General features: G+C 32.6%; 102 protein-coding genes and 4 pseudogenes (2 of these 106 running past the window's edge). 44 read left to right on the forward strand and 62 right to left on the reverse strand.

The annotated features are described in order from the left end of the window. From lrgB to KA867_RS03025, 6 genes are all read left to right on the forward strand, one after another. Positions 1-341 carry the 3' end of an antiholin-like protein LrgB gene (gene lrgB, locus KA867_RS03000; RefSeq protein WP_107384789.1) on the forward strand. Its footprint begins 361 nt before the window's first position, so only the last 341 of its 702 coding nucleotides appear in the window; its start codon lies beyond the left edge, outside the window; it ends in the stop codon at positions 339-341. Between the two features lie 321 nt (positions 342-662). Continuing rightward, positions 663-1,175 (forward strand): DUF4242 domain-containing protein, encoded by a 513-nt coding sequence (locus tag KA867_RS03005; RefSeq protein ID WP_210137015.1) that lies wholly within the window; start codon positions 663-665, stop codon positions 1,173-1,175. Positions 1,176-1,416: 241 nt separating this feature from the next. Further along, positions 1,417-2,157, forward strand: coding sequence for an ABC transporter ATP-binding protein (locus KA867_RS03010; RefSeq protein ID WP_107384082.1), 741 nt, complete (start codon positions 1,417-1,419; stop codon positions 2,155-2,157). 13 nt (positions 2,158-2,170) lie between these two features. Further along, entirely contained in the window at positions 2,171-3,130 is a 960-nt protein-coding gene (locus KA867_RS03015) for an ABC transporter substrate-binding protein (protein WP_210137016.1), read from the forward strand. 5 nt (positions 3,131-3,135) lie between these two features. Further along, a complete protein-coding gene (locus tag KA867_RS03020; RefSeq protein WP_210137017.1) occupies positions 3,136-3,897 on the forward strand; it encodes an ABC transporter permease in 762 nt (253 codons plus the stop codon). Between the two features lie 13 nt (positions 3,898-3,910). Then, positions 3,911-4,951 carry an acyl-CoA dehydrogenase family protein gene (locus KA867_RS03025; protein ID WP_154409458.1) on the forward strand — a complete coding sequence of 347 codons (1,041 nt, stop codon included), beginning with the start codon at positions 3,911-3,913 and terminating at the stop codon, positions 4,949-4,951. Positions 4,952-5,176: 225 nt separating this feature from the next. Here the strand turns inward: KA867_RS03025 and KA867_RS03030 are convergent, their stop codons facing one another. The 10 genes from KA867_RS03030 to KA867_RS03075 all read right to left on the reverse strand — a co-directional run bounded on the left by KA867_RS03030 (position 5,177) and on the right by KA867_RS03075 (position 13,625). Beyond that, positions 5,177-5,938, reverse strand: coding sequence for an alpha/beta hydrolase (locus KA867_RS03030; protein WP_107384086.1), 762 nt, complete (start codon positions 5,936-5,938; stop codon positions 5,177-5,179). A 15-nt stretch (positions 5,939-5,953) separates the two neighbouring features. Next, positions 5,954-6,646, reverse strand: a complete 693-nt coding sequence (locus KA867_RS03035; protein ID WP_107504613.1) for an ABC transporter permease — start codon at positions 6,644-6,646, stop codon at positions 5,954-5,956. Beyond that, a complete protein-coding gene (locus tag KA867_RS03040; RefSeq protein ID WP_107386343.1) occupies positions 6,646-7,587 on the reverse strand; it encodes an osmoprotectant ABC transporter substrate-binding protein in 942 nt (313 codons plus the stop codon). The genes KA867_RS03035 and KA867_RS03040 overlap by 1 nt, the downstream gene beginning before the upstream one ends. 15 nt (positions 7,588-7,602) lie before the next feature. Beyond that, the gene (locus tag KA867_RS03045; protein WP_107386342.1) at positions 7,603-8,238 is read right to left on the reverse strand and encodes an ABC transporter permease; all 636 of its coding nucleotides are present in this window, start codon (positions 8,236-8,238) and stop codon (positions 7,603-7,605) included. Beyond that, positions 8,238-9,422, reverse strand: a complete 1,185-nt coding sequence (locus tag KA867_RS03050; protein ID WP_107384090.1) for a betaine/proline/choline family ABC transporter ATP-binding protein — start codon at positions 9,420-9,422, stop codon at positions 8,238-8,240. Before KA867_RS03050 ends, KA867_RS03045 begins: the two co-directional genes overlap by 1 nt. Before the next feature lie 286 nt (positions 9,423-9,708). Next, the gene (locus tag KA867_RS03055) at positions 9,709-10,176 is read right to left on the reverse strand and encodes a thioesterase family protein (protein WP_119535460.1); all 468 of its coding nucleotides are present in this window, start codon (positions 10,174-10,176) and stop codon (positions 9,709-9,711) included. Between the two features lie 12 nt (positions 10,177-10,188). Continuing rightward, on the reverse strand, positions 10,189-11,142 hold the full coding sequence (locus KA867_RS03060) for a 3-hydroxyacyl-CoA dehydrogenase NAD-binding domain-containing protein (RefSeq protein WP_210137018.1): 954 nt from the start codon (positions 11,140-11,142) through the stop codon (positions 10,189-10,191). Beyond that, on the reverse strand, positions 11,142-12,029 hold the full coding sequence (locus tag KA867_RS03065; RefSeq protein WP_107384093.1) for a beta-keto acid cleavage family enzyme: 888 nt from the start codon (positions 12,027-12,029) through the stop codon (positions 11,142-11,144). Before KA867_RS03065 ends, KA867_RS03060 begins: the two co-directional genes overlap by 1 nt. Positions 12,030-12,208: 179 nt before the next feature. Further along, positions 12,209-12,769 carry a TetR/AcrR family transcriptional regulator gene (locus KA867_RS03070; RefSeq protein ID WP_107504610.1) on the reverse strand — a complete coding sequence of 187 codons (561 nt, stop codon included), beginning with the start codon at positions 12,767-12,769 and terminating at the stop codon, positions 12,209-12,211. A gap of 259 nt (positions 12,770-13,028) precedes the next feature. Then, positions 13,029-13,625, reverse strand: a complete 597-nt coding sequence (locus tag KA867_RS03075) for a YdeI/OmpD-associated family protein (RefSeq protein ID WP_210137019.1) — start codon at positions 13,623-13,625, stop codon at positions 13,029-13,031. Positions 13,626-14,022: 397 nt separating this feature from the next. Here KA867_RS03075 and KA867_RS03080 point away from each other — a divergent pair, with 397 nt between their 5' ends. Beyond that, positions 14,023-15,393 (forward strand): CitMHS family transporter, encoded by a 1,371-nt coding sequence (locus KA867_RS03080; protein ID WP_210137020.1) that lies wholly within the window; start codon positions 14,023-14,025, stop codon positions 15,391-15,393. 154 nt (positions 15,394-15,547) lie between these two features. Here KA867_RS03080 and KA867_RS03085 read toward each other — a convergent pair whose 3' ends face one another. The 4 genes from KA867_RS03085 to KA867_RS03100 all read right to left on the reverse strand — a co-directional run bounded on the left by KA867_RS03085 (position 15,548) and on the right by KA867_RS03100 (position 19,292). Next, a complete protein-coding gene (locus KA867_RS03085; RefSeq protein WP_210137021.1) occupies positions 15,548-16,726 on the reverse strand; it encodes an MFS transporter in 1,179 nt (392 codons plus the stop codon). Positions 16,727-16,982: 256 nt separating this feature from the next. Then, the gene (locus tag KA867_RS03090) at positions 16,983-17,756 is read right to left on the reverse strand and encodes an ABC transporter permease (RefSeq protein ID WP_107384117.1); all 774 of its coding nucleotides are present in this window, start codon (positions 17,754-17,756) and stop codon (positions 16,983-16,985) included. Further along, positions 17,756-18,403 (reverse strand): ABC transporter ATP-binding protein, encoded by a 648-nt coding sequence (locus KA867_RS03095; RefSeq protein ID WP_107384098.1) that lies wholly within the window; start codon positions 18,401-18,403, stop codon positions 17,756-17,758. The genes KA867_RS03090 and KA867_RS03095 overlap by 1 nt, the downstream gene beginning before the upstream one ends. Before the next feature lie 115 nt (positions 18,404-18,518). Beyond that, positions 18,519-19,292: a CPBP family intramembrane glutamic endopeptidase gene (locus KA867_RS03100; protein WP_107384099.1), complete on the reverse strand. Its 774-nt coding sequence runs from the start codon at positions 19,290-19,292 to the stop codon at positions 18,519-18,521. Between the two features lie 179 nt (positions 19,293-19,471). On the opposite strand from KA867_RS03100, the gene KA867_RS03105 reads away from it, so the two are divergent. Beyond that, the gene (locus tag KA867_RS03105) at positions 19,472-21,055 is read left to right on the forward strand and encodes an FMN-binding glutamate synthase family protein (RefSeq protein ID WP_210137022.1); all 1,584 of its coding nucleotides are present in this window, start codon (positions 19,472-19,474) and stop codon (positions 21,053-21,055) included. Between the two features lie 257 nt (positions 21,056-21,312). Here the strand turns inward: KA867_RS03105 and KA867_RS03110 are convergent, their stop codons facing one another. Further along, a complete protein-coding gene (locus KA867_RS03110) occupies positions 21,313-21,828 on the reverse strand; it encodes a thioredoxin domain-containing protein (protein ID WP_107384101.1) in 516 nt (171 codons plus the stop codon). Between the two features lie 199 nt (positions 21,829-22,027). Here KA867_RS03110 and KA867_RS03115 point away from each other — a divergent pair, with 199 nt between their 5' ends. Further along, complete coding sequence (locus KA867_RS03115) at positions 22,028-23,104, forward strand: M42 family metallopeptidase (RefSeq protein ID WP_107384102.1); 1,077 nt, start codon at positions 22,028-22,030, stop codon at positions 23,102-23,104. A gap of 115 nt (positions 23,105-23,219) precedes the next feature. Here KA867_RS03115 and KA867_RS03120 read toward each other — a convergent pair whose 3' ends face one another. Next, a complete protein-coding gene (locus KA867_RS03120; RefSeq protein ID WP_107384103.1) occupies positions 23,220-24,038 on the reverse strand; it encodes an SDR family oxidoreductase in 819 nt (272 codons plus the stop codon). Between the two features lie 192 nt (positions 24,039-24,230). Between KA867_RS03120 and KA867_RS03125 the strand changes: the two genes are divergently transcribed. The 13 genes from KA867_RS03125 (at position 24,231) to hisIE (ending at position 38,554) form a co-directional block, all read left to right on the forward strand. After that, entirely contained in the window at positions 24,231-25,769 is a 1,539-nt protein-coding gene (locus KA867_RS03125; protein WP_107384104.1) for an AbgT family transporter, read from the forward strand. Between the two features lie 165 nt (positions 25,770-25,934). After that, complete coding sequence (gene ppx / locus KA867_RS03130; protein WP_182474459.1) at positions 25,935-27,464, forward strand: exopolyphosphatase; 1,530 nt, start codon at positions 25,935-25,937, stop codon at positions 27,462-27,464. 67 nt (positions 27,465-27,531) lie between these two features. Continuing rightward, on the forward strand, positions 27,532-29,691 hold the full coding sequence (locus KA867_RS03135) for an RNA degradosome polyphosphate kinase (protein WP_210137023.1): 2,160 nt from the start codon (positions 27,532-27,534) through the stop codon (positions 29,689-29,691). A gap of 239 nt (positions 29,692-29,930) precedes the next feature. After that, on the forward strand, positions 29,931-31,229 hold the full coding sequence (locus KA867_RS03140) for a D-serine ammonia-lyase (protein WP_210137024.1): 1,299 nt from the start codon (positions 29,931-29,933) through the stop codon (positions 31,227-31,229). 417 nt (positions 31,230-31,646) lie between these two features. After that, positions 31,647-32,462: an ATP phosphoribosyltransferase regulatory subunit gene (locus KA867_RS03145; RefSeq protein ID WP_107384108.1), complete on the forward strand. Its 816-nt coding sequence runs from the start codon at positions 31,647-31,649 to the stop codon at positions 32,460-32,462. Positions 32,463-32,478: 16 nt separating this feature from the next. Next, positions 32,479-33,096 carry an ATP phosphoribosyltransferase gene (gene hisG / locus KA867_RS03150; RefSeq protein ID WP_107384109.1) on the forward strand — a complete coding sequence of 206 codons (618 nt, stop codon included), beginning with the start codon at positions 32,479-32,481 and terminating at the stop codon, positions 33,094-33,096. Then, positions 33,086-34,348 carry a histidinol dehydrogenase gene (hisD, locus tag KA867_RS03155; protein ID WP_348634795.1) on the forward strand — a complete coding sequence of 421 codons (1,263 nt, stop codon included), beginning with the start codon at positions 33,086-33,088 and terminating at the stop codon, positions 34,346-34,348. The genes hisG and hisD overlap by 11 nt, the downstream gene beginning before the upstream one ends. Continuing rightward, complete coding sequence (locus KA867_RS03160) at positions 34,341-35,336, forward strand: pyridoxal phosphate-dependent aminotransferase (RefSeq protein ID WP_107384111.1); 996 nt, start codon at positions 34,341-34,343, stop codon at positions 35,334-35,336. Before hisD ends, KA867_RS03160 begins: the two co-directional genes overlap by 8 nt. Continuing rightward, a complete protein-coding gene (hisB, locus tag KA867_RS03165; RefSeq protein ID WP_154409466.1) occupies positions 35,323-35,901 on the forward strand; it encodes an imidazoleglycerol-phosphate dehydratase HisB in 579 nt (192 codons plus the stop codon). Before KA867_RS03160 ends, hisB begins: the two co-directional genes overlap by 14 nt. Beyond that, the gene (gene hisH / locus KA867_RS03170) at positions 35,898-36,476 is read left to right on the forward strand and encodes an imidazole glycerol phosphate synthase subunit HisH (RefSeq protein ID WP_107384113.1); all 579 of its coding nucleotides are present in this window, start codon (positions 35,898-35,900) and stop codon (positions 36,474-36,476) included. The genes hisB and hisH overlap by 4 nt, the downstream gene beginning before the upstream one ends. Next, positions 36,469-37,173 (forward strand): 1-(5-phosphoribosyl)-5-((5-phosphoribosylamino)methylideneamino)imidazole-4-carboxamide isomerase, encoded by a 705-nt coding sequence (gene hisA / locus KA867_RS03175; RefSeq protein WP_107504602.1) that lies wholly within the window; start codon positions 36,469-36,471, stop codon positions 37,171-37,173. The genes hisH and hisA overlap by 8 nt, the downstream gene beginning before the upstream one ends. Continuing rightward, the gene (hisF, locus tag KA867_RS03180; protein WP_210137026.1) at positions 37,170-37,928 is read left to right on the forward strand and encodes an imidazole glycerol phosphate synthase subunit HisF; all 759 of its coding nucleotides are present in this window, start codon (positions 37,170-37,172) and stop codon (positions 37,926-37,928) included. The genes hisA and hisF overlap by 4 nt, the downstream gene beginning before the upstream one ends. Then, the gene (gene hisIE, locus KA867_RS03185) at positions 37,925-38,554 is read left to right on the forward strand and encodes a bifunctional phosphoribosyl-AMP cyclohydrolase/phosphoribosyl-ATP diphosphatase HisIE (RefSeq protein ID WP_107384116.1); all 630 of its coding nucleotides are present in this window, start codon (positions 37,925-37,927) and stop codon (positions 38,552-38,554) included. The genes hisF and hisIE overlap by 4 nt, the downstream gene beginning before the upstream one ends. Positions 38,555-38,683: 129 nt before the next feature. Here hisIE and KA867_RS03190 read toward each other — a convergent pair whose 3' ends face one another. Continuing rightward, the gene (locus KA867_RS03190; RefSeq protein ID WP_107384279.1) at positions 38,684-39,184 is read right to left on the reverse strand and encodes a GNAT family N-acetyltransferase; all 501 of its coding nucleotides are present in this window, start codon (positions 39,182-39,184) and stop codon (positions 38,684-38,686) included. Positions 39,185-39,257: 73 nt separating this feature from the next. Beyond that, positions 39,258-39,965, reverse strand: a complete 708-nt coding sequence (locus tag KA867_RS03195) for an SDR family oxidoreductase (RefSeq protein WP_107504599.1) — start codon at positions 39,963-39,965, stop codon at positions 39,258-39,260. Between the two features lie 189 nt (positions 39,966-40,154). On the opposite strand from KA867_RS03195, the gene KA867_RS03200 reads away from it, so the two are divergent. Further along, entirely contained in the window at positions 40,155-40,424 is a 270-nt protein-coding gene (locus KA867_RS03200; RefSeq protein WP_107384277.1) for a DUF1413 domain-containing protein, read from the forward strand. A gap of 181 nt (positions 40,425-40,605) precedes the next feature. On the opposite strand, the gene KA867_RS03205 is transcribed toward KA867_RS03200, so the two are convergent. Both KA867_RS03205 and KA867_RS03210 read right to left on the reverse strand, forming a co-directional pair. Next, positions 40,606-40,797, reverse strand: a complete 192-nt coding sequence (locus tag KA867_RS03205; RefSeq protein ID WP_019470083.1) for a hypothetical protein — start codon at positions 40,795-40,797, stop codon at positions 40,606-40,608. Between the two features lie 301 nt (positions 40,798-41,098). Next, positions 41,099-41,740: a beta/alpha barrel domain-containing protein gene (locus tag KA867_RS03210; protein ID WP_107384275.1), complete on the reverse strand. Its 642-nt coding sequence runs from the start codon at positions 41,738-41,740 to the stop codon at positions 41,099-41,101. A 501-nt stretch (positions 41,741-42,241) separates the two neighbouring features. Here KA867_RS03210 and KA867_RS03215 point away from each other — a divergent pair. Both KA867_RS03215 and KA867_RS03220 read left to right on the forward strand, forming a co-directional pair. Then, positions 42,242-43,087 carry an HAD hydrolase-like protein gene (locus KA867_RS03215; protein ID WP_210137027.1) on the forward strand — a complete coding sequence of 282 codons (846 nt, stop codon included), beginning with the start codon at positions 42,242-42,244 and terminating at the stop codon, positions 43,085-43,087. A gap of 3 nt (positions 43,088-43,090) precedes the next feature. After that, positions 43,091-44,815: a glycoside hydrolase family 3 protein gene (locus KA867_RS03220; RefSeq protein WP_210137028.1), complete on the forward strand. Its 1,725-nt coding sequence runs from the start codon at positions 43,091-43,093 to the stop codon at positions 44,813-44,815. Positions 44,816-45,243: 428 nt separating this feature from the next. Here the strand turns inward: KA867_RS03220 and uidA are convergent, their stop codons facing one another. The 10 genes from uidA to KA867_RS03270 form a co-directional block, all read right to left on the reverse strand. After that, entirely contained in the window at positions 45,244-47,037 is a 1,794-nt protein-coding gene (gene uidA / locus KA867_RS03225) for a beta-glucuronidase (protein WP_210137029.1), read from the reverse strand. Positions 47,038-47,073: 36 nt separating this feature from the next. Then, complete coding sequence (locus KA867_RS03230) at positions 47,074-48,477, reverse strand: MFS transporter (RefSeq protein WP_107384271.1); 1,404 nt, start codon at positions 48,475-48,477, stop codon at positions 47,074-47,076. A gap of 522 nt (positions 48,478-48,999) precedes the next feature. Continuing rightward, positions 49,000-50,214, reverse strand: a complete 1,215-nt coding sequence (locus KA867_RS03235; protein WP_210137030.1) for a helix-turn-helix domain-containing protein — start codon at positions 50,212-50,214, stop codon at positions 49,000-49,002. Positions 50,215-50,349: 135 nt separating this feature from the next. Next, positions 50,350-51,426, reverse strand: coding sequence for a YkvI family membrane protein (locus KA867_RS03240; RefSeq protein WP_107384270.1), 1,077 nt, complete (start codon positions 51,424-51,426; stop codon positions 50,350-50,352). Positions 51,427-51,929: 503 nt separating this feature from the next. After that, the gene (locus KA867_RS03245; RefSeq protein WP_107384269.1) at positions 51,930-53,288 is read right to left on the reverse strand and encodes a gluconate:H+ symporter; all 1,359 of its coding nucleotides are present in this window, start codon (positions 53,286-53,288) and stop codon (positions 51,930-51,932) included. Positions 53,289-53,476: 188 nt separating this feature from the next. Continuing rightward, complete coding sequence (gene gntK, locus KA867_RS03250; RefSeq protein ID WP_107385957.1) at positions 53,477-55,027, reverse strand: gluconokinase; 1,551 nt, start codon at positions 55,025-55,027, stop codon at positions 53,477-53,479. A gap of 38 nt (positions 55,028-55,065) precedes the next feature. Then, positions 55,066-55,746, reverse strand: a complete 681-nt coding sequence (locus KA867_RS03255) for a GntR family transcriptional regulator (RefSeq protein WP_107384267.1) — start codon at positions 55,744-55,746, stop codon at positions 55,066-55,068. Positions 55,747-55,912: 166 nt separating this feature from the next. After that, complete coding sequence (locus KA867_RS03260; protein WP_210137031.1) at positions 55,913-56,629, reverse strand: MerR family transcriptional regulator; 717 nt, start codon at positions 56,627-56,629, stop codon at positions 55,913-55,915. Between the two features lie 93 nt (positions 56,630-56,722). Next, positions 56,723-57,418: a GTP pyrophosphokinase gene (locus KA867_RS03265; protein ID WP_107384265.1), complete on the reverse strand. Its 696-nt coding sequence runs from the start codon at positions 57,416-57,418 to the stop codon at positions 56,723-56,725. 266 nt (positions 57,419-57,684) lie between these two features. Next, on the reverse strand, positions 57,685-58,098 hold the full coding sequence (locus tag KA867_RS03270; protein ID WP_210137032.1) for a DUF2188 domain-containing protein: 414 nt from the start codon (positions 58,096-58,098) through the stop codon (positions 57,685-57,687). A gap of 179 nt (positions 58,099-58,277) precedes the next feature. Here KA867_RS03270 and KA867_RS03275 point away from each other — a divergent pair, with 179 nt between their 5' ends. After that, positions 58,278-59,453: a hypothetical protein gene (locus tag KA867_RS03275; protein ID WP_154409478.1), complete on the forward strand. Its 1,176-nt coding sequence runs from the start codon at positions 58,278-58,280 to the stop codon at positions 59,451-59,453. Continuing rightward, positions 59,434-60,645: a 5,10-methylene-tetrahydrofolate dehydrogenase gene (locus KA867_RS03280; RefSeq protein WP_154409479.1), complete on the forward strand. Its 1,212-nt coding sequence runs from the start codon at positions 59,434-59,436 to the stop codon at positions 60,643-60,645. The genes KA867_RS03275 and KA867_RS03280 overlap by 20 nt, the downstream gene beginning before the upstream one ends. 147 nt (positions 60,646-60,792) lie before the next feature. Here the strand turns inward: KA867_RS03280 and KA867_RS03285 are convergent, their stop codons facing one another. The 4 genes from KA867_RS03285 to KA867_RS03300 all read right to left on the reverse strand — a co-directional run bounded on the left by KA867_RS03285 (position 60,793) and on the right by KA867_RS03300 (position 65,843). Further along, complete coding sequence (locus KA867_RS03285) at positions 60,793-62,709, reverse strand: FUSC family protein (RefSeq protein WP_107385962.1); 1,917 nt, start codon at positions 62,707-62,709, stop codon at positions 60,793-60,795. Between the two features lie 435 nt (positions 62,710-63,144). After that, positions 63,145-63,843: an acetolactate decarboxylase gene (budA, locus tag KA867_RS03290; protein ID WP_107384260.1), complete on the reverse strand. Its 699-nt coding sequence runs from the start codon at positions 63,841-63,843 to the stop codon at positions 63,145-63,147. A gap of 388 nt (positions 63,844-64,231) precedes the next feature. Continuing rightward, positions 64,232-64,516 (reverse strand): putative quinol monooxygenase, encoded by a 285-nt coding sequence (locus KA867_RS03295; protein ID WP_107384259.1) that lies wholly within the window; start codon positions 64,514-64,516, stop codon positions 64,232-64,234. A 49-nt stretch (positions 64,517-64,565) separates the two neighbouring features. Further along, positions 64,566-65,843: a pyruvate MFS transporter gene (locus KA867_RS03300; RefSeq protein WP_107384258.1), complete on the reverse strand. Its 1,278-nt coding sequence runs from the start codon at positions 65,841-65,843 to the stop codon at positions 64,566-64,568. Between the two features lie 389 nt (positions 65,844-66,232). Here KA867_RS03300 and uptA point away from each other — a divergent pair, with 389 nt between their 5' ends. Beyond that, the gene (uptA, locus tag KA867_RS03305) at positions 66,233-66,844 is read left to right on the forward strand and encodes an undecaprenyl phosphate transporter UptA (protein ID WP_107385963.1); all 612 of its coding nucleotides are present in this window, start codon (positions 66,233-66,235) and stop codon (positions 66,842-66,844) included. Positions 66,845-67,106: 262 nt separating this feature from the next. Here uptA and putP read toward each other — a convergent pair whose 3' ends face one another. Further along, positions 67,107-68,648, reverse strand: coding sequence for a sodium/proline symporter PutP (gene putP / locus KA867_RS03310; RefSeq protein ID WP_107384256.1), 1,542 nt, complete (start codon positions 68,646-68,648; stop codon positions 67,107-67,109). A gap of 468 nt (positions 68,649-69,116) precedes the next feature. On the opposite strand from putP, the gene KA867_RS03315 reads away from it, so the two are divergent. Together KA867_RS03315 and KA867_RS03320 are read left to right on the forward strand one after the other, a co-directional pair. After that, the gene (locus tag KA867_RS03315; RefSeq protein WP_107384210.1) at positions 69,117-71,069 is read left to right on the forward strand and encodes a fructose-1,6-bisphosphatase; all 1,953 of its coding nucleotides are present in this window, start codon (positions 69,117-69,119) and stop codon (positions 71,067-71,069) included. Positions 71,070-71,493: 424 nt separating this feature from the next. Then, a complete protein-coding gene (locus tag KA867_RS03320; RefSeq protein ID WP_107384211.1) occupies positions 71,494-72,555 on the forward strand; it encodes a YkvI family membrane protein in 1,062 nt (353 codons plus the stop codon). A 133-nt stretch (positions 72,556-72,688) separates the two neighbouring features. On the opposite strand, the gene mhqD is transcribed toward KA867_RS03320, so the two are convergent. The 4 genes from mhqD to KA867_RS03340 form a co-directional block, all read right to left on the reverse strand. Next, positions 72,689-73,282 carry a methylhydroquinone degradation carboxylesterase MhqD gene (gene mhqD / locus KA867_RS03325; protein ID WP_107386198.1) on the reverse strand — a complete coding sequence of 198 codons (594 nt, stop codon included), beginning with the start codon at positions 73,280-73,282 and terminating at the stop codon, positions 72,689-72,691. Between the two features lie 25 nt (positions 73,283-73,307). Further along, a complete protein-coding gene (locus KA867_RS03330; RefSeq protein ID WP_210137033.1) occupies positions 73,308-74,213 on the reverse strand; it encodes a VOC family protein in 906 nt (301 codons plus the stop codon). 53 nt (positions 74,214-74,266) lie between these two features. Next, entirely contained in the window at positions 74,267-75,229 is a 963-nt protein-coding gene (gene mhqE, locus KA867_RS03335; protein ID WP_107384214.1) for a ring-cleaving dioxygenase MhqE, read from the reverse strand. 66 nt (positions 75,230-75,295) lie between these two features. Continuing rightward, complete coding sequence (locus KA867_RS03340; RefSeq protein ID WP_210137034.1) at positions 75,296-75,733, reverse strand: MarR family winged helix-turn-helix transcriptional regulator; 438 nt, start codon at positions 75,731-75,733, stop codon at positions 75,296-75,298. Between the two features lie 191 nt (positions 75,734-75,924). On the opposite strand from KA867_RS03340, the gene aldA reads away from it, so the two are divergent. Then, on the forward strand, positions 75,925-77,352 hold the full coding sequence (aldA, locus tag KA867_RS03345; RefSeq protein ID WP_181187391.1) for an aldehyde dehydrogenase: 1,428 nt from the start codon (positions 75,925-75,927) through the stop codon (positions 77,350-77,352). 161 nt (positions 77,353-77,513) lie between these two features. On the opposite strand, the pseudogene KA867_RS03350 reads toward aldA, so the two are convergent. After that, positions 77,514-77,735, reverse strand: a pseudogene (locus KA867_RS03350) (transposase); the annotation flags it as partial. A 289-nt stretch (positions 77,736-78,024) separates the two neighbouring features. Further along, positions 78,025-78,987 carry a metal ABC transporter solute-binding protein, Zn/Mn family gene (locus KA867_RS03355; RefSeq protein ID WP_210137035.1) on the reverse strand — a complete coding sequence of 321 codons (963 nt, stop codon included), beginning with the start codon at positions 78,985-78,987 and terminating at the stop codon, positions 78,025-78,027. 198 nt (positions 78,988-79,185) lie between these two features. Here KA867_RS03355 and KA867_RS03360 point away from each other — a divergent pair, with 198 nt between their 5' ends. Next, positions 79,186-79,464 (forward strand): GNAT family N-acetyltransferase, encoded by a 279-nt coding sequence (locus tag KA867_RS03360; protein WP_107384216.1) that lies wholly within the window; start codon positions 79,186-79,188, stop codon positions 79,462-79,464. A 302-nt stretch (positions 79,465-79,766) separates the two neighbouring features. On the opposite strand, the gene KA867_RS03365 is transcribed toward KA867_RS03360, so the two are convergent. Beyond that, positions 79,767-81,530, reverse strand: coding sequence for an ABC transporter ATP-binding protein (locus KA867_RS03365; RefSeq protein ID WP_107386193.1), 1,764 nt, complete (start codon positions 81,528-81,530; stop codon positions 79,767-79,769). Next, positions 81,523-83,304 (reverse strand): ABC transporter ATP-binding protein, encoded by a 1,782-nt coding sequence (locus KA867_RS03370; protein ID WP_210137036.1) that lies wholly within the window; start codon positions 83,302-83,304, stop codon positions 81,523-81,525. The genes KA867_RS03365 and KA867_RS03370 overlap by 8 nt, the downstream gene beginning before the upstream one ends. A gap of 185 nt (positions 83,305-83,489) precedes the next feature. On the opposite strand from KA867_RS03370, the gene KA867_RS03375 reads away from it, so the two are divergent. Beyond that, on the forward strand, positions 83,490-84,299 hold the full coding sequence (locus KA867_RS03375) for a VOC family protein (RefSeq protein WP_182474464.1): 810 nt from the start codon (positions 83,490-83,492) through the stop codon (positions 84,297-84,299). A 175-nt stretch (positions 84,300-84,474) separates the two neighbouring features. Here the strand turns inward: KA867_RS03375 and KA867_RS03380 are convergent, their stop codons facing one another. The 4 genes and pseudogenes from KA867_RS03380 to KA867_RS03395 all read right to left on the reverse strand — a co-directional run bounded on the left by KA867_RS03380 (position 84,475) and on the right by KA867_RS03395 (position 88,795). Then, the gene (locus tag KA867_RS03380) at positions 84,475-85,134 is read right to left on the reverse strand and encodes an NAD(P)H-dependent oxidoreductase (RefSeq protein WP_107386190.1); all 660 of its coding nucleotides are present in this window, start codon (positions 85,132-85,134) and stop codon (positions 84,475-84,477) included. Positions 85,135-85,246: 112 nt separating this feature from the next. Further along, positions 85,247-86,053, reverse strand: a complete 807-nt coding sequence (locus tag KA867_RS03385) for a Cof-type HAD-IIB family hydrolase (protein ID WP_210137037.1) — start codon at positions 86,051-86,053, stop codon at positions 85,247-85,249. 289 nt (positions 86,054-86,342) lie between these two features. Then, positions 86,343-87,888, reverse strand: a pseudogene (locus tag KA867_RS03390) (sodium:solute symporter family protein). A 25-nt stretch (positions 87,889-87,913) separates the two neighbouring features. Continuing rightward, on the reverse strand, positions 87,914-88,795 hold the full coding sequence (locus tag KA867_RS03395; RefSeq protein ID WP_107386187.1) for an N-acetylneuraminate lyase: 882 nt from the start codon (positions 88,793-88,795) through the stop codon (positions 87,914-87,916). A gap of 225 nt (positions 88,796-89,020) precedes the next feature. On the opposite strand from KA867_RS03395, the gene KA867_RS03400 reads away from it, so the two are divergent. Continuing rightward, on the forward strand, positions 89,021-89,893 hold the full coding sequence (locus KA867_RS03400; protein WP_107384224.1) for an ROK family protein: 873 nt from the start codon (positions 89,021-89,023) through the stop codon (positions 89,891-89,893). A gap of 146 nt (positions 89,894-90,039) precedes the next feature. Here KA867_RS03400 and KA867_RS03405 read toward each other — a convergent pair whose 3' ends face one another. After that, the gene (locus KA867_RS03405; protein ID WP_210137038.1) at positions 90,040-90,837 is read right to left on the reverse strand and encodes a MurR/RpiR family transcriptional regulator; all 798 of its coding nucleotides are present in this window, start codon (positions 90,835-90,837) and stop codon (positions 90,040-90,042) included. 165 nt (positions 90,838-91,002) lie between these two features. Here KA867_RS03405 and KA867_RS03410 point away from each other — a divergent pair, with 165 nt between their 5' ends. Then, complete coding sequence (locus tag KA867_RS03410; RefSeq protein ID WP_210137039.1) at positions 91,003-91,671, forward strand: N-acetylmannosamine-6-phosphate 2-epimerase; 669 nt, start codon at positions 91,003-91,005, stop codon at positions 91,669-91,671. An 83-nt stretch (positions 91,672-91,754) separates the two neighbouring features. On the opposite strand, the gene srtA is transcribed toward KA867_RS03410, so the two are convergent. After that, positions 91,755-92,354 carry a class A sortase SrtA gene (gene srtA / locus KA867_RS03415; RefSeq protein ID WP_210137040.1) on the reverse strand — a complete coding sequence of 200 codons (600 nt, stop codon included), beginning with the start codon at positions 92,352-92,354 and terminating at the stop codon, positions 91,755-91,757. A gap of 160 nt (positions 92,355-92,514) precedes the next feature. Between srtA and KA867_RS03420 the strand changes: the two genes are divergently transcribed. Beyond that, positions 92,515-93,684, forward strand: a complete 1,170-nt coding sequence (locus KA867_RS03420; RefSeq protein ID WP_210137041.1) for an ArgE/DapE family deacylase — start codon at positions 92,515-92,517, stop codon at positions 93,682-93,684. A gap of 249 nt (positions 93,685-93,933) precedes the next feature. Here KA867_RS03420 and KA867_RS03425 read toward each other — a convergent pair. Then, a pseudogene (locus tag KA867_RS03425) lies at positions 93,934-94,607 on the reverse strand (haloacid dehalogenase type II). A gap of 206 nt (positions 94,608-94,813) precedes the next feature. Here KA867_RS03425 and KA867_RS03430 point away from each other — a divergent pair. Next, positions 94,814-95,077 carry a hypothetical protein gene (locus tag KA867_RS03430; RefSeq protein ID WP_107384230.1) on the forward strand — a complete coding sequence of 88 codons (264 nt, stop codon included), beginning with the start codon at positions 94,814-94,816 and terminating at the stop codon, positions 95,075-95,077. 350 nt (positions 95,078-95,427) lie between these two features. On the opposite strand, the gene KA867_RS03435 is transcribed toward KA867_RS03430, so the two are convergent. The 4 genes from KA867_RS03435 to KA867_RS03450 all read right to left on the reverse strand — a co-directional run bounded on the left by KA867_RS03435 (position 95,428) and on the right by KA867_RS03450 (position 100,540). Beyond that, complete coding sequence (locus KA867_RS03435; RefSeq protein ID WP_107505078.1) at positions 95,428-96,498, reverse strand: NAD(P)-dependent alcohol dehydrogenase; 1,071 nt, start codon at positions 96,496-96,498, stop codon at positions 95,428-95,430. 19 nt (positions 96,499-96,517) lie between these two features. Then, positions 96,518-98,002, reverse strand: a complete 1,485-nt coding sequence (gene xylB, locus KA867_RS03440) for a xylulokinase (protein WP_210137042.1) — start codon at positions 98,000-98,002, stop codon at positions 96,518-96,520. Between the two features lie 16 nt (positions 98,003-98,018). Continuing rightward, on the reverse strand, positions 98,019-99,314 hold the full coding sequence (locus KA867_RS03445; protein WP_224395352.1) for an MFS transporter: 1,296 nt from the start codon (positions 99,312-99,314) through the stop codon (positions 98,019-98,021). A gap of 200 nt (positions 99,315-99,514) precedes the next feature. Then, positions 99,515-100,540 carry a LacI family DNA-binding transcriptional regulator gene (locus KA867_RS03450; protein ID WP_107505079.1) on the reverse strand — a complete coding sequence of 342 codons (1,026 nt, stop codon included), beginning with the start codon at positions 100,538-100,540 and terminating at the stop codon, positions 99,515-99,517. Positions 100,541-101,002: 462 nt separating this feature from the next. On the opposite strand from KA867_RS03450, the gene KA867_RS03455 reads away from it, so the two are divergent. From KA867_RS03455 to KA867_RS03465, 3 genes and pseudogenes are all read left to right on the forward strand, one after another. Further along, positions 101,003-101,344, forward strand: coding sequence for a hypothetical protein (locus tag KA867_RS03455; protein ID WP_210137043.1), 342 nt, complete (start codon positions 101,003-101,005; stop codon positions 101,342-101,344). A gap of 42 nt (positions 101,345-101,386) precedes the next feature. Continuing rightward, a complete protein-coding gene (locus KA867_RS03460; RefSeq protein ID WP_348634790.1) occupies positions 101,387-102,982 on the forward strand; it encodes a helix-turn-helix domain-containing protein in 1,596 nt (531 codons plus the stop codon). A 317-nt stretch (positions 102,983-103,299) separates the two neighbouring features. Then, a pseudogene (locus tag KA867_RS03465) lies at positions 103,300-103,697 on the forward strand (transposase); the annotation flags it as partial. A 19-nt stretch (positions 103,698-103,716) separates the two neighbouring features. On the opposite strand, the gene KA867_RS03470 reads toward KA867_RS03465, so the two are convergent. From KA867_RS03470 to KA867_RS03480, 3 genes are read right to left on the reverse strand one after another with little or no spacing between them, the layout of a single operon-like run. Next, positions 103,717-105,177 carry an ABC transporter ATP-binding protein gene (locus tag KA867_RS03470; protein WP_210137045.1) on the reverse strand — a complete coding sequence of 487 codons (1,461 nt, stop codon included), beginning with the start codon at positions 105,175-105,177 and terminating at the stop codon, positions 103,717-103,719. Between the two features lie 9 nt (positions 105,178-105,186). Further along, positions 105,187-105,906, reverse strand: coding sequence for an energy-coupling factor transporter transmembrane component T (locus KA867_RS03475; protein WP_107384010.1), 720 nt, complete (start codon positions 105,904-105,906; stop codon positions 105,187-105,189). A 1-nt stretch (position 105,907) separates the two neighbouring features. Beyond that, the gene (locus KA867_RS03480) at positions 105,908-106,492 is read right to left on the reverse strand and encodes an MptD family putative ECF transporter S component (protein ID WP_107505185.1); all 585 of its coding nucleotides are present in this window, start codon (positions 106,490-106,492) and stop codon (positions 105,908-105,910) included. 550 nt (positions 106,493-107,042) lie between these two features. Between KA867_RS03480 and KA867_RS03485 the strand changes: the two genes are divergently transcribed. Further along, a complete protein-coding gene (locus tag KA867_RS03485) occupies positions 107,043-108,380 on the forward strand; it encodes an aspartate aminotransferase family protein (protein ID WP_107384013.1) in 1,338 nt (445 codons plus the stop codon). A 17-nt stretch (positions 108,381-108,397) separates the two neighbouring features. Next, a complete protein-coding gene (locus KA867_RS03490) occupies positions 108,398-109,486 on the forward strand; it encodes a YkvI family membrane protein (protein ID WP_107384008.1) in 1,089 nt (362 codons plus the stop codon). 84 nt (positions 109,487-109,570) lie between these two features. Here the strand turns inward: KA867_RS03490 and KA867_RS03495 are convergent, their stop codons facing one another. Genes KA867_RS03495 through pgsB form a run of 5 tightly spaced genes read right to left on the reverse strand, consistent with a single transcriptional unit; the run spans position 109,571 to position 114,010 of the window. Beyond that, positions 109,571-111,163, reverse strand: coding sequence for a gamma-glutamyltransferase (locus KA867_RS03495; protein WP_210137046.1), 1,593 nt, complete (start codon positions 111,161-111,163; stop codon positions 109,571-109,573). Positions 111,164-111,165: 2 nt separating this feature from the next. Continuing rightward, the gene (locus tag KA867_RS03500) at positions 111,166-111,324 is read right to left on the reverse strand and encodes a hypothetical protein (protein WP_182467335.1); all 159 of its coding nucleotides are present in this window, start codon (positions 111,322-111,324) and stop codon (positions 111,166-111,168) included. After that, positions 111,314-112,384 carry a CapA family protein gene (locus KA867_RS03505; RefSeq protein ID WP_210137047.1) on the reverse strand — a complete coding sequence of 357 codons (1,071 nt, stop codon included), beginning with the start codon at positions 112,382-112,384 and terminating at the stop codon, positions 111,314-111,316. The genes KA867_RS03500 and KA867_RS03505 overlap by 11 nt, the downstream gene beginning before the upstream one ends. 14 nt (positions 112,385-112,398) lie before the next feature. Further along, entirely contained in the window at positions 112,399-112,851 is a 453-nt protein-coding gene (gene pgsC, locus KA867_RS03510; RefSeq protein WP_046206761.1) for a poly-gamma-glutamate biosynthesis protein PgsC, read from the reverse strand. A 1-nt stretch (position 112,852) separates the two neighbouring features. After that, positions 112,853-114,010, reverse strand: coding sequence for a poly-gamma-glutamate synthase PgsB (gene pgsB, locus KA867_RS03515; protein WP_210137048.1), 1,158 nt, complete (start codon positions 114,008-114,010; stop codon positions 112,853-112,855). Between the two features lie 428 nt (positions 114,011-114,438). On the opposite strand from pgsB, the gene KA867_RS03520 reads away from it, so the two are divergent. Both KA867_RS03520 and KA867_RS03525 read left to right on the forward strand, forming a co-directional pair. Then, on the forward strand, positions 114,439-114,762 hold the full coding sequence (locus KA867_RS03520; protein WP_107385994.1) for a hypothetical protein: 324 nt from the start codon (positions 114,439-114,441) through the stop codon (positions 114,760-114,762). 144 nt (positions 114,763-114,906) lie between these two features. Further along, a protein-coding gene (locus KA867_RS03525) for an ArgE/DapE family deacylase (protein ID WP_107385993.1) crosses the window boundary here: on the forward strand, positions 114,907-115,343 show its 5' end (the start). 727 nt of this gene lie beyond the right edge of the window; 437 of the gene's 1,164 nt are visible here — the first part of the coding sequence; its start codon is at positions 114,907-114,909; the stop codon falls past the right edge of the window.

A 115,343-nucleotide genomic window follows, 5' to 3' on the forward strand; every position in this document is an offset into this window, starting at 1 on the left:
TTTCAAATGAAATCATTGCATCTATGTTACCACAAGGTGCTACAACTGCCATTGCATTACCAGTATCAGCTGATATTGGTGGTATCAAAGAATTAACATCACTAGCAGTTATCTTAAATGGTGTCATTATCTATGCTTTAGGTTCCAAACTCATTAAGTTATTTAACATTACAAACCCTATTGCTCGTGGACTAGCACTTGGTACAAGTGGTCATTCATTAGGAGTGTCATCCGCACAAGAATTTGGTGAGACAGAAGCTTCAATGGCCTCTATTTCACTTGTAATCGTAGGTGTTATCGTAGTCGTTGTCGCACCAATTTTAGCAACAGTTTTACTATAATATCTAAGCTCAAAACTAAAAACGCTTGAAACATAAACAAGTCGAGCTAAATGTTAAACGTCAATTTCTATATTTATAATAGAAATTGACGTTTTTTTAGTTTTACAAAACTTAGTTACTCGTTCCCCCTACTATTTCACTTCAGTTGTGTCTAATACATTTAATATACACACCCGTTCAAACTCATTGTAAAGTGTCCTATTCATAGAATAAAATTTTAAACAATTATCAGAAAATTAAAATAATATACTTTTATATCCTTGTATTTTGATAAGAATTATTGTATTATACATTTATTATTAACATTGGAGGTTCTATTAAATGACATTATATTTACTCGAAGCAAATAATCTTGATTTCGCAAAGTCTAAAAAAGACTTAGAAGATAAAGCAGCAAAACTTACTACAGGTGAAGTACCAACATTGATTGAAGTTCAAGCAACAGAAGACTTAACACACGGCTATTTTATTGTAGAAGCTAACAATGACACAGAAGCTAAACAATTTCTTGAAGATGCATCTATCAATATTAATTTAGTTAAAGAAGTTCGCTTAGTAGGTAAAGATTTAGAAGAAGTTAAAAAAGGCGATGCACATATTGATTACCTAGTTACGTGGAATATCCCAGAAGGTATTACAATGGACCAATATTTAGCGCGTAAAAAGAAAAATTCTGTCCACTATGAAGAAGTACCTGAAGTTCAATTCCAACGTACTTATGTATGTGAAGATATGTCAAAATGTATCTGCTTATATGATGCACCTGATGAAGATGCCGTTCGTCGTGCAAGAAAAGCTGTAGATACACCTATTGACGATATTGAAAAATTATAACTAAATCTTTTCTTTATAATTAAAATTTATAATTGCGCAGATTTAGTTAGCAAAAGTTATTTATAAGTATCAATGAAAACAGTCATACCAATTTGAACTGACGATTTGATCAAACTTATAAATCACCTTAAGACTATTCAAGGAGCGGCAATATGAAATCAAATGATACATTTTAGATTTCTACCGCTCTTTTTTTTATCAAAAAACTTACTAAATAGATAGGAATAATAGAGGTGTTGTCATGATTCGCATTAATCACATCCAACATCAATTTGGAGACCATCGTGTAATCGATGATTTCAATTTAAATATTGAAAAAGGCAAAATAATAACTTTTCTAGGTAAAAGTGGTTGTGGTAAGTCTACCATGTTGAACATTATAGGCGGGTTTTTAACACCTTCATCAGGCACTGTTACAATTGAAGATCAATTAAAGCAAAATCCATCACCTGATTGTTTAATGATTTTTCAACATCATAATTTACTACCTTGGAAAAATATAAATGACAATATTCGTTTAGGATTAAATCATGAAATTAGTGATGATGAAATCAATAATTATTTAAAATATGTTGATTTAGATCATAAAGGGAAGACATTTCCTGAGCAATTATCTGGAGGAATGAAACAACGTGTGGCACTTTGTCGTGCCCAGGTACATCAACCAAAAGTCATATTGATGGATGAACCATTAGGCGCACTTGATGCTTTTACACGTTATAAATTACAAGATCAACTTGTACAACTCCAAAAACGTTCTACAGCTACGATAATTCTAGTTACGCATGACATCGATGAAGCCATTTATCTTTCTGACCACATTATCTTACTCGGAGATGGTTGTAATATTATAAGCCAATATTCAATTGAACAATCACATCCGAGAAATAGAAATGATAGTTATTTATTAACATTAAGAAATAACATTATGGAAAAATTCGCATTAAATCATCATCAAGCAGAACCCGAATATTACATATAAGGAGTTGTAACTATTGAAAAAAATAATCATCTTTCCAATAATTATAATCCTTATATTAAGTGCATGTAGTAATCAATCTGTTCAGAAGAATAATAACCATGGTCAAGATCAAAAGACATTAAAAATTGGTTACTTGCCAATTACACATTCTGCTAACTTAATGATGACTCAAAAAGTAAAAGCACAAGCCAAACATAATGGTTACAAATTAAAATTAATTAAGTTTAATAATTGGCCAGATCTTATGGATGCATTAAATAGCGGAAGGATTGATGGCGCATCAACTTTGATAGAATTAGCTATGAAATCCAAACAAAAAGGTGCTGATATTAAAGCAGTTGCGCTAGGACATCATGAAGGTAATGTCATTATGGGACAAAAAGGTGAAACAGTGAATGACTTTAATAATGGGAGTCAATATCGTTTTGCTATCCCCCATCGTTATTCAACACATTACTTATTATTGGAAGAAATGAGAAAACAATTAAATTTAAATAATCAAACATTCAGTTATCATGAAATGGCTCCAGCAGAAATGCCAGCTGCACTTAATGAACATAGAATCTCTGGATATTCTGTGGCTGAACCTTTCGGCGCATTAGGAGAAAAGTTGGGCAGTGGAAAAACTTTAAAACATGGTAATGAAGTGATTCCCGATGCATACTGTTGTGCTTTAGTACTTAGAACTGACCTAATAAAAAATCAAAAACATGTTGCTCAAAGTTTTATGGCTGATTATAAAAAAGCTGGATATCAAATGGATGATAAATCAAAAAGCGTTGATATTATGTCTAAACACTTTAAACAAGACAAAAAAGTATTGACACAATCCGCAGAATGGACATCATATGGAGATTTATCTATTAAAAAAGATGGTTATCAAGAAATTACACATTTGGTTAACCAACATCAGTTATTTAAAACACCATCGTATAAATCATTCGTTGATCCAACACTATATAAGGAGGCATAGGCAGCATGTCAGTCAATTTAATTAAAAAGCAAACTTTACCTATACTAATATTCATACTTTTCTTATTTATTTGGCAATGCGTCATTTGGGTTGGGAATTATAAACCTATACTACTTCCAGGGCCGATCTTAGTAGCACAGAGTATTTGGCATTTTATTATTACCGGGGAAATATTCACACACTTGGGCATCAGTTTGTTTCGATTCTTCGTTGGATTTAGTATCGCAATTTTAATTGGTGTTCCGACAGGTTTTCTTTTAGGACGCAGTAGTTTATTGCACACTGCAATAGAACCATTATTTCAACTTATACGACCTATTTCACCTATTGCTTGGTCACCATTTGTCGTTTTATGGTTTGGCATTGGAAGTTTACCAGCAATGGCTATCATCTTTATCGCTGCTTTTTTTCCGATCGTATTTAGTACGATTAAAGGCGTTAGAAATGTTGAGCCTCAATACTTAAAAATAGCATCAAATATGAATTTAACTGGGTGGATATTGTACCGTAACATCTTATTCCCCGCTTCATTTAAACATATTATGGCTGGTATTCACATGGCAGTGGGAACAAGTTGGATTTTCTTAGTTTCAGGTGAAATGATTGGAGCCCAATCTGGTCTAGGATTTTTAATCGTAGATGCACGCAATATGTTAAATTTAGAAGATGTATTATCAGCTATTTTCTTTATTGGACTCTTTGGATTTATTATAGATAGAATTATTAGTTATTTAGAAAAATTAATTTTAATTAGATTTGGAGAATAAAGGAGTAATTTATATGACTTTACAAAAACGTATTGAAACAGAATTAGATCCCTATGTTATTGAAATTGACGAGGGAAGTTATTACCCAAGACCATTTATTCAAGGTTTATTTAAAGATGGCTATTTTTCTGAAAATGACTTAAAAAACAACTCAGAAGTTATTGAGGAAGTCTCAAAATCTTGTTTAACTACAGGCTTTTGTTTATGGTGCCAATTAGCTTTTTCAACATATTTACAAAACGCAAATCAACCACATTTAAATAAAACTTTACAAAAACAGTTGTTAAATGGAGAAATTTTAGGAGCAACAGGTTTATCTAACCCTATGAAATCTTTCAACGATTTGGAATCATTTAATTTATCACATCATTATGATGACAATACATTAATTATTAATGGTAAATTGCCTGCAATAAGTAATATTGCGTCCGATCATTATTTCGGAGCAATTTCTAAGGCAAATGATACAGATGAATTAGTCATGCTTATTGTAAAAGCCAACCAAGAAGGTATTACTTTAGATGAAAAATCAAATTTCTTAGGTGTCAATGGGTCAGCTACGTTTTCTATTGAAATGAATAACGTAGAGATTCCTGAATCACAAATTATAACAAAAGAAGCAAAAAGCTTTGCTTCTGCTATTCGACCACAATTTGTAGCTTTACAAATTCCTATAGCACTCGGCTCAATCAGAGATTCGTTAGATTTAATTCATAAATTTTCCGACGCACAAAATGGCATCAATAAATATTTAGAATTTGATATCAATGCATATGAACAACAATATAAACAACTTAAAAGCGCATTTTATCATATTATTGACAACAATCATCTGGACGATGATTTTGCCCAACTGATCAAAATTAAAAAAGAAGCTGGTTATCTATTATTAGAAGTAAACCAAGCTTCAATGGTCAACGGTGGTTCTAGAGCATACTCTCCACGTGCACCACAAGCACGTAAATTAAAAGAAGGATTCTTTTTTGCAGCACTTACACCTACATTGAGACATTTAGGAAAATTAGAGGAAGAATACCGCACTACAGCTCAGTAAACGTATATATAGAAAAATCAAAAAATCGAAGCAGCAGATTTATTATAGTTATCTATGCTTTTCAAAAACAAATGACTACATCAAAAATACGACAATATTACAAATTAATCACCTAGTACAGTACAAAAGGGCTAATCCCTATCAAGTGGATTAGCCCTTTTTATATTTAAACTGATTTCATCGTTCTGATTTTATTCATTATTTAAAGATGTTATTTACCATATACTATGCTTTAACTAACCAGTCCATAACACGTTTAATGGCAAAGTCCCAATAAGCATAATCATGCTCACCAGGTCCATCCTCAAAACAATATGAAATTTGCTTTTCATCTAGATATTTAATGAATTTTTTATTATCTTCATGTAGCGCATCTTCTGTACCACACATGATTAATAAATCTGGTATCTTTTTATCTTGTTGAATAGCCTGATCAACCAAATAATACGGATCCAGTTCATTATCTGTTGCGTTTTTAGAGACGCCTGCAATAGCTTCTCCGGAATAATCGTACCAATCATAATCCATAAACGCCTGAGCATCAAATACAGCCGATAAGGGACAAGCTTTAGCAAATCGATGTCCTTCAGCTAATGCAAACTTAATCGTTCCATAACCACCCATAGAATGACCTGCGATAAAATTATCTTCTCTCTTTTGTGACAGAGGTAAAATTTGATGCGCATAATCAAGTACTTCTAATACATAGTCATAATACTTATGACCAAAAACCATATTACTATAACCACTGTGATCTGCATTAGGCATAATAACTGCAAGTTGATGCTCATTCGCATAGCGCTCGATACTTGTATAACGCATATATGAAGTTTCATCACTGGATAATCCATGTAGTAATAAAAGCGTTTTTAATGGCTTAGGTTGCGTACTTTTTTTGAAATAACTTTCATCTTCTGGAAGAATCACCATAAAATGATGATGCATACCTATTGTTTTTGAATTATAATTAATCGATAATAATGCCAATGATTTCACGACCTTCTATTCATTAATACTTTGTGGTTTTTGTTTACTTCTTTTTTCTGCTTTATGCGATGGGTCTAAACGTTTTTCCAATAATCTTAAACCTACATCAATAATGATAGCAATTAATGCGATTGGAATCGCACCAGCTAAAATAAATGTTGTACCATCTGTAGCATTTGTACCTCGGATAACGATGTCACCTAATGTAGGTGCACCAATAAATGAACCGACTGCTACAACTCCAATTGCAACAACAAGTGCTATTCTTAATCCACCCAATATTACAGAGAGTGATAAAGGTAACTCAATCATTCTTAGCACTTGGTTTCGCGTCATACCCATACCTTTACCAGCATCTTTAATATTCGCATCAACACCCATGATACCTGTATAGGTATTTTTTATGATCGGTAATAGCGCATATAAAAATACTGTTACTACGACCGTAGTGGTACCCAATCCCATAACGAGCATGAGTATCGCTAACATTGCAATAACTGGAACGGTTTGAATAATATTAGCGATGGTAATAATAACGCCAGAAAATTTACTATATCGTGCAATCAGGATACCAATTGGAATACCAACAATAGATGCAAATAACACACCATAAACAGACATTAATAAATGTTTTAAAAATAAATCCCAAAGGTAGCCATAGTTGACTGAATAATATTCTACTAATTGTTGTAATAAATTACCTTCCATTAGCTTTGACCACCTTTCTTATCATTTTCAAAATAATTATGTTCTTTTAAGAAGTTCTCAGCAACTACTGCTGGTTCTTGTCCTTCACCATCTGCTTGATAATTAAGTTTTTGCATTTCAGATGTCGAAACTTTTTTGTCTAGTTTATTGATGATTGGTTTTAACTCTGGATGTTTATCTAACAATTCATTCGTAGCAACTGCACTCGCATCATATGGTGGGAAAAACTGTTTATCGTCTTTTAATACTTTTAAGTCATATGCTGCAATACGCCCATCTGTTGAATAACCTACAGCTACATCTAAATTATTAGAGTTTAATGCATCATATACTAAACCAATTTGCATTGGTCTGATAGTATCAAACTTAAAACCATATTCTTTTGTAAATCCAGGATAACCGTCACCTTCACGGTTTAGCCAAGAACTATCTACACCAAGTTTAAGTTCTGGATGTTTTTTCAAATCAGATACAGTTTCTAAATTATATTTTTCTGCTGTTTCTTTAGTGACCATAAACGCATAAGTGTTAGCAAAACCATAAGAGTTAAAGAACGTTTGATCGAATTTTTTTTGGAAACCATCTTGAGTTGCTTTCATAGCTTTTTTAGGGTCTTTAATCGGATCTTCATTTAACGCACCAGTTAAATCTGTGCCATTATACCTAGCACCTGACATATTCGCGTCACCATTTACTAATGCATTGTGCTGAATCGTACTCGATCCTAAATTATTAATTAATGTTGGCTTAATTTTGCCATTTGTATCGTGTTCTATTAATAGTCTCAGCATATGAGACATAATTTGTGATTCACTTGTTGCAAGTGCTGTGATTTTGACATCTTGTTCTGAACTGTTGCCACCTAATCCCGGTAAACTACATCCAGATAAGACCGTCAGACACAACACAAGCACAATAGCATATTGTTTCAATTTCTTCATAATGTCCTCCTCAAATTATCTGGATACTTTTAATCCCTTAGGTACAGCCCATCTTTCTACCAGTGATAGTAAGAAATCTACGATTAACGCCAAAGCAGTAACTAATACTGCTGCACTTACAATCATTAGTGGGTCATACAAGTTTAATCCATTAAATACAAAGTCACCTAAACCGCCTGCGCCTACATAACTGGCTAAAGTTGCCCAACTAATTACGTAAACAGAAGATAAACGAATACCTCCTAATATAAGCGGTAAGGCTAACGGTAATTCCACATCTTTCATTAATTGAAAGCGTGTCATACCCATACTTGTGCCTGCTTCTTTAATGTTGTCATCTATGTTTTGTACACCTAATACAGTATTGTTTAATATTGGTAATAATACATAAATAAATAATGCTACAATTGCAGGTAATTTACCCACACCAAAAATTGGAATCATTACTGCCAATACTGCTAATGTTGGTATCGTTTGTAACACACCAGCAATGGTAAGCACAACATTAGATGTTCTTTTCATTTTTGATAATAAAATACCTAATGGTACAGCGATGACGATAGCAATTAACAAAGCGATGATTGAGATATAGAAATGTTCAACTGTTTTCGATATCAGTTGCCCACCATACTGCTCTACAAAGTCTTTCATTACTTATCAGCTCCTACATTATCGGGCTCAACAATAGCATTTTTTTGTGCACTGACATTTTCATCTAATTCGCCCCAAATACTATCGTAAACGATATCGACTAAGTTTGCTCTCGTAACTAGTCCAATCAATGTCTCTTCATCACTATCTACAACTGGTACATTTCTTACATTTCGTTTTAAGATGGTACGCACTGTATCTTGTAATTTACTATCTACTCTTACTCTGTATATATCACGCTGCATCGTATCAATGAGTTCTTTATGAGCACGCAAACCTTGGTTAATATCTTCTATGTCTAAATATCCAAGTAATCTATCATTATTACCAACGACAAATAATGTATCGACACGTCGATCTCTCATAATTTTAACCGCTTCATTTAATGAATTATCCGCATGAACGGTTACTGGTCGTATCATTGCATCTTTTACAGTTCTCATATTTGGTCTATCTTGGATTAATCTGTTTTGACCGATAAAATCACGTACGAAATCGTTTGCAGGATGACGTAAAATATTATCTGGTGTATCAAATTGAACGACTTTTCCTTCAGACATAATACAAATTTTATCTGCCAATTTAATCGCTTCATCCATATCATGTGTGACAAAAATAAATGTTTTACCTAATTTTTGTTGCAGTTCTTTAACTAAATCTTGTAATGTATCTCTCGTAATTGGATCTAGCGCACCAAATGGTTCATCCATTAAAATGACGTCTTGTTCAGCTGCTAAAGCACGCACAACACCAATACGTTGTTGCTGTCCTCCAGACAGTTGTGAAGGATATCTATCTAAGTATTCTTCTGGTAAATCTACTAATTTTATCAATTCTTTAGCTTTTTTCTCTTTCTTTTCATCAGACCATTTTAATAATTTAGGTACTAAGACTATATTCTCTTTAATTGTCATATGAGGCATTAATCCAATTTGTTGTATCACATAACCAATTTTTCTACGTAATTCAACGGCATTCATTTTGCGAACATTTTTACCGTTGATTGCAATTTCACCTTCCGTAGCTTCAATCATTCTATTTATCATTCTTAAAGCAGTGGTCTTCCCACTCCCACTTGTACCGATAAATGCAATAAATTCACCAGATTCGATTTCCAATGAAATATTATCTACGGCTTTTTTTGTTCCACCATAGACTTTAGATAAGTTTTTTATACTTAACATGTGTTAATTCCTTTCTATATTTGTATTTTCATTTAATATTTCATTTATAAATATAGGGCTAACTGTGGATGTTATACAAATCCGAAAATAAGTAAAAACATGTAGCACAACTAGCCCTACTTTATTCATGTGTTGGTCAAAAATATCAATTTTGACTAATTTTTTCATCCTATATATTAAGATAACTCAACAAATGAAAATAAACAATTTATAACCGCAAGTTTTGTTAATTAAACTATTGAAATTAATTATCAATTCAATAGCTCAAAACAATGTTTTAAAAATATTATTTTCGTTTTATGCCAATTAATCGACCTAATTCTTTTGGCGCTTCATGAATCGTTCCAACTTTAGCATAATCATCTATAGCATTTTTTATTTGTTCAGGGAAAGCTGCTGGTCTTCCTATTGTAGTGTCCATTCCCATAAGCATTACTTCATATGTTGCGCAACGGTTATTTTGAGCATCTACTAAAGTCATAAAAACATGTAAACGCTTGGTATCATAATCATATAAGCTTACGTTGACAGTAATAAGTTCATCTACGTTTATTTCTTTTAAATACACCACATGATTTTCTAAAGTGAACACTGTGTAATTCAATTTTTTAATTGTATTAATATCTAAACCTAATGATGCCAGCCACGCATCTGTAGCATCACTAAATACTCGATTATACTCAGCATCATTCATGTGCTGATTATGATCTACCCAAATATCTTTAACCGTGGTTTGATATTGAAATTGAGACATATGATCCTCCATTTATTTAGGACTTTTTTTCATCGATGCAGTATCTTCAGGCCAATATGCTTCTGCTAACTTTTTCACTTTAACTAGGAATTCATTACGTTTTTGGTCTAGTTCTGACATTGTTTGTCCTTGGGAAGCTGTTTCACACCCATTTACTACACTATCGTATAAATCCTGTGTTAATTCAGGCGCAATTAATTTTGTCCATGGTTTTTTCAATGCTGGACCAAATTGTTTTAACATATGGCGCATGCCGCCTTCTCCTCCAGCAAGATGGAATGTCATAAATGGACCGTATTGTGCATAGCGTAGTCCTGCTGCATGTGTAAATGCTTTATCTACTTCTTCAGTAGTCGCTATTCCTTCATTAACGATGTGTAGAGATTCTCTCCATAACGCTTCCATCAATCTATCCGCTATGTGTCCTTCAATTTCATGTCTGACATGTAGTACATCCATACCAATACTTTCGTATACTTTTTCTGCTTTTACTGTGACAGCTTCAGCTGTTTGTTTACCAGGCACAATCTCAACTAATGGTAAAATGTATACAGGATGGAACGGATGTGCAACAACTAAACGTTCAGGATGTTTTAAATTTTGTTGTAATTCTGAAGGCATAATACCAGAAGTACTAGAACCAATAATGGCATCCTGACGGGCATAGGTATCGATTTCTGTTAATACCTGTGCTTTCAGATCTTCAATTTCTGGAACGTTTTCTTGAATATGATCTGCATCTTTAACAGCTTCTTCTAAACTTACCGTAAACGACAAATTATCTAAAGACGCGCCCTCTGCTAAACCTAATTGCTCAGCATATGGCCAATTTTGTTTCACTTGTTTTAACATTCTTTCATAAGCGCCTTCACTTGGATCTGTTGCGATTACTTCGTGCCCATGCGCTAAAATACGCGTAATCCAGCCACTACCTATAACGCCTGTACCTACAACTGCAAATTTCATTATTTGCCTCCTTTTGGATCTCTAAGTTGATATTGCTCACGCGCTTCAGCTGGCGTCATCGGTTCGATATCTAATTCTTTTAATATTTCTACTGCACGTTCAACAAGTTGTTCATTAGAGGCTTTTACGCCTTTTGATAAATACAAGTTATCTTCTAAACCTACACGGACATTTCCGCCACGTTTCGCCGCTTCTTCTACAGTTGGTAATTGCATTCTTCCAATTCCAAATGCTGACCAATGTGCATTTTCAGGAATACGTGTTTTAAAGTATTCAATTGTCTCTGCATCGTTTTCAGCACCCCATGGGATACCGAGACAGAATTGGAACATTGGTTCTCCTTCAATAAGACCTTCGTTAATTAATTGTTTTGCAAATGAAATGTGTCCACTATCAAAACATTCTAATTCAGGCTTTACACCTGCATCTTTTACTAATTGCGCTTGTTTTCTTAACCAATCAGCTGGACTTAAGTAAACAGCGTCACCCATATTCACACTACCACAATCAAGTGTGCACATTTCTGGTAATAATGCGCCAATTGCTTCATGTCTTTCTTCAGGTGTTTGCATATCTGAACCTTCACCTGCTGTATATGGATCTTCAAGGTTAGGAATAAAATCTCCGCCACCACCTGAAGTAATGTTAATAATAATATCTTCATCAGCTTCTCTTATTAATCTTACTGCTTCTTTAAAGAATTCAACATCATGGCTGATGCCGCCTGTTTCTGGGTCTCGCGCATGAATGTGTGCAACAGTAGCGCCTGCCTTTGCACATTTAATTGCTGAATCTGCAATTTCTTGAGGTGTTACAGGAACACTTTTATTTTTTTCTACAGTATCTCCAGCACCTGTTAAAGCTGCTGTTAGCATAACTTTTTTCATATATAAACCTCCAACAGAGTTTTGATCACAATTGATAGTGTACCAACCGGACGGTTTAGTTTCAACCCTTGAAACACCTAAAAAAAGGGATAAGTGATGATGTACCATCACTTATCCCTATATTATCAACGCTTTCAACGAATTAGAAATTTAATTATTTTTTTATAATTTTAATTTTTTCATGCATCTCTTAATTCAATTTGCTTGTTTTCTGTGTAAGATGTTAGTCGTTCTAAAACTTTTGCTCTCATTGTTTCATCTAATGCATCTAATCCAAATATTTCCGATAACCACAAGCCATCCACTGCTAATCGTATAATTGTTGCATCGACTTTATCAATACCATCATTTTCAATTTTATCTTGCCAATCTTTATAGGTATCTTGTAGCGGCAACAATAAATTACTATTTATACCCTGTGCAGCTAGCATGCCAGAAGTAATTGATGCATTTTCTGAACGGTGTTCTCTAGTAGCTTCAATAAATGCGCGCAATAATTTGCCAACTTCTTGTGACTCGTTTTTAACATGTTCATTCACATTATTTCGATACAACTCATCTGCATGATCCACAAGTCCTTGTATCAATGCGAATTTATTTTTAAAATGATACAGTAAACCGCCTTTACTAACACCAGCTTTTTTAGCAACTGCATCAAGTGTTAAATACTCACTACCTTGTTCATTTACGATAGCCGCTGCTGCTTCTAATAGTTGAATACGCTTAGACACTCTTGCCATATCTACACCTTCTCTTACAAAATATTACTTTGTTCATCTGCTATATCTATATTCGAGCAAACTATAAACGATAAATGATAAAGTTGCAACATTATTATAATTTTTACAAACTACGTTTTGTCCATTTTTACAGAAATACGAAGGTTTGGTTAAACAAAAATATGTTTCAAGTTTTTTGAAAATACGCTTAAAAGATTTTGATAATCACAGGCACTTTTGTTGTCATTGATACCCTAAGTTACACTATAGCTAAAATTGGCTACTTATCATTCATGCCTTTACCTTCTAAGATATGATTGATATATTTTTCGACTCTATTTTTCCTTGTTGAAGCACGTTTAGCATCACCAATATAAAACATATACTGACGTTGTCTTCCTGGTGTTAAATTATTAAATGCTTCTTTTAACTCTGACGACGCTTCTAATTTATTTTTCAATTCTTCTGGCATATCGAAATCTTCCGTCATTTTCATCGGTACTTTTTTACCTGATTTTTCTACTCTAATGGCTTCTTCAACATACCAAGCGATTTCCTCTTTACGTTGTTCTATTTCTTCTAAACTTTCAAATCTTAATTGTCTAGCAGCTTGAACATTTTTTGTTTGTTGAATTAAAGTATGATATGGATCTTCCATAATAGCGCCTTTTTCAAATAATAATGCACAATAATATTTAAAATCTTGAATGATAACTATATTTTTATTGTCCAAAGTATAACATGGATGCATCCATTTATAATCCTCTGTTAATTCTGTTTGACTGATTATATTTCTTAGTACTTTAAATGCATCTTGCCATTGATCTAAGCGCTCAATAAACGCATCTACTTTATCGTTTTTAATTGATTCACTCATAACATACCGCCTTTTATTTTAATTTTACTATAAACATATACATTTAATCTATACATTCTTTTATATTATGTTATATCCTAATTTCCTAAAATATAAAACGATTTGATGCTCTTCAGAATTTAAAATATTGCTTCAGCCCCTTTTAAAATTAGAACAATTATTTATTGGCATTTTTTACACGCACCTGAAAAAACGCTTCACTAGCATAATAATACAATTCAAAAAGCACATTTGTTTTACTTATAATTTAATATAAGTAAAATTATATAATTATTTATATATATAACTTATACACGCCTATTTTCTCTGTTACACTTATAATTAATCATTTTTTGAAGTGTGAACAATTTTTTGTTCAGTTTTTTGTAAGCGCTTTAATACTTGGAGGGGATATTTTATGCAACAAGAGAGTGTTTGGCTAACAATTATGGGGTTAATTATTATTATTTCCATTGTTGGATTATTAATTGCTAAACGTATTAGTCCAGTTGTGGGTATGATTTTAATACCAAGTTTGGGTGCATTAATATTAGGTTACAATATTGGTGATTTAGTAAAATTTTTTAATAGTGGTTTAGATCAAGTTATCAACGTCGTCATCATGTTTATATTTGCAATTATATTCTTCGGTATCATGAGTGACGCTGGGTTATTTAAGCCGTTAGTAAAACGTTTGATTTTGCTTACTAGAGGTAATGTTGTAGTTGTCTGTATTGCAACTGCAATTATCGGAATATTCGCGCAACTTGATGGTGCTGGCGCAACAACATTTTTATTATCAATACCTGCATTATTGCCTTTGTATAAGGCGCTAAATATGAATCGTTATCTATTACTTTTATTGCTCGGACTGAGTGCATCGATTATGAACATGGTGCCATGGGGTGGCCCTATGGCTCGTACAGCTTCAGTGATTAATATTAAAAATGTAAACGAATTATGGTATGGTGTCATACCAGTTCAAATCATCGGTTTTGTTTTAGTTTTACTATTCGCTGTATTTTTGGGTTTTCGAGAAAAAGCAATCATACAACGTAAAATCAATTCAGGAGAAGTATCTAATACACAAGACGTAGATATACATAAATTGGTTGAAATATATGAACAAGATCAAGATATTAAATTTCCGATTCGTGGCGTTGCTGTTACTAAGCCTTGGATTAATTGGATCAACGTCATACTCACGCTTGCTATCATTGTAGCAATGCTAACTAATATCGCACCGCCCGAATTTGCATTTATGATTGGTGTTGCGATTGCTTTAATTATTAATTTCCCAAATGTAGACGAGCAAATGAGCAGACTTAAGGCACATGCGCCAAACGCACTTATGATGGCAGCCGTAATTATCGCTGCTGGTATGTTCTTAGGCGTATTGAATGAAACTGGTATGCTTGAAGCAATAGCAGTAAGCTTTATCCATATTATACCAAACGCCGTTGGACCATACTTACACATTATTGTCGGTATCTTCGGTGTTCCACTAGATCTATTAACAAGTACGGATGCTTATTATTTCGCTATCTTACCTATTGTAGAACAAACAGCCGGCCAGTTTGGTGTATCGTCTGTATCAACAGCATATGCAATGTTAATTGGAAATATTATCGGTACGTTTGTCAGCCCATTTTCACCTGCGTTATGGTTAGCGATTGGGCTTGCCGAAGCAAATATGGGAACATATATTAAATATGCTTTCTTTTGGATATGGGGATTTGCCATCGTCATGTTAATTATCGCTATGTTCATCGGTGTAGTAACATTTTAATTTATGAACTGTGTTTATTTAGTAAAAACATTTGCGCAAAAATGATTAATGGGAGTGGAACTGAAATTACATTTCATTGTTCCACTCCCATTTTTCATTTATATATAGCTTTATTTTGGAGTCATACATAATGATTGACCAATGCTCCAAATCACTATGCTTTATTGTACTTAGCGACATTTTTAAGGCTAATCACTAAAATAAATGCTACTAATGCAATTGCAGCTGAAAAATAAGTAGTTGCGTAAACATTTAAGTTCGATACTACTAATCCACCTACAATACCACCGATACCAATACCTGCGTTTAAACTAGACATATTCCAACTCATCACTTGACTCGTATCACCTTCAACATGCTCTATAATGCCACTTTGCACAGCTGGATTAGTACTCCATTGCATAATATTCCAGATAAAGATAATCATGAGTAACAAACCAGTTCCTGGTAAAAATATATTAAGCAGTAGCATCATAACAATAAACACAGCTGTCGCAATGACCAACCAACGTTTGCTTGTAAGTCTATCTGATAAAAAGCCACCCATTGATGTTCCGATTACTCCTGCAATACCATTGATTAATAATGCAATTGAAACAAATGATAATTGATGTCCACCGGAAAGGATTAAAGGATTAATATAAATGAAAGTAACCGAGTTGGCTACTAATAATAAAAACGTGATGCCCAAATATTTTGTAACTTCAACAGGTCTTAACACTTTGGAATAAGTATTTGAACGACTTGATCCTGTGTCTGTCTCAGTGTTTGATGACAGATGATCACTTAGTTTTGGAATATAGATATACATTAAGATGCCTACGAACAAACTAATAATTACAATAAATAAAAACGTATATCTCCAACCAACTAAATCACCTATCACTGTCCCAATCGGCACACCAAAAACATTTGCACCGCTAAAGCCAGAATAGACAATGCCGATCATTTTTCCTCGGTGTTGTGGTGCAGTTAATAATGCAGTTAAAGCTAATATTTTAACCACGATTAAAGCTGCAGCTGCAGATGATAAGATACGTCCAATAACTAAAATAGAAAAATTAGGCGCAATTGCAATAATAATATTGCCTACAACAAATGCAAACAGCGCCCATAATAAAACCATACGTGGTGAAAAACGATTCGTTAACTTAACTAAAATAGGTCCTGCTATTGCAAAAGTAATTGCGTATAATGTAACTAATTGTCCGATAATTGCTTCAGAAACATGCAAATCACTACTCATCAAATTCATAATACCAGCAACCATCATTTCAACCATTCCAACAATAAATATACTTAGTATAAAGGTAAATATGCGCATGACTGACATAAATATCCTCCTCTCTTTTATGTGATTTCAAAATTCTATAACTGCTACATTATAAACCATTCGTCAATATATATGAATACTTAGCAATACATGTTCTTAAATTCATTTCAAAAAACAGGAAACAGAAGAGGCATCAAAAACCATTTTGATACCTCTTCACGTTCCCTGCCAATCTCAGCTTAAAATTTCGCATAAAATAGATTTGACTATAGAAATTAAAATAATGTTCATGATAACAAACATGTATAAAATACGTTTAGCGATTGTCTTTAGGGATATGTCGCGCAATTAATTGATCTCGTTCATTAAAGAATTGACGATAACTTAAATATGTTGCAATCAACGCTGACATAATAGTGGCTGTCGTATGAATGAATACTACTAATAGCTGAAATTTTACAGCTTCCAATGGATCTACACCACCGATAATCAACCCTGTCATCATACCTGGTATCGAAACAATACCATACGTTTTTACTGAATCTATCGTTGGCACAATTGCCGTTTTGATACTTTCACGTATTGTTCCTTTGGAAGCGCGTTTTGGATTTGCACCTAATGCTAATTTGGCTTCGATTTGACTCATTTCTTTAACAAACTCACGATCTAAATTCTGATACGCAAGATTGATTGCAATCAAACCATTGCTTCCAAGCATCCCTGCAATTGGAATCACTTCATTAGGTTTGAATTCAATTGCGCCCGTGACTACAATACCCACTAATGGTAAGGCTACGCCAATAAAGATTGCGATAAAAGAAATCCAAAACACATGATGCATAACGGGTGAAGCTCTACTTATCGTATTCCATGATGCATTGATGATGATGATTAATACAAATAAAAGCAACAACCATGTTTGGTTTACATCAAATATAAAATGCAGTAAATAACCTAAAATAACTAATTGAACAACTGCTCTTAACGTTGCAATGAGTAAATCTTTAATGATATGCAACTTTTCTTTGTATGATACAATGATTGGAAAAAGAAGGAGTGTCGCAGTAAGCACTAATGCTGTGGTACTCATCATAATTCCTCCTCCTTCTCAATCTGTCCATCCACAATTCTAATGCGTTTTTGAAAATGTCTCATACTTTGATCATTACTATGTGTAATCCATAAAATTGTTATACCTTCATCTGCAAGTTTAAAGATTAAAGATTCAATTTTCTCACTATTATGTACGTCTAATGCACTTGTTGCTTCATCTAACAATAATACTTTGGGTTTATACATTAACTGTCTCGCTATCGTTACACGTTGACGTTCTCCACCAGAAAGATGATTTACGCTCGTATCAAAGCTATAATGACCTAACCCAACCGACTTCAAAAGTGATTTGGCTCTTTTACGATTGAACTTGTCATTTCTTATTTGTGCAGGGAAAGCTAAATTATCACCAATGGTACTATCAAACAAATCACTTTCTTGTAATAAATAACTAATTTCCATTCGTAACTTTTCTGGATTAATATTTTCATATGCTTGATTATTAAAATATAGTTCTCCTTCTGTAGGACTTATCAAATTATTTATCAAACGTAACAATGTACTTTTGCCGCTTCCTGAAGGCCCAACAATCGCAATAGTTTCTCCAGCTTTGATTTTCAAATTAATACTGTTAATAATTTGTCGGTTATCTATCCGATATGAAACATTTCTGAGCTCTAACATTTTGAACCTCCTAAATAATATATGGGTTATACCCTATTACGACGATTTAATATCTTGTCATTATTTCGTTAAACCGTTTTATTCAAAAACATACGTTAAATATCATACGCTAACATTATTTTAAAAATACAATCGCAATAAAAGAGATAAAATTGTTAAAAGCATGCAATGAAATTGATACAGCTAGGTTTCGCCCACTTTTCAAATACACAAACACCAATCCAATCGCAATAAAAATATAGCTTCCTATTTCAAATGGTGATGTAGCCCCTAATACATGAATACCTGCAAATAATATGACAGATAATACACTTGCAGCAGCATATGTGATTTTCTTACCTAATTCATGAATGATTAGATGTCTAAATAATAACTCTTCAATAATCGGCGTCAAAATAACAATATCTAAAAATAAAAACGGGAGCATCCAATTGTCTCGAAACAGCGCTTCTAAAATCAATTGATTTTGCGTTTCATTATACTGTAATGACTTAGGTAACAAAGTCATAAGCCAATCATATAAATTATTAAATACGAGGGTAAATATGTATACCATAAAAATAATCAAAATATATTTGCGTACTGCCTTAAACCTATCGATCGCAATTGCTGTAACATTTTCTTTAATATGCATTCCATAAAAACTTAATATGATACATATTTCAGCAATAACACCACCAAAAATCAGTATATTCATATCGCTCAAATGATATTTGCTACCTATGTTAAAAATGCCATATGATGCGATTAAAAGCAGCGCTAATATAAGCGGTATAAGATAATTGGCAATGATATAAATAGGGATTAACCAAAAGTCCCTTTTAACAATCTTCTGATGCTGCCAAATATTCTTTTTAGTTAGTTGTGTTGTTAATGGCTTATCAGTCATATGTCACCTTCCTTGTAGCTATTTAACCATAATATAACACAATGCTTTATCATTTTTATAAGTTGATTTACCTTTTCTTTTTGAAAAAAGAATAAATCATTCTGTCCCCATAACTATAGAACGCATTGTAAATTGTATAATTTGTTGTATTATATAACTATATCAAGGGGGAATGTTACATGACTATTTTGACTATTTTACAGTTCATCGTCAACGTAATCATTGTTGTTTGTTTAATAAGCGTACTTGTTTTAGGGGCAGTATTACTTTTTAAAGATAAACGACAAAAGCAACATAGTGTTTTACGCAATTATCCATTACTCGCACGCATTCGATATTTTGGAGAAAAAATAGGGCCTGAGTTACGTCAATATTTATTTTTAGCAGATACCAAGGGTAAACCTTTTTCTCGTAATGACTTCACGAATATTGTATTAGCTGGGAAATATAATTCGAGAATGACTAGTTTCGGTACACAAAAAGATTATGAAGATGGTTTTTACATTCAAAACACTATGTTTCCGTTGCAATCTAAAGAATTACATATTGAACAGGCACCGTTGATTTCATCATTCATTTATACAATTGAAAATGAAAGACTATTTAATCGTGATGAACACCGTACAAAAACAGAGATAGATCCATTCTATTTAACAGATGAAGATGCTATTATTTTGGGTTCTGAATTGGAACATCCTTTCAAACTTAAAAGACTGGTTGGTCAATCAGGAATGAGTTATGGCGCTTTAGGGAGTCATGCGATTACGGCGCTATCAAAAGGATTAGGACAAGCTGGAACATGGATGAATACAGGTGAAGGTGGATTATCAAAACATCATTTATCAGGTAATGCAGATATCATCTTCCAGATAGGGCCCGGTTTATTTGGTGTACGAGATGCGTCAGGGCAATTTGATATCAATGCTTTCCAAGAGTTAGCAAATAAAGATGCTGTTAAAGCTTTTGAAATCAAATTAGTACAAGGTGCAAAAACACGAGGCGGTCATATGCAAGGTAATAAAGTAACACAGGAAATAGCTGACATTCGTAATGTTGAACCTTGGAAGACGATTAACTCACCTAACCGCTTTGACTCTATTGATGATCCAACCGATTTATTAAATTGGGTTACACAATTACAAAAAGTTGGTCAAAAGCCTGTTGGATTTAAAATTGTAATCAGTAAAGTATCAGAAGTTGAAGCGCTCGCACAAACAATGATTGAAACAAATCAATTTCCGAATTTCATTACTATTGATGGAGGCGAAGGTGGCACTGGCGCAACATTTCAAGAATTGCAAGATGGCCTAGGTTTGCCTTTATTCACTGCTTTACCAATTTTAACTGGTGTACTCGAGAAGTATGGTATACGCAATCGAATTAAAGTGTTTGCATCAGGTAAACTTGTAACACCTGATAAAATTGCTATTGCATTAGGTCTAGGTGCTGATTTAGTCAATGTTGCACGCGGTATGATGATTAGTGTCGGATGTATTATGAGTAGACAATGTCACATGAACACATGTCCTGTAGGTGTCGCAACGACAGATCCAAAGCGTGAAAAAGGATTGATTATAGATGAAAAAAAATATCGCGTCACTAATTTTGTAACTAGCTTGCATGAAGGTTTATTTAATATTGCTGCCGCTGTAGGTGTAACCTCCCCGACTCAGATATCGAAAGAACATATTATTATCAAAAAGAAAGATGGTAATATTCAATCCATACATGATTATAAATTAAAACTACTAAACTATAATTAACTGCAAATATTAAAGCAGACAAGCACACAAACATCTTTGGTTAAAAAATAAATTTTAACAACATCTAGAAAGATACATTGAACAGAAATCTAATTTTATTTTAAATTTTTTCGTCGCCCCACCGTGACAATAAGGACTAGAATTGAAAAAAGTATAAAATGATTACCTATAATGACAAAATGAAGGCATCTGGAACGAATCAATGATGTCCCCGACGCCTTCATTTTGCAAATATTTATCTCTCAATAGTTCCATTTTTAAATAGAACTATTCAATTGCTCTGTTAGCTTAGTTTCTATTGTTTCTTGTTTATCTTCAAGTGGCTTAAATTCAAATGAATTACCATTAATAAAAACGGTCGGAATGCCTTTAATCCCTCTTTCAAATGCTTCTTCATTGATTGCTAACGAACGATCGTCAGCTTCTTTACGTGGTACAAGATTATATTCTTCTTCCATTTTTGTTTCAATTGTCGCAAAGTTAACTTTCCATTGCGCTTGCGTATTATACAATTCACGAATAATGTCTAAAGTTTTTTCAGGTTGTTGGTAGTTTAAATATATATTTGCTACAGTTCCTTTTAATAATCCTTGTTTAGTTTTATCAAAATGTTTGATTGTATGTTGAACTTTCCCTTGATCAATCAATGGCTTTAATACAGTGTCTGCAGCGAAAAAGTAGTTTTTGCAATACGGACAAGCGAAATTGATAAATGATTCTACTTTTATAGGTGCTGATTCTGAGCCTATTGTTAAATAATTAATTTCTGTCATTGTCTATCCCTCCACTTTGTTTATAATTATATTGAATCATGGACAGTTAGTGAATGCACACGTTTAGTCTTACTAAATCATTCAATGCAAACTTCAGCTGTATATAATCTATTAAATTAATAAAACAAAGCTCAATCAATTAGTTTATAAAGTAGTTCATGATAAAATGAATATAAATATTTTTATTAGGGGGTATAACATGAACAATTCAATCAAATTATTAGAATCATTAACAAATGTTGACGGTATTGCAGGACATGAAAAAGCAGTAAAAACACTTATGCGTGATTATTTGTCACCGGTAAGTGATGAAATTGTTGAAGACAATCTGGGTGGTATTTTCGGTAAAAAAACTACATCTACTGGTAATAAGACATTAATGGTAGCAGGACATTTAGATGAAATCGGTTTTGTGGTTACTCAAATTGATAAAGATGGATTTTTAAAATTCACACCGATTGGTGGTTGGTGGAATCAAGTGATGTTATCTCAAAAAGTAACTGTCACAACTGATGAAGGTAAGAAAATCAGAGGTATTATCGGCTCCAAACCACCGCACGCCTTGTCACCGGAAGAACGTAAAAAAAATGTAGAAATTAAAGATATGTTTATTGATATTGGAGTTAAAAGTAAGAAAGAGGCTGAACAATTCGGCATCGAAATCGGCAATATGATCACACCATACAGTGAGTTTGAAACACTGGCAAATAGCAAGTACTTAACTGCTAAAGCTTTTGATAATCGTTACGGCTGTGCACTTGCTGTTGATGTTTTAAACAACCTAAAAAAAGAATCCATTGATATTAACTTAGTTTCAGGCGCAAACGTACAAGAAGAAGTGGGTCTTCGTGGTGCTAAAGTTGCAGCTAATAAGATCAAACCTGACTTAGCACTTGCTGTCGATGTTGCTGTTGCCTATGACACACCAGGTATGTCTGGTCAAACGAGTGAGACAGCTATTGGACAAGGACCTGTAGTCATTATTATGGATGCTTCAAATGTTGGTCATGTTGGTTTTATTAATCATATTAAAAAAGTAGCTAAAAAACATAATATAGATATCCAATTAGATTCTACACCTGGTGGTGGTACAGATGCTGGAAGTATTCATGTTGCCAATGAAGGTGTTCCTACAGTTTCTATTGGGGTAGCTCTACGTTATATGCATTCAAATGTTTCTGTATTGCATACAGATGATTATAAAAATTCCGTAGCCTTAGTAACTGAAATCGTTAAATCTTTAAACGACGATGCAGTAGATAACATCATTTGGTAAACAACTCAAATATATAAAAATTAAAGCCGTAAACATGAGTAACATCACTTTGTTTACGGCTTTTTTATGATATTTAATAACAATTAATTTCAAATTATATCATTCTTAATATGAATTATTCCGTAGAGTTTTTCCAACGCGCATCACTTAACATTTCTCCCGGCCAAGTGTATGCCGTCACACCACCATCAATTGTAATGGTTTCACCTGTTATAAACGAACTATCATCAGAAGCCAAGAAAGCAATGAGTTTACCTACTTCATCAGGTGTTCCCAAGCGTCCTAAAGGTGTAACCCACTTCTGATTTTCTCTAAATATTTGCCCTTGTTCATCTTCTTTGGTACCCGTCAATTTATCTACAAGTGGTGTTTCTATCGTACCTGGTGCGACTGCATTCGCTCTTATATGTTCACGTCCATATTCTATCGCTGTTGATCGAGTGAAATTGATGATACCTGCTTTTGCAGCGTTATATGCCGAACGATTTAAATCTGCAGCATTTCCAGAAAATGACGCCATATTAATGACGGAGCCACCGTTTGACATCATTAATGGTAAAAAGAATTTAGTCATTAGAAATGTCCCTCTTAAATCAACATTCATAATTCTATCAAACACATCAATTGGAAATTCATGAATACGTCCAGCACCATTATCAATACCAGCATTATTAAACAAAATATCAATGTGTTCATAATCTTCTTGAATAGATTGTGCCAGCCTTTCGACTGCATGTGCATCTGATACATCAACAATATATCCTGATGCTTTATTACCTGTCTGATTGATTGCTTTTACAGTATCATGTACAGAATCGGAAATATCAATAGCTAAAACATGTGCCCCTTCTTCAGCCAATATATGGGCAGAAGCAGATCCAATGCCAGTACTTGCGCCTGTTATTACAGCAATCTTATTTTCTAATCTTTTCATCTATAACATATCTCCTTTTATTTCTCTTCTTTTTAATTTAATTACTCTGTAATGCATTTCCTTTTTCAACCACTTTTAAAACCTTTATATAAAGCTTTCATAGATGCTTTTCTATAGAAATTCAAAATTTATCATACTCATTTCAAAATGAGTTTGTTATAATTTCGATAACTTATTGGGGAGGTAATAAAAATGGCGTCGAATATTAGAGAAAAACCGACAATGATAAATAAATTCTTGAACATTGTAGAAAAAATTGGAAATAAATTACCTGATCCAAGTATATTGTTTTTTCTAATGTGTCTTGGACTTGCAATCATTACGTGGATTGTTTCACTTTTTCACGTCACTGTAAAACATCCTGGTACAGGAAATACCATTGCTATCAAAAATATTTTAAGCAAAGATGGTATTTCTATGATATTAAATGATGCGATCAAAAACTTCTCTGAGTTTCCTGCGCTTGGTTTAGTATTGTCAGTGATGCTTGGGGTTGGCATAGCTGAAAGAACAGGTTATTTTGATAAATTAATGGTACAAATTGTTCATAAAGCACCGAAACAAATTATTGTACCAGTAATTATACTCATAGGTATTATTGGTAATGCTGCTGGTGATGCAGCACCAATTGTTTTGCCACCATTAACTGCTATGGTCTTCATTAAATTAGGATATCACCCTATTGCTGGGTTAGCGATGGCTTACGCATCAGCACTCGGTGGATTTTCTGCGAACGTCATGATAGGAATGTCAGATGCATTGCTTTATGCTTTTACAGAACCAGCAACAAAAATCGTTTCTGATAAAATCACAGTTAATGTAGCTATGAATTGGTACTTTATTGCAGCTAGTGTTGCTGTTTTATTACCAGCAGTTTATTGGGTGACAATGCGCTTTGTCATCCCACGTTTAGGATCATATGATGATACGCAGTCTAATATTAAAATTGATGATGACAATCACGGTCTAACGTCTAAAGAGAGTAAGGCTGTGTTTTGGGCAAATATAAGTTTTATCACAACGCTTATTTTACTTATCCTTATGGCAATACCACAAAATAGTTTCTTAAGAAATGCTAAAACTGGTAGTTTATTGAATGACTCCCCTATTATCAATGGCGTTGGGCTGATTATTTTGCTTATTTTTTTAGTGCCTGGTTTGGTATATGGCATAATAATGAAAGAATTTAACAGTTCGAAAGATTTAGGTAAAATGCTCTCTGATTCAATGGCTTCCATGGGATCTTTTATCGTTATCGTCTTTTTTGCAGCACAATTACTGGCATTTTTAGAATGGAGTAATTTAGGTATGATCGTAGCAGTAAAAGGTGCTGAGGTACTTCAAGGTCAAAACGGAATCGTCCTTATTTTAGGTGTGATTTTTTTAGGCGCGCTTATTAATTTATTAGTCGGTAGTGCATCTGCAAAGTGGGGAATACTTGCTCCTATATTTATTCCAATGTTGGTGATTGTTGGCTTTCATCCTGCATTCACACAAATGTTGTATAGAATCGGTGATTCAATTAGTAACCCTATTACACCAATGATGCCCTATTTGCCACTGCTTTTATCTTATGCTCAAAAATATGATAAAAATATGAAGTTAGGCTCGTTATTATCTAGTTTAATGCCTTATACGATTATTCTGAGTATCGTATGGCCAATATTCATGATTATATGGTACCTGCTAGGCTGGCCATTAGGCCCAGGAGGACCTTTAAACGTCAAATAATATGACATAAACACGATTAAGTTTTAACCTATATAAACAACACAGTCATTGATTGAACAATATTTAATTGAAATATCACAAATCATGCTATTTATTGTAATATTAAAGATGAAAGTGGGTAAATAAACTTTATAATAACTATTTACCTCATATGTACAGGAGGAGATTATGGAACGAATCGGATTAATAGACATCGGATCAAATACAATTAGATTAGTTATTTTTGAGTTCGATGCTAAAACAGGATTAAATGAAATTTTAAATATCAAAACACCAGCACGCTTAAGTCAATATTTAACAGATGATTTAACGATGAACCAGGATGGTATCGAGGTGTTGACGACAACGTTACACAGCTTTAAAAGTGTCGCTAACAAATTTGAAGTCAACGAATTACATCCTGTTGCGACAGCTGCTATTAGACAATCTACGAATCAAAAAGAAATTATCAGCCATATTAAAAGTGAACTTAATATCAATATCAAAATTATTCCTGAACAGGAAGAAGCTTTTTATGGTTTTTATGCAATCACCCACACTACCGATGTAGAAAATGGTGTTTCTATCGATATCGGTGGTGGTTCTACAGAAGTTACTTTATTCAAAGATAAGACCATCATCGAGGCTCATAGTTTTCCATTCGGTGTTGTAACTTTAAAGCGAAAGTTCTTTGAAGATAAAGATCATAATGATAAATCTGCAATTAAGGCAATGGAAAAATTTTTATCTAAACAATTCGAACAACTGCCATGGTTGCAAGGCCAAGAAATCGCTTTAGTCGGCATTGGTGGATCAGCGCGTAACGTTGCACGTATTCACCAGTCAGAACATTCCTATCCTATTGGCGGTGTTCATAACTATTCGATGTCTGAGGAAGATATGGATGAGGTATATAAAATCATTAAAAAAAGTTCACGCGATGACTTAAAAGATATTGATGGATTAAGTAGAGATCGTATAGACATCATACTTCCAGCAGTATCTGTATTCAAATCTTTATTTGAACAAATCAATGCAACCCACTTCACTTTCTCACGTAAAGGGTTACGTGAAGGCTATATAATGAAGCTGATATCTGAACGTCATCCCCAAGAATTTAAAAAAGAAAATATAAGAAAAGATGCATTATATCATTTGGCAAATGAATATAGCATCGAAGAATCTAGTGCAAAACAACGTGTTAAATTGGCTCAATCGTTGTTGTCACAACTGATTGATTTAGATAAGATTCAAGTTACTAAAAAAGAACAAGAACTTTTTGCGGAAGGCGCATATTTATATTATTTAGGAAGATTTATTGACGCTGATTCTAGTTCACCACATACGTATTACATTATAGCTAATTCAATGATTGATGGTTTTCCACATGAAGATCGCGTCAAACTCGCAATGTTAGCAAGTTTTAAAAATAAATCACTTTTAAAATTTTATAGCCAAGAAACCGAATGGTTACGTGGCAAAGAATTGGACCATGTTCAATTTTTAGGCGGTATCATCAAATTTGTAAATGCGCTAAATATATCACATACCAGCCCAGTAGAAAGTGTTGAATTACAAGAAGAAGATGGCGCATATACTTTATATGTCCGTTACATTGGTGAACCGATTGCTGAAGAATATCAATCTCATAGACAGAAAAAGCATATCGAGAAAATTTTAAAAGAGAATCTTTCTATCATCTTTACAAAATCTTAAAATTCATATGATAAATTGTACGTAGCAAAATATGTTAACAAGACTACAATAAGGTGGAATTAGAATTATGCAAAAGAAATTGGGAGAGAGAGATTTAAATTTACCACAATATTATAATAATAGAGAGCTCAGTTGGTTAGATTTTAACTATCGTGTATTACAAGAAGCCGAAGATAAAAATAATCCTTTATTGGAACAGTTAAAATTTATTTCTATATTTAGTTCTAACTTGGATGAATTCTTTATGGTGCGTGTAGCTGGCCTGCAAGATCAAGTTAAAATGGGCTATGATAAACCTGAAAACAAAGCGCAACTCACACCGAAAGAACAACTTGAGCAAATTAAAATAAAAAATAAAAAGTATGTAGATTTACAATATGCACGTTATAACGAATTAGTAGAGCTGTTAAAACAACATCGTGTGGAAGTGACAAAACCTGAATCTTTACCAGAGTCTTTATTACCACAGTTAGAGCGTGAATTTAAAACGGGCATCCTACCTACATTAACACCATTAGGTATCGATGCTTATCATCCTTTCCCAAAATTAAACAATAAGAGTTTGAATATATTTGTAGATATTGATACAGATGATTCAATTAATTCAGCTATTGTACAAATACCATCATTAATTCCAAGATTTTATACATTAAATCAAGGTCAAACTCAATATATTGTAATGTTGGAAGATATTATCACATATTACATTAATGAATTGTTCACTGGCTATGAAGTGTTAAATACCTTCACCTTTAGAATCACTCGTAATGCTGATTTAACCATCCATGAAGATGGTGCCGAAGATTTGTTAATTGAAATAGAACGCTTTTTAAAAGAACGTAAACGAGGAACAGCAGTACGTTTAGAGATAGACGGAAGACACGCAACCTATGAAGATGTCGTTTGGATTATCAATCAGTTGGAAGTTCACGATAATGATGTTTATTTTGTAGATGGTCCATTAGATTTAACACTGCTATTCGATCTTGTAGACCATTTATCTAACAGTTTAAAACATTTAACATATAATAAGTATCTACCACAGCCACCTCAATCCTTGGGTAATGAAGACATTTTCAAGCTATCATTAAAACGTGATATTTTCTTCCATCATCCCTATGAATCATTTGAACCAATTGTAGATTTCATTCGTGACGCCGCAAATGATCCGAACACAATTGCTATTAAACAAACATTATATCGCGTAAGTAAAGATTCACCTATAATTAATAGTTTGAAAACTGCTGCAGAAAATGGCAAGCAAGTGACTGTTCTTGTTGAATTAAAGGCCCGTTTTGATGAGGAAAATAATGTTCACTGGGCAAAAATGTTAGAAGATGCAGGCTGTCATGTTATTTATGGTATGACATATCTGAAGACACATAGTAAAATTTCACTTGTGGTCAAACGAAACAATCATCAGCTTACGTCGTTTGTACACTTAGGCACTGGAAACTATAACGATAAAACAGCAAAATTATACACAGATATGGGGATTATCACAACAAATCAAGAAATAGCAGAAGACGCTATTAACTTCTTTAACTATCTAAGTGGATATACACTGAAACCTAAATATAATAAACTCATTGTAGCCCCATACGACATACGTGATGTATTCTTAGCTCGAATAGATAAAGAAATCATATCACATCGTGAAAACGGAAATGGAAAAATAATGATGAAGATGAATTCATTAACAGATAAAGATATTATTCTTAAATTGTTTGAAGCTTCTCGTGCCGGTGTAAAAGTAAAATTAATTATCCGTGGTATTTGTTGCTTAAAACCAGGTATACCAGATGTCAGTGATAATATTGAAGTAGTAAGTATCGTTGGCCGTTTCCTTGAACATTCTCGTATCTATTATTTCCATAATAATGGTGATGAAAAAATCTATCTCTCTTCAGCTGATGCGATGACACGTAATATGATTAAACGTGTCGAGATCTTATTCCCTGTCGATGATAAAAACATTGCTAAACGTTTATTAGATTATATGAATTTACAATTATCAGATAATCAAAAGGGTCGTTATCAGGACCAACAAGGTTATTACCATTACATTCATAATAATTTATCACCATTAAATTCACAGGCTTATTTAATGAAAGAAGCGATAACATTTGGCCAAAAATTAAAAGAGGCTTCTACCATTCCACAACAAGTACCAATACAACATAAAAATAGATGGTTTTCTAAACTTAAAGATACGTTTAAACGGTAATAAAGTCCCACTTCTCAATTTATTGAGTTAGTGGGACTTTATGCATGAGCTACAGCTCAGGTAATCCTTAAATCCTAGTCATCTTTGCCGTTTTCAAACGACGTAACCATTTTTAAATATAATAGACCCATACCATTCTAATCCTATATTATTTTTGTATATAAGGTATATAACATCTTAAGTATCAAATTTTGCTATAATGATGACTAAATACAATCTAATTTATGAGGTGGTCATTTATGATAAATGTTGAAACATTAAAAAGTAGCTTTCCCCTACTCAATGACATGCAACAGTATAGACCGATATTTTGGAAAAATCCAAATTTCCGTAATGATGAAACTTTACCATTTTCATTAGATGATATAGAAGACGCTGCAACAAGACTAGAACGTTTTAGCAGCTATATACGTAATGTTTTTCCTGAAACTGAAAAAGACCATGGCCTCATTGAATCACCACTAAAAGCAATTCCTTTTATGCAACAATCATTAGTTGACTCTGAACAACTTGAACAAAGTGGTAAATTATGGCTTAAATGTGATAGTCATCTTGCTATTTCAGGTTCTATCAAAGCAAGAGGTGGTATATATGAAGTTCTAAAACTAGCTGAATCTATCGCTATAAAAGAATGTGGTTTAAAATATACGGATAATTATAAAGTTTTATCTGAACCAAAATATAAAGCGTGCTTTCGTAAATATACCGTTGCTGTCGGTTCAACTGGTAACCTGGGTTTAAGTATTGGCATTATGAGCGCACAATTAGGCTTTCAAGTCATCGTACATATGTCTAGTGACGCGCGTCAGTGGAAGAAAGACTTACTTCTTTCACGTGGTGTTGAAGTTGTTGAACACCAATCCGATTATCAATACGCAGTTGCTGAAGGACGAAAAGCTGCAGAAAATGATCCTACTTGTCATTTCGTAGATGACGAGGGTTCTGCTGATCTATTCTTAGGTTATACTGTTGCTGCATTACGGTTAAAAACACAACTAAAAAATGAAGGCATACAAGTAGATGCTCAACATCCTCTTTTTGTATATCTGCCTTGTGGTGTTGGAGGAGGCCCAGGTGGTGTTGCCTTTGGATTAAATCAAGTATTTGGTGACCATGTGTATTGTCTATTCGCTGAACCTACACATGCGCCATGCATGACATTAGGTATGATGACACAACTTCATGACCAAATAGCTGTAACAGATATTGGATTAGACGGCCGTACTGATGCAGATGGTCTTGCTGTTGCTAGACCTTCAAAACTCGTTGGTCATATAATGAATTCATTATTATATGGTGCTTTTACTGTAGAAGATCAACAAATGTACCAATATTTATATCAGCTAAGCCAAAAAGAACGTATCTTTGTCGAACCTTCTGCAGCATCTGGTTTCGCAGGTTTAAAAGCAGTGTTGGAACATGCTGATAAAAACCATTTTAATTTATCCGATGCAAATCATATCGTATGGGCAACTGGTGGCAATATGGTACCTAAGGAAGAAATGTTAAAGTATGTGGCTCAAGGCAAACAATCATAAACTTTAGCGATTTAGAATCACATCTGACCAGGCACTCGAATGATAATATTTAAATCATTCATATTTAAAGTTTCACCCTACTTTATGCGTTGTTCGACGTCTTCTCTAAATCAAATCATATATAATCTGCTATATAAATTGATGACGTTAAACATGAATGTAATGCTATTTTTTATCATTACAATGGACTTAAAGTGGTATCATCTAATACTATTTTCAATCTAAAACCTAAAGCAAAATTTTAGGTTTTATTTTTATACACATAAATATGATATAAAAGCCATTTTAATCACTTTGCAAAGATTATTTTCTGAATATTTATTGAATTCTAAAATCAACTGTGTTAAAGTATGTTTTATCAATTTACTTTAGTTCGGTAGAGAAACAAAGTATTTAATAAAGGATGGTCATTATATTATGGATACGAAAGCACTTATTAATAATAAAGAACAAGAACTAGCTTTTTTAAAACATTTTCAACAAGCAGATTTTAAACTTGTTGATTTTAGTTTTATAGAATCATTATCTTGGCAATCACTTACACCTGATGATTTACAACAAATGACGGAACGTAGTTTTTGGCAACATGACCATCATATTTTTGCTTTGCGTAATGATTTCACAGATCAATTATTACGTTACTACAGTAACTATCAACCTGAACAGCAACGTTTAGCATATACTGGTCCCATCGTCAGAAATAACGAAGTCTACACTCAGTTAGGTATCGAACATTACAACCCAACAATTACAGATATGCAAAACGATTTTAAAACGTTTTATAACTTTATTAAGTATACATTGAATGATGATATCGACTTTGTCATTTTAGGGCATTATCAATTAATAGATTTATTATTAGCTGCTAACGAACAAAATCAAACTATATTAAACCTTATACAAGAACGTAATATTTCAGAGTTAACTGCACAGTTAGGACTTGCACATCCTGTGGTACAGTTACTCACAACTAAAACTACGGAACAACTTGATTTATTAACCCATTTATTTCCGCATGATCATCGTACTATCCAGTCATTACATCGGTGGGAGCAATGGTTTAAATCACAAAATATTACTGAAATTCACCTTGATATAACCCCTAGACCACCACGTTCTTATTACAAAGGATCATTCATGAAATGCCATTTAAAAAACAATAAAACTCAGCGTCTAACTGGTGGATTTTACAAAGGGAAATTAGAAGGCTTTGGACTCGGATTTATACTATAAAAAAGGAGTGAAAACCATGCTTACTGTCGCATTAGCAAAAGGTAGATTACTTAAAAGTTTTATTAATTATCTAAATGAAATAAAAGAAATTGAAATAGCATATGCGCTTGAACATAGAGAACGTCAATTACTTATAACAGTTAATGAAATACAATTTATTTTAGTCAAAGGTAGTGACGTACCAATATATGTTGAACAAGGCGTTGCAGATATTGGAATCGTCGGTAGTGATATTTTAGAAGAAGGCAATTATTTTATTAACAACTTACTAGATTTACCATTTGGCGAATGTCACTTTTCACTTGCTGCTAAACCAGAGGCCTATCAATTTAAAAAAGTAGCTACCTCATATACACAAACAGCACGTCAATATTTTGAAGCACAAGGTTTGGATGTTGAGCTTGTAAAACTATCTGGTTCAGTAGAATTGGCTTGTTTGGTTGATATGGTAGATGGCATTGTTGATATCGTTCAAACAGGGACTACCTTAAAGTCAAATGGCTTAATTGAAAAAGAGCAAATTAAAAACATCAATGCAAAGCTCATTACAAATAAAGCCTCATATTTTAAAAAATCAACTGAAATTGAAGATTTAATTAAAACTTTGGAGGTGTCTCTCATTGATTACAAATAAAGAAACATTTTTAAATAACTACCTGAATCAATCTGCACTAAATGAAGATTTATATCCAATCGTAAAAGAAATTTGTGATCAGGTGAAATTTCGAGGTGATGCTGCTTTAAAAGAATATAATTTACAATTAGATAAAGTAGAAACATCACAATTAGAAGTACCTAAAGAAGACTTATTTACTGCTTATCAACGCATTGACTCATCTACACGGGAAGCCCTCGAACAAAGTCATGACAGGATTAAAGCATATCAAACTTCTATTAAACAAGATCATATACAAGTTCATTCAGAATGTTACGAATTATATCATCCGTTAGAGCGTGTAGGTGTCTACGTCCCTGGTGGAAAAGCTAGTTATCCCTCTACTGTGTTAATGACTGTAACACTTGCCAAAGTTGCAGGCGTTAAAAATATAGTGGCCGTTACGCCACCTCAACCTGAAGGTCTACCTGATATTGTACTTGCTGCTTGTTATATTGCTGGTGTTGATCAGGTTTACCAAGTTGGTGGTGCACAAAGTATCGCTGCACTTGCGTATGGTACTGAGACAATTCCTAAAGTGGATAAAATTGTTGGTCCTGGCAACCAATATGTTGCATATGCTAAAAAATATTTATTTGGTCAAGTTGGCATTGATCAAATTGCTGGTCCGAGTGAAATTGCGCTAATTATTGACCAAACAGCTGACATAGAGGCAATTACGTATGATGTATTTGCACAAGCAGAACACGATGAACTCGCTAGAACATTTGTCATCAGTGAGGATAAAGACTTGTTACAACAATTAGAAAATAACATCCAACACACAATGACACAAATCAAACGACAACCTATTGTTGATGCCAGTTTGAAACATAACCATTTCTTAATTTCAGTAGAAAACTTTACAGAAGCTTGTGATTTGATGAATCAAATTGCACCGGAACATGCATCTATACAAACACAATGTCCCCAAGACTATGTCAACCATGTGAAATATGTAGGCGCGCTCTTCTTGGGTCATTATTCTCCAGAAGTTATCGGAGATTATGTTGCTGGACCAAGCCATGTTTTACCTACAAATCAGACTGCACGTTTCACCAATGGTCTATCAGTGAATGATTTCTTAACGAGACATTCTGTTATCGATTTATCTCAACAAACATTTAATAATGTTGAACAATCCGCACGTAAGTTAGCACATATCGAGCGTTTGTATAATCATGAAAAATCAATAGAAATTCGAACAACAAAGGAGCCACACAATGATTAGAATTAATAAAAATGAAAGTCCACTTAAACCATTATCTAATGAACAACTCGCTACAATTATTCAAAAAGCAGCATTCAATCTTTATCCTGATGATGAATATGAACGCTTCAAACAAGCTTATGCAGCTTTTCATAATATTTCACCTGACCAAGTCATTGCAGGTAATGGTTCTGATGAACTTATTCAAAAGTTAATGTTAATCATGCCAGAAGGCCCAGCTTTAACGCTAGACCCTGACTTTTTTATGTATCAAGCATATGCCAATCAAGTCGCTCGCCCTATTAAATTTGTACCAGCAAATTCAGATTTAACATTTGATTTAGAGACGATTTTAAAACGCATTGATGAAGTACAACCTGCATTCTTTATTATGAGCAATCCACATAATCCATCAGGCATACAATATAGTACGACATTTTTAATGGCTATCGCGGATAAGATGCAGACGCTTGGTGGCTACTTTATCATAGATGAAGCTTATTTAGATTTTGGTGAAGCTTATGATATTAAGATGCAACCGCATATTATTCAAATGCGCACGCTCTCAAAAGCATTTGGCATTGCTGGCCTAAGATTAGGTGTATTAATTGGCACTAAAGATACCATCAAACTCATCCAAAGCATCGAGCACCCGTATCCTCTGAATACAATTACGCTTCATATTGCGATTTATATGTTTGAAAATCAAGCAATGACTCGCGCGTTTGTAAAGCAACAACGACAGCTTGCTCACAAACTTAAAAATATGTTTCATGAACTTGTCTCAGATGTCATGGTAGTCTTCCCTTCTGCTACAAATTTCGTGTTAACAAAGGGAGAAGCTGCACAAAGTTTAGGCGCTTATATTAAGTCCAATGGTTTCCTTCCAAGATTATATGACGAACCAGAAATGTCTGACTATGTCCGATACTCTATTGCTACAGATGAACAATTAGATCAATTATTTGTACTTATTAAAAATTGGAGGTCACAATATGATAGTAAATAAAACACGCAATACAGCTGAAACACAATTAACTATTTCTCTAGCTGATGATCATCGTGAAAGTAATATCAATACAGGCGTTGGATTTTTGGATCATATGTTGACGCTCTTTACTTTTCACAGCCAATTATCCTTATCTATAGAAGCAAATGGAGATGTTCAAGTAGATGATCATCATGTAACCGAAGATATTGGTATTGTTCTCGGTCAGCTACTATTATCCTTAGTGAAGGAACGCAAATACTTTCAGCGTTATGGGTTTAGTTACATACCTATGGATGAAACACTTGCACGTACAGTCATTGATATTAGTGGTCGACCTTATTTATCATTTAATGCACAATTCAGTAAAGAAAAAGTAGGTACGTTTGATACAGAACTCGTAGAGGAATTTTTCAGAGCACTTGTTATCAATTCTCGCCTAACAACACATATTGACTTAATTCGCGGTGGAAACACACATCATGAGATCGAAAGTATATTTAAATCTTTTGCTCGAGCGCTTAAAGATGCACTAGCATCGAATGACACGAATATCACCCCTTCATCTAAGGGCGTGATTGAATGATTGCAGTGATTGACTATGGTTTAGGGAACATTAAAAACATACAACGTGCGATTAATCGTTTAGGTTTTAATGCGATTTTAACGGATAGTCCCAACGATATTAAAGCAGCAGATGTCATCATATTACCTGGTGTAGGTCATTTTAAAGATGCTATGCAAGCGATTGAAAAACGGGGATTAAAATCCATTTTAAAAACGATAACAAATAAACCAATCATAGGCATTTGCCTAGGTATGCAGTTGCTATACGAACACAGCGCAGAAGGTGATGTAGATGGCTTACAACTTTTCCCTGGAAATATCATACCTATCCAAACATCTTATCCGGTGCCCCATTTAGGTTGGAACAATTTAATCAGCAACCTTACAGAATTAACACAGGATGTATATTTTGTACATTCATATCAAGCTGAAATGTCAGAACATGTTGTTGCGTATGCAGATTATGGCACATTGATTCCTGCAATTGTCCAATATAAAAATCTTATAGGCATTCAATTCCATCCAGAAAAAAGTGGTGAAGATGGTTTAGCAATACTTAATCAAGCTCTGAAAGGTGGTTTCTTAAATGATTAATATTTGGCCAGCTATTGATTTAATTAATGCAACGAGTGTGAGACTGACGGAAGGAAAATATGACTCAGAAGAAAAAATGACTCGCAGCGCTGAAGATAGTGTCGTTTATTATAACAAGTTTAAATGTGTAGAACGTATTCATATTGTCGATTTAATCGGTGCAAAGCAGCAAACATCTATTGAAAAAGACTATATCAAGCAACTGAGAAGCCTGACCAACAAACCGATGGAAGTCGGTGGTGGCATACGTAGTCTTGAAACAATTAATGCATATTTTGCTGATGGTATAGATTATTGTATTATTGGGACTAAAGGAATTCAAGATATTGAATGGTTGGCCAAAATGTCTCATCAATTTCCGTACAAACTATATCTATCGGTTGATGCTTATCAGCGTGAGATAAAAATAAATGGCTGGGAACAAGATGCACATTTAGATTTATTTGATTTCGTTCAGCAAATTGAATCACTACCTTTGGGTGGCATTATCTATACGGATATTTCGAAAGATGGACGCTTGTCTGGTCCAAACTTTGAAATAACAACGCAACTTGTCGAAGCAACACAAAAACCTGTTATTGCTTCTGGTGGCATTCGTCATCAACAAGACTTAGAACTATTAGAAAAATCTGGTGTTTATGCAGCAATTGTTGGTAAAGCTGCACACAACCCTGCATTTTGGGAGGGATTATCATGATAAAAAAAAGAATTATCCCCTGTTTAGATGTGAAAGATGGGCGCGTTGTCAAAGGAGTACAATTTAAAGGACTACGTGACCTTGGAAACCCTGTGGATTATGCACTTTATTACAATGAACAAGGTGCAGATGAATTAGTCTTTTTAGATATATCCCGCACTGAAGCTGGCCATGGGCTTATGTTAGATGTCATTGAGGAAACTGCTGAAAAACTGTTTATTCCACTTACTGTAGGTGGCGGTATCTCCACAATCGATGACATATCGCAGTTGCTAAATCATGGTGCTGATAAAGTGTCTCTAAACTCTAGTGCTCTAAAGAACCCTTCATTTATCCAAGAAGCCAGTGAAAAATTTGGAAGCCAATGTATTTGTATTGCTATAGATAGTAACTATGATACAGAATTAAACGATTATTTTTGCTATACTCATGGGGGAAAAAAACGTACAAATAAGCGTGTCTATGATTGGGTTCAAGAAGTAGAATCTTTAGGTGCAGGCGAACTATTAATAACGAGCATGATACACGATGGCATGAAAGAAGGCTTTGACGTCAACCATTTACATGAGATTGAACAACTTGTGCACATCCCTATTATTGCTTCTGGTGGCGGCGGCAATCCTGATCATTTTGTAGATTTATTCAAACAAACGAATGTTTCGGCAGGACTTGCTGCTAGCATACTTCATGACAAAGAAACCACAGTAAATGAAATCAAACAAACGATGGCTCAAGGAGGTATTCCAATAAGATGACACAACAACCTGATTTTAGTAAAGGGCTTATCCCCGCAATATTGCAAGATGTTCAGACAAAGCAAGTGCTTATGCTTGGCTATATGAATGAAGATGCTTACAACAAAACAATAGCTGATGGCATGGTTTGTTTTTATTCACGTTCTAAAGACCGCTTATGGACAAAAGGTGAAACATCTGGTCATACCCAAGCCGTTCAAAACATACACCTAGACTGTGATCAAGACACCTTATTGATAGATGTAATCCCTAATGGTCCAACTTGTCATACTGGAAGCCAGAGCTGTTTCAACACCACTGTTCCCTTCTATGTTCAACAGCTCGAAGACACAGTAACTTCAAGTGCTAAGTCAAATAAAGAAAATTCATACACACAATATTTATTGAATGAAGGTTTAGAAAAAATATCGAAAAAATTTGGTGAAGAAGCATTTGAAGTTGTAATCGGTGCTATGAAATCGAACCGCGACGAGGTAACAAATGAAACTGCTGATTTAATGTATCATCTCTTTGTGCTCTTGCATGCGTTGAATATCAAATTTGAAGATATAGAGGCAATTTTGGCAAAACGTCATCAAGTTTCTAATAACTTTAAAGGCGAAAGATCAGATATAAAAGATTGGTAAATTGCACTCACTGATTATTCAATAATTTTCTATATTAAGATATTTCCACCAATCTATAGCCACATAACAAAATTTAGGCTGAAACAGCTAATCGCTGTTTCAGCCTAAATTGTTTGATTCATTTTATTTTTATAAAAATAACACCATCAGATCTTCATCATAATACCGTTTGCCATCATAAAGTGCCTTAGGTTCTGTGCCATATCTTTGAAATCCTAATTTTTCATATAATTTAATAGCACTTAGATTTTCCGCAAGTACCGATAAACCTATAGTTTTAACTACACCTTGTTCACTGACAATATCTATCATTTTTTGAATTAATTGTTGTGTAAAGCCTCGTCTTCTATATTGTGGGTCGCAATATACACCGACTAAATTACCTCTGTGTTTAATTTTCTCTAAAGTTTCTCGATAAAAAGTTGCATAGCCAATCAATTTTTCACCATCAAATACACCCATTGTAAAATGTCTTTCATTCATCCCTATCCTATCTTCAAAACGTTCAATAGGCAAATGAATCTCGCGTTGATAAGTTGAAGCAAAACCTGTAGGATCAGTTTGTAGAGACTGTAAGCGCAATAAACGATACGCTTCTACATCACCTTTCTTAAGATATCTAAACTCCATGTTTTGCCTACTTTCAAAGTATATTTTCACTTTACCATTAACTTTATTTTAAACTAAATATAAGAAGGACGTATCAGACTGGTCTGACCGTAATTTCATTTACATTTACATGTGAAGGTTGTTGTAATGCATAAACTACCGCTTCAGCAATATCTTTGGGTTCTAGCTTTTTGCGCTCTCCCCAATCTGTCTGACCACTTAAAGGCGTATCTACCATACCCGGTGAAACGCTTGTCACTCGAACGCCAGTTTTAGCCAACTCTTTTTCTAATCCTTGCGTAATCGTGTGCACCGCAGCTTTCGTTGCACTGTATATAGTACTCATTTTCGTCACTTCAAAACCTGAGATAGAAGCAATGTTAATAATATGGCCACTAGATTGATCTAAAAATGTTGGTATGACAGCATTAATGCCATACAGTGTCCCTTTTACGTTTGTATCAATCATTGATTCCCAAGCCTTTACATCTCCATCAGTAACAGCAGAAGAAATCATTTGGCCGGCACTATTTACGAGTATATCCAAGCGACCGAAATGCTCTTTTGCATATGCTACTAAACGTTCAACTTCTTGTTGTTGTGTCACATCCGCTGTTAAAAATTCAATCTTCGCTTGATATTCATTTGAACGAATACGATTTACAACATCTTTAAGTCGTGTTTCATCACGACCAGCTAATAATAATTGTACACCATGACTAGATAGCTCCTCTGCTATGCTAGCACCAATGCCACTACTAGCACCAGTAACGATTGCAACTTTGTGCTCTAATTTAACCATCAAATCTTCCTTTCATCAAACGTATTTCATATTTTTATACCCTATCCACACAGATTATACCATGTGCCCTCCATATTGAAACAATGAGTCAGCTCATGAATTTGCATACTTGTCATAAACAATAAATAATTATAGAGTGGGTATATAATACATAACTAACTTACCTTTTATAATTTAGGAGGATGACTTATGGACTTTCATGAAAGAATTAAAAATTTAAGAAATAATATAGATAGCACAAGTTTCGATTTTCGTTTTGAACAATTGTTTAATGAAGCAGAATGGCTCGGACTATCACTTAACCAGCGCCAACGATATGAGCGTGAATTTCGTAGATTTGTGAGCCAAAGTAAGCAATTACGTATCTCATATGCTTCACAAGATCACATTCGCATGCGCATGTATAACTCTGTTTATAACTATAATGAAATCAAACAAAACTTTAAATCATATGTTTAATAATGATGAGAAAAGCCTACATTACTGGACGAACAGTAACATAGGCTTTTCCACTTTGTAAGGGCTCTAAATAAATCATGAAAGGTGATACTAGGGAGAATAATATACATGAAGTTTTATGCACAACACACGATGAAATATGTGTGCACAAACTTCGATACTACTAGATGAATACAGTGTATTAATTACTTACTAGTAGCTTTTTTTCTAATCCATAGTTGTATAGTTTTTCTGCGTCAATATAAGCTATATAATCAATACTTCTGTATCCATCTTTAATGTCATTAATAATGCCTTGATTCACACCAGTATGTGTGTATATGTCATAACTACTTTCATTTGAAAAAATGACTTCTTCAATTACTTTTCTCATTTAATAATCACTCCGTATTTTTTCTTTCGCTAGGCATTGTTATCTTCTACACTCTTATCATAATCGAAAGTAATAGAATTTTAAAGTATTTTGTGATTAATTTCACAAAATACTCACTTTTAGCCTTTTTTAATATATTTCACATATTTTTAGATTGACAAATTGTTTAATTTTAAAAATAAATGCTTTTCTAAATATTCCGCATAGGCCAGTGAGAACTTTACGTTTAAGCTGCTTGTCTCTTCAATATTTTGCTTAATCGTTTATAGTAAGTAGTTCTGTAATATTTCAGCTAATCACTTTAGTGCAAACGCATTGAATTTAGCTTTTCTACAAACGCATGTGTTTGATTAATAATCGTATCTAACTGGTTTTTTTGAGCCCCTTTAGTTAATGCATTACCAATCCCAATAGCAAATGCACCGTTTTTATACCATTGATCTATATTTTCTAATGACACGCCACCATAAGGTATTATATTTATATTTGGAATGGTTCCATAGATGTTTTCCATAAAATTCACTCCTAATATATTTGCAGGATACAGTTTAATCACTTCTACTTCATATTGCATCGCTTGTATGATTTCATCTTTCGAACCGCATCTTGGCAAGTAAGGTATTTGGTATACATTACAAATATGCGCTATTTGGACATCTAAATGTGGAGTTGCTATATAGCGGGCACCATTTATAATCGCTACACGTGCTGTTACAGCATTTTGAATCGCACCTGCACCAACAATAATTGATTTATCAAATTTTTGCGTTAACGTTTTTATGGCTAATTCTCCATAAGGCGTGTTAAATGTTATTTCAATATTTTTGATACCACTCTCAATCATTTTTTCACTTTTCAATATAGCATCTTCACAAGTACATCCTTTCACTACTCCTATCAAGTAATTACGATGTAATTGTTCCAAAGTAAGCAATTTATCCATTAGCGCCTGTCCTTTCTACGTCATTTTATTTCATTGTAATTTTTATCTCATTTTCGTCAATGAATACTAAACGAACCTTTAATACGATGCTACATTTTATTCCGTTGACGGATTTGCTCAAACACTAGATTCTATGTAGCATATTGGTGTTTTATTCACAAAACGAATGCCAGAGATGTTATACACCAAAGAAGGAACGTACGCACCTCTGATTACGTACTTCAATCAAATAGATAATAGTTTTATTAATAAAATAACTATTTTAGTAATAAAATAACATAAAAAATTAACTTTGTGATTAAAATCACAAAGTTACAGGAAATGTGCTAGTTTTTTTCTATTATGAATGCTAACTTTAATAGTATAAAGAAAGCGCTTTATTATATTCGTAAACTTTGCTTAAAATACAATCCTAAGTAAAGCGATGGTTATGATAAAGCACACATATTTTTAATTAAATAATCATTAAGATTGTAATTTAACTTGAGAGGAACAGATTAAATGATTGATTCTTTATCACTTTATAAACCTAGATTTAAAAAATTAATTTGTGTTGATTCTGACGGGTGTGCCATCGATTCGATGACTATAAAGCATGAGCGTGCGTTTGGTCCAGCTATTGTTGAAGAATGGCAATTACAAAATATAGAGTCCAAGCTATTAAAGCGCTGGAATGATATAAACTTATATGAAATCACTAGAGGCATTAATCGCTTTAAAGGGTTAGAACGTATGTTAAGTGAACTTGTTGAACAAGGCATTCAAATTGAGGGCTATGAACATATTAAGCATTGGGTACAAACAACAGATGCTTTCTCTAACCCAGCACTGGAAAAAGCCATATCAAACTATCCACAACAAATTGGATTACAAAAAGCATTATCTTGGTCACACCGTGTGAATGATATTATCAAAACCTTACCAAGTATTGGACCATTTAAATATGTACAAGCATCTCTAAAAAACGCTTCAACTTTTGCTGATATCGCAATAGTGTCATCGGCAAATTTGGCAGCAGTTGAATATGAATGGAACACATACAAATTAACAGACTATTTAAGTGGCATGTTTGCGCAAGAAGCAGGTACAAAAGAGCACTGTTTAGAGCACTTAAAACAATATTACAATTTAGAAGACATCATCATGTTAGGAGATTCCAAAGGAGACTTAGAAGCAGCAGAATCGCATAATATGTACTTTTATCCAATATTAGCAGGCCATGAAAATCAATCATGGCTAGACTTTAACAATAAATATTTAAAATTGTTTAAAGATGGTAAATTCAACCAATACACACACGACACTTTAAAACAAATATTTTTTAATAATTTTGAAGGAGAGGCATAAACTATGGTTAAAGTAGATTTGACAGCATCACCATATCATTTAAATGACAATCAAATAACATGGGTAGAAGAAACTCTTGGCAAATTAACAGACGAAGAAAAAATTGGTCAATTATTTTTCAACTTATTTTCCTTAGAGGGTGGTAAAAAATTCTTTGATGCAGACTTAACTAATAAAGATATACTTGAACGTTATCACATTGGAGGCGCACGATATGAAGGTGGGAACAAAGAAGATGTTCAAAACTTACTCAATGATTTACAAAGACATACTAAAGTTCCCGTACTTGTAGCAGCAAACTGTGATTCTGGTGGAAATGGTGCATGTAAAGATGGTACTTATATCGCAAGTGCTGCACAATGTGAAGCTGCTCAAGATACAAAAGTTTCATATAATGCTGGTCTTGTATCAGCACGTGAATCATCCGCACTAGGTGTTCATATTAATTTCGATCCTTGTGTAGATATACTTAAAAATTGGCGCAACACAATCGTTAATACACGTGCATATGGCACAGATGCTGAAACAGTTATTAAATATTCAAGTGCATTTATTGACGGCTTTAATGCAGAACGCGATATGATTACATGTATCAAACATTTCCCCGGTGATGGTACGGAAGAACGTGACCAACATTTAGTGCTCGGCGTAAATGAACTATCTACCGAAGAATGGGACGATAGCTTCCGTAAAGTTTATCAACATCATATCGACCGTGGTGTACAAATGATAATGGCAGGACATATTGCACAACCTGCTTATTCTAAAAAATTAAATCCTAGTCTGGAAGATAAAGACATTTTGCCTGCAACACTTTCTTCTGAACTTATAACTGATTTACTAAAAGATGATATGCATTTTAACGGTTTAGTCGTTACCGACGCTAGTCATATGTTAGGTATGACTGCTTCTATGCGTCGTGAAGATTATGTTCCATTAGCCATTGCATCTGGCTGTGATATGTTCTTGTTCTTTAATGATTTAGAAGAAGATTACCAATTTATGCTCGATGGTTATAAAAACGGCGTCATAACAGAAGAGAGATTAAATGATGCCGTAAGACGTATCTTAGGTTTAAAAGCACAACTCAATCTACACATTAAACAAGAAGATGGTTCAATTATTCAACCACAAGAAGCATTAGATATCATCGGTTGTACAGAACATTTAGAAATGCGTGCAGAAGCAGCCGATGTGGGGATCACACTTGTGAAAAACACTTTAAATCAGTTACCTATCCGACCTGAAACACATAAAAATATTATGCTTTATGTGATAGAAGGTGAAAAAGATGGTATCTATAAATCTGCTAATAACGTCACAGATGATATTATAAATGAACTTGAATCACGTGGATTCAATGTCACATTGAATGATGGTTCAACACGTATTAAAGGTAAAACATTAGAATATCGTGAAAAAGTAGATGCCGCGTTAGTATTTGCAAACATTATCGGTTATGCTGCAGAAAATAACTATCGTATTAAATGGGGTACTGCCATGAGTAATGAAATACCATGGTATGTACATGAAGTACCAACCGTATTTATTTCTACCAATTTCACCACTCATTTGCATGATGCAACAATGGTTAAAGCTTATATAAACGCTTATCATTCTAATAAAGAAACAATTAAACAGACCATTGATAAAATCATGGGAGAAAGTGAATTTAAAGGGCAATATAATGATTTAGTTTGGACAGATAAATGGCAAGCAAAATTATAAATGAACCACGTTTTACAATATAATCTATCGTTATAAAACCCATGCTCAAACAAAGGACTAATCCTTATCAAATAAGGATTAGTCCTTTTTATTTTGCAGTGCTTTTGTTTTAAATCGTATGTATTTACTTGGAGATGCATGGTTGAGCTTGTTGTCTCTCACATACTTCATTGTTATGGTGTTAACATGATACAAAATCGTAATGAATAGAAATGTTTAGAATAGCATCATTAAACACTTTCGTCTTATTTAATATCTGCCCTTAAGCCAAATAAAGGAACTAATTTATAATATAACTCGCTTACCATTACAAGAAAATTTTTATATTAATGTTGGTATAGGTTAATATCACTTTCTATAAATTAAAAATAACCCTAAAGCTTGGTATGGGCTTCAGGGTAAATACACTTGTCATTGTTCTTATATAATTATGATTTATAACCAAAATTAGGAATGTTTTCCCAACGTTTCTTAAAGTAATGTGCTACCGCTTTAGGACGACGTTCACGCGTGAATATTCCTTTTTTGTTTCCTTGAACACGTATAATCTCGGTAGAAGTTTCAAAATCTGCAAAATTCCATGTCTGTTCACCAATAAATTGTGGATATTGATCAATGACTTCATGATTTGCTTCATAATAACGAATTTGGTACTCTTCTGTAAATAATTCGTCATTTAATGAATGCATGCCAGCTACAGTGTCTGCACCATATTCTGTAAACATAATTGGCTTGTGCGGCTGTTTTTCACTCCAACCATCTAACTCAGTTCGTAAAGCTTCTTTAGCGGCTTCCAAGTCACCTGTTTGTGTATACCAACCATAATATCTGTTCAGACATAATACATCTACTAAATCTTGAACTTGGCAATTATCTGGTTGTGACATTAAAATAGTTACGATGGTTACAGGTCTGTTTTGTGGATCGCAAGAACGTGCTAAGTTGATTAATGGCTCAAAGTATTCCTTTGCGCCTTCTTCAGTAGAAGCTGGTTCATTAGCTATTGACCACATAACTACACATGCATGGTTTTTATCTCGAGCAATCAAATCTTTGATCACAGATTCATGTGCTTTTTTCGTGCCAATTTCTTTAAATGTATTTCTTGCCTCAACTCCAGATAATATTGTACTAAAGTTTAAGTGCACACCAACAGCAGTTGTTTCATCTATGACAACAATACCTTGTTCATCTGCCAATCGCATCATTTCTTCAGAATAAGGGTAATGTGAAGTTCTGAATGAGTTACCGCCAATCCATTTAATAAGATTGAAATCCATAACATTCGTTACTTCGTTTAATCCTCGGCCATTATAGTAGGTATCTTCATGCTTACCAAAACCTTTAAAATAAAATGGTTGTTCATTGATTAAAAATTGTCCTTGCTTCACTTCTACAGAACGTACACCAAAACGTTCAGCATAGCTGTCTACAACTTGGTTATTATCTATTAACGTTACTTCTAAATGATACAAATAAGCATTCAGTGGTTGCCATAAATGAGGCTGTTCTATCTTAATAGAACCATTAGCACCAGAAGTTTCTGCTACAACCTCTCCCGCTTCATCTATCAATTTAACTAAAATATCATCCACCGACTCATTGATGGAAATATTATAATTGATGTCTGCTACATCATTTTTAACCTCCGGAACAATTTCAATATCTTCAATAAATATTTGTGGTGTTGTGTAAATTTTTACAGGTCTATGCAAACCAGCATAATTAAAAAAGTCAAAATTAAGTTTATTTCTTTTAATCAAATTGCCGTCTTTGTCCGTTGTTTCGCTATAATTACCAACAGGTAACGTCGTTTCGTCTAATATATTATTTACACATACAGTTAAGCGATGTTGCCCTGAACTGAACTTTTGCCCTAATTCCACTTCAAACGGTAAAAATCCCCCTTGATGTGATGTGACTTCTTGACCATCAATATATACTGTTGCTTTATGTGTAGCAGAACCAAATCTCAATACAATTCGTTCATCTGATAGTACTTTAGGTATCGTAAACATTCTTTCATACCATACGTTCCCTACATGATTTCGTATGTTAGCAGTTACGCCTTGATCATTATATGAACCTGGCACTGCCATAACTAAATCAGTGTCTAAAGGTTTCGTTACATCGATTTGATCATGGTTCTCTTCTAATTTGAATTGCCAAACACCGTTTAAGTCTATAATACTTCTCTGTTCGTTTGTTACTGGATATAGCATATAAATGCTCCTCTCATAAAATGAAATACAAAATAATTATAATTCCTCTCTAAGTGCCAACTCTTTAACAATTTGTTTATGTTTCTGATCTGTTAATGGGTATGCAAAGAAGAAAAGTATCACCGCAATTAAACAAATGACTGCGGGTACCACAAAGAATAATATTTTTAAACCGAATATTGTATCAGGCGTTTGTGCCGCATTAGGTACATAACCAATAATCGTTAATGCCATACCTGGTATAAAACCTGCTAAGCCTTGTGATATTTTTCTAGTAAAGCTATAACTTGCATAAATAATACCTTCAGATCTAAGTCCTGATTGCCATTGTCCGTATTCTACAACATCAGCTATAAATGCCCATGTTACTGTATTAGGAATAACCAAGAATAATTGTGCAATCGTGTTAATGATTAAGAACGGAATAATTTGCTCTGAAAATAATGAAAAGTTTACGATTTGGAAAATAATAAAACCACTTACGCCTATGACTGCCGTCATTTTCTTACCTACTTTTTTACTTAAGAAAGTAGTAAGGAATAATGCTGGTATTAAAACAATAAAATTCAATGTACTTACAATACCTATTAAATTATCGAAACCAAGTACATTTTTGTAATAGTAAAGTTGTGCACCTTGTTGTAAAAATAAAGCAGTAATCGTTAACAATGTATAAATTGCTAAAATAATAAATGGTCTATTTTTCAGTAAATTAAAAAACGCTTTACGTCCCAAACCTTTTACTTGTGGACGTTCTATTGTATGACGCTCTTTAACTCCTTTATAGCACAACATATGTAGTGTCACACCTGCAATTGCAAGTATACCTACTGCAATCGGATAGCCAATCGCATGATTCGGAAATAAACTTACTAAAGGAATAATAACTATACCCGAAATAAACATAGCACCTTGTGAACCTAAATTACGGAATACTGATAGTTGCGTACGATCATCTGCATTAATTGTCATTGAAGCGGACAATGAACCATAAGGTATATTAACGACAGAATAAGCAGCATTAAAGAGTAAATATGTTCCAAATGCCCATATAATTTTACCAGTCTCACTGATATCAGGTGAAATAAAGGTTAAGACAGTCAATATTGCCAAAGGAATACTTCCATATAATATAAATGGTCTAAATTTGCCTCGTTTTGAAAAATTTTTCTGATTATCAACAAGGGTACCTACACCCGTGTCTACAAATGCATCGAAAAATTTAGCAACTAAAAATACTAGCCCACCTATAGCAGAGGGAATTCCCAAAATATCTGTATAAAAAAGCAATAAATAAATTTGCCCCATATCAAACATTAATCCGTTCCCTAAATCCCCAAAACCATAAGCTAATTTTTCTTTAAATTTCAATTTCGGTGATTCAATTTCATTAAACTTTTTCAATTTCGTATTTGCCGGTTTTAATCTGGCTGTAACCATAAGGATTACCTCTTTCCACTATCGAAACAACATTTGTGCACCTCATCTTTGTAGTTTCATAGTATGTTTTATTGAATGTGGCCATCAATCATTACATTATCCATAGAATTGAAAGCGTTTTCTTCCATGCATAAAAATTTTTACCCTATAAAATAGATTCGCTTATTATTTTCACGTGCATACACCCTTAACACTTTTGATAGAGCTCTTACTTTAATTATATTTTTATAATAGCAACAGTCAACAAAAAATAACAACGTTGTTAAAAAACAAAGCACTTTTCTCTTTTATGTTATTCTTTTTCAACTATTGCTAAAGTCTGTAATAACGCCAGTTCAAATTGATACAATACTTTACTACATACGATTTAGCTAAAAATCACAAATTCAGTCTAAATTTAATGTGAATTGGTAATATTTCAATTAATTTTAGAGGATATTATGATTTTTTTGATATTTTCCTAATTTTATTTACAATTTTTATATTGAATATTTAATTTTCTGATTTTTTATACTATATCAACTAATAAAATTCTTTATGTTCAGTCCGATATTTCAATGGTGTCTTACCATATTGCTTTTTAAAGCATTGTGCGAAATAACTCTGTTCCCTGAAACCGACATATTTTGCAACTTCCGCTACAGTCATTTTTGTCCGTGCTATTAAGTCACGTCCTTTTTTTATTCTTAACGATGTAATAAATTGAGATAAAGATTGATGACATTCTTGATTAAAAATTCTTGATAGGTAGCTAGGTGCCAAATCAACATAATTCGCTAACCCTTCTAACGTTAAATTACTATCTAAGTTTCTTTCAATATATTGAATCACTTTACTTACTTTAGGGCTAAAGGCATTCGCTTTTATTTTCATAGCTCTTTCTGCGTATTCCTTAACGATTGCATACGTTAATTCTTCTAGTACTTCTACATCCAGTGTCCGATCAATCATCGCAGCATATTTAGCGGATATTTCATCAATATGTATGAGACTCACACCAGCTTTTTCTCCAGCTTCGCGGCATAAAGTATTGATTAAATATGCTTTATATTGCTCATTTGATAGATCATCCTTCACTCGACGTAAACCAGTCACAGACAAACTCATCTTTTTTAAAATAGATAATGCTTCTTCAACATTTCCGTTTTCTACCGCAGTCAACAATTGATTTTCTAAATTATATCTATACTCTATTTCTTGTAGTGTGTAATCACTTTGAAGCTTAGAATCAGCTAAAAATGCTTCATTTGCATGAAAACTGAAGTCAATATCCACCGTTTCATAGACGATGTTTCTATTCTTCAAAAAACGAATTGCTAAACGACACATTTTTTGCGCTTTAATTTGATGACATATCGGAATTTTAAGTAAATATTGTTTCAATGCGGGCAACTTAGAAATTTTAATATTTAAATTAAGTAACATCTCATTACATTGTCGCTCATTGGGTCGTTTATCCATATAAGGCCCAATAATATAAATCTTTCTATATTTTTTAAATTTAAAAATCAAAAAGCTAACATTAAAACTATTTTTATAATGGTAAATTTTGTTACTCTGCATATGCACAATAAAATGTTTTAACTCATTTTTATATTGTTTTCTAGTAGTATTCATAAACGGTGTCTTAATATGGTTACTAATTGCTTTTATGTCGTCCATATCATAACCTTCCAACTGAATACCTAACAATTGTATAGCATGCATTTGCAATATTTCTAGCGTTTCATTTTTCATAAAAAAACACCCCATTCCTTATATTTTTATTATATCTAAATATTAAGGAATAGAGTATCAAATGAATAAAAAATATTTAATTTGTTTTTTAGATTTTATATATTTAGACCTACAAGGCGCTTCATGGCCATATATCTATTGTTTATGTTTCTTACCGAATTTTAATTTAAACGGTGCATAAAATAGGACAAAGATAAGTACCAAACCTAAATAACCGATTAAAGGATAAAAGATTGCTACTAGATCCGTAAATCCAACAAAACTTAAGCAAAGCCCTACTAGGATTGCAAGCGTATAAAATATTTTAAAACGTATAGAATCAACTACGGTGAAACGTGTGGCAAAGGCATAAAACATGCCCAACCCTGTATTGAAAATCATGCCAAAGATCACAAGTGCCATGATGATACCTAGGATTGGTGATATATGATTTACAATACCTAACATTGGCATTTCCATATTACCGACAATATTGATTTGTGTAAAAATTGCTAAATGACTTAACACAATCATAGCGCCTAAAATCAGACCACCTAATAAACCACCAATTGCTGCCACTTTCGAATTTTTTTCTGCTCCCCCCATAACAATAGCCATTGATGCACCTACTGCAGTATTAAACGAAGCATAATTGATGCCTGCAACAAACCAATTAGGCAATGTTGAAGGTTTTGCATCTGAAATTGTATTTAATTCTGAAAAAGGTACATTCGTAGTCATGAAACTATAAACCGAAATAATTAATATAAACACAATTAAAAATGGCGTGATATTACCAATAACTTTCACTACACCTTCTACCTTCAACATACCTGCAAGTATGATTAGTATGGTCATTAGTAATGTACCAACGATCGATGGTACGCCGAATTGTTGATTTAAATTTGACCCAGCGCCTGCAATCATCACTACACCAACACCAAACAAAGTAAAGATAATGACTAAATCAATAATCCATCCCAATAATTTTCCAAATAGTGATTCACCAGTAATATTATGTATAACTACTTTATGTGAGTCTGTATCAAACTTGCTCCCTAACCAAACTAACATCATCCCAACATAAGCAAACAATGCCGTGGTAATGATAGCACCCAAAGTACCCAAAATACCAAAACTAGTAAAATATTGCAGCACTTCTTGTCCAGAAGCAAAGCCAGCCCCAACGATGACACCGATAAAAGCACTAGCAATCAGTAATATTCTTTTCATCATTTTACCCCCTTATTGAATCTACTATATACAACTCCAGTAAAATTTCAATCATAATATCTATGATTACTTTACATTTGTTATATGAAATACTTAAAACCATTATAGTTACTTAATTTTATCATTTTATCCATAAGTTATGTTGAAATACCTTAAAGAAGTATTATAGCGCTAGCTCATATTTTGATTGATTGTATTAAGTAGTAAATAAAAAAGACAGGTAGATGAAATCAAATATATTCCGTTTGATTTCATCTACCTGTCTATTAAGCATACAGTTTGTTGCACATATGATTGATAACGAATTATTATTATTACCTTTAAGCTAGCCTTTTACTAACAATTATATAGATATAAATGTCATATATTTTTAAAATTAATAATTAAAAGCCATCTACTGACAATATGAAATGAGGTTGGGCGAATCCATTATGTCTCAACCTCTTTATAATCATATGCCATTGAGTCACACTCAATGATATATATGCTTCTATGTTATTTTATTATACAAAGATACTTAGTATAAGGATGAATACTAATCCTGAAACTGAAATAACCGTTTCAAGTAATGACCATGTTAGAAATGTTTCTTTAACAGTTAATCCAAAGTATTCTTTAAACATCCAGAAACCTGCATCATTCACGTGAGACAAGATAACACTTCCTGCTCCAATAGCTAATACTACTAATGCAACATTTACATCTGATGATTGTAGTAATGGTAATACAATACCTGTTGATGAAATAGCTGCTACTGTAGATGAGCCTAATGCAATTCTTAAAACAGCTGCAACTACCCATGCGAGTAATATAGGAGACATTTCAGTGCCTTCAAACAATTTAGCTATAGTGTCACCAACACCACCATCTATAAGTACTTGTTTGAACGTACCGCCACCACCTATAATCAAAATCATCATTCCAATAGGATAAATCGCGTTTGATACAGAATCCATGATTTCAGCATTTTTTCTACCTTGTCTTACACCCATTGTTATAATCGCAAATAGCACAGCAATTAACATCGCTGTACCAGCAGTACCAATAAAGTAAATGAATGATTCAAAGCCATTCGTCGCTTCTTCATTACCTGTCACTAACTGAACAATTGTAGAAAGTAACATAAGAATAACTGGTGAAATTGCTGTGAGTAAACTGATGCCAAATCCAGGCATTTCAGACTCTGAAAATTCTTTTTGTGCGCCTAAAGCTGATATATCCCCTTCGCGTTGATAAGCAGTTGGCGTAAGCTTTTGTGCCACTTTATTAAATAATGGACCTGCAATAATAGTAACAGGTATGGCTATGATAATACCGTAAAGTAACACATGACCTAAATTAGCTTGTAGTTCTTTAGCAATGACAACTGGTCCTGGATGTGGCGGTAAGAATCCATGAGTCACAGATAGTGCTACAACCATAGGAAGTCCTAGTTTTAATTGTGAGACATTAGCACGTTTTGCAATCGTAAATACTAATGGGATTAATAGTACTAATCCTACTTCAAAGAATAACGCTATACCTACAATAAAGGCTGCAATTAGCATTGCCCATTGGACATGTTTATGTCCAAACTTTTTAATAAGTGTATCAGCAATACGTGTAGCGCCTCCACCATCTGCCAATAGTTTACCTAAAATCGCACCTAAGCCAAAAATTAAAGCGATATGACCTAAAGTACTTCCCATACCGTTTTCAATGGTTTCTATAATTTTATCTAAAGGCATACCTAGTAAAATAGCAGTGACAATAGATGTAATAATCAATGATATAAATGTATTTAACTTCAAGAAAATAATCAGTGATAGTAATACGACGATACCTATAACCACTGTAATTAACGGCCAAATTGTTTCAAACATAATTGTTCTCCCCTTCAACATTTAGCATAACCGTTCATAATTTCAAAAGGTATTACCTTCATCATGATAACGCTTACTTAAATGTCTAAAAATTTAATTTTTTTAACTTGAATGAATATACAGCTATAAATGAAAATTGCATATTTTTATTTATAGCTTGTCATTCACTCAATTTGTATCAACAGTATCTATGCTTTATCTTTAACCATATGTTCACGCTGAAACGTAGCGATTTCAGCATAGCGCTCTTCTAAAGAACGACTTAAATTGATGAAAATTGATATTAGTTTTTGATAAACATTCACATTATCTGGATTTGGATGGTGTTGATTTGTTGTACCTACCATCTCTTCAATAATGGAAAAATCTTCAATTTCACCAAGTGCTTTCATACCAAGTACACAAGCACCTAAACATGAACTTTCATAACTCTCTGGGACGATTAAATCCGTATCAAAGATATCCGCCATCATTTGGCGCCACATTTCACTCTTAGCAAAACCACCCGTTGCTTTAATTGTTGACGGTGTTTCATTCATTACTTCAATTAATGCGAGATAGACTGTATAAAGGTTGTATAGCACGCCTTCTAATGCTGCTCGAATCATATGTTCTTTCTGGTGAGCTAAGGTTAATCCAAAGAATGAGCCTCTTGCGTCTGCATTCCACAATGGTGCACGTTCACCTGCTAAATACGGATGGAATATCAACCCATCTGCACCTGGTTTGACACGATTAGCAATTTTAGTCAGTACATCATAAGGATCAACGCCCAAACGTTTTGCTGTTTCCACTTCACTTGCCAACAATTCATCACGCAACCATCGTAATACCACACCACCATTATTCACTGGTCCTCCAATGACATAATGATCTTCGGTCAAAACATAACAGAAAATTCTTCCCTTATAATCTGTTCGTGGCTTATCTATTACGGTTCTTATTGCACCAGAAGTTCCAATTGTTACAGCAACTTCACCTTTTTTAAACGCATTTACACCTAGGTTTGACAATACGCCATCACTAGCGCCTACCACAATTGGTGTATTTTCGTCTATGCCCATTAAAGTTGCATAGCGACGTTTCATCCCTTTTAATATATGTGTTGTCGGTACAATTTCAGGCAATTGAGATGATTGAATACCTAACAATGCTAATGCTTCTTGATCCCAGTCTAGATTTTCTAGATTGAACATACCGGTAGATGAAGCCATCGATTGATCAATTACATATGTCTCAAATAACTGATAAAAAATATACGTTTTAATGTCTGCAAACATCGCTGTTTGATTGTATATTTCTTGTTGTTCATGTTTCATCCAAAATATTTTAGATAAAGGTGACATTGGATGAATCGGTGTACCTGTTCTACTGTATATCGCATCACCGTCATACTTGTCTTTAATCATTTCTGCATATTTAGTCGCGCGATTATCTGCCCATGTCAAATTCTCAGTTAATCGTTGATGACTAGCATTCATTGAAATCAAACTATGCATCTGAGCGCTAAATGAAATTAATTTCAAATCGTTTTTATGAATATTCGCTTCTCTCATAACATATTTAATTGTCATCAGTACTGCATCAAATAACTCATCAGGGTTTTCTTCTGACACTTCTACATTTGGTGTATGCAAAGGATAACCAATATTATGTTTCATAATAAACTGCCCTTTTTCATCATAAAGCACAGCTTTCGTACTTGTCGTACCTATATCAACGCCTATCATGTATTTCATGGTTTTGCCTCCTATTTATACCTCTTGCTTGACAGTTATTATTTCATCCAAAAACTATCTATATCTTCGCCAACATCGTCAAAGTTCAAATGAAATGCTTCTCTTAGTTTTGTTGCATTTTGCGCTGCAACTGCATCGATAAACACTTCATGATTATGATGGATTCGTTCAAAATCCACTGGGTTTTCATTCATGCGCTTGCGCATAGATAATAAAATAAGCGCTTCCATTACTGGCCTTAAATTATTCCAAAATGTTTTTAAATATTGATGTTTTGAAGCTAATATCGTCACTTCATGAAATTTCATGTCGTGTTCTGTAAATGCCTCAGCGTCTTCAAATTTAACAGCAACTTTCATCATTTCTAGTTGTTTTCGCATTTCTTTAACTATTTGCTTATGATTATCTTTTTTTATCTTATTAAAAGCGAATGATTCTAACATAATTCTTAAATCATACAGTTCTTTTTTTTCATTATCTTTAAAAGGTAAGACATAGGCACCCATACGTTCTAAATGAATTAACTGATCTTGTTTTAATAATTTAAATGCATCTCTTACTGGAGAACGACTCACATTAAATTCTTGAGCAATTTGGTTTTCAGTTAACAATGTGTCTGGTGTAATCATCCCATCAACAATCCTTAAGCGTATTTCTGAAGCAATCATTTCACCTTTAGAAACACCTTCAAGCCATTGTTCTGGATAAATATATTCCAACCGACTTCACCTCTCCACTTAATCGATATACTTGTATACAAGTATAGTAATATACATTCCGCTTGATTGCAAGCGCTTGCAATTATATAGATATCCTTTTAATTCCATAAAAAAGCGGCATGCCAAGTTTTCACTAGACATACCGAAATTTTTTATTTTAATGGTTTTATATTTTTACCGTCGATACACAATGATGTGTTTGATGACAATACGGACATTGTAATTTTCTGGTTTTAGGTGTATGTGTAGCAAACATCCACGTCGCCAATTTAGGTTTGAATATTTGTTGACAATTCGGGCATAAATAATTCACGCGTTGATATATCGCTTTTGTCATAACCCCAGCATAAGCCACTAAAATAGGTAATGTTACTAAAAATGGAACCCATTTTTTTAGTAATATACTAGCCATGATTGATGTATACTGTATTATGATGGCTGGACTTAATTTATATAGTAGCGACATGTATAACGCCGTGCCACGCTGATTTTGAATGGTATATTTATGTGTGTTAACCAACTTTTCAATCGGCGCTTGCGTATTGTCACTGATACTGTTTTCCAGTTGTTTGATTTCATAAGCAGTAAGCTTCATTTTATCAATTTCTTCAGTAATCTCAGATCTCTTTTGATGTAACATGAATTTTACTGCTTGTAATTTTTTGTCTTCAGTTAATAGCTTTTTTATATCTTTTAACGAAAATCCCATCGATTTCAATATTAAGATAATTTCTAAATTTACTTTGCTTTGTTCATCAAATAGACGTCTACCATTACTTGATGATGGTGCCGATTGTAACAATCCTTTCTTATCATAATACTGAATTGTTCTTACTGTTACATTGCAATGTTTAGCTAGTTCTCCTGTTTGATATAGTGTCATAAAATAACCTCCTTGACGTTAATCATACATGGTGACCTAACGTAACGAGCAAGTGTAACAATCGTTTTTAGTGCGGGATATTTGTTCGTGCCTCTAATTATCAAAAATTTCGGAATGAATATTTTGCATTTTACTTTCAACAGTTGTAATTTCATTGGCACATTGTTTTAAAACTTCTCTATAGTCCTCTGTATTTTTATTATTTTTGTAACGTATTTTGTGTTCTAAACTCGCCCACATATCCATACCTATTGTTCTAATTTGAATTTCTACTGGTACTTTTTCTACAGAATTCGCTAAAAATACTGGTATTGAGACTACAATATGCAAACTTCTATAACCGTTATCTTTCGGATTCATAATATAATCTTTTCTTTTTAATAACTGCACATCTGCTTGTTTTAACAATAATTCTTCAATGACATAAATATCATCTATATAATTACAAATAACTCTTATACCTGCAATATCGTATATATATGTTTTCGCTGATGCTGTGTTGATTTGGTAACCTTTTCTATCTAATTTTTTAATCAGACTTCTCATTTCCTTAACACGACGTTCCATGTGATGAATTGGATTGTGTTTATATAATTGTTGAAAATGATCGTCTAAAATATCGAGCTTAGTGCTAATTTCTTTTAGTGCAGAAGAATAGAGTTGCTCTAAAGCAACAAAATCAATGACCATTTCGAATGCTTCTTCGTAATTATTTATATAAGATAAACTCTCTTTAAATTCTTCTTTCAAATCATCCATATTCAGCGTTGGTTTACGTTCAATGTACATAAATCGTACCTCCAATAATTCTTCTCTCTTCAAACATTATAGCTAAATTAAAAGGATACTTGAAATAATACAGTAGATATTTACAATGCATTACACGATTCAGAAGTTATTTGTGTGATGGCAATGACATTTTTGATTTTGGTTATTTCAGCTCACAAAAATCCATAGTTGCCTATCATTGGGGAATAGGCAACTATTTCAATTGCGTGACACTTTTTTATTTATATAAAAAACTTTTAACTTCGTCTTCACAATGATTTTCTACGCTATTCATCCATTTTATGTTCAATAATTTGAGTCCTTCTATTATCAGCAATATTACGCGCCCGCTTCATAGCATCTGCTTTTTTATCAAAGCTATCTGTAGCTTGTTTGGCACCATCAGATTTTATTTTCCATTCATCATTCTCATAATAGACATGAACATCTTTGTGATTTAATTGTGGGTTCGCAGATTGGTCACGCTCATGTACCGTGATTTTTTTATTTTTTAGCGCTTTCAATTCATCTTCAGTCGCATTTTCATACCAATTTTCAGCTTGTTTGGTAGCGATTGGAATCGCATTTTCCTCTTGATATCCATCTTTAAGCATCGCATTTCCAATGTCGATTGCTTTTTTTCTTTCCAATTTTTCCATATTTTTCCAACTTTGCGGATAATCTTCCATTGTCCAAGGCATGTGATAAAACCTCCATCTTCATAACTTATATTAATTCTCTTTTACCACCTTTTCCCTTTAACAAACTAAATAAATTCACAAAAAATAATATAATTATTTAAGTTAACCATGATTTGTTCTTTAATTGAAAGGGAATGATGAGTAAGAATCAGTGTTAAGTAAAAGGAGGTTTAATTAACATGAATCTATCTATTGGATTAATCCCTTCTCCTGATATGCCTCATAAATTAATTAATAAAATTTATTCAGAACTTCCAAAAGATTTCACAAAACATGTAGATAATGGCGTGGAATGGCAATTCGACATACATGTTGCATCTATGATTGGGACTGCAGAACATATGGATAAAGTTTTGGATATTGCATCCAATATGAAACAGCAAAAAAATTGGGATTATACAATTTGTATTACGGATTTACCTAACTTTTCTAAAAATAAAAGTGCATTATGTGATATTGATTTTGATACTAAAACAGCACTTTTATCATTACCAGCGTTAGGAACAGTTAAGTTAAAAGAGAAATTAAGACAATGCTTAATATTTATTGTTGAATACTTGCATTCTTCTGGTAGAAACAAAAGCACTTTAAACTTTAAACATTTTAAATTAACTCAATTTAAAGAAGTTATTCCTAAGGACCATAATGAAAATCATAGATCTCGCATTATCGCCAAATCTACATTTTTAGGTTGGCTCCATTTAATTTGCGGCATGACTTTTGCCAATGAACCTTGGTCTGCAATTTTTGATTTCAAAAAAATCATTTCTGTTTCATTTGCCACAGGAACTTATATTGCAATATTTTCTACACCTTGGGATATCAGTCTAGATTATAGTTATTGGCGGTTTATTTTACTGATGCTACTCTCTGTATTAGGCATGGTTGGTTGGTTAATTTATTCTTATAAATTATGGGAAAGACCTAGTGCTAATACACAAAAACTTTATCGCTTTATTTATAACATTACGACTTTTACAACCTTATTGACCATTACCTTTTTAAATTTTATAGTACTATATATTTTACTATCTTTAAGTACAATACTATTTGTACCGCCGGAGTTATTTTCAAATTGGACATCGTTAAACAGTAAGCATCCAACTATTTTAAACTATATTAATTTAATTTGGTTTATTACATCATTAGGTATTCTTGCTGGAGCTATGGGATCCACTGTTGAAAACGCTGAAAAAATTAAACGCGTGACTTATTCTTTCAGACAATACTATAGATCTAAATCATTGGAACAAGAAGATGAAGACAGCTCTAGTGCCTATGCTAAAGCTGATTACTACGAAGGCGAAAAACAATCACATCACGAGGAGGGATTAAATGAACACAACAACAGCTAAAATAGGTATCATTGCTGCACCGGGAGTAACTGAAAAAATTGCTCGTAACCTTGAAATTGAGTTACCTAATATTCTTAGTGAGCGATATGATCATTCAGTTAAATGGGAAATTGATACAATTATTGACCCTTTAACTGGTTCAGCTGAAAGCGTCCAACAAATTTTTAGTAAAATAGCTGATTATCAAGAACATAATCATTGGCATTTTACAATCGGACTCACTGACCTACCGATGATTGAACAACAAAAAGTAGTTGCCTTTGATATCAATAGACAAAATGGTGCTAGTTTAATTTCTATCCCTGCTTATGGATGGCGCCCAATTAAAAAAAGAATTCAAAACTCTATATTGGCTATTTTAACAGCAATAGATGAATTTAAGCGTTCAGAAAAAAGTAACAATAACAATCATGCAATGTCACTGATGAATGCACAGTTTCCTTTAACCAATTTACAATCTCGAACTGTTTATTTTGAAAATACTACCTCTCAACATACACAATACTATGTGTCTTCAAGATCAAAAGGTATATTTCGTCTGGTTAGTGGCATGACATTTGCGAATAACCCATTTAATATGTTAAAAAGCTTAAGTAATGTTGTGGCAATTGCATTCACTACTGGTGCTTTCGGAATTATCTTTACGACTATGTGGAATTTAAGCTTTGTATATTCTGAGTGGCGCTTGTTATTAATGATGCTTGTAGCCATATTTGGTATGATGATTTGGATGATTATTGCACATAATTTATGGGAGTCCAAAAAAGAGAGCACGAATAAGCAGATTACCACCTTATATAACTTAACTACAACGATGACTTTAACTGTTTCTGTTATGATTTATTATGTCATCTTATTCTCGCTCTTTTTGGTCGCAAGTTTAATCGTACTCCCATCGGACTATTTAGGCCAAGCATTACAATTTAAGACATCTGCAAGCTTAATAACTTACATAAATTTAGCTTGGTTTGCTGCATCAATTTCGACAGTAGCAGGTGCAATAGGTGTTGGTCTAAATAATGAAACACTCATACTTGAAAGTACTTATGGATATAGACAAAAACAACGATACAAGCAATTACACAAAGAACAACAGCAACAAGAACAACAACAAAGAAAAGCGCAAGCAGATATACAGGAAAAAAGACAAGAAGAAGAACAAAAAGTTAGAAAACAACAAGATTCCAACTAGATATAAAAAGTAGAAATATTTATTATGCTACTATTAATTTTTCAAATTTATAGCGACTTCACAAAAACTACATTAAATTATAAGATTTAAATATAAAACAAGCCAATGTCATCGATTTTAACTATCGTGACATTGGCTTATATTGTATTATTCATAAGATAATTTAATTGCTTGTCTAGCATTTTGACAATTATGTTGAATACTCATTAAAGAAGTTCTAATGTGCGTGTATTGTGGTAAAGTTGTAATTTCTTGAACATTGATATTAGAACCAATTTCAAAATGTTTTGCTATATTTTCAAATACTAATAAATATTCTCCCATGGTTTCATCATCAATATGGTAACGTTTCTCATTACTTAACGCTCTCGTCAGCATAAAGCTAATTTCTTCTAATGCATATATACTAGGATAATAATATTGTATAACCATTTTATTACTAAATACTTCACCATTCGCACTGTTATATATTTGTTTCATATTATTTAGTTGGACACTTAAATGCAACATTTTTGTTTTATCACGTTCTCTGGATGAGTATTTGTTGCTTGAAAACAAGTAATGAAATAACACCGCTTCATTACGTGCCACTGTGGCAAGCGTGCCCGGTAACATTGAAGATGCAGTCTTTCTACCTATTACAAGTAACAAAATAACAGCAATAATAATACCAACAATCACATCGATAATTCTTGGAAGTGCTATTAAAATTGAAAGATGGTTTGATGCTAAGCCATTTAATAATATAACTTGGATTGTGATAAATATAACTGCAAATGAATAATTTGCACCTACAAACATTTCTGTTACCCCTGCTGCAACCGCAAGGAGTATGATAGCGATAGGTACAGGTGGCGTAGATAATAATATTAATGACAGTACAAGCACACCAATAATCGTACCAATGCCTCTTGATCCTGCACGTTCAAAGCTGTGTAATGTTGTTGAGCCCAATAATACTGTATGTGTACTAAGCGGAATCCAATATGCTTTGTCAAAATCAAACATCAATGCGATAAAAATTGCAATTGCCATGATAACGATATAGCGGATTGTATTTCTAAAGACAAATGAATCTATTGTCAAATTTGTAACTAAGCGATGGCCGTAAATAGGTACACGTATATCTACTTCGTGTTCCAGCTGTGCATCATTTGCATTCATAATAGCATCAACTTTAAATATATTATCTACAAGTTTTTGATAAGCTTCATCTATATCAACTTGTTGTGTCCATGTTTTATTTGTCTTACCTTGCGTATATACTAAATTGATAACATAGTCCACCATCAATTTAATATCTTGAGGTAAAGGCCGCACATTTTTTTCATTTAATTCCAGTAATTCTGAATGTATACCTTGCGCAATATTATGTAACAAGATTAACCGCTGGAATTGCGGTGACTTTTGAGATTTGGCAGAACTTGCAGTGATGAGCTGGTTATCTGTATTTCTAAAAGCTGTCACCGCAAACCGAGATGCTTTTGAAAATGCTTTTGGATCATCAAAATTATAAACTAACTGTTTTATAATATTATAGTCATTTTTAATTGATTTAACTTCAGCTGATTCTTTTGAAAGTAAAATCACAACAATTACTACAAATGTTGCTAATAAACCTCCAATAAATACTGCAATACCTCTTGTTATTGCTTCATCTGGAGCAACTGGTAAATTGATTGGCAAACTGAATGCCACAATGAAAAAAGTTGACGAAGGTCCAGGAATATTTAATGAACTAAATACATAATATGGTACTACTGCTACAATCAATAACAAAATTCCAAATATGATTGGTTGATTGACAGTCAACGTACCTAACATCATCGATATTGCAAATACGATTGATGTAAAGAATACCGTACGAAGTTTAGATTTTGCCGTACCGCCAAACACATAAATATGTGCTAACGTACCTGTTGAAATTAATAGACCGATTGAAAAATAACCGACTAAATAGCCAATCATTAAAGGCAAAAACATTAATATAGCCTGTCTAATACCTTTAGCAACATCGATTTTCATTGCATTAAATTTTGTGAGTGACTTTAAATATTTAATCAATGGCGGTTCACATCTCCTTTTCATTTTATTTTAGCAATGATATAGCGTATGAAATAATAGCAAAACATAAAAAAGACGGGTGTTAGAAATCTAAAATTTATATTTCGATTTCATAGTCCCGTCCCCGTTAAGGTCATTTTATTTTGTGAAAAGCTTATTATACATAGATTTAAATATGAATACACTGTTGCTATACAATATTATAGATATTTAATTTATCCTTCAGCTCACTTTAACGAATACATGTATCTACAAATGGGGAAGTTAATTGTAAAATTGTTCATTTCACAAATTTTGGTTGAGAAATCATATACATTTTATTTAACGATTACTAAACTATTTTAACACTTTTATTGAATTCTGCTAGAGCATTTCCTACAAATCGTTTAAATGAAAATGTTAAATCATGACTATATTCTGCTATAACTCGTATTTTTATTCTGATTGTTTGATATCTTCATGCACTGTAGAATAATCAATATCAGATTCTAAAAATGTTGCGTTATTTACTGGGAAATGTTGTTCAAGTGTTTCAATATTGCTTATTTCTACATCGCCATGATTCATTTCAAAATCTAAAACATGCCCACCTACTGTTTTATCTCTATCTACAAAATGCAAATGGAAACCTCCAGCAGCTATGCCATGAAAAAGTGTTGGTGCATAAAAACCTACTATTGTACCGTCAATTTGGTCATAATGATATTCAGGTTGTTGTTTAGCAGATTCAATTAATTTAGTATATGGCTTTTCTTGCTTTGGCATCATTCTGACATGTACATTTTCAAATTTCCCAGATATTTTAACTGCAAAAAATAAATTTTCACTGGCAGCGTGGCTTTTTGTTTTATTTAATAAATTTTCAGAATCGGTAATGTGTCTCACATCAAAGCTTACATCTGGTTTGAATGGTGTCACAGTAGAAAAAGGTGTCATTTCACTACCATCCAACTGTTTGAAATTACCATGAGCATCAGCATGATAAGCGACACCATCTAATATAATAACTTCACCGTCTGATCCTGTTAACGTGCCGATACCTAAATCACCATGTTTTAAAATTTCATTCATTTCCATAGTGCCTTCTAATAATCCAGCCATCAAAGTACCAAGCGTGCCATGTTGATATAGCATGATATTTTCTCTCCTTATATCAATATTAATTTTAAATATTTCGCTCTTTACAATTATTCACAACATATTATTATACAATATAATTGCATTTTTCAATACCTTTGTGCTCACATAGTGTTATGTGAACCCTGAATATTTATCGATATCATTCTTATATGCTTATTTTAAAATTATGATAAAAATAAACTTTGATTTCACTAATTATATACATTCAAGTACTAAATAAGTAAACACAAACTTCGATTCGCCAAGATGATGCCCACAAGTTCAATCCTTACGCTACAATATTTCAAAAAAATGAAAGCGTCCTTTTCTATTCAATTGAATTAGAAATGGACGCTTATGCGTTATTCACAGATGATTATCTTCTATTGGCTTATTTTCATAATTATTTAATTGAAGCAACTTCTATTTTAGGCGCTTCAAGTAAATAATTTTCTATTTCTTTAAAAAATGTTTGAAAATGTTCAGATTGATTATGTGCTTCCAAAGCAGCTTCATCTTTATATTTTTCTATAAAAGCAAAAGTTTGAGGTTCATTCGTATTTTCAAAGTGATCATAATATAATGCGCCTTCTTCTTTATTTGCTGCAATGACTAAACGTTCAACCTCTGCTAAATAATTTTCTCTATGTTCCACTTTAATCTTCATTACTGCAGTTACTAGAATCATGTATAACCTCCTGTGATAATCGTTTTTGCAAAACTAATTTTTAGAGATATTAAAGTTCTTCTTTTTCAATGATTAGCGGTTGATCTGGTTTAACAAAAAACCACATAATTATTGCAAATACTACTGGGATAATAACTAATTCTAACGTCACTGTCCAGCCAACAATATCAACCATCATACCTGCTAATAAAGGACTCAGTAATGCACCGATATTTCCCCATAAATTCATCCATCCAGATACTGAACCAGAGAAATTACGTCCTAAATCTGTAGCTGCTGCCCAACTCATTCCTGTAGCAATTCCTATTCCGCCTAAACATAATGACAGCCATAGCACATTTGTTACTAAATTGTTTGTTTGAATTGACATGAATAATGAGATACAAAATACCACAAACCCAATGATCGCAATAGACGCTCTCGCAACAAATCTTGATTTTCCATTTTGTAATAATTTATCAGAGATAGCACCGCCACATAATATTAATAAGAACATAGCAATCCAAGGTGCGCCCGCTGCCCAAGCCATATCAGGATCAGTTAATTTAACATTATATTGTTCGGTTAGATATGTAGGTAACCATATTAAGAATAGTGACACAACAAATTGAACAACAAAATATTGTGCTGCCAATGCATAAAAGCTAAATCTTCTTAGGAAAATATTCCACGGAGCGTTACTTTTTTCTGTTTTAATGATATCACGATTTTCCATAATATATCTTTTTTCTGCTTCATTAACCATTTTATGTTGTTCCGGTAAATCTTTTGAAATAATAATCCATAATAATGCAATGACGATACCAATAGCACCAAAAATATAAAATACAGCTTGCCATCCAAACATATTAACGATAGCAATCGTAACTACAGGTGCAATCACTGGCCCAAAATATGAACCTGCCAACAATGCACTCGAAGCACGCCCCTTTTCACCTTTCGCAAACCAAAATGAGTTAAACACTGCATTCGAAGGATACATAGGTGCTTCACCTATACCAAATAAAAAACGTACAGCATACAATAAACCATGATTTTTAACAACACCAGTTAAAATCGTGAAAGCACTCCACCATACGAGCGCGACTGTCAACATTTTTTTAGAGCCAAACTTTTCTGCCAAAAAGCCTGAAGGTACTTGCATCAACGCATAACCTAACGAGAAAAATGATGCTAATAAACCAAACTGTGTTTTTGTCAAATGTAAATCTTCCATCATAGGTCCTGCAATAATTGAAATATTCGATCTATCCATATAAGCAATTACACCTATAATAAAAAACGCAATAGCAAAATACCATCTTATATTTGTTCTTTTTTGTTCCATTTTTTTACCCACACTCTCTCCCTATATCACTAGTCATCATATGACCTATTGTGTTTCTAGATATTACCACAATATGAAATCGCTTACAATAACTTTTTTCATTTTTTTATAACACGCTGTAAATTCGTGTGATCAACATATAGCGTTTATGTGACAAATATTGGGAGCACTTCCATTTCTACTTTTAAAAATCTTCGATATTAGCTATCACATTAGTTAAACTATGTTCCTCATAGGCATCTAGTTTAGTGTGACTTTACCGCAATAAATCATTTAATTACTTTTGTGCCACCTTAAAATATGCATTAAGCATTAATTTAGATTATAATACAGAAGTAATTATAAAATATCATCACGTTTTATTATGAAAAGGAGCAACATTTATCACTATGGAACAAATACTGACAAACTTTATAAATGCTTGGGGTTATACTGCAATCGCAATATTAATCCTATTAGAAAATATATTACCTTTTATTCCATCTGAAATTATTTTGACATTTGCTGGGCTTATGACAGTTAAATCTGATTTATCTATACCTTTACTTTTTATCATATCTACCATTTCATCATTAATCGGTTTAATCATACTTTATTACATCAGTAGCATTGTCTCCGAAGCACGTTTATATCGTTTTGTAGATAAATATGGAAAATGGATCAAACTCAAAGGAAAAGATATCGCTCGCGCCAATGAATGGTTTAAAAAATATGGTGCAGTTGCAGTCTTTGTTTGTCGTTTTATTCCTGTTTTACGTGTATTAATCACTATACCAGCAGGCATTAATAGAATGAATATTTTTGTATTTACCATCCTTTCGTTGATAGGTACTACAATTTGGAACATTGCACTCATTTTCTTAGGTAGCATGTTGAGCAACAGTTTTGATATGTTAATGAATGGCTTACACACTTATTCATATATTATGTATGTCATCATCGCTATAGCTGTGATATATCTCTTTATTCGAATCTACAAAAAAAACCGCACACATCAATAAATGTATGCTTTGAAGTAGTTAGAAAACTTTTACAACACATGCTCATATGACTTATATCTATCTTAGCAATCAGACAAAATCCAAACGGGTTTTTGTCTGATTTTTTTATAAAAAAAGACTAACTTCCCCCTTCGAAGTTAGCCTTTCACGAACTTTAATTTCTCCCTAAACTTTTGAGCAGAAAATCTTCTATTATTTATGTGCTCATTGAATATTTATATAATCAAAATACTACCCCTTTATCAAACTACAATGTTAACGATTAATTATTACCTTTTACTATTTGACGAACTTCTTCTAAATCGCCTTCTACATCAATTTGAGGTTTCTTCGTCATTTTACTAACTAAAATTGTAACAATTAAACTTGTTAAAAATCCTGGAACAATCTCATATAAATTAAAGAAATCATTAATTTCACCTAATGGTTTAACAAACGCAATCCAAACAATTACAACAATTGCACCTGATACCATTCCGCTGACTGCACCAGTACGACTTAAACCTTTCCAATATAAACTCATTAATACAAGTGGTCCAAATGCAGCACCAAAACCTGCCCAAGCGTTACCTACAAGATTCAAAATTGTATCATTAGGTGACCATGCAATTATAATTGATACAATTGCAACTAAAATAACTGACATACGTCCAACAAAAACGAATTCTTTTTCATGTTTTTTTGCTGCTTCCTCACCACGGAACAATTTATAAAAATCTTCGGTTAGTGAACTTGATGTCACCAATAGTTGTGACGAAATCGTACTCATAATAGCCGCTAAAATAGCTGCAAGTAAGAAACCACCAACAAGTGGATGGAACAATATTTGACCCATTAATATAAACAATGTTTCTGGATCCTCAAGTGTTACTCCACCGCGATTGACAAATGTAATACCTACAAGGCCAACTCCAACTGCACCTAGCAAGCTAATTGCCATCCAACCTATACCAAAACGTCTTGCTGTCGGTAATTGCTTCACTGATTTAATAGACATAAAACGTACAATAATATGTGGCTGTCCAAAATAACCTAAGCCCCAAGCAAAGAATGATATGATACCAATGACTGTTGTACCTTTAAATAAATCAAGGTTTGTCGGTTTCAAATCTGCCGCTTGCGATAAAGTATCCAACCCACTTAATTGCATCATTGCTACTACTGGTACCATTACCATAGCAATTAACATGATTACCCCTTGGAAAAAGTCTGTTAAGGACACGGCTAAATAGCCGCCAAAGAAAGTATATGCAATTACAATAATAGCAACTAATAATAATCCAAAATGATAGTTTAAGCCAAATGCACTATCAAATAATTTACCGCCTGCGACCATTCCAGAATGTGTATAAAGTGTAAAGAACACGACAATAATACCACCTGATATAATTTTGATCACATTCGATTGATCATCTAAACGATTTCTAAAGAAATCAGGTAATGTTATAGCATCTCCAGCTTTTTCTGTATACACACGTAACCGTGGAGCCACAACGAGATAATTTATGTATGCACCAATTGTCAGACCAATTGCCAACCAAGCAGCTGATAATCCTGTCGTATAAACTTCACCAGGCAGCCCCATAATCATCCAACCACTCATATCCGAGGCCCCAGCTGATAATGCTGTAACATATGGTCCTATGCTTCTACCGCCTAACATATATTCACTGATATTACCTGTCGCTTGTTTATAGCCGTAATATCCAATGACTAATAACACAACAAAATAAGCACCAAGCATAATATATGTCTGCCAGTTTGGATTTACTTGACTCGATAACGATGCTCCCAATGTAAACATAAAATAAACTCCCTTTATATAATTTTGTTACATGCACTTATTATACAAAAGTTAAAAATTTTTTAAACCGCTATTTTAAAAATAATTTTTATAAATATATTTCAAAGCGCCTATAACACGCTTTGAACAATTGTTATTAAGCTATTTTTACCGTTTGAAATAATATGTGTATTTTTACAATTGCAGGGTTAAATAATCATTTTTTAAATTCAAAAAAATGTATGTTTCCTGCAATATTTACATTTATATGCGATTTAATGTATTTGAGTAACATCATTATTTTTAAGTATTTTATCGCTTTTTTGACAAAAAAATGAAGTCATTTATATTAATTAAAATATAGTCTAAATAATATAATCAATACTAGACACCCACCCCAAAATTAATGCTACAATATTACACATACAATGGAAACGTTTTACTAAATATAATGAGTAACAAAACTACCTAATTGGAGTGACATAAATAATGCATGATGCAACAGAAAAAAGCGTAAAAGAAAAATATTTAGATTTATTATCTCAACAATTTAATAACAGAGAGGAATTAGCAACTGAAATTATAAATCTTGAATCTATTTTAGAACTTCCTAAAGGCACGGAACATTTCGTCAGTGACCTACATGGTGAATTCCATGCATTTCAGCATGTATTAAGGAATGGTTCAGGAAATGTTCGATCTAAAATCAGTGATATATTTCAAGATACATTAACACGCCAAGAAATAAATGAGTTTTCAGCACTTGTATATTATCCAGAGGAAAAATTAAAATTAATTAAAAATAGTTTCACCTCAAAAGAGCGTTTAGATGAATGGTATATCACAACGATTAATCGTCTTATCAAATTAGTAACTTATGCTTCTTCTAAATATACACGCACGAAATTACGCAAAACTTTACCTAAAAATTATATTTTTATAATAGAAGAACTGTTATATAAAAGTAATAAATATAATAATAAACATTCGTATTATCAAACTTTAATGAATCAAATTATTGAACTCGAACAATCAGATGACCTGATTATCGGCCTGTCCTTTACAATTCAACATCTTGTAGTGAACCACTTACATGTTGTAGGCGATATTTATGATCGTGGTCCAGAACCTGATAAAATCATGGACACTTTAATTGACTATCCTTCCGTTGATGTGCAATGGGGAAATCACGATGTCTTGTGGATTGGTGCCTATGCTGGTTCTAAAGTTTGTTTAGCAAATTTACTCAGAATTTGTGCACGTTATGATAATTTAGATATTATTGAAGATGCTTATGGTATTAATTTACGTCCTTTATTGACACTTGCTGAAAAGTATTATTCAGGTGACAATCCCGCTTTCAAACCTAAAAATGCTGAAGGACTGTCTCAATCTGAAATAGAGCAAATCACTAAAATCCATCAGGCAATCGCCATCATTCAATTTAAATTGGAAGCGCCTATCATTAAGCGCAGACCTAATTTTGAAATGGAAGAACGCTTAGTATTAGAGAGTATCGATTATGAAAATAATACAGCAACACTTTATGGTAAAACTTACACATTAGAAAATACTTGCTTCCAAACTATCGATCCAAACAACCCTAACGCATTAACTGAAGATGAACACGAGGTAATAGAAAAATTATTATTGTCAGTACAACAATCAGAAAAATTAAAACGACATATGACATTTTTAATGCAAAAAGGCAAACTTTATCTCCCTTATAATGGCAATCTACTTATACATGGTTGTATACCTGTGGATGAAAATGGCGAAATGGAATCTATGATTATTGATGGTGAAAAATGCTATGGCAGAGATTTACTTGATCATTTTGAACACTTTGTAAGAGAAGCATTTGACCATAAAGATATACATGATGATTTAGCAACTGATCTCGTCTGGTATTTATGGACAGGTAAATATTCATCATTATTTGGAAAAAGAGCAATGACAACATTTGAACGTTATTATATTAATGATAAATCAGCACACAAAGAAACTAAAAACCCTTATTATTATTTACGCGAAGACGTAAATATGTGCAAAAAAATGTTGAAAGATTTCGGTTTAGACCCAGAAGAAGGACATATCATCAATGGTCATACACCAGTCAAAGAAATTGATGGTGAAAATCCAATCAAAGCGGAAGGAAAAATGATTGTTATCGACGGTGGATTTTCAAAAGCCTACCAATCTACAACTGGAATTGCTGGCTATACTTTACTCTATAATTCTTTTGGAATGCAGCTTGTGGCACACCAACACTTTAATTCGAAAAAACACGTCTTACTGAATGGGGCAGACGAGCTTTCTATACGCCGTGTAGTAGACAAAGAATTAAAACGTAAAAAAATACGTGATACCAATACTGGCAAAGACATACAAGAAAAAATTGATGTTTTAAAAGTATTAATGCATGATCGCTTCGTCAATTAATTTTATCAATCACTTTTTCATAAGGTGCTATTCACGTGATGCTATTATCGTGTGACTTAAAATTCAAAAAACAATAGCTCAGCAAACACTACTATGTTTCATAAAAATAAAAGAAACGTCAATTTTTATGGGCACCGTCCCCTAAAATTGTAAAGCTAATAAAAATGCTATTTTCTAGGCTGCTAACTCCCTAAATTCCACAGGGAATTAGCAGCCTAATTTTTATTAAATGCTAACCGTTTAATTATTTTCACTTCACTTGTTCAACCATATTATCGTTTTCGTTCTTTCAAAAAATACATATGTATATTCGATATAAACTTTTCCATTTATTTCTATTTTCTTTTAAGATAAAATAAATCATTGTGATGTTTATTAAATAAGTATGTTCACCATATGAATGGCAAGAAAGGATTCCAACTATATGTCTAATTTAAAAGAAAGTATCGCGGTCGCTTTTGCGTTTGTAGGTGTTGTTGTGGGCGCTGGCTTTGCAACTGGACAAGAAATTTTTCAATTTTTTACGAGTAATGGTAGATACAGTGTTTTAGGCGTTATTATAACCGGACTTATCATTACTATCGCCGGTGTACTTGTATTAAATACAGGATATCGATTGCGTTCTCACAGCCATACCGAGCCCATAAAGTATTATCTTCCTCGAACAATTGCAACAATTTTTGATATTATATTAACTCTGTTTTTACTTGCATTAGCAATGATTATGACAGCTGGTGGAGTTTCAACGATTCATGAAAGTTTTGGTATACCATATGCCATTAGCGCTTTAATTTTAGTAATTATTATATTGGCTACTTTGTTCTTAAAATTCGACCGTTTAATAACTGTTTTAGGCATGGTCACACCATTTTTAGTCATTATTGTCTCATTGATTGCTATTTATTATTTCACTACTGGAAGCTTTGATTTTAACTCAGCATCACAATACGCCAATAGTGGCAATCGGACAGATAGATGGTGGTGGTTTGATGCAATTAACTATGGCAGTTTACAAATTGCAGCTGCGTTTAGTTTTCTTTCTGTAATGGGAGGACGCATGAAATCTGAGAAGGCAACATATTTGGGCGGTATTTTAGGTGGCATCATTATAACGTTTTTATTATTAATGTTGAACCTTGGAATGGTAACAGAATTCACAAACATAATAAACGTATCATTACCGTCGTTATTATTGGCAAACCATATTTCACCTGTGATTGGTCATTTTATGGCAATTATCATGATATTAGTTATTTATAATACGGTTGTGGGCTTAATGTATGCATTTGCTTCTCGTTTCACAGAACCATACCAACAAAACTATTATATATTAATTATAATTATCGCAATCATTACATTTGCTACTACATTTATTGGCTTTATTGAGTTAATTGGAAAAGTATTTCCATTAATGGGTCTCTTCGGTTTTATTTTGTTAATACCTATATTAATTAAAGGCATCTTTTATAAATCTCATTCATCATAATAAAAATCCCTAGACAAGTGTTTCAATATTATGTTCATTTAATCAGATGTGATCAAAATATTGAATGAGTCTAGGGGTATTCTATTTTGTTAGCAACGCCTTTTATATAAAACGCTAAGCAAACTGATATTGGTTAATCTTCTAATAATGATTGGCCCGCAATGATACCTTCTCGTGTGAGTTCATGACTGTTTACCCATAGTTCCTTAACTGTTGCACCTCTTTGTTTAAATATATCAATAACATTTTGACTATCCTGAACAGAAACAATTGGGTCATTTTCACCCATTGATAATAATACCTTGGTATAAGATAAATCTTTATCATTTATTGAATCTAAAGGATATAAAGGTGCATACAGTAACGCTTTGTTAAATGAAATATCAGGGTGTAACATCATGCTTATAGCTATATTAGAACCATTAGAGAAACCTACTGGGACAGCCTTAGCTAAATCAAAATGATAAGTTGCAGCCGCTTCTTTTAAAAATTGAATTAAATTGTTTGTTCTATATTTCAAATCTTCAACATCATATTGACCTTCACCATATCTCTTGAAGAAACGATTCATACCATTTTCCGATACTTCACCTCTTACACTTAATACATTATAGCTAGGGTTTAACGCTTGCGCTAAAGGTAAAAGATCATTTTCATCGCCACCAGTACCATGCAATAGGATAAAAGTTGGTCCGTTTAAATCACCTTTTTTAAAGATGTGTTCCATTATTCATCATCTCCTTTTAAAATAGTTATATTCGAATGGGTGGTAATAAATTCAATAATGCTTCTCTGCGTTCTTCATATTGTGGTGGTAACATAAGATGTGTACCCAAATCTTCAAATCGTTCATCTATCGTGAATCCAGGTCCTTCAGTAGCAAACTCAAAAATAATGCCGCCACGTTCTTTCATGTAAATAGCATTGAAATAATTACGATCTTTAATGTCAGTTACATGATAGCCTTTGTCTTTCATTTTCATTTGCCAAGCTTTGTGAGCATCATCATTAGGTACTGACCACGCAATATGATGTACTACACCGACGCCCCATCGTACACGAACATTGGCTACCTCTTTTCTAACTATCACGTGATGTTGCCATTCACCCTTAGTTTTTAGGTGAACATGATGATCGTTTTCACTTACTAGCTCTATACCCATATCCTCATTCAATGTTCGTACTGTTTGATGTGGCTCAGTTGATAACATGCTAACACCATGAAAACCTAAAATATTTCCTCCATTATCATATGAATGCCCTCCATCGGCTTCCACAAGTGCTAATGGCAACTCATGTATATCTGAAAATTCGACCGTAGATTTATCAAATAATTGTGTTCTCACTGTCTCTATCCCATGTGATTGTAAATGTGTTTCCCAATGTTCCAATGATCCATTAGGCACCCGAAATGCTATACGTTGAACCTGACCAGAACCTATCCGTCCTTTATAATTGTTAGGCCAATTAAAAAATTTCAGTATCGTTCCATTATCTACATTGCCATTTGCAAAATATAGATGATACGTGGAAGGATCATCAAAATTCACTGTTTTCTTAATTAATTTTAAATTGAGTATATCTCTATAAAATTGAATATTCTCTTCTGGATTACCTACAATCGCCGAAATGTGATGAATATGACTGATATCTTCCATAAAATAACCACCTTCTCATTTTGTAATTTCAAGGTTTAAACAATCTTTCATTTTTAATGCGAACGTTTTGTGTCAAACGGACGTATTTCTGATTCAATATAATCACGTTGTTCTTCTAAGAATGGTGGTAATGCAAGACTTTCGCCCAATGTTTCATATGGCTCATCTCCCATAAATCCAGGGCCGTCAGTAGAAACTTCAATCAAAATATGGCCAATACGTGCATATAATGCTTCAAAATAAAATCTGTCTACTAACCCAGAATTCCCTATACCATACTGTTCATATTTTTCTAACCACTTAGATATTGCCTCATGATCTTTTAATCTGAAAGAAACATGATGCACCTCTCCATAACCTTGTCTCGCTTCTGGACCAGTTGTATCTTTTCTTAAAAATACTTGACCTCCATTGCCACCTTCGCCTACTTCTAATACTGCAACGTTTTCTTCCTCTATAATCGTTGTCATATCAAATATATTTTCTAAAATCTTTTTAAAATCTTCAAAATAACTAACTGTTATTTCAATCGGACCTAAACCATAAATTGCTTTATCTGTTGGTACTGGACCTTCTTTCCAAGGTTGTCCAGGTGCCACGCCTTTATTATTTTCATCCGAAATTAATTGGTAACTTTGTCCATCTGATTCTTCAAATGGTAATACTTTTTTACCAAATAGTGTTTGAATGCCTTCATGTTTAATATTATATTCATTAAATCTTTGTTCATAATATGCTAAAGCTGCATCATCAGGCACACGAAATGACGGACGTGTAATTGAATTGGTACCAGAATGCCCTTTGGGAACATTAGGAAAATCAAAAAATGTCATATCAGTACCAGGAGAACCTACATCATCTGCAAAGAATGTATGATAAGTATATATATCATCTTGATTTACAGTCTTTTTAACAAGTCTCATTCCTAATACTTCAGTAAAAAATTTATAATTTCGTTCAGCATCATCTGTGATTGCTGTTACATGGTGTATTCCTAATAATTGATTGTTTGTCATAATAAAACTCCTTTTTCATTATATTTATCTCGATTTCGAAGTAATTTTGAGTAAAATTTTTAAGTGCTACGACTTATTAATAGGTTGAGCACTTAATTTTTTTAAAGCTAGTTGTAATATTGTTAATTCTTCGTTTGAAAGTATTGAGAAAGTTGATTGTAACCTAGCCGCATGTTCTGGAAATATATCATTCATTAATGCTTGACCTTCGTCAGTTATTGAAGCATTGGTTACGCGTTTATCTTGTACATTTCGAATTCTTACTACATATCCTTTGGCTTCTAACTTATCAACGACATATGTGATACTGCTACTCGCAATTAAAACTCTGTCACCAATACGCTGTATCGGCTGGTCGCCTTTATTATATAATAACTCTAAAACTGCAAACTCCGTTATATTCAAGCCGTAACGTTGGATATCATTTCTTACGATTTGTTCTAAATGATCTACGGTTCGATTTAAACCAATAAAAGTATTCAACGACTCTTTAGTACGATTCATTGCATCACCAACTTCCAATTTATTTCGAATTCGAGATAAATTATAATATCTCTTCAGACATAAGTCAACAAATAAGGTATAAAAAATATACTTATTATTAAAATGGCAATAACATTAAAAGTACTTAACATTATTTCTCAACCAGTTTCTTTCTCTCTTATAAGTGGTATATATCATAATGTGGAGGTGTCATAATGAATAAATTATTTATTAACAATCAATTTGTAGAAAGTGAGTCTAATGACACAATGAATGTCATTAATCCTGCGACAGAAGAAATCATAGACACAATTACATTTGCGACGGAAAATGAAGTTAATTCGGCTGTGGAAAAATCTAAACAAGCACAATTAGAATGGGAAAAAGTCCCTCAGCCAACACGGGCAGACCATGTGAAAATGTTAATCCCTTTATTAGAAGAACATAAAGATGAAATTGCAAAATTATATGTTCAAGAACAAGGGAAAACTCTCATTTCTGCAATCGGTGAAATAGACAAGGCAATACACTTTATAGACTATATGACAAGTCAAAGTATGAATAGCAAAGGTGAAGTCATTCAAAATAGTCGCGAAAATGAAACGATACAATTAACAAAAAAACCTATTGGCGTAACTGCAGGTATCGTTCCATGGAATGCACCTATCATGGTCTTAATGAGAAAAGTCATTCCTGCTGTAATCACAGGTTGTTCTGTAGTAATTAAACCAAGTGAGGAAACATCATTAGTCACTCTAAAAATTGCAGAGTTGTTTCGCCAATCAACAATCCCTGCAGGTCTCATTCAAATTATCCCTGGTAAAGGAGAAACTGTCGGTACACAATTAGCAGAGCATCCAGATATACAATTAATATCAATTACAGGTAGTATGCGTGCTGGTAAATCTGTTTATGCCAAGAGTGCTCAAACGGTTAAAAAAGTTAATCTTGAACTCGGCGGCAATGCGCCTGTAATAGTGACACCAAATGCGAATTTAGATAAGGCCGTTGATTACATTGTTACTGCTAGAATTAATAACGCAGGACAAGTATGTACTTGCCCTGAACGAATCTTTGTACACCATGATATCCATGAAACGTTCATTAATAAGCTAAAAGACAAAATGGAAACTTTAAATGTAGGAGATCCATTTGATGATCAAACTGATTTCGGTGCAATTATCAATCAAAAACAATTAGATAGCATCGATGAAAAAGTTCAAAATGCAATTCATAGCGGTGCTAAATTAATTACAGGTGGTAACATAATTGATCGTTCCGGTTATTTTTATGAACCAACGATTTTAGATCAAGTAAGTCCAGACGACGAAGCTTTCAAAGAAGAAATTTTCGGACCTGTACTACCTATCGTACAATATTCTGACTTTGAAGAAACTATTGAACAAGCCAATCATACAAACGCTGGTTTATCTTCTTATATATTTTCAGAAGATTTAAAAGAAGTAATGATAGCCACTGAACGTCTTAAATTTGGTGAAGTTTATGCAAATTGTGAAGCAGAAGAAGTTGTGAATGGATATCATGCTGGTTGGAGAGAATCAGGTCTCGGAGGCGCTGACGGTATTCGTGGACTTGAAGAATATTACAATACAACAGTGTCTTACATTAGATATGATTAAAAGTGTTAAATGTTTAAAAATACACAACATGTTTAAATGACTAAATGCATGTTAAGCAAACTGTAACAGCAATTTCTTTTACAAAAATAAAATAGTCTGGGACATTAAGTTCTTGGACAAGTTAAAAAAGGCATTTCTATCGAAATAATATAGAAATTGCCTTTTTCATTTTGTGTTTGTTTTTGTGACAGCCACATCATTCGGATACGATGATTAAGCAGCTTTTCTATTTTACGACCAGAGCATACGGATAGTGTGTAGGCATATAGCATAATTTTTAATATCATTTTAGGATGATATGATGTAACACCACGATGATGTTTGAATTCATCGAATACATTTTCAGAGATTGCTTCAACGATTTCATTAACATGTCGTGACAAATACATATAAATGCGACGTATTTTGGCGAGACGCTTGAGGGAACAGGACAACCTGAAGTCTACAGGTTGAGCTGTTCTCTAAGAAAGCGAGCCAACAATATGAAGTATTAAATAAAAAAGAAGCAATCAGATGGATTAAATTAAATCATCTGATTGCTATTTTTCTGGTATTTATGTCCCAATCTCTTTAATCATTATATGGATAGTTCGAAATTTTTCATCAAATATGTTATCTGACGTTTAGGATTTAGTACAAAATATTGTTATCCTGACATCAATATGATTGTAATTACTGATTAAGTGCTCTATTTAATGATTTCATATTTTCTTTCATTAAAGATTGATAAGTAATCTGTTTATCCTTTACTTCTTCTTTTGATAAGGTTGCCATATTATGAAATTTTAGCGGGGTTGTATTAGATTCCTTTTGAATAACATCTGTAACTTTAGAAGTGATATTTTGTTCATATAATACATAAGGTTGTTTAGTTTTATCTATATTCTGAACGATATTCATTAGTTCACGTTGACTAGGTTCTTCATTATTCATGCCACTAACACCTCGCTGATTAAACTGATAGCGATTTGCTAGATAACCTATAGAGTCATGAGAAATTACGACTGTATCACGTTTAGGATGTTGTGTAATCTGCTTCATCTCATTATCAATTTCGTCGATATCTTTGATCAAATGATTGTAGTTACGCGTGTAATACGTTTTGTGTTTAGGATCCTTCTCGATTAAATCATTTTTAATCACCTTAGCAAATTTTTTATTCAACACAGGATCTAGCCATACATGTGGGTCTTGTTCCCCATGATCATGACCTTCATGATGATCGTGATTGTCATGTTCATCATGTTCTTCGTGATTTGCAATTAAATCATGGTGACTAAGATGTGCAGCAACAGGTAATTTCAAGTTATCATTATTAATTGAACGTGCAATTTTCTTAGCCACGGGATCCATTTCTTCATTTGAATAGATAAACAAATCACTTTTAGCGATATTAATCATTTCTTTTTGTGTAGGTTCAAAAGAATGCATGTCAGCACCGGGGGGATAAATCGAATCAACATCTACATATTTGCCCCCGATTTGATCAGTAAAACTTTGGAATGCAAATGCTGTCGTATATATTTTTAATTTATTATTCGAACTGACGTCTTTTTTTTCAGAATTTATATTTCCGCATGCACTTAACAATACGATAAATATACAGGTCAGAATAAGTAACATAATTTTTTTCAAAAAACGCCCCTCCAAATCGAAATTATTCCGTTAAAACTATAAACTTATTTTCACATTTTTTCAATGGTTTTTTGTTATTCGACAATATTTAATGACATCATTGATGATTAAAATACGTGCTTATTTTTAATATTAGTTTAACTTAAGGTGAAATGTGATATTTAATATATATGACGTTAATAACATGGAGGTGTTAGAATGGCGGAAATTAAACAAGGTACGAATAAGTTTTATATAGGCGATAACGAAGACAATCCACAAGCAGAGATTACATTTCAACCTCAAGGTGATAATCAAATAACTATTGATCATACAGGCGTACCAGATGAGCTTGGTGGCCAAGGTTTAGGTTCTCAACTTGTAAAATCAGTTGTTGACTATGCACGAGACAACAATTTAAAAGTCTCTGCGACATGTCCTTTTGCTAAATCAGTTATTGAGAAAAAACCAGAATTCCAAGATGTTTATGCAGGTTAATTGCTTGCCTACAAACTTCTTTAAGTTCCAAAATAAATTTGGATATAAACAGCTCAAGCTAAATCACAAATATGAATGAGCCTGGGACGAATCAATGATGTCCCAGACTCTTTTTTTCTTTTTATTTTTCGGATCCATATTCTATTCTAATGAAATTCAAACCCGCTTTTATAAATATAGCAATTGAATCTACATCAATTGTTCTTTGACTGAAGACCTTAGTTTTGATTGTTTAGCTGCATTTAAACCTTAAAATAACAGCAATTCGCGCACTTTATTATTTTTGTACTAAAATACATGATTTATCCATTTTGCAATACATACATATTATAATAAATACCATTTTTTTGAATTAGTGTTTCATGTGTCCCTTGCTCTACAATTTCTCCATGATTTAATACAAGTATTTTATCAGCATCTTGAATCGTAGATAGTCTGTGCGCAATGGCTAAAGTTGTTCTTCCTTTTCTCATTGTATTCAAAGATTGTTGTATTTGTTCTTCCGTTTCAGAATCAATATTTGCTGTCGCTTCATCTAAAATAAGTATTTTGGGATTGGTCGCAATTGTTCTTGCAAATGCTATCAATTGTCGCTCACCACTTGAAAATGAACTTCCTTTTTCAATTACTCTATGTTGATATTGATCTGACAACTTTTCAATAAAATGGTGTGCATGAACAAATTCTGCAGCTTTCTTTACTTGTTCAAATGTCATCGTTGGGTGGTACAATTTAATATTAGATGCTACAGTGCCATAAAATATAAATGCATCTTGAAGTACGAGTCCTATTTTCTGCTTTAATTCTAGTTTCGGTATTGTTTTAATTGAATGCCCATCCACTTCAATACTACCTCGCTCAAATTCATAAAAACGCATAAACAAATTGATGATGGAACTCTTTCCTGAACCTGTATGACCAACAAGCGCTACCATTTCCCCCGGATTAACGGTAAAATTAATGTTTTTAAGTACGTCTGTCTCACCATCATAGCTAAAACTCACTTCTTTAAATTCAATCTTTCCTTTGTCAATTGTATTTGATGGCACAGGTTGTTGTTCAGGCTCATACGTTTCATCGTCAATTAAAGTAAATACCCTACTCGCTGAAACCAAAGCTTGTTGTAAAATATTTAAATTTTGACTTACTTGGTTGATTGGTTCAAAAAATCGTTCCATATATTGCACAAATGCAAATACAACACCAGCTGTAATACCTGTTGTAAAACTGATGATACCAAAATAACCTAAAATCATAACTAGAGCAAAAATAGCTAGTGAACTTATTGCAGGTCTCAATAATAAGCTATCAAGTTTCACTGTTTTTAACATATATTGATAATGTTCATCATTGATATGATTGAATTCTTTGTTTAACCTTTTTTCTTGATTAAATGCCTGTATTATCTTCATACCTTCTATAGATTCTGCTAACTTTGTATTTAAATCGGACAATTTTTGTCTCGACTTTGTAAATAAAACAGCTGAGTATTTCCGATAACTCGCAAGTATGAGTATGATAACTGGTAAAAACACCAATGAAATTAAAGCTAATTTCATTTCTAAAATAAACATCATAATATAACTAGAGATCATCATGAAAATAGCTATAAGAAATGTTGAAAAAACGCCTATAATCATATCAACAATTGTCTCTGTATCATTTGTTAACCTAGATACAATACTGCCGCCTGACACTTTATCAAAATACTTCATTCCCAATTTCCCTAATTTATTAAAAGCGTCAATCCTTAATTGTTGTATCACTTTAAAAGCAAGATATTGAAAAAGATATTGACTTAAATACATTGTTACTGCACCTATTATTTGAATGCTGATAAAGATTATAATAAGCCAAATCATTGCTTGCTGAGGAAAGATACGTGGCGTAAGGTAATCATCGATAAATACCTTTACCAAATAGGGTGTTAACATACTTGCTATGGTAGATATTGTTAATGTTAAAAACGCTAAAGCAATAATCCCTTTATAAGGGGTCGTATACTTAAATAACCTAATCAAAGACTGGGCTTGGTCTTTCGCAGTTAAATTAACTTTTTCAGCCATTAGTATCGTCCCCTTTCGTTAAGTCATCTAAATTACGCGTGAGCTTTTGTTGTAAAGCTTGAGCTCGATATGTTTCGTAATACCATCCTTTTTGGTTCATCAAAGTAGTATGTGTACCTTTTTCAACAATTGTTCCTTGATCCATCACAATTATTTTATCCGCTTGTTTCACAGCGCTCATCCGATGTGCAGTAATGATATTCGTTTTTCCTTTTCTTAATTTTTCTAAATTGTTTAGTATCACTTCTTCGGTTTGAGCATCCACTGCAGAAAGAGAGTCATCAAGTATTAATACTTCTGGATTTATTAATAACGCTCTCGCAATTGATATTCTCTGTTTTTGTCCGCCTGACAATGATACGCCTCTTTCACCTACAACAGTTTGATATTGATAAGGGAAAGATAAAATATCCTCATGAATATAACTTGCTTTACTTGCTGCAAATATCTGATTGTCATCTATTTTTTCATTACTAAATGCAATATTATTTCGAATGGTAGTAGAAAATAGAAAGTGTTCCTGTGGTACATACCCAAACTGATCTCTTAAATATTGTACATTATAATCTCGAATAGGATGGTCACCATATTTGATTTCATTCGGTTCCTTTGTATCAAACTCTCTAAGTAACAATCTAATTAATGTGCTTTTCCCTGATCCAGTTCTACCAACTATGCCAACAGTAGAACCTTTACTCACTTCAAAATGCACATCATAAATGCCTTCTTCCGAATTTCCCGGGAAATTAAATTGTTTAATATTAAATTCAATATCCCCATATGGTCTTGTATTAAGTTTATAATCTGTATCTATATCATTAGGGGTGTTTCCTATTTCTTCAATTCGTTCATAAGATGCCTTTGCCCTTTGAACGATATTAAAAAATAATCCTAGTGCTAGTAATGGCCAAACAAGCATGCCTAAATAAGTCGTAAATGTAATCAGTTGACCAAGTGTGATTGTATTATTGAAAACTAATTTTGCACCAAATAAAATTGATAAAAAGTAACTCATTCCTATAACTAATGTAATTGTTGGGTCAAACAATGCATCAATTTTTGAAACTTTTAAATTTTTATTTACTACATCATCACTTAAATCTTTAAAATCTTGTTGATCACTAGCCTCATAACCAAATGTCTTAGTGACTTTAATACCAGCCACTCTTTCTTGTGTCTTATCATTCAATCTACTAAACGCTGCTTGAGCTTTTTTAAATCCTTTACTAAGTAATGAACCATAAAAACTTGTTAACAACACCATAAAAGGCAGTGGTATCATTGCAATCAGTGTTAATTTCCAGCTTACTGTTACAGCCATTGTGATAACTACGGTTCCACCAGTTATCAAAGAATCTGCAATCATTAATATCCCTGCGCCTGCAGCATTTTGCACTGCTCTGATATCATTGGTTGCATGTGCCATCAAATCACCAGTTCTTCTATTTTGATAAAAGATAGCACTCATAACTGTATATTTTTTATATAAATACGTTCTTAATGTTTGGCCTAGTTTTTGACTTGTCCCAAATATCGATAATCTCCAAATATATCTTAATACATAAGTCAAAATCGCGACCAACACTAATATAGAAAGATAAATTATTAATAATTTCGGTGTTAATTTATTAGCCCCCATATAGTCAATCGTCTTACCGATAATCTGTGGTGGTAAAATTTCAATCACAGCAATCAAAAATAATGTGCTCAAACCTATAATATAACTACCTTTATGCTGTCTGAAAAACCACCCTAATTTCCAAAAGACTTGCATACACTCACCCACTTCATCATCCAAATTGTTTATGTTCACATATTACCACATGTTGTTAAATGTAAATATAGTAGTGATTTTAAACGTTGTGTAATTCTAAATAGCGAGACAAGTAAATTGACTTGGTATACTTTTTATATTAACTTATAGTTATAAATCATAACTGACTATAAAGGAGCAAAATGATGACTTTTCACGATAAAGCAGCAATTCAAGTAACAAATATCACCTTAAATGTTAAAAATTTAAAAACAATGTTGGAATTCTATTCACACATTTTAGGACTTAAAGTTGTATCAAAAGATGATACTTCTGCTATTTTACAAGTTGGTTTGAGCGACCATACTATTACATTAAATGAAATTCAAGAGGGACGTCAGCCTTCCTTAAGAGAAGCAGGCTTATTTCACATAGCAATTCTACTACCTGAACGCGTAGATTTAGCTAATTTCTTATTTCATATTTCACAATCAAACATTCCGATTGGTGGCGGTGACCATCTTGTGAGTGAAGCTTTATACCTTAATGATCCAGAAGGAAATGGCATTGAAGTTTATTACGACAGACCTGAATCTGAATGGTTGTGGGAAAATGACAAAGTGAAAATGGATACGTTACAAGTAGATACAGCTGATTTACTTAATCAAAGAACAGAGATAGGTTGGGATAAAATACCAAATAATGCAAAGATTGGGCATTTGCATTTGAAAACATCTGACTTAGCAGTAGCTAGACATTTTTACATTGATAAGTTAGGGCTTCAACATATTTCCGATTTTCCTCAAGCTCTGTTTATGTCATCTAAATATTATCACCATCATATTGCAGTAAATACTTGGCAATCCAGCTTACCGAGAATTGAAAATGATAACAGCTATGGATTAGTCCACATCGATATTTATAAACCAAACAATGAAGTTGAAGAAACTTTTTTAATAGACGGTTTAAATATTACTTTACACAATCAAATGTCATTAATAGCTGATAAAGTATAAAGCTAAGACATCACGCACAGTATAATAACTCAACATGCTATTAAAGTTTATAATAATAAAAACGTCAATTTCTATTATAATTATAGAAATTGACGTTTTTTTATTTAAGTCAAGACATTAATGTCATGGTTTTCTTTTGTACGAACTTTAAATATTTTAGTCATGGTCGTTCTTATTATTCAACCCATTCTACAACATGAGATTGAGGTTGACGCACTTTTTCTTTTGCTTCAGTTTCTCTATAACCAAATGCAACCATTACGGATGGTGCAAAATGCGTTTCATCCATCAAGCCTTCATCAATTAAAAATTGCGTTACAGCATCTAAATCAAATCCTTCCATCGGACAAGAATCAATATTTAATAATGCCGCACTCGTCATCATATTACCTAATGCAATGTATGTTTGTTTTTTAGCCCATTCCAACAATGTTTGTGCATTATCATTAATATGGAAACTTGTTTGGAAATTATCGAATTTTTCTTCCGTAGCAGGTATACTATCTTCGCTGTATTGCTTAATATCTCGAATCATATGTTGTACAAATGGTGATTTAGAAGTTACATTTTTACGTGCCAATATAATTACGAAATGGCTTGCTGTATCTAACTGCCCTTTTGCACCCCAACTTATTTCTTTTAACTTATTTCTAATTTCTGAATTTTGTATTACGATAAATTTCCAAGGTTCTAATCCCAGAGAGCTCGGGGACAGTCTACCCGCTTCTAAGATAGTGTCAAATTCACTTTCATTTATCTTTTTATTTGAATCAAACCTTTTTGTTGCATGTCTAAAATTAAACGCATTTATAATTGTTTGTTGCATATCATTCATTTCTTGTTTGCCATCCTTTCCATTTGTATCTTATACCTTTTAGTATAGGATAGGTTGTTACATGGATTAAAATAAAATGTTTAAGCTTAATACCGAATTAAGATATAAGATATTACTTATTCATTTTAAGCACTTGATCTTCAATAATAGATAAAACACCTTGCTTATCATTTGATGGTGCTACATAATTTGCAATTTCGAATAATGTTTCATCTTCACAATTTTCCATCACATAACTATATGTTGCTAATTGCAACATATCTAAATCATTATTTGCGTCTCCAAATGCCATGAGCTCGTCTTCCACTAATCCCCATTTTTTTAATAATCTAGCTAATGCATTTCCTTTGGTCATACCTGGAATGATAATATCGATACTATCTCGACCACTTGATACAAGTGACAAATCTTGTGAAAAGCGGTTTGACAAATCCTTATCAAGTGTAGGATGTGTTGCTCTATCTATATTTAAAGCGATTTTTACATATTCGTCTTCTGGTAAATTTTGTAAGGATTCTATTTCTTTTAATTGTCGATAATAAAAATGTGCATCTTTTTTAAATGATTGCTCATTGTCTTTTAATATGTAAGCACTTTTCAATCCACAAACAATTATTTCGTTGATACCACGGGTGATATTTAAATAATTAACAATATTACGGAAAACATCTTTTTCAAATGCTTGGTAATCATATAACTTATTGCCTTCATAAATAACCGCGCCATTTTCAGCAACAAAAAACATAGCTTTATCTCCGAAAATAGATTTTAATTTTGCGTATTGATTACCACTTGCTGCTATAAATTTAATATTTTCATTTTTCAATTGTTGAAATATACGATTAAATCTTTCTTGATCATATTGTTTTTTTGAATCTAAAAATGTACCATCCATATCTACTGCGATTGCTTTTATCATACTTATCATCCCCTCAAATGCTCTGCTTATATCTGTAATTCATTATATCCATATTCATCGCTAAATTAAAATAAATAAATTGAATTATATCCTTTAAGTTGTGAATAATCTAATTTTTAAAGTTTTAAATAAAAAATAGGCAGAATAGAAAGCACATACGCAATATGCTTGATTCTATCTGCCTTGAATAACGTATTCATTTTCTAAAAATTATCTTAGCTTAACATTGGAAAAAATCTATTCTATGACAACTCAATGTACGATTCATTTTACCTAACTTTATAAAGCTTTAGCCTTCTTGATTGTCTTCTTTCATACGAACAATAGAAACATAATTAGATTTTTCTTTAATATCATAGATTGTTAAACCTGTAATATCTTTTGGTTTACCTGGCACGATAATACTTATGATATAAGAGAAAATAAATGCTACTATAAACGAAATAATAGATACATAGAATGGTGAATTGCCGCCACCCATTCCGTTAAAGATATAAGCAAAAATAATTCCAAATATTAATCCCATCAGTACACCGAACGTATTGGTACGACGTGTGAATATACCAACCGCAAATACACCAGCCAATGGTACTCCTACTAAACCAGTAATTAACAAGAATAAATCCCAAAGGTCGTTAGAATCTGCTGCAATTAGATAAATAGACATACCGAATCCAAATAATCCCGAAAGGATAATTATCCATCTAGCAAATCCAACTTCACTTTTTTCATCTTTCTTGCCAAAGAATCTGTGCTTAATATCAACAGAAATACAAGCCGAAATTGAATTCAAACTTGAAGAAATGGTTGATTGTGCCGCTGCAAATATGGCTGCTATTAATAGTCCAGCAACAAATGGTGGCATTTCAGTAAGTATAAAGTATGGTACTACAGAAGAAGTATTAAACCCTTTAGGCAATGCACTTTCATGACTATAAAATGAGTACATCATTGTTCCCATACCGTAGAATAACGGCGCCGATATTAAAGCTAAGGCCCCATTCGTCCATAAAGATTTTTTTGTTTCTGATATAGAATCTGATGCTTGATAACGTTGTACCACATCTTGACTTGCTGTATATTGATGCAAGTTGTTAAAAATGTTCCCTAAAAAGATGATAGGAATTGCTGCGGCTGCAGTATTAAATTTCCAGTTATCAGCACTAATGATTTTTTTATGTTCTAATGCATCACTTACAACAGTCCCCATTCCCCCTTGAATGTGGACTACACCTAAAATAATGATTGCTGCTGCGCCACCTAATAGAATGACGCCTTGAATGAAATCACTCCATACAACACCTTCAAAACCGCCAAGGAATGTATAAAGAATACACAAAATACCAACCAAACTTGCCACTACATATGGATTCATATCTGATACAGAAGTTATCGCTAATGTAGGTAAATAGATAACAATGGCTACTCTCCCAATATGGAATAACACAAATAACAATGAACCGATAACACGAATACTAGGTCCAAAACGCGCCTCTAAATATTCATAAGCAGACGTCACCTTTAATTTTTTAAAAAAAAGGTACATAAAAGTATATAAGTAAAGGAATAATTGCTACAATCGCAATATTACCTGCAATATATGACCAGTCTGTCAAAAAAGCCTTTTCTGGCGTAGACATAAAAGTTATCGCACTTAAAGTTGTGGCATAAATAGAGAACCCTACTGCCCATGAAGGCAAACGACCACTAGCCGTAAAGAAGCTATCTGTACTTTGGCTTGCGCGTTTGGTAAAATATGCACCGACTAAAAGCATAACTAAAAGGTAAATAACTACTGCCACCCAGTTCCATATACCAAAACCAACTTGTTCCATTTAATTCATCCCCTTATACGGTAACCTATAAATCGTATTTGTTAATTAATGATTCTAATTTAGCTCTGTTGTTTTCATTGAACGGTTTGAACGGACGTTTTGGTAATCCACCATCAATACCACGTGTCGCTAAAATTTCTTTCAATGTAGAATAAATGCCCATAGACAGCACATTTTCAATAATGTCGTTAGTATCATGCTGAATTTGATAAGCTTCATCAATTTGACCATTTTTAGCTTTTTCAAAAATTTGTCTTGCGCGTCTACCATTGACATTATATGTAGAGCCAATTGCGCCATCTACACCAGAAATAGCCGCTTGTACTAACATTTCATCAAAACCAGAAAGTATTAATTTATCTGGATACGCTTTGCGAATACGTTCTAATAAGAAAAAGTTAGGAGCAGTATATTTCACACCGACCACTTTTTCATGATTAAATAATTCACCAAATTGTTCTATAGAAATGTTAACGCCAGTTAAATCTGGAATTGCATAAATAATTAAATTATTTTGTGTCGCTTCAATTAATTCAAAATAGTAATCTTTGATTTCTTCAAATGAAAATGGATAATAGAATGGTGTAACTGCAGAAATGGCATCATACCCTAATTCAGTTGCATATTTACCTAGCTCTATTGCTTCATTTAAATCTAATGATCCAACTTGAGCGATCAATTTTACATTCTCATTCACTGCCTCTTTAGCAACTTTAAAAACTTGTTTCTTTTGCTCTTTATTTAATAAGAAGTTTTCGCCTGAGCTGCCATTAACATAAAGTCCATCTAATCCTTCAGTTTCAATGGCATTTTGTGCAATTTGCGCCAATCCTTCCTCTTTAACCTGACCATCCTCATCAAATGGTACTAATAATGCTGCATATAAACCTTTTAAATTCTCTTCCATTTTATAACCCTCCATCTATATATTTAAGTTATTATTTTTAATCATTTATATAAACATATAATGCTTTAAAAAATATCTTTTATTTATTCTATTTACAGTTCAAATTGTAAACGCTATCATAGAGTGTGGCAATAGCTTTTTGAAAAAATGCATCATTTTATAATGATATGAGTGAAAAATTTTTTCAATATTGATTTTCTTGTAGAAATTAAGGAGGGTGCAAATATGCATCAATATAAGATTGCTATTGATATTGGGGGAACAGAAATTAAGGCTGCTGTGGTAGATCAATCATTAAATTTTATAGAGTACATCAAAACACCTACCCCAAATAACATCGATACGTTTATTAGGGATAAAGTTTATGAGCTTGTAATGATGTTGCAGAAATCTTATCAAATCGACCCACTTTATGTTGGTATTTCTAGCGCAGGCGTTATAGATGAACAGCGCGGTATAGTTGAATACGCTGGGCCAACGATTCCCAATTATAAGGGAACTGACTTCAAATCTTTGCTTGAACCGTTAAATGCTCAGGTGAATGTATTTAATGATGTCAATGCAGCATTATTAGGAGAACTGGCTTTCCATGATTACAGCTCACAAAATATTTTTTGCTTAACTCTAGGAACAGGAATTGGTGGCGCTTTTTATAACAAATACGCGCAACTATACAATGGCGAAAGAAATCGCGCTAATGAAATTGGTTATTTGCTTTATGATAGAAAAACAAACAAAACCTTTGAACAACGTGCCTCAACAACTGCCTTAAAAGCACTCATGTTAGAAAAAGGGTTTATTCATCAAGACAATGTGCCAAAATTATTTGAACTAGCAGATCAACAAGATACGCTTGCACTAGCCATACTCAATCAATGGAGTGATTCCATCGCAGAAGGCATCGCTCAAATACAAATCATTTATGATCCTGGGTTAATACTGATCGGTGGCGGTGTTTCGTCACAAGGTCAAAATTTATTAAAATACATCATACCAAAAGTCGAATGTTATTTACCTGAACAATACGGTCATGCTCAAATACAAACAACAAGTACACAGAATCACGCTGCACTATACGGAGCAGTCTCTAGATTTTAAAAAGTTTTTGTCATCATTTTGTTGTCATAATAATGAAAGTTACTCCGTTTTAAAAGTCAAAACTATAAAAAACGCCAAATTCTAAATTATCCCAATAGAATTTGGCGTTTATGTTTTAATCAAAAATATTTATTTTCACAATGATTCTATTCATTTAATACTACTTTTTTAGTATGTTGATATACATTATGCATATACGTATCGTCCAATAATAAGTAACTGACGATATCTATTAAAAATAATGTAGCTATTTGAGTATTGATAAATTGGGTGTCTTTATTTCTAGATTGATCAGTAGTAATAAGCACTAAATCCGCACACGCTGTAATTGGACTTCCTTCATAATTTGTTATCACTACGACATATGCACCACGTTCATGTGCAACTTTAGCTGCAGCGATAAGCTCTGTAGTTTCGCCACTATTTGAAATTGCAACAAATGTATCGGAAGTTGATAATAAAGAAGCAAATATTTTCATTTGATATGCATCTGTAGACACATTCCCTTTCAACCCCATTCTCATCATACGATAGTAAAATTCAGTAGCTGATAATCCAGAACTACCAAGTCCTGCATAAATAATTTGCCGACTACGAATAATTTGGTTTACAAAACTTTGAATTTTTTCATCAGAAATAAATTCTCCTGTTTGTTGAATAATATTTTGATGATATTTATGAATACGTTGAATTAATGGACTATTTTCTATTACTCTTTCTGACATTTCTTGTTGTAAATTAAACTTCAAATCTTGAAAGTTCTCGTAATTTAATTTATTACTAAACCTTGTGATTGTTGCAGGTGAAGTACCAATCGCATATGCTAATGAATTAATTGTTGAAAATGTGTCGTCAAAGTCATTGTTTTGAATATATGCTACGATTTGTTTATCTGTTTTGGTAAATAAATGATGATAACGTTGAACGCGATTTTCGAATTTCATTTTGTGCATCCTCCCATCCCAATATTAGCTATATTATAAATGAAAATGTTTTTCATAACAATGAAATATATTGATTATTATTTTCTTGGTGTTATATTAAAAATATAAATCTATTAGATAATAAAGTATTTTATTAAATCTACTAAAGTTACGGAGTGTATAATTATGTTACCACAAGGATTAATTGTCTCATGTCAAGCCTTGGAAAATGAGCCATTACATTCATCTTTTATCATGTCAAAAATGGCTTTAGCTGCATACGAAGGTGGGGCTGTAGGCATTAGAGCAAATTCTAAAGAAGATATTATTGCTATAAAACAAGAAGTGAATTTACCTGTCATCGGTATTGTAAAAAGAGATTATGCAAATTCTGATGTTTTTATCACTGCAACACGTAAAGAAGTCGATGAATTACTAGAAAGTAAATGTGAAGTCATTGCTCTTGATGCCACAAAGCAAGCACGTCCTAAAGAATCACTTAAAGAACTTGTTTCATATATACGTCAGCATGCACCAAATATAGAAATCATGGCTGATATTTCTACACTTGAAGAAGCACAATATGCTGATAAATTAGGTTTTGATTACATAGGAACTACCCTTCGTGGCTATACTGGTTATACAAAAGGACATATTTTGTATGAAGATAATTTCCAATTTTTAAAAGATGTGCTATTACATGTTCATGCGAAAGTCATAGCTGAAGGAAATGTCATCACACCTGAAATGTTTAAACAAGTTACAGAATTAAATGTTCACTGTACAGTCGTCGGCGGTGCGATTACACGCCCTAAAGAAATCACTAAAAGATTTATTCAAGCAATTGAAAATTAATAATTTAAAAAACCCGTATTCAAATACATGGTTCCTACATGGTTAATGAATATGGGTTTTTATATAATTTTTTATTTAGTATGCTATAGTTCCTCGGCAACAAATATTTTTCTTTCTTCCCACTCACCTGTTTGCTCATTGTAATTATCACATGTAATTAATGTTAACTGCTTCTTATTCGATGCTTGTTCATCTAGCACTTCGACTTCATCTGGTTTCACATCATAAATTTTAGTAATCTTATACGTTCTTCGTTCATCTCCAACTTTAAAATAAACTTTACTTCCTTTTTTTGTTTCAGGTAACTTAGAAAACTGATAATCCGAATGACCCGTTAATGTATGACCTGCAATTGCGATATTTTGATCCTCTAATGTTTCGTTTGATTCCACAAAACTTACGCCTCTATCTAATTGTTTGGGCGTGGCAGGTCCTGGATAAACAGGTGTTTTAATATCTGCATCAGGGATTGATAAATATCCTGCCATTTTTGTCTTATCTTTAGGTATTTCTACTTTCTCATTTTCAGAGGTTTTAGATTGTTTGTCATAATGTTCTATTTTATTTTCATTGTCTTTTTGTGCAAAGTAATTATCAATTTTTGGTTTTATAAATAAATAAATCGCTATTATGATGAGTGCTACACCAATTAGTGTGACAAGCCTACTTCCCCATTTTTTCATGTAACGAATACTCCTTTTTCTAAATCAAAATATTCATTGTAAGTATAGCACAACTCATTATCTAACAACGTTAATTTCTCCATAAAACCTTTTATAGTTTTAAAAATTTCATAATGTGGTAGATACTAAAGTATTCAATATATATAAAGGATGTGTTTGTATGTCAGTATTTTCAGATGATGAACGTGTAAAAATATTATCTGACATTATTGAAATTCAATCTGTGAATGAAAATGAACTTGATGTCGCACATTATTTACAGGATTTATTTAATAAATACGGAATTCATACCAACATTGAAAAACTTGAAGGTGAAACTACGAGAGCTAACTTAGTGGCAGAAATTGGTGATGGCAAACCTGTTGTTGGTGTTTCAGGACATATGGATGTTGTCACTACGGGTGATGAAAATTTATGGAATTATGATCCATTTAAGCTCACAGAAGATGATCAAGGTAGATTACATGGACGTGGCGCTGCAGATATGAAATCTGGATTAGCTGCTTTAGCAATTAGTTTAATAGAAATTAAAGAAGCTGGTACATTAAATCAAGGTACAATCAGATTTATGGCGACTGCTGGAGAAGAAGTAACGAGTGATGGCGCTGCTTTATTACATGAAAAAGGTTATATGGATGACGTCGAAGCTTTATTAATTGCAGAACCTTCACAAGATGGCATTGTTTATACACATAAAGGTACAATGGATATTCAAGTTATATCCAAAGGTAAATCTTCACACAGCTCAATGCCTGAATTAGGTTATAATGCAATTAATCCTTTGGTTGATTTTATTCATTATTTAAACAAAGCTTATAACAAAGTAGATGTTAAAAGTGAATTACTCGGTACCCCAACAATGAATTCAACAATTATCTCCGGTGGTGATCAAGTCAACTCAATACCAGCTTATGCTGAATCATTGTTTAATATGCGTACTATACCAGATTACGATAATAATAAATTTGAAGCACTATTTAACAGTATAAAAGATCAAGTTAAACAAGAAAGTGACGCTGATATTACTGTTAATCCTTATGTAAATCGTGACCCTGTATATACTAAAGGGGATAATGAATTCTTAAAATTGGCTAAATCTTTAGGTGATTCTTATTTTGATAGAAACCTAGAAGTAACTTCTTCTACTGCAACTACAGACGCATCATATTTAATGAAGGATAAAGATGAACGTTTTTCATTTGTAATGTATGGTCCAGGCGAAACTGGCCAAGCACATCAAGTTGATGAATATGTTTATAAAGATACTTATCTAGCTTTTATAGATTTATATAGCCAATTATTACCACAATATTTAAATACTTCTAAATAAAATAACAAAACACATAATGTAACTACCATGAGCTCAATAAGTAAAGGCTAAAATATAAACCTCATACTCAAATAAAGGACGAATCCATATGAAGTGGATTCGTCCTTTTAGATTTAACGCCTTACAAATTTGAACGTAGCATGCTTGCTTGAAATATGATGTATGATAATCCGAGCGTGTACGCCATCTTTTCATCCAAGTCACTAAGACTTTTGGTTTCTTGTAATCATTATGGATGAGCATGAATATTTATTTTTTCATCTCTAACCAATTAATTAATTCATTTAAATTATTAACTGTTATTGTAGGATTCTGTCCATTATAATCAAAATGTTCTTTTTGTCTATTCACCCAAACCGTATCAAAGCCAAAATTTGTTGCTCCAGTTACATCCCAAGAATTAGAAGAAACAAACAATATTTCTTCTCTTTTCAAATGATTATATTTCAAAATCAATGCATAACTTGCAGGGCTTGGTTTATATTGCTTAATTTCATTAACACTCATAACCGTACTGATATCTTCACTTAATTCAGAGTTATCAATCAATGGTCTAAGCATATTATCGTTTCCATTGGATAGTATGCCTACATTGATATTCATGCTGTTCAGCTGGGCAAGTACTTTAGGTACTTCGTGAAAATATTCTAAATTTAAAAAAGCATCAAACAAACGATTTATATCTTCTCGATCATATTTTATTTTGTGCTCATCCATTGTGTAACGTAAAGCTTCTTTTGTTAATTCATCAAATGGGATATATCGTTGCATAATTTGTTTTAAAAACATGTGATTTAATTGCGTTTTTCTCCACAGTTTAGAAATAGATGTTGCTTGTTCATCATCAAATTGAGTCATACTTTTTTTAAAGAGGACATGTCAAAAAGTGTTCCATAAACATCAAAAATAATTGCTTTATACATTTTAAACCTCCTATTCAAAACACACATTTACTATTCTTTATCACGTTTCAACAAAGTCAAACAGTTTCTTATCATTTTTGTAAAATGATAAAGGTCATTGAAAGGTGATGCATTCTATCATTTATTAATTTTTTGTAAATTTTTTAATTATAGCTTTATTATACTACAAAACGGTTATAGAACAGTAAGAAGGGAGGCTGGTTGTTATGAGAAGAATGTTTCTATTAGATTTATTAAACCTCTTTTTTATCGCCACAGGTTATATGTTGATGATTACTTTAATTTTATTTTCATTTGACTTCTTACAAATACAAACAACCGGTTCAGTATTTTTAGAATCATTGAGCGCTATTACCATTTTTCAATTTTTTAGCAATCCTATTTTCAATGGTTTATTCACTTTGTTTTTAATCATCTCTTTCCTATTATTTCTGTACAAAGCATTTGAACTTTATCAAAAAGAAAAGTAAATATCATTGTTATTCAATCATTCAAAGCTCAATTTTATATTATTACAGTAAAGTAACTATTTTTTATTTATAACGCGTATCATCTAACTATTTTAATTTTTATGAATTTTATATTGTAAAAATACATTTTAAGTTATATAATATTCTAAGAGAATGTTTCGTGCTATACCTCTAGGCTTTTATTGCCATCTATCATCATAGTTATATTCCATTCCCAGAATTAAACTTTATGCACCCATTAACACAAATGGTATCGCACTGCATTCTCAACAAATGTGCAAAAATTGCTCATTTGAAAAGAGATCTAAAATCACTTTCAGGCAGTGATTTTAGATCTTCTTATAATGCGCTTACTTTAATTTTCCATTAGGATAAACCATAACTTTTAATGAACCACTTTTGTTTGTTCTCGCTCTTTCCATAGCCTCTTGTGCATTTTCTAAATCATATGAATCAGTAAACATTGTATTTAAATTTGCTGCAGTTGAAGATAACATTTCAATGCCCATTGGATAAGTATTAGCATATCTAAAAATACCTACAACATTGATTTCATGATTAGCAATAAACGGTATATTTAATTCAATGTTTTCTTGTTGAGGCAAGCCAACTATTGCTAAAGTTCCTCCATTGTTCAAGGCCGCTAATGCATTTTGTAGTGCAGTAGGATTGCCTGCAGTTTCAAAAGCATAATCTACACCTCTATGATTTGTTATTTCATTGATACGAGTTATAACATCCTCTTCTTTAATATTTATAGCATGTGTTGCACCGAGTTCTAATGCTTCATCCAATCTTATTCGTTCAAGATCTGACACGATAATTTTTGTAGCTCCAAAAGCTTTTGCTGCTACGACAGCCATCAACCCCACTGGGCCCATGCCCATAATTACTACTGTAGAACCTGGTTGAACGTTCGCACGTTTACATGCTTGTACACCGACTGAGAATGGTTCATTTAATGTTGCTTCTTCATATGATAACGCATCAGGAATATGAAATAGAAACCCTTCAGGATGACTTATATATTGACTAAAAGCGCCGTCAATAGGAGGTGTGGCTAAAAACTTAACGTCTGGACATAAGTTATATTTACCAGATTTACAGTATTCACACTCTCCACATGGAACACCAGGTTCAATAGCAACTCTATCTCCAGGTTTAAAATGTGTTACTTCCGGACCAATATCAGCAACAATTCCCGAACATTCATGTCCTAAAATTAGTGGTTTTTCAACTACAAATTCTCCTACACGACCGTGTTCATAATAATGAACATCTGAACCACAAACACCTACTGCCATCACTTTTACTAAAACATCTGTCGGTCCTAACTTAGGTACATCTACTTCTTTAAGTTCCATCTCAAATGGTTTATTTAATATTGAAATATTCATTGTTTCTGGAATATTATTACTCATTTTAAATTCCTCCTAAAAGTTAATTAATCTTTAATAAGCTCTCTGTCATCGTTTTTGTCTGTGCGTATATATTCTTATAAACTTCAAAATACTGCTTATATTTTTTATGATTTTCTTTATTAGGTTTATATGTCTCTCCTAATGCTATAAATGTTTCAGCACAAGCTTCCATTGTATTGAACCAGCCTAAACCATATGCAGCGAGCATCGCTGCACCTACACCTGGTCCTTCTTCATATTTCAATGCAGTGACTTGAGTATTGAAAATATCGGCTTGCATTTGTAACCAAAATCTGTTTTTTGCACCTCCACCAATTGAAATAATTTCATCAATTTGCCTACCGTTTTCTCTCATATATACAATAGATTCATACAGTGAATAAGTAATACCTTCGACTGTAGCTCGTGCAAAATCCGCTTCTTCTGTATTACTATTTATGCCAATAAAACTTCCTCTAATATATGCATCACCATGTGGTGTCCGCTCTCCTTGAATATATGGTGAAAACAATAACCCATTTGCTCCAATTGTAGATTTCTCAGCAAAATTCAAGATTTCATCAAAAGAATATGCTTTAAAAAGCATTTCTTTTAACCAATTTAAACTATGACCTGCACTTAACGTAACGCCCATTGCATATGACATATTAGGCATGGCATGTTTAAAGAAATGAATATTGTGGCCATAATCTACTTCATTGTTTGAAGTACACGATAAAATCACACCTGAAGTTCCTATACTACATAACGTTTGACCTTCTTTTATAACACCAGAACCTAGTGCACCACATGCGTTATCTGCGCCACCTGCAAAAACAGCAATATCTTCGGTAATGTTAAGTTCATTTTTTACAATTTCTGTAACGTTACCGACGTAGCTATGCGACTGTACTAACGGTGGATATATATCACCAAAGCTCAACTTATCACCTATTTCTTTTTCCCAGTTATTTGTTTTAGGATTGAAGAGAAGCGTACCTGCTGCATCACTATATTCCATAGCAATATGACCTGTTAATCGATAGCGTACATAATCTTTAGGCAGCAAAAACACAGATAATTGTTGCCAATAATCCGGCTCATTCTGTTTCATCCATAAAAGTTTAGGTAATGTAAAACCTTCGAGTATAGGATTATTTAAAAGCGTTTTTCCAAATTTATTTTCTAGTTCTTCGCATTGTTTAGTAGTTCTAGTGTCATTCCATAATATTGCATTTCTAATAGGTTTGTATGATTTATCCAATGGTACTAAACCGTGCATTTGTCCAGAAAATGAAAGACCGCTAATACGTATATTTGCCATTGCATCTTTATTTATCAATTTTTTTATACCTTCTTTTACTGCATCAACCCACGATTCAGGATCCTGTTCATTATAACCAGCATATGGTTGACTCAATTTCAAAGAAATACTTGACTGTTCAATAACATGACCACATTTATTCACAGCGATAATTTTCACTGAACTCGTACCTAAATCTACACCAAGTACAACATTTTCCACTTTACCTCTCCCTTTCTTAATAATTTTCAACTTGTGTGTTTAATGTTCTAACTTTATCGTCTCCAAAGCCAGGTTGGTGAACTTTAATATAATAAGTGATTGCTGCACCTACGAAATAACAAATTGCAAAAGCCCATACAACGCCCACTTCATTAAATAATGGTAAAATAAGCGTAGCAATTAATGGTGCAATAAAATTACTCAATCCTGCCGCAAGATTATGTGAAGAAAGTGTAGCACCAATATGATCGGGCTCTAAGGCTGTAAAAATCGCAAAAATAGGAACAAATGCTGATTGAGTGATACCAAATAATACTGCACATAAAATTGCGATTGCAAACACATCACCACTTAGAATTGGTAAGTAATAGAATAATAATGTCGTGATGCCACAACCAATACAACCGAATAACATTACTTGGCGTTTCCAACCAATTTTATCAGCGATAATACCCCAAACTACATCTCCAACGATACATGTCACATGCATTGTCCCCCATGTCCATAACCATTGTTGCATTGAAAAACCAATAGTTTCCGTAAATAATACTGGGAAGATAATAACTAACCCAAATAATGATAATTGATTGATGATACGTACGATAAAAACTTTAATAATGTCTGGATTTTTATACACGACGCCGATATCTTTTAATACTTTAGTATATCTTTGTTTAACTGAAAGCGTTATATTCGGTTTTACATCGCGTTTTCCTACAACTATAAATGCGATTAAACCGCCGATAAAAATCCATATTAAAGACATCCATAATGTTCCATTAAAACCTATAAATGGAATAGTGAAACTAGGCAAATAAGTACCAATTACTCCCATACCTACTGAGAACATTGCCCAAAACCAACCTATTGCTGTGGCTAGTCTTGCTTTATCAGTAATATAGGTCACCCATACTAAGAAACCATATAAAAACAAAGGATAACCCAATCCTCTAATACCGTATAACACTAACATCATGGGTAAATTCTCCATTCCTATTCCAAACAGTAAAAAAAGCACATGGAAAATCAGCCATATCACCGTTCCTAAAGCCATTATTTTCCTAGGACCGTAAACATCAGATAAAACAGCCGCTAGCCATGACCCCACAACTACCATCACACCATAAACTGTAAAAACTAAAGAAGCCTGACCACTAGAAAAGCCTATATCAACAATATTTTTTGATAAAAATGCCTGTTCAATACCATCTCCTGTCATAAAAATAAATATAGCTATAAGTGCAATAAAAATAATTTTCGGAATACCCATCCATGTTTTTGGACTATCTTTAGAAATTGTAACGTTATCCAAAATATTTCCCCCTTATTTAAAAAATGATTAAAATAAACTTAAACGTTTAAGTTTTAGTGATTAAGTTAACGGGATTAAAATCAAATGATTTTAAAAACCCGTCTTGCTTAAATAATCTATATAACTATAGCTTTTCAACTGTATATAACCATAACAAGCATCAACAGCTATTAGATTAAGAATATGTTTTCAAGTTTTAATCATAATGTCTTATCCTCAGCAAATGAACATGATTCACGGATAATTAATTTCGTATCTAGTTCTACCGAAGAAACATTTTCCCCTTGAATTAGATGATTGATCATTTCTCCAGCGACACGACCTATCTCTTTTGTAGGTTGTGAAATGACTGATAATTTCGGAGTATAAATTTCATTCCAATAACTATCATCAAAACCAATTATAATTACATCTTTAGAGATTTTTTTGCCACTCTCTTTTATTGCTTGTAACGCACCTAATAACAATAAATGATTAGTTGCCACAATGGCTTGAACATGTTTATTAATTAATGATTTCGTCGCATGATAGCCGCTATCAATTTGCGCATCCGTGCCCAGTTGCTGATTACTATAATAAATAATTTGTTCATCTAACTTTATATTATTTTTCTTCAACGCTTGTTCATAACCCAATTTTCTCTCTGAGGTTGTGCTAATATCAGGATTTGCTAACAATAACCCTATATTTTTACAGGTACTATCAATAATTCTTTGAGTTGCATTAAACGCTGCTTTTTTGTTATCTACGCTTATAGAAGGTAAATCTGCGCCATCTATTTTTCTATCTATTGTCAAGATAGGTGTTTGCTTCCACTCTTTCTTTAACTTCAATTTAGATTTTACAGGCACTAATATAATAGCGCTTACATTTTGTGCGATAAACGTTTCTATTAAGGCTTGTTGCTTTAGTTCATTTTCCTCTGACGACACAACAGCTACATGTAATTGATGTTTTTGACATTCGTTATTTAATTCTGTCAGTATTTCTGTGAAAAAGGGATTTTGATCAGGTACAATGAAAACAATTAAATTAGATTGTCCAGTTTTTAAACTTCTTGCAAATTGGTTTGGTTCATAGTGCAGTTTATCAATTGCATCTAATACTCTTTGCCTCGTCTTTTTTCCTAATTCAGTACTTTTGTTATTTAAAACATTAGAAACGGTCGCAATAGATACATCAGCAACTTTTGCTACATCATGAAGTGTAGGTTTGTTTTTTACCATATCCCCCACCTTAAACGTTTAAGTTATTTGTTTCGACATATTCTTGTCAGCTAAATTCATTATATATATTTATAATAATAAATGCAAACGCTATCATAAATTTTGGAAATTTTTCATTATCGCGTAATTTGAATGGACACTAATCATTTTATTACTTCAAAGGGTGTTTTATTTTCCAAAATAAAGATTTTGCAATTTACCCTTATATTCAAAATACGAATTATTAATTCTTACTATCATTTTAATAAACTTTATTTGTAACCTAACTATTTTGTATGCGTCAGTTGTACAATAACGTTAATAATTTAATTGTGAGTGTCACATAATAAAGTAAAGGTGATCTTTGTGATAAGTTCTCTATCAATAAAAAATCATTATATGACTGAATTAGCGAGATGCATAAATGAAATCATTATCTTAATTCCTATAAATAAGTCGTGTAAAATAAATTTAAATGGATCGATGATAACCATTGACCATGCTTGTATAATTAATAATGCAGATTTATATCAATATATTGATATTGAAAATCTAATAGAACTTAAAATACCACTCCCTTTATTTATAGAAAAGGATAAATCCATCGTTAACGCCTTTTTTGATATCAAACAAGTTAAATATATAGAACAATTTCGTAACTTAATTTTGCAAAAATTACATAATCACATTCAAAATCGAAAATACATGCATCTTTATATATCAAATATTATTGAATTTTTACTTAAAGAAGCAAAAGTCCATTTAGATGATCAATATCTACCAACTTTGTATACCAAGCATCCTTTAGTTCAACGTCTGACTTAATACATACATAAACATATCAATGAACCTTTAACTACAAAGCAAGTGTCTAAAGCTTTTTATATATCACAATCGTATATATCTATTTTATTTTCCAAAATATTAAATATGAATTTCAAACAATATACAAGTTCTCTTAAAATTGCATTATCCCTATTTGATTTATTAGAAAAGGAACAAAGTATTTACGATGTCGCATTAAAATATAGTTACACTAACGTTAGTACATATTCTAAAAACTTCAAATTTTATGTAAAAATGCCACCAAAATACTATATTCATCAATTCAGGAAAAATGATTTGAATTCACCGTACCAAGTTTCTTTAAGCACATCTAACTTAACTAAGATTATCAACAAAATGTATAACTTTTCTCATAATCAACATATTTCGTCTAATCAAATCGTTTTGGATAAACTGAAGTATACTCACAAATTTAATGTGACACGTACTTTTATCACATTTGAAGATTTACATAAGTTAATTTCATTTAATCGATCAAATTTTTCAATTAAAATACTATCGCTAATTTCAAAGCCAAATTTAATTTTACTTCACACTAATTTCGATGATTTAAACAAATTAGATTATCACAACGTCTTTGAAGCGATCAAGCAATTGCTTATCAAAGGTTTTGAAATAACTTTAAAAGTTGACAACCCGCCTTTTTCGCAAACAATTGATTATCAAATCATCAAAATATTAAATTTATTAACACTACTTAATGATAATATTTCAAATGTTAGTTTGCTTGTTGAGACAAATCATAAAACGTTTAAAAATGATCAAAGATTAATTGAAAACTTTAAACAACAATTTCCCACTTTGAAATGTGCGGTAAATGTTAGACACATCTTAGAAAATAGTGGGAATTTTGCAAGGTTCCAAAAAAATATTGGTACATTGAATGCAGATTATTATTTTATTGATACTGATTGCTACTTACTAAAAAGCATACTATCAAAAAATTGGTTCAACTCTGATAATACTTTTGATACCCGTCAGCTCATCATGCTATTTTTAAACCAATTACATCCATCTATTGCTAAAAAGATAATTTTTAATAATGTCACGCACTCTAATTTAAAACATTACTATAAAGCAATGTCCGTATCACCACATATTTTACTTATGCATTTATTAACTGAATTCCAAACATTAATTGGTGGCTTTGCATTTCCATATTTTTCTGAAGATGATGACCAATTTATGTTGGTTAACCATAATTGTAGTACGATGCCAATTGTTCACGTTTTCAGTTTATTAAAACCTTTTTTTAATTTGCATATCGCTAAATTGCCTTACGGTTTAATTGGAAAATCTAAGCACCACTTTCACATACTATTATTTAATACTTTAAATTATTCAACACAAAAATCTGACCTGGTTGCAAATATCGTTCATAATTACATCACCGATTTTCCAGTTTACACTCGAGTACTTAATGAAAATCACGGTCTCATATCACAGTTAATCCCAAATAATCTTGACTTAAGTTATATTGATTCCAAAATTCTCGAACAAATCAACAATGCAAATATTCCTCTTTCTAAGTTAACGATGCATAGTTATCATAATTTATTGACGATTAAAGTTTCAGAATCAGAAATAAAATATATCATGTTTCCGATTCACTCTTGATGAACAAAATGATTCGAAAGCAAAGTAAAAGAGACTGTGACATAAATCCCCATTCTCAAAATAAGTGGGCAAATCCTTAACAATGGATTTGTCCTCTTTATATTTAAAATCTTCCGATTTTGACCGTGCATGCTTGCCTGGGGTATGGCTCGAGCCTGTAGTCTCTCACTCATACTATTCCCCCGGGCGTCAGCACGTTACAAAATCAGTACAATTTGCATTTTTATTCAAAAAATAAGGCCCTTTCGTATAATTTAATAAACACTACTAAACCAAATTAACGAGGTGCCTTATGTATAAAGATTATAACATGACTCAAATTATACGAATGTGATGATTGTTTAAAATGTCCACTTAAAAATTTATGTATGAAAAAATAATTCAAAAACGAATAAGAAGATAATGAAGCATTTTAATTGGGAATATTTTAAATCTCAAATTAATCAACAGCTTTCAGAACCAGAGACTAAAAAAATCTACAGTCAAAGAAAAATTGATGTAGAACCAGTTTTTGGATTCATGAAGGCTATTTTGGGTTTCACTCGAATGCCAGTTCGAGGGATAGAGAAAGGCAAAAGAGAATTAGGATTTGCCTAATGGCATTAAATTTAAGAAAAATAAAGAAAACAACAAATTTCTACATATTTCAATAGAAATTATCGTTTTCTGTTTAGTCAGATACATTTATATCCCGAACTCGTTTACTCATTTATAATATTTAAATCTTTTATTTTTTAAACGATATTAAAAAATGATTGCAAATATCCAACAGTATCTTCATTAATCTCATATTGTTTTTTAACTTTACCTTTTTCCAAATGAAGCACTTCATCTGCACATGAAAGTAACATTTCATAATCATGAGTTATAACTAACACAGTATGCCCTTCATTTGCTAATTTATTAATGATTGTACTCATTTCACGCATATGATGACCATCTAGACCGCTAGAAGGCTCATCAAAAATCAGAATATCTCGTTTCGTTTCTACTGCGCTAGCAATAGCTAAACGCTGCTTCTCTCCTCCAGATAGCGATAAAGGATGTCTATCAAAATGTTCAGATATATTGTAGTTTTGCAAACATCGCTTTATTGTCTCATCATCTAAAGTTGGATTACTCAACCTCAGTTCTTCTTCCACACTTTCAGCAAACAATTGATTATTAACATCTTGAAATACCAAATAAGTATCTACTAGGCTTTGTTGTGTCTTTATCCTCTTTTCTCCAGTATCAATAAAGCCTTTAAATTTTTTCTCAACACCTGTTAAACAACGTGCAAATGTTGATTTACCTGAGCCATTATGACCAATAATCGCTGTCACTTTGCCCTTACTAATATTGACATCATCTATATTTAAAGCTAATTTCTGTCTTCTTTTATATTTAAAATAATAATTTTGCAAATTTAAGTATCCCAATTTATTATTACGTTTAGCTTTTACATTCAATTGTTCTAAATGAATGTTTCTTAATCCTAGAGTTGCTAATTGTTTATTTGATAAAGCATTAAATTGTTCGTTTTCATAAATTTCACTTATTTTCCCATCTTTCATTATAATAAAGCGATCTGCTACTTCAGTTAAATAATGTAAACGGTGTTCGGCAATGATAATTGTTTTACCTTCATTTTTCCAAATTTTGATCATTTGTTGTATTTTAAAAATGGTATTAAAATCTAAATTTGACGAAGGTTCGTCTAAAATAATCAATTCATGACCATATACTTGAATAGCACTACAAGCCAGCATTTGTTTTTCGCCACCTGACAAATTAAATATGTCCCTATCTAAAAGGTGTTTAAAATTAAATTGTTCAGCAGCTTCTTTGATTCGTGTCATAATCTGACTGGGTGATATACCATAATTCTCAAGTTCAAATGCAAGTTCACTTGTCGTATTCAAACAAAAAAATTGTGACCTTGGGTTTTGGAAAACAGAGCCACTTTGTTGTGTTAACTCATAAACATCTTGCTGTTGTGCATCTTTATGATTTATTAAAATTTGGCCGTCTATGTTTCCCTTATAAAAGTTAGGAATAATACCATTAAGCAACCTCGTTAAGGTAGTTTTTCCACAGCCTGAAGTCCCAGTTAAACAAATAACCTCACCATCTTCAATAGTAAGGTTAATATTATTTAATATCTTGCTTTTGCTTTCTTCGTATTTAAAAGACACATCTTTTAATTGAATCATATTCTACCCTCACATTACATAATAAATGATACAAAGTAACAGTAATAATATTAATAACAACCAATCTAACCAACGAATTTTAAGGGAAATAATTGATGTACGTCTATGCGTTAAATTCAAACCGCGTGTAATTGAAGCAATTGTTAATTCGTTACCAATTTTCACAACACTGTTTAGTAATGGGACAACACGATATTCAACATATTGTATTGGATGTATAAAGGCGATTTTCAAAGATATACCTCTCATTTTCATAGCATCCTTTATAGCAGCTGACTCTTCTCTAATTGTTGGCAAAAACCTAAACATAACGGCAATCGGGATCGTGATTTTTCTTGATAATTTCATCCGTTCTAATCCTGTTATTAACACTTCAATTTGTGTAGTTTTAAAAATATAATAGCCCATTGCAAGTGAAGGTAAAAAGCGTGTTATGATGCCCGAAGGTACAAAAATCAATAATGTGGCAACTTGGTTACCACCAATCGTTACAAATGCTTCTCCATACCACGCTATCACAGTTAAAATCAAAATGAATAACCCTATTGTATATTTCTTAATACATAATAATAGTAATGCTGGAACAAGTATTATTATTGCTCTTAAATACACTTCAACACCTGTAACGCCACCTGTTAATGCAACTAGTGATATCATCAAGATTAACGCAATTTTAATTCTTGGGTCTAAATTTAATAAATAGGTCTGTGGGATAGTTTGACTATACATTTTAAATCATACCTGTACGTTTGAAATGTTTTTTTAAAATTAATTTTGCTATATAAACGCCAATCCATGCACCAATTATTGTAGTAATAATAATAACTGGTATCATTTCAACAGAAAATAAAGTGGCGACAGTATTCTGATATTCAATACCGTATTTGTCTTGAATAAAAGATAAATATGAATTTCTCATAAAGTAAAATGGTATAAATGTACCAATAGGCCAAAAGGAAAAGAGAATATACCCTAAACAATTGTATTTCCAGCTTTTATAGTGTTTCATGGCCATTAAGCCATCTGCAATTAATATAACAGGTATACTAAATATCAACGCAATCCATGGATGCCCCATTATAGCTAAAATAAGACTTACAATCGTACCGCATATCGTCAATGCACCAAATTTTTGAACTTTTGATATTAGTAATATAATAGGTATGCCACCTACTAAACCAACCATTGCAGGAAGCAATAACATGAATATAGGTATAATACCTAAAATGCCAGGAGGTGCTATAAAAATAAAATATATTGCCGTAAAGAGTCCTATATTTATTAAATCTTTAACTTCTATCTTACTATTATTCATCTAAAACTCCCTCTTTACACATAACGATAAATATTAATATTACAAGTAGACATAACTAAGCTATAACATCATTGTAGACTCAAGATACTATAATTGAAAATAATTATCAATTACATCGTATTGCATAGCTCCTATTATTTATATTATAAACGAAAAACTTCTCAAAAACTAACTTTCCATTTCACATTTAGATATTCATTTATTCTTATTTTTCACAAAAATCAATACGTCATTTCTAAAAGCAAAGATAATACATTTTGTCATCATACAATCCATTCCTCAAGATTATATGTGTCATATTACATTTTTTAAGTGTTATTCAACTTTAAATTTTCAGAATATATTTACAATTCCGAATTTTCTTAGTATATTCATACGTATCACCACTTCATTTCATTTTTAAAAATTATTGAAGTAAACGAAAAATATTTAATAACACCTTTCTCTTTAAACAACGGGATATGAAGTAAAAGGTGTGTATTTAATTTGTATAACTATTAAACAGACTTATATTAAGTAATACATGGGAGGATTGAAAATTATGGAGAAAATGGAGAGAGCTGCACAATTAATCAATGAAGATAGTAAGTATTTTGCGAAACCGGGAAGAATAAAATACTATCCATTAGCTATTTCTCATGGCTATGGCGCAACACTCGTTGATATGGATGGCAATACATATATCGATTTACTTGCGAGTGCTAGTTCGCAAAATGTAGGACATGCACCTCAACCAGTGTCAGATGCTATTAAATCACAAGTAGATAAATTCATACACTATACGCCTGCTTATATGTATCATGAACCTTTAGTTAAACTTGCTAAGAAACTCTGTGAAATTGCACCAGGGGATTATGAAAAACGTGTACTTTTCGGACTTTCTGGTTCAGATGCAAACGACGGCATCGTTAAACTTGCAAGAGCGTATACAGGAAGACCTTATATCATCAGTTTCGTTAATGCTTATCACGGTTCTACATATGGGTCATTATCGATGTCTGCCATAAGTTTAAACATGAGAAAAAAGTATGGCCCAATGTTACCAGGATTCTATCATATTCCATTCCCTGATAGATACAGAGGTATGTTTGGTAGTCCAAACGCTAACACTGTCGATGAATATCTTGCGCCACTTAAAGAAATGTTTGAAAAATATGTACCTGCTGATGAAGTAGCTTGTATCGTGATTGAAACGATACAAGGTGATGGTGGATTATTGGAACCAGTCGATGGTTACTTTAAAGCTTTACAAGATTTATGTAAAGCTCACGGCATATTATTAGCAGTGGATGATATCCAACAAGGACTTGGTCGTACTGGTGAATGGAGTTCAGTTTCACATTATCATATTGAACCAGATTTGATTACATTTGGAAAATCGTTAGCAGGCGGTCTACCTATGTCTGCAATTGTAGGTCGTGCTGAAATAATGGATACATTAGAAGCACCAGCACATTTATTTACAACTGGCGCTAATCCAGTAAGCTGTGAAGCGGCATTAGCTACAATTGGTATGATAGAGGATGAAAATTTACTTCAAGCGAGTACAGATAAAGGTGAGTATGTACGTAACCGTATGGATTCCTGGATTGAACGATTTGATGCTGTTGGAGATGTTAGAGGTAAAGGGTTATCTATCGGCATAGATATCGTTTCTGATAAAGAAAATAAGACACGTGATGCGGAAGCCGCATTAAAAATTTGCAATCGCTGTTTTGATAATGGTGTTGTTATTATTGCAGTAGCTGGAAACGTACTCCGTTTCCAACCTCCGTTAGTCATAACGTATAACCAACTTGATACAGCATTAAATGTCTTAGAATCTGCGATTGAAGATTTAGCATCTGGAAAATTAGACAATTACGACATTGCTGGTCAAGGTTGGTAAAATTGGAGGGATCAATGATGCAACAACAAATAAAACTCACAAATGTTATAAAACTTAGCGGTGCTTACATCGCTTATCTCATAGGTTCTGGTTTTGCAACTGGACAAGAAGTTATGCAATTTTTTGCATCCTTTGGCATATATGGTATATTCGGAGCTTTAGTTAGCGCATTATTATTCTGTCTACTTGGCTCCACCTTAATGATGAAAGGATTTGATCTTCAATTAAAACAGCCAGGCAGAATATTTAAGTATTATTGTGGCAACATCTTGGGTACGCTGATTGAATATTTTACAATTATTTTTATTTTTAGCATTGTTGTCATCATGATTGCTGGTACAGGAGCTGTAGTAGCAGAACAATTCCATCTCCCAAATCTAGTCGGTGTACTAGGTATGGGCATTGTCGCAATGATTACAGTTATTTTAGGATTGCAAAAGTTAGTCGATATTATTGGTACCGTTGGACCGATTATTGTCATCTTAACAATTGGTATTTGCTTAATTGTTTTCTTCTCAAATATCGGTAGTTTATCTAATATGCTCTATTTACCAGAAAGCGCTAAAAATTTACAACCAACAACACATTGGTGGCAATCTGGCGGATTATTTTTCTGTTACAACATCTTAGCAGGCAGTATCTTCTTTTCACAACTTGGTCAACAATCAAATAGTAGAAAAGAAGCTGGTATTACTGGAATTGTTGGAGGCTCTGTGTTGATGTTAACAGTAATTGTAATGATTATTGCGCTATTAGTGCATTCTGATCATGTATTTGAATTAGAGGTTCCTGTACTTTATTTAGGTAATACGATTGCGCCGTTTATAGCATTTATATTTTCAGTATGTATTTTATTAGGGATTTATTCTACAACTGCACCAATGTATTGGTTAGTTAAAAATGAATTTATGAAGATTTTCCCATCAAAACTTAGCGTTCCTGTAACAGTTGTGTTAGGTATTATTTTTATAATTTGTGGTACATTACCTTTTGGAGAATTAGTATCCATTATATATCCATTTGTAGGTTATATAGGAGCAATTGTTGTAGTTATCATTTTTGTGCGTACGTTATATAATAATTTCGTCAATAAACGTAGTACATAAATGAAAGCCGTTAAAATTCAATAAAAAAAGTCCAAGACATTAATTTATGCCTTGGACTTTTTTATTGAGTTTATTGAAAACAGACTATCTATTCCCCACATCATGACCGATTTCTACTGTTTTATCATTTTTATTATAAAGCGCAGCTTGTACACTTCCAAAGTTAGGATCATTACGTTTTTCTTCAATTTCAAAACCTAAACTTTTGAAAATGTCTATATCTTGCTGGTCAGTAGCATTTTCATAAAAGATTTTATCTCCATCGTTATAAAAACGCGGTTTATTGATAGATTCTTGTAGCGTACCATCGTTACGTAAGTAATCAATAATCACCTCATTTAATGTAGTCGGAATTTTGTTACCACCTGGCGTTCCTATACCCATATAATAATCAGGACCAACTACGATGCTCGGTGAAGTAAATGAACGTGGTTGCTTGTGTTTCGCACCATAATTTGGACTAGATGGATTAGAAGAGAAGTTGCTCAATGAATTATTCATATAGAACCCTTCTTTCATATACTTTCCTGAACCAAAGAAGCTTGCTAATGTATTCGTTGTACTTGTCAATTGTCCATTTTTATCAACTACTACAAAGTGTGTTGTACTTGTATTATCGATGTTATTGGTATTAAAATTACTTTCAAAATTAATTTCATTTAATCTACCTAACAAGTAATCTTGTGAAAGATATTCATCATAATCTTCATCTTGTCCATTTACAATATCCCTATTTCGATACATTAAATCTCTAGATTTTAATATACCAGTAATATAATCTAGACGATTACCTTGAGCTGCTTGATTATTTGTAGCTTCGTCAATTTCTAAACCTTGAAGCATCAATGATCCTCCTAAAGGATTTGAAGCCGCATAAACTTTATTATTTAAGTAATCTGTACTCACTGGCTCTTTTTTCTCCGTTTTATAACTTTGAAAATCTTTTTCTGTTAGTTTGTCATCCGTTTGCTTAGTGACACTTTTACCAACTTTATCATAGAAATAATTAGGACCATTGTCTCTAATACCTTTCAATGTTTTAGCTAAAGTTGGTTGTTTAATGACATCACCTTCTCTTTTTGTTTGCTCTCCTTCAAAGAAAGGTGAATCTCTATCTACGTCCGAACCATATAGTTTCAAACTTCTTTCTAGTTCTGAATCAACTTCAAAACCTTCTTCAGCTAAAGGAATAACATAGTTCATGATTTTCTTTCTATCCATTTTCCCCGCTTCTTTATGTGCATCTTCAAGACCTCGAACGAAACCTGGCACACCGATTTTATCTTTTTGTTTGTAATTAAAGGAAGAAATATCTTTATATTGCCATTGTTTCGGCGCAACATTTTCTTGACCATCGTAAGCCAGCATTGCACCTCCACCACCTAGACCTGATGAGTGTGGTTCAGTGACAGCAAGCGCATATGAGACACCGATTGAAGCATCAACTGCATTACCGCCATCTTGCAAAATTTTCTCTCCAACACGTGTAGCAATCGGATTATTGGAAGCTACACCGTAATTTTTATCCGATATGTCTTGTTGATGATCTGCAATTTTATTCTCATATAAATCATCTTTATTATAATTATCCTTTTTTGTAATCATATAAAATGTGAAGGATATGATAATAGTAAGGAGTAATATTACGATGAGCGTTTTTTTATTGTAAATACTCATAGCTAAGCTCCTTTAGACAAATATTGATGGTGTGAAGATTTAAGTTCATTTTGTTCATAATGGTCTAAACCTTCATTCGCTCTAGCGAATACAATTAGTAAGAATATTATCAATACAACTGCAATGATTGTAATACTTACCCAATGGTCTTTAATGTTCATAAATATAACCTCCATTCTCTTTTTTAAGATTAATGTTGTCACCTTTTATATTGTTTAATAATTTAGTTTCTTCAATTTTGTTGGGTGTAGATTTAGTCAATTTACCACCCACTGTTTTTATTGGGGTGACCATAAACCTAGAATTTTTACCATTCCAATTTTGTTGGACAGCTAAGCCTTGTTTATTCTTTGATAAGAAACCTTCTGAGGTGACATTACCTAAACTATAAAAAATGCTAGCGTCTTTATAATTTTCAATTTCCTGAACAACTGTATTATGTCCGACGATGACATCAGCACCCGCATCTACTAAAGAGTGTGCATATTTTTTTTGTCTTGTTGTTACTGACCTTTCATCAGTTATCCCCCAGTCCACATTAACTACTACATAATCATTTTTTTCTTTCAATTTTTTTATTAATGAAACATAGATATTGGGTTCCAAGCTGATGGACGTAGTATTTTTCAATGGATCTGTGTAATCAGACTCAACGTCTGTAAAGGAAACGTTTGCTACTTTCTTACCTTTCACCGTTTGTTGTACTGTTTTACTGTTAATAGGATTAGAACCATTACCAGTTAAAAAATTATAACCATTTTGTGCTTCAACAGCTCTACTAAAATCTCTTGCTGTAATATTATCAGTGACTTGATTTATGATATTTAAACTTTTAATATTTAAACCTTTTAAAAACATTACATTTTCTAAATTTTTAGTAATATTTGTTTTTCTATCATCCGAAAATTTGGTTAGTTTCAAACTTGCTGTTGAATAATCACTGTTTTTTAACATGTCTTCAACGGCGCTAAAGGTATCATTAATATTGTTTTTTCTCGTATGACTATTTAATTCCACATTACCTAGATATGTTAGTTTAATTTCATCTTTTCCTTTATTCATAGCTTTAACAGGCTCAAAATCCTGATGATTCAACACAAATACTAACAAAATCAACGCTATAATTAATATCAAGCCGGTATATATGGAATTCCTTCTTTTATGGCGTTTTGTCCATTTCAAAACACGATCATCGATAGAGAATCGTTTAGATTGCTTCATATATCTGCTCCTTACTAATTAATAAAGCTATAAAAGAATAAAACAATGTATGTAATACATGTTAGTAACATACATGTAGATAAAGTAATTACAACACCTTGTTTTTGTATAGTATTTGCAATGATACCTGGTATTACGACGCCAATACCGGACATTTCTACCATCTCAAACGGGGTTAAGGGGTAAATTAAGTCAAATATAAATTTTAATACCATTCCAGTTAATATCATTGCAGCAAATTTCCTACGCCCGTAGAGAATGACAAAGCGACTAATACCATGGTTCACAATAAAATATGTAATGCAACTAATGATTAGTACAGATAGTAGCATGATTGGTTGATCAAATATGAGAGCTAGATATCCTGGTACAACTAATCCAGCAGGACTAATACCGAATTTCTCGGCAAAAATGAGGCTTAAAACAATCCCCACGAATAATGAAAAATATAACTCTGAACCTATCATATTAATGTATCCCTTCTATATATTGTGCGATTTCTTTTCCTGGTCCATGAATATTACCAACACAGAAAATCAAAGCATTGTGTGATTCTGCATAAAGCGCACGTTCAACTTCATTTATATTTTTACCTTCAAAATTCAAATATTTTTTATCAGGTAATTCTCTCATTACTTCCGTAACCATTTGAGTACTTTTTCCGGTACAAATTAATGTATCGAACGGTACATCTTTTATGAAATTCTCTGCAAATTGTCGAGTTCTATCTACCCTGTCTGAACGACAATTTAAGATAATCACGATTCTTTGATATGGGTAATTATATGACTCTACTTTATTTAAAATGGCTTTAGTAGACTGTGGCTCATTTGCTGCAAAAGCATTCACATACACATTAGTTGTATTATTTGCATTAAAGTATTTAACTTCTACAGCACCTACATCAGGTGGTGCATTTAACATGCCCCTTAAGGCAGTATCTCTGTCGATACCTAATGCTTCAGCTACACCCATTGCAATTGCTACATTATCCGGAAAGACAATATATCCAAATTCTCGTAAATATGATTCTGGTACTTCTTCCTTATCAACAACAATTAATTTTGTTTTACGCCATTTAGCTACTTTAGCAAAAAATTTAGTATAATCATCTTTCATTACGACGAGATGACCTTTATATGGAATAGTTGCTGTAAATGCTTGAGCAACCTCATCTAACGTTGGCCCTAACACATCCATATGATCTTCCATTACATTAACAATGACGCCAATATTCGCTTTCACTAAATCTTTTTGGAATGTAATTTGATAGTCTGGATTAACTGCCATACACTCATTAACTAATGCATTAGCTCTTTGCTTCACAACTTTTCTGACGATATCACGTTGTTCACCTATATTTGCACCTTGAGGTTTTCTATATACAGGATATTCTCTTGGTGTAAACCAATACATCATGCGTGCATCTGTACCAGTTGTTTTACCAATCACGCGGTATTTATCTTCCCGCAAAATACTGTAAATCAAGCGTGTAATCGTTGATTTACCTCTAATACCATTTATATTAATACGTATAGGAATCTTTTCTAATCTGTCAGAATGTCTTCGTTTTTCGACAATTCCTAGCCATAGAATTACGCCTATACAAATTATGATTAGTAGCAAACTCTGTCCCTCTTTTCATCTGCGTATTTATTAAATGCGTGCAAAGATCATTAATTTAGTGAAAATATCTAGCACAAAAAATGGCCTTTGTGTATAAACAAATCTTTATACCTTTCAATACTGACATGCTACCACGTAGTTGTTGATTTTATATAAAGTCTATAAATTAACTGTTAATTGAATGTAAATACACATTTACATTCAATGTAAAATTATATTAAAGGTTAAATGAAATACTTTCATATCAACGTTAATCCTTTTTCTTCAATAAAAAAATTTAAGTAAAAAATATTATAAAAATTTTTTCATCAATTAATAATAAAGGCCGAAAATATGAAATATAATATTTACTTGAAATTTACACATTATTAAAATTCGAATGTTATCTTAAGGGTGAAAGGAATTAAAGATACTTTAGGAGGATGGACATGAGCAAACCTGTAAAGCTAACTGTTTCACTTTATCTCATTATTGTTGCACTCATAACTTGTGGTTATTTAATCATGATTTTAGTAGGTAGCTTCCAAGGTAATGATATGCGTGGTGCAGTACTTGATACAGATAATACAAGACATATTGAAAATGTAGATGAGACCAACAATACTTCAAAACCTTCTGAACCATCTACACAAGAAAACCGCTCTATCCCTAAACATTTGCAATCTAAACACATGGCTCAACCAACAATCAATCAATATAACACTATAAAAACATGGTCTTTAGATAATGACGCATCTAAAAACCATGTTTAATTTTTTGTCACCTATTTTTGACAATTTGTTCAAAATCTAGTTATTATGTATTTTTTACAAAGGGGTATAATTTCAAAGCGTCTGAATTTTCAGATATAATAAAGATATTAGTTTTCTTATTATATCTGAAATGAGGTTTTTATTATGAGTAAATTTACTGATCAAGAAAAAATTCAAATATTAGAAGACTTGATTAGCATTAAATCAGTTAATGACAATGAAATCGAAGTTTGTGAATATCTGCAAAAGTTATTAGCAGAACATGACATAAAATCCGACATCATTAAAATTAACGACAGTCGCGCAAATTTAGTTGCTGAAATCGGTAAAGATGGTCCAGTATTAGGTATCTCCGGTCATATGGATGTTGTCTCTGCGGGCGATGAAAGTAAATGGACGTATGATCCATTCAAACTTACTGAAGTTGATGGTAAACTTTACGGACGTGGCTCAGCTGATATGAAATCAGGTTTAGCAGCATTAGTAATCAGTATGATAGATATTCATGATCAAAACTTATTACAACACGGAAAAATTCGTTTACTAGCAACTGCTGGTGAAGAAATTGTAGGTGAAGGCGC

It is taken from the genome of Staphylococcus sp. GDH8C109P (assembly GCF_017893405.1).
Taxonomy (GTDB): Bacteria; Bacillota; Bacilli; order Staphylococcales; family Staphylococcaceae; genus Staphylococcus; species Staphylococcus cohnii.

What these genes read in the sequence shown, in the direction of transcription:
- KA867_RS03005 (WP_210137015.1), top strand. Translation starts at nt 663, where the DNA reads ATGACATTATATTTACTCGAAGCAAATAATCTTGATTTCGCAAAGTCT.
- KA867_RS03010 (WP_107384082.1), top strand. Translation starts at nt 1,417, where the DNA reads ATGATTCGCATTAATCACATCCAACATCAATTTGGAGACCATCGTGTA.
- KA867_RS03020 (WP_210137017.1), top strand. Translation starts at nt 3,136, where the DNA reads ATGTCAGTCAATTTAATTAAAAAGCAAACTTTACCTATACTAATATTC.
- KA867_RS03025 (WP_154409458.1), top strand. Translation starts at nt 3,911, where the DNA reads ATGACTTTACAAAAACGTATTGAAACAGAATTAGATCCCTATGTTATT.
- KA867_RS03035 (WP_107504613.1), bottom strand. Translation starts at nt 6,646, where the DNA reads ATGGAAGGTAATTTATTACAACAATTAGTAGAATATTATTCAGTCAAC.
- KA867_RS03040 (WP_107386343.1), bottom strand. Translation starts at nt 7,587, where the DNA reads ATGAAGAAATTGAAACAATATGCTATTGTGCTTGTGTTGTGTCTGACG.
- KA867_RS03045 (WP_107386342.1), bottom strand. Translation starts at nt 8,238, where the DNA reads ATGAAAGACTTTGTAGAGCAGTATGGTGGGCAACTGATATCGAAAACA.
- KA867_RS03050 (WP_107384090.1), bottom strand. Translation starts at nt 9,422, where the DNA reads ATGTTAAGTATAAAAAACTTATCTAAAGTCTATGGTGGAACAAAAAAA.
- KA867_RS03055 (WP_119535460.1), bottom strand. Translation starts at nt 10,176, where the DNA reads ATGTCTCAATTTCAATATCAAACCACGGTTAAAGATATTTGGGTAGAT.
- KA867_RS03060 (WP_210137018.1), bottom strand. Translation starts at nt 11,142, where the DNA reads ATGAAATTTGCAGTTGTAGGTACAGGCGTTATAGGTAGTGGCTGGATT.
- KA867_RS03065 (WP_107384093.1), bottom strand. Translation starts at nt 12,029, where the DNA reads ATGAAAAAAGTTATGCTAACAGCAGCTTTAACAGGTGCTGGAGATACT.
- KA867_RS03070 (WP_107504610.1), bottom strand. Translation starts at nt 12,769, where the DNA reads ATGGCAAGAGTGTCTAAGCGTATTCAACTATTAGAAGCAGCAGCGGCT.
- KA867_RS03075 (WP_210137019.1), bottom strand. Translation starts at nt 13,625, where the DNA reads ATGAGTGAATCAATTAAAAACGATAAAGTAGATGCGTTTATTGAGCGC.
- KA867_RS03080 (WP_210137020.1), top strand. Translation starts at nt 14,023, where the DNA reads ATGCAACAAGAGAGTGTTTGGCTAACAATTATGGGGTTAATTATTATT.
- KA867_RS03085 (WP_210137021.1), bottom strand. Translation starts at nt 16,726, where the DNA reads ATGTCAGTCATGCGCATATTTACCTTTATACTAAGTATATTTATTGTT.
- KA867_RS03090 (WP_107384117.1), bottom strand. Translation starts at nt 17,756, where the DNA reads ATGAGTACCACAGCATTAGTGCTTACTGCGACACTCCTTCTTTTTCCA.
- KA867_RS03095 (WP_107384098.1), bottom strand. Translation starts at nt 18,403, where the DNA reads ATGTTAGAGCTCAGAAATGTTTCATATCGGATAGATAACCGACAAATT.
- KA867_RS03100 (WP_107384099.1), bottom strand. Translation starts at nt 19,292, where the DNA reads ATGACTGATAAGCCATTAACAACACAACTAACTAAAAAGAATATTTGG.
- KA867_RS03105 (WP_210137022.1), top strand. Translation starts at nt 19,472, where the DNA reads ATGACTATTTTGACTATTTTACAGTTCATCGTCAACGTAATCATTGTT.
- KA867_RS03110 (WP_107384101.1), bottom strand. Translation starts at nt 21,828, where the DNA reads ATGACAGAAATTAATTATTTAACAATAGGCTCAGAATCAGCACCTATA.
- KA867_RS03115 (WP_107384102.1), top strand. Translation starts at nt 22,028, where the DNA reads ATGAACAATTCAATCAAATTATTAGAATCATTAACAAATGTTGACGGT.
- KA867_RS03120 (WP_107384103.1), bottom strand. Translation starts at nt 24,038, where the DNA reads ATGAAAAGATTAGAAAATAAGATTGCTGTAATAACAGGCGCAAGTACT.
- KA867_RS03125 (WP_107384104.1), top strand. Translation starts at nt 24,231, where the DNA reads ATGGCGTCGAATATTAGAGAAAAACCGACAATGATAAATAAATTCTTG.
- KA867_RS03135 (WP_210137023.1), top strand. Translation starts at nt 27,532, where the DNA reads ATGCAAAAGAAATTGGGAGAGAGAGATTTAAATTTACCACAATATTAT.
- KA867_RS03140 (WP_210137024.1), top strand. Translation starts at nt 29,931, where the DNA reads ATGATAAATGTTGAAACATTAAAAAGTAGCTTTCCCCTACTCAATGAC.
- KA867_RS03145 (WP_107384108.1), top strand. Translation starts at nt 31,647, where the DNA reads ATGGATACGAAAGCACTTATTAATAATAAAGAACAAGAACTAGCTTTT.
- hisG (WP_107384109.1), top strand. Translation starts at nt 32,479, where the DNA reads ATGCTTACTGTCGCATTAGCAAAAGGTAGATTACTTAAAAGTTTTATT.
- KA867_RS03160 (WP_107384111.1), top strand. Translation starts at nt 34,341, where the DNA reads ATGATTAGAATTAATAAAAATGAAAGTCCACTTAAACCATTATCTAAT.
- hisB (WP_154409466.1), top strand. Translation starts at nt 35,323, where the DNA reads ATGATAGTAAATAAAACACGCAATACAGCTGAAACACAATTAACTATT.
- hisH (WP_107384113.1), top strand. Translation starts at nt 35,898, where the DNA reads ATGATTGCAGTGATTGACTATGGTTTAGGGAACATTAAAAACATACAA.
- hisA (WP_107504602.1), top strand. Translation starts at nt 36,469, where the DNA reads ATGATTAATATTTGGCCAGCTATTGATTTAATTAATGCAACGAGTGTG.
- hisF (WP_210137026.1), top strand. Translation starts at nt 37,170, where the DNA reads ATGATAAAAAAAAGAATTATCCCCTGTTTAGATGTGAAAGATGGGCGC.
- hisIE (WP_107384116.1), top strand. Translation starts at nt 37,925, where the DNA reads ATGACACAACAACCTGATTTTAGTAAAGGGCTTATCCCCGCAATATTG.
- KA867_RS03190 (WP_107384279.1), bottom strand. Translation starts at nt 39,184, where the DNA reads ATGGAGTTTAGATATCTTAAGAAAGGTGATGTAGAAGCGTATCGTTTA.
- KA867_RS03195 (WP_107504599.1), bottom strand. Translation starts at nt 39,965, where the DNA reads ATGGTTAAATTAGAGCACAAAGTTGCAATCGTTACTGGTGCTAGTAGT.
- KA867_RS03200 (WP_107384277.1), top strand. Translation starts at nt 40,155, where the DNA reads ATGGACTTTCATGAAAGAATTAAAAATTTAAGAAATAATATAGATAGC.
- KA867_RS03205 (WP_019470083.1), bottom strand. Translation starts at nt 40,797, where the DNA reads ATGAGAAAAGTAATTGAAGAAGTCATTTTTTCAAATGAAAGTAGTTAT.
- KA867_RS03210 (WP_107384275.1), bottom strand. Translation starts at nt 41,740, where the DNA reads ATGGATAAATTGCTTACTTTGGAACAATTACATCGTAATTACTTGATA.
- KA867_RS03215 (WP_210137027.1), top strand. Translation starts at nt 42,242, where the DNA reads ATGATTGATTCTTTATCACTTTATAAACCTAGATTTAAAAAATTAATT.
- KA867_RS03220 (WP_210137028.1), top strand. Translation starts at nt 43,091, where the DNA reads ATGGTTAAAGTAGATTTGACAGCATCACCATATCATTTAAATGACAAT.
- uidA (WP_210137029.1), bottom strand. Translation starts at nt 47,037, where the DNA reads ATGCTATATCCAGTAACAAACGAACAGAGAAGTATTATAGACTTAAAC.
- KA867_RS03230 (WP_107384271.1), bottom strand. Translation starts at nt 48,477, where the DNA reads ATGGTTACAGCCAGATTAAAACCGGCAAATACGAAATTGAAAAAGTTT.
- KA867_RS03235 (WP_210137030.1), bottom strand. Translation starts at nt 50,214, where the DNA reads ATGAAAAATGAAACGCTAGAAATATTGCAAATGCATGCTATACAATTG.
- KA867_RS03240 (WP_107384270.1), bottom strand. Translation starts at nt 51,426, where the DNA reads ATGAAAAGAATATTACTGATTGCTAGTGCTTTTATCGGTGTCATCGTT.
- KA867_RS03245 (WP_107384269.1), bottom strand. Translation starts at nt 53,288, where the DNA reads ATGTTTGAAACAATTTGGCCGTTAATTACAGTGGTTATAGGTATCGTC.
- gntK (WP_107385957.1), bottom strand. Translation starts at nt 55,027, where the DNA reads ATGAAATACATGATAGGCGTTGATATAGGTACGACAAGTACGAAAGCT.
- KA867_RS03260 (WP_210137031.1), bottom strand. Translation starts at nt 56,629, where the DNA reads ATGACACTATATCAAACAGGAGAACTAGCTAAACATTGCAATGTAACA.
- KA867_RS03265 (WP_107384265.1), bottom strand. Translation starts at nt 57,418, where the DNA reads ATGTACATTGAACGTAAACCAACGCTGAATATGGATGATTTGAAAGAA.
- KA867_RS03270 (WP_210137032.1), bottom strand. Translation starts at nt 58,098, where the DNA reads ATGCCTTGGACAATGGAAGATTATCCGCAAAGTTGGAAAAATATGGAA.
- KA867_RS03275 (WP_154409478.1), top strand. Translation starts at nt 58,278, where the DNA reads ATGAATCTATCTATTGGATTAATCCCTTCTCCTGATATGCCTCATAAA.
- KA867_RS03280 (WP_154409479.1), top strand. Translation starts at nt 59,434, where the DNA reads ATGAACACAACAACAGCTAAAATAGGTATCATTGCTGCACCGGGAGTA.
- budA (WP_107384260.1), bottom strand. Translation starts at nt 63,843, where the DNA reads ATGCTATATCAACATGGCACGCTTGGTACTTTGATGGCTGGATTATTA.
- KA867_RS03295 (WP_107384259.1), bottom strand. Translation starts at nt 64,516, where the DNA reads ATGATTCTAGTAACTGCAGTAATGAAGATTAAAGTGGAACATAGAGAA.
- KA867_RS03300 (WP_107384258.1), bottom strand. Translation starts at nt 65,843, where the DNA reads ATGGAACAAAAAAGAACAAATATAAGATGGTATTTTGCTATTGCGTTT.
- uptA (WP_107385963.1), top strand. Translation starts at nt 66,233, where the DNA reads ATGGAACAAATACTGACAAACTTTATAAATGCTTGGGGTTATACTGCA.
- putP (WP_107384256.1), bottom strand. Translation starts at nt 68,648, where the DNA reads ATGTTTACATTGGGAGCATCGTTATCGAGTCAAGTAAATCCAAACTGG.
- KA867_RS03315 (WP_107384210.1), top strand. Translation starts at nt 69,117, where the DNA reads ATGCATGATGCAACAGAAAAAAGCGTAAAAGAAAAATATTTAGATTTA.
- KA867_RS03320 (WP_107384211.1), top strand. Translation starts at nt 71,494, where the DNA reads ATGTCTAATTTAAAAGAAAGTATCGCGGTCGCTTTTGCGTTTGTAGGT.
- mhqD (WP_107386198.1), bottom strand. Translation starts at nt 73,282, where the DNA reads ATGGAACACATCTTTAAAAAAGGTGATTTAAACGGACCAACTTTTATC.
- KA867_RS03330 (WP_210137033.1), bottom strand. Translation starts at nt 74,213, where the DNA reads ATGGAAGATATCAGTCATATTCATCACATTTCGGCGATTGTAGGTAAT.
- mhqE (WP_107384214.1), bottom strand. Translation starts at nt 75,229, where the DNA reads ATGACAAACAATCAATTATTAGGAATACACCATGTAACAGCAATCACA.
- KA867_RS03340 (WP_210137034.1), bottom strand. Translation starts at nt 75,733, where the DNA reads ATGAATCGTACTAAAGAGTCGTTGAATACTTTTATTGGTTTAAATCGA.
- KA867_RS03360 (WP_107384216.1), top strand. Translation starts at nt 79,186, where the DNA reads ATGGCGGAAATTAAACAAGGTACGAATAAGTTTTATATAGGCGATAAC.
- KA867_RS03365 (WP_107386193.1), bottom strand. Translation starts at nt 81,530, where the DNA reads ATGGCTGAAAAAGTTAATTTAACTGCGAAAGACCAAGCCCAGTCTTTG.
- KA867_RS03370 (WP_210137036.1), bottom strand. Translation starts at nt 83,304, where the DNA reads ATGCAAGTCTTTTGGAAATTAGGGTGGTTTTTCAGACAGCATAAAGGT.
- KA867_RS03375 (WP_182474464.1), top strand. Translation starts at nt 83,490, where the DNA reads ATGACTTTTCACGATAAAGCAGCAATTCAAGTAACAAATATCACCTTA.
- KA867_RS03380 (WP_107386190.1), bottom strand. Translation starts at nt 85,134, where the DNA reads ATGAATGATATGCAACAAACAATTATAAATGCGTTTAATTTTAGACAT.
- KA867_RS03385 (WP_210137037.1), bottom strand. Translation starts at nt 86,053, where the DNA reads ATGATAAAAGCAATCGCAGTAGATATGGATGGTACATTTTTAGATTCA.
- KA867_RS03395 (WP_107386187.1), bottom strand. Translation starts at nt 88,795, where the DNA reads ATGGAAGAGAATTTAAAAGGTTTATATGCAGCATTATTAGTACCATTT.
- KA867_RS03400 (WP_107384224.1), top strand. Translation starts at nt 89,021, where the DNA reads ATGCATCAATATAAGATTGCTATTGATATTGGGGGAACAGAAATTAAG.
- KA867_RS03405 (WP_210137038.1), bottom strand. Translation starts at nt 90,837, where the DNA reads ATGAAATTCGAAAATCGCGTTCAACGTTATCATCATTTATTTACCAAA.
- KA867_RS03410 (WP_210137039.1), top strand. Translation starts at nt 91,003, where the DNA reads ATGTTACCACAAGGATTAATTGTCTCATGTCAAGCCTTGGAAAATGAG.
- srtA (WP_210137040.1), bottom strand. Translation starts at nt 92,354, where the DNA reads ATGAAAAAATGGGGAAGTAGGCTTGTCACACTAATTGGTGTAGCACTC.
- KA867_RS03420 (WP_210137041.1), top strand. Translation starts at nt 92,515, where the DNA reads ATGTCAGTATTTTCAGATGATGAACGTGTAAAAATATTATCTGACATT.
- KA867_RS03430 (WP_107384230.1), top strand. Translation starts at nt 94,814, where the DNA reads ATGAGAAGAATGTTTCTATTAGATTTATTAAACCTCTTTTTTATCGCC.
- KA867_RS03435 (WP_107505078.1), bottom strand. Translation starts at nt 96,498, where the DNA reads ATGAGTAATAATATTCCAGAAACAATGAATATTTCAATATTAAATAAA.
- KA867_RS03450 (WP_107505079.1), bottom strand. Translation starts at nt 100,540, where the DNA reads ATGGTAAAAAACAAACCTACACTTCATGATGTAGCAAAAGTTGCTGAT.
- KA867_RS03455 (WP_210137043.1), top strand. Translation starts at nt 101,003, where the DNA reads ATGATAACCATTGACCATGCTTGTATAATTAATAATGCAGATTTATAT.
- KA867_RS03470 (WP_210137045.1), bottom strand. Translation starts at nt 105,177, where the DNA reads ATGATTCAATTAAAAGATGTGTCTTTTAAATACGAAGAAAGCAAAAGC.
- KA867_RS03475 (WP_107384010.1), bottom strand. Translation starts at nt 105,906, where the DNA reads ATGTATAGTCAAACTATCCCACAGACCTATTTATTAAATTTAGACCCA.
- KA867_RS03480 (WP_107505185.1), bottom strand. Translation starts at nt 106,492, where the DNA reads ATGAATAATAGTAAGATAGAAGTTAAAGATTTAATAAATATAGGACTC.
- KA867_RS03485 (WP_107384013.1), top strand. Translation starts at nt 107,043, where the DNA reads ATGGAGAGAGCTGCACAATTAATCAATGAAGATAGTAAGTATTTTGCG.
- KA867_RS03490 (WP_107384008.1), top strand. Translation starts at nt 108,398, where the DNA reads ATGCAACAACAAATAAAACTCACAAATGTTATAAAACTTAGCGGTGCT.
- KA867_RS03495 (WP_210137046.1), bottom strand. Translation starts at nt 111,163, where the DNA reads ATGAGTATTTACAATAAAAAAACGCTCATCGTAATATTACTCCTTACT.
- KA867_RS03500 (WP_182467335.1), bottom strand. Translation starts at nt 111,324, where the DNA reads ATGAACATTAAAGACCATTGGGTAAGTATTACAATCATTGCAGTTGTA.
- KA867_RS03505 (WP_210137047.1), bottom strand. Translation starts at nt 112,384, where the DNA reads ATGAAGCAATCTAAACGATTCTCTATCGATGATCGTGTTTTGAAATGG.
- pgsC (WP_046206761.1), bottom strand. Translation starts at nt 112,851, where the DNA reads ATGATAGGTTCAGAGTTATATTTTTCATTATTCGTGGGGATTGTTTTA.
- KA867_RS03520 (WP_107385994.1), top strand. Translation starts at nt 114,439, where the DNA reads ATGAGCAAACCTGTAAAGCTAACTGTTTCACTTTATCTCATTATTGTT.